General features: G+C 39.5%; 104 protein-coding genes and 1 pseudogene (2 of these 105 cut by a window edge). 53 read left to right on the forward strand and 52 right to left on the reverse strand.

All coding sequences use genetic code 11. The annotated features are described in order from the left end of the window. Positions 1 to 954, forward strand: partial view of a helix-turn-helix domain-containing protein gene (locus J8L73_RS07405; protein WP_211015791.1) — the 3' portion only. It extends 57 nt beyond the left edge of the window; only the last 954 of its 1011 coding nucleotides appear in the window; the start codon falls outside the window, past its left edge; its stop codon occupies positions 952 to 954. A 75-nt stretch (positions 955 to 1029) separates the two neighbouring features. Then, complete coding sequence (locus J8L73_RS07410) at positions 1030 to 2256, forward strand: EAL domain-containing protein (protein ID WP_211015793.1); 1227 nt, start codon at positions 1030 to 1032, stop codon at positions 2254 to 2256. A gap of 344 nt (positions 2257 to 2600) precedes the next feature. On the opposite strand, the gene J8L73_RS07415 is transcribed toward J8L73_RS07410, so the two are convergent. Genes J8L73_RS07415 through J8L73_RS07425 form a run of 3 tightly spaced genes read right to left on the reverse strand, consistent with a single transcriptional unit; the run spans position 2601 to position 5639 of the window. Beyond that, positions 2601 to 3113 (reverse strand): MgtC/SapB family protein, encoded by a 513-nt coding sequence (locus tag J8L73_RS07415; protein WP_211015795.1) that lies wholly within the window; start codon positions 3111 to 3113, stop codon positions 2601 to 2603. A 17-nt stretch (positions 3114 to 3130) separates the two neighbouring features. Then, positions 3131 to 4240 carry a GNAT family N-acetyltransferase/peptidase C39 family protein gene (locus J8L73_RS07420; RefSeq protein WP_211015797.1) on the reverse strand — a complete coding sequence of 370 codons (1110 nt, stop codon included), beginning with the start codon at positions 4238 to 4240 and terminating at the stop codon, positions 3131 to 3133. Between the two features lie 4 nt (positions 4241 to 4244). After that, positions 4245 to 5639, reverse strand: a complete 1395-nt coding sequence (locus J8L73_RS07425; RefSeq protein ID WP_211015799.1) for a RimK family protein — start codon at positions 5637 to 5639, stop codon at positions 4245 to 4247. A gap of 304 nt (positions 5640 to 5943) precedes the next feature. Between J8L73_RS07425 and J8L73_RS07430 the strand changes: the two genes are divergently transcribed. Then, a complete protein-coding gene (locus J8L73_RS07430) occupies positions 5944 to 6282 on the forward strand; it encodes a zinc ribbon domain-containing protein YjdM (protein ID WP_211015801.1) in 339 nt (112 codons plus the stop codon). A 67-nt stretch (positions 6283 to 6349) separates the two neighbouring features. Here the strand turns inward: J8L73_RS07430 and J8L73_RS07435 are convergent, their stop codons facing one another. The 7 genes from J8L73_RS07435 to J8L73_RS07465 form a co-directional block, all read right to left on the reverse strand. Beyond that, positions 6350 to 6751: a hypothetical protein gene (locus J8L73_RS07435; RefSeq protein WP_247659597.1), complete on the reverse strand. Its 402-nt coding sequence runs from the start codon at positions 6749 to 6751 to the stop codon at positions 6350 to 6352. 600 nt (positions 6752 to 7351) lie between these two features. Beyond that, the gene (locus J8L73_RS07440; RefSeq protein ID WP_211015803.1) at positions 7352 to 7873 is read right to left on the reverse strand and encodes a hypothetical protein; all 522 of its coding nucleotides are present in this window, start codon (positions 7871 to 7873) and stop codon (positions 7352 to 7354) included. Between the two features lie 65 nt (positions 7874 to 7938). Then, positions 7939 to 8709 carry a hypothetical protein gene (locus J8L73_RS07445; RefSeq protein ID WP_211015805.1) on the reverse strand — a complete coding sequence of 257 codons (771 nt, stop codon included), beginning with the start codon at positions 8707 to 8709 and terminating at the stop codon, positions 7939 to 7941. A 244-nt stretch (positions 8710 to 8953) separates the two neighbouring features. Beyond that, the gene (locus J8L73_RS07450) at positions 8954 to 9430 is read right to left on the reverse strand and encodes a GreA/GreB family elongation factor (protein ID WP_211015807.1); all 477 of its coding nucleotides are present in this window, start codon (positions 9428 to 9430) and stop codon (positions 8954 to 8956) included. Between the two features lie 114 nt (positions 9431 to 9544). Further along, entirely contained in the window at positions 9545 to 10480 is a 936-nt protein-coding gene (gene secF, locus J8L73_RS07455; protein WP_211015809.1) for a protein translocase subunit SecF, read from the reverse strand. After that, the gene (gene secD / locus J8L73_RS07460; protein WP_211015811.1) at positions 10473 to 12311 is read right to left on the reverse strand and encodes a protein translocase subunit SecD; all 1839 of its coding nucleotides are present in this window, start codon (positions 12309 to 12311) and stop codon (positions 10473 to 10475) included. The genes secF and secD overlap by 8 nt, the downstream gene beginning before the upstream one ends. Positions 12312 to 12421: 110 nt before the next feature. Continuing rightward, positions 12422 to 12883 carry a hypothetical protein gene (locus J8L73_RS07465; protein ID WP_211015813.1) on the reverse strand — a complete coding sequence of 154 codons (462 nt, stop codon included), beginning with the start codon at positions 12881 to 12883 and terminating at the stop codon, positions 12422 to 12424. A gap of 105 nt (positions 12884 to 12988) precedes the next feature. Here J8L73_RS07465 and J8L73_RS07470 point away from each other — a divergent pair, with 105 nt between their 5' ends. From J8L73_RS07470 to J8L73_RS07480, 3 genes are all read left to right on the forward strand, one after another. Next, positions 12989 to 14770 (forward strand): ABC transporter ATP-binding protein/permease, encoded by a 1782-nt coding sequence (locus J8L73_RS07470; RefSeq protein WP_211015815.1) that lies wholly within the window; start codon positions 12989 to 12991, stop codon positions 14768 to 14770. Between the two features lie 94 nt (positions 14771 to 14864). Further along, a complete protein-coding gene (locus J8L73_RS07475) occupies positions 14865 to 15578 on the forward strand; it encodes a YebC/PmpR family DNA-binding transcriptional regulator (protein ID WP_211015817.1) in 714 nt (237 codons plus the stop codon). A gap of 74 nt (positions 15579 to 15652) precedes the next feature. Then, positions 15653 to 16948, forward strand: coding sequence for a leucine-rich repeat-containing protein kinase family protein (locus tag J8L73_RS07480; RefSeq protein WP_211015819.1), 1296 nt, complete (start codon positions 15653 to 15655; stop codon positions 16946 to 16948). Positions 16949 to 17014: 66 nt separating this feature from the next. Here the strand turns inward: J8L73_RS07480 and gap are convergent, their stop codons facing one another. From gap to glk, 5 genes are all read right to left on the reverse strand, one after another. Continuing rightward, positions 17015 to 18019 (reverse strand): type I glyceraldehyde-3-phosphate dehydrogenase, encoded by a 1005-nt coding sequence (gene gap, locus J8L73_RS07485; RefSeq protein WP_211000192.1) that lies wholly within the window; start codon positions 18017 to 18019, stop codon positions 17015 to 17017. Between the two features lie 9 nt (positions 18020 to 18028). After that, complete coding sequence (eda, locus tag J8L73_RS07490; RefSeq protein WP_211015821.1) at positions 18029 to 18649, reverse strand: bifunctional 4-hydroxy-2-oxoglutarate aldolase/2-dehydro-3-deoxy-phosphogluconate aldolase; 621 nt, start codon at positions 18647 to 18649, stop codon at positions 18029 to 18031. Positions 18650 to 18683: 34 nt separating this feature from the next. Further along, positions 18684 to 20534, reverse strand: a complete 1851-nt coding sequence (gene edd / locus J8L73_RS07495; protein WP_211015823.1) for a phosphogluconate dehydratase — start codon at positions 20532 to 20534, stop codon at positions 18684 to 18686. Positions 20535 to 20857: 323 nt separating this feature from the next. Continuing rightward, positions 20858 to 21871: a LacI family DNA-binding transcriptional regulator gene (locus J8L73_RS07500; RefSeq protein WP_211015825.1), complete on the reverse strand. Its 1014-nt coding sequence runs from the start codon at positions 21869 to 21871 to the stop codon at positions 20858 to 20860. Between the two features lie 36 nt (positions 21872 to 21907). Continuing rightward, the gene (gene glk, locus J8L73_RS07505) at positions 21908 to 22900 is read right to left on the reverse strand and encodes a glucokinase (RefSeq protein WP_211015827.1); all 993 of its coding nucleotides are present in this window, start codon (positions 22898 to 22900) and stop codon (positions 21908 to 21910) included. Positions 22901 to 23179: 279 nt separating this feature from the next. Between glk and J8L73_RS07510 the strand changes: the two genes are divergently transcribed. Next, positions 23180 to 24196, forward strand: coding sequence for a LacI family DNA-binding transcriptional regulator (locus J8L73_RS07510; protein ID WP_211015829.1), 1017 nt, complete (start codon positions 23180 to 23182; stop codon positions 24194 to 24196). Between the two features lie 105 nt (positions 24197 to 24301). Here the strand turns inward: J8L73_RS07510 and J8L73_RS07515 are convergent, their stop codons facing one another. From J8L73_RS07515 to J8L73_RS07540, 6 genes are all read right to left on the reverse strand, one after another. Next, on the reverse strand, positions 24302 to 26713 hold the full coding sequence (locus J8L73_RS07515; RefSeq protein WP_211015831.1) for a glycoside hydrolase family 15 protein: 2412 nt from the start codon (positions 26711 to 26713) through the stop codon (positions 24302 to 24304). Positions 26714 to 26722: 9 nt separating this feature from the next. Further along, the gene (locus J8L73_RS07520; protein WP_211015833.1) at positions 26723 to 28219 is read right to left on the reverse strand and encodes an MFS transporter; all 1497 of its coding nucleotides are present in this window, start codon (positions 28217 to 28219) and stop codon (positions 26723 to 26725) included. Beyond that, the gene (locus J8L73_RS07525) at positions 28212 to 30071 is read right to left on the reverse strand and encodes an alpha-amylase family glycosyl hydrolase (RefSeq protein ID WP_211015835.1); all 1860 of its coding nucleotides are present in this window, start codon (positions 30069 to 30071) and stop codon (positions 28212 to 28214) included. The genes J8L73_RS07520 and J8L73_RS07525 overlap by 8 nt, the downstream gene beginning before the upstream one ends. A 91-nt stretch (positions 30072 to 30162) precedes the next feature. Beyond that, positions 30163 to 32016: a glycoside hydrolase family 13 protein gene (locus tag J8L73_RS07530; RefSeq protein WP_211015837.1), complete on the reverse strand. Its 1854-nt coding sequence runs from the start codon at positions 32014 to 32016 to the stop codon at positions 30163 to 30165. Then, positions 32016 to 33509: a tryptophan halogenase family protein gene (locus tag J8L73_RS07535; protein WP_211015839.1), complete on the reverse strand. Its 1494-nt coding sequence runs from the start codon at positions 33507 to 33509 to the stop codon at positions 32016 to 32018. The genes J8L73_RS07530 and J8L73_RS07535 overlap by 1 nt, the downstream gene beginning before the upstream one ends. A 104-nt stretch (positions 33510 to 33613) precedes the next feature. Then, on the reverse strand, positions 33614 to 36406 hold the full coding sequence (locus J8L73_RS07540; protein ID WP_211015841.1) for a TonB-dependent receptor: 2793 nt from the start codon (positions 36404 to 36406) through the stop codon (positions 33614 to 33616). Between the two features lie 652 nt (positions 36407 to 37058). On the opposite strand from J8L73_RS07540, the gene J8L73_RS07545 reads away from it, so the two are divergent. After that, on the forward strand, positions 37059 to 38684 hold the full coding sequence (locus J8L73_RS07545; RefSeq protein WP_211015843.1) for an alpha-glucosidase: 1626 nt from the start codon (positions 37059 to 37061) through the stop codon (positions 38682 to 38684). A gap of 124 nt (positions 38685 to 38808) precedes the next feature. Here the strand turns inward: J8L73_RS07545 and J8L73_RS07550 are convergent, their stop codons facing one another. Next, positions 38809 to 39360: a TIGR00645 family protein gene (locus J8L73_RS07550; RefSeq protein WP_211015845.1), complete on the reverse strand. Its 552-nt coding sequence runs from the start codon at positions 39358 to 39360 to the stop codon at positions 38809 to 38811. Positions 39361 to 39601: 241 nt separating this feature from the next. Between J8L73_RS07550 and J8L73_RS07555 the strand changes: the two genes are divergently transcribed. Beyond that, positions 39602 to 39844, forward strand: a complete 243-nt coding sequence (locus tag J8L73_RS07555; protein WP_211015847.1) for a hypothetical protein — start codon at positions 39602 to 39604, stop codon at positions 39842 to 39844. A gap of 302 nt (positions 39845 to 40146) precedes the next feature. Here J8L73_RS07555 and topA read toward each other — a convergent pair whose 3' ends face one another. Together topA and J8L73_RS07565 are read right to left on the reverse strand one after the other, a co-directional pair. Next, entirely contained in the window at positions 40147 to 42864 is a 2718-nt protein-coding gene (gene topA / locus J8L73_RS07560; RefSeq protein ID WP_211015849.1) for a type I DNA topoisomerase, read from the reverse strand. Positions 42865 to 43116: 252 nt separating this feature from the next. After that, positions 43117 to 45828 (reverse strand): Ig-like domain-containing protein, encoded by a 2712-nt coding sequence (locus J8L73_RS07565; RefSeq protein ID WP_211015851.1) that lies wholly within the window; start codon positions 45826 to 45828, stop codon positions 43117 to 43119. A 193-nt stretch (positions 45829 to 46021) separates the two neighbouring features. Between J8L73_RS07565 and J8L73_RS07570 the strand changes: the two genes are divergently transcribed. After that, positions 46022 to 47356, forward strand: coding sequence for a dicarboxylate/amino acid:cation symporter (locus J8L73_RS07570; protein ID WP_211015853.1), 1335 nt, complete (start codon positions 46022 to 46024; stop codon positions 47354 to 47356). Positions 47357 to 47423: 67 nt separating this feature from the next. On the opposite strand, the gene sohB is transcribed toward J8L73_RS07570, so the two are convergent. Together sohB and J8L73_RS07580 are read right to left on the reverse strand one after the other, a co-directional pair. Next, on the reverse strand, positions 47424 to 48440 hold the full coding sequence (gene sohB, locus J8L73_RS07575; RefSeq protein WP_211015855.1) for a protease SohB: 1017 nt from the start codon (positions 48438 to 48440) through the stop codon (positions 47424 to 47426). A gap of 101 nt (positions 48441 to 48541) precedes the next feature. Beyond that, on the reverse strand, positions 48542 to 51025 hold the full coding sequence (locus J8L73_RS07580; RefSeq protein WP_211015857.1) for a VolA/Pla-1 family phospholipase: 2484 nt from the start codon (positions 51023 to 51025) through the stop codon (positions 48542 to 48544). A 207-nt stretch (positions 51026 to 51232) separates the two neighbouring features. Between J8L73_RS07580 and J8L73_RS07585 the strand changes: the two genes are divergently transcribed. After that, the gene (locus J8L73_RS07585) at positions 51233 to 51979 is read left to right on the forward strand and encodes a YciK family oxidoreductase (RefSeq protein ID WP_211015859.1); all 747 of its coding nucleotides are present in this window, start codon (positions 51233 to 51235) and stop codon (positions 51977 to 51979) included. Between the two features lie 66 nt (positions 51980 to 52045). Here J8L73_RS07585 and rluB read toward each other — a convergent pair whose 3' ends face one another. The 4 genes from rluB to J8L73_RS07605 form a co-directional block, all read right to left on the reverse strand. Continuing rightward, complete coding sequence (gene rluB, locus J8L73_RS07590) at positions 52046 to 52915, reverse strand: 23S rRNA pseudouridine(2605) synthase RluB (RefSeq protein ID WP_058549033.1); 870 nt, start codon at positions 52913 to 52915, stop codon at positions 52046 to 52048. Continuing rightward, positions 52912 to 53502, reverse strand: a complete 591-nt coding sequence (gene scpB, locus J8L73_RS07595) for an SMC-Scp complex subunit ScpB (RefSeq protein ID WP_211015861.1) — start codon at positions 53500 to 53502, stop codon at positions 52912 to 52914. Before scpB ends, rluB begins: the two co-directional genes overlap by 4 nt. A 149-nt stretch (positions 53503 to 53651) precedes the next feature. Next, positions 53652 to 54173 (reverse strand): EF-hand domain-containing protein, encoded by a 522-nt coding sequence (locus J8L73_RS07600; RefSeq protein ID WP_211000214.1) that lies wholly within the window; start codon positions 54171 to 54173, stop codon positions 53652 to 53654. A gap of 224 nt (positions 54174 to 54397) precedes the next feature. After that, on the reverse strand, positions 54398 to 54829 hold the full coding sequence (locus J8L73_RS07605) for an exonuclease III (RefSeq protein WP_211015863.1): 432 nt from the start codon (positions 54827 to 54829) through the stop codon (positions 54398 to 54400). 240 nt (positions 54830 to 55069) lie between these two features. On the opposite strand from J8L73_RS07605, the gene xthA reads away from it, so the two are divergent. From xthA to J8L73_RS07620, 3 genes are read left to right on the forward strand one after another with little or no spacing between them, the layout of a single operon-like run. Further along, positions 55070 to 55876 (forward strand): exodeoxyribonuclease III, encoded by an 807-nt coding sequence (gene xthA / locus J8L73_RS07610; RefSeq protein ID WP_211015865.1) that lies wholly within the window; start codon positions 55070 to 55072, stop codon positions 55874 to 55876. Between the two features lie 5 nt (positions 55877 to 55881). Beyond that, entirely contained in the window at positions 55882 to 56529 is a 648-nt protein-coding gene (locus tag J8L73_RS07615) for an energy-coupling factor ABC transporter permease (protein ID WP_211015867.1), read from the forward strand. After that, on the forward strand, positions 56526 to 57329 hold the full coding sequence (locus J8L73_RS07620) for a putative RNA methyltransferase (RefSeq protein WP_211015869.1): 804 nt from the start codon (positions 56526 to 56528) through the stop codon (positions 57327 to 57329). The genes J8L73_RS07615 and J8L73_RS07620 overlap by 4 nt, the downstream gene beginning before the upstream one ends. On the opposite strand, the gene yfbV is transcribed toward J8L73_RS07620, so the two are convergent. Beyond that, complete coding sequence (yfbV, locus tag J8L73_RS07625) at positions 57313 to 57759, reverse strand: terminus macrodomain insulation protein YfbV (RefSeq protein WP_211015871.1); 447 nt, start codon at positions 57757 to 57759, stop codon at positions 57313 to 57315. The two genes, J8L73_RS07620 and yfbV, sit on opposite strands and share 17 nt — an antisense overlap. Before the next feature lie 257 nt (positions 57760 to 58016). Here yfbV and J8L73_RS07630 point away from each other — a divergent pair, with 257 nt between their 5' ends. The 7 genes from J8L73_RS07630 to J8L73_RS07660 all read left to right on the forward strand — a co-directional run bounded on the left by J8L73_RS07630 (position 58017) and on the right by J8L73_RS07660 (position 64673). Beyond that, entirely contained in the window at positions 58017 to 59231 is a 1215-nt protein-coding gene (locus J8L73_RS07630; protein ID WP_211015873.1) for an acetate kinase, read from the forward strand. Between the two features lie 2 nt (positions 59232 to 59233). Further along, complete coding sequence (gene pta, locus J8L73_RS07635; protein ID WP_211015875.1) at positions 59234 to 61393, forward strand: phosphate acetyltransferase; 2160 nt, start codon at positions 59234 to 59236, stop codon at positions 61391 to 61393. Positions 61394 to 61620: 227 nt separating this feature from the next. After that, positions 61621 to 62007, forward strand: a complete 387-nt coding sequence (locus J8L73_RS07640) for an ACT domain-containing protein (RefSeq protein WP_211015877.1) — start codon at positions 61621 to 61623, stop codon at positions 62005 to 62007. 3 nt (positions 62008 to 62010) lie between these two features. Next, positions 62011 to 62508 (forward strand): PTS glucose transporter subunit IIA, encoded by a 498-nt coding sequence (locus tag J8L73_RS07645; protein ID WP_211000222.1) that lies wholly within the window; start codon positions 62011 to 62013, stop codon positions 62506 to 62508. Between the two features lie 4 nt (positions 62509 to 62512). After that, positions 62513 to 62857, forward strand: a complete 345-nt coding sequence (locus J8L73_RS07650) for an ArsC family reductase (RefSeq protein ID WP_211015879.1) — start codon at positions 62513 to 62515, stop codon at positions 62855 to 62857. Next, positions 62857 to 63987 carry a succinyl-diaminopimelate desuccinylase gene (gene dapE, locus J8L73_RS07655; RefSeq protein WP_211015881.1) on the forward strand — a complete coding sequence of 377 codons (1131 nt, stop codon included), beginning with the start codon at positions 62857 to 62859 and terminating at the stop codon, positions 63985 to 63987. The genes J8L73_RS07650 and dapE overlap by 1 nt, the downstream gene beginning before the upstream one ends. Further along, positions 63987 to 64673, forward strand: coding sequence for a M15 family metallopeptidase (locus tag J8L73_RS07660; RefSeq protein ID WP_211015883.1), 687 nt, complete (start codon positions 63987 to 63989; stop codon positions 64671 to 64673). Before dapE ends, J8L73_RS07660 begins: the two co-directional genes overlap by 1 nt. A 15-nt stretch (positions 64674 to 64688) precedes the next feature. On the opposite strand, the gene J8L73_RS07665 is transcribed toward J8L73_RS07660, so the two are convergent. Then, positions 64689 to 65561: a DMT family transporter gene (locus J8L73_RS07665; protein ID WP_211015885.1), complete on the reverse strand. Its 873-nt coding sequence runs from the start codon at positions 65559 to 65561 to the stop codon at positions 64689 to 64691. Between the two features lie 397 nt (positions 65562 to 65958). Between J8L73_RS07665 and J8L73_RS07670 the strand changes: the two genes are divergently transcribed. The 4 genes from J8L73_RS07670 to J8L73_RS07685 are packed head-to-tail and all read left to right on the forward strand — an operon-like array spanning position 65959 to position 68909. Then, positions 65959 to 67323, forward strand: a complete 1365-nt coding sequence (locus J8L73_RS07670) for an adenine DNA methylase (RefSeq protein ID WP_211015887.1) — start codon at positions 65959 to 65961, stop codon at positions 67321 to 67323. An 8-nt stretch (positions 67324 to 67331) separates the two neighbouring features. Further along, positions 67332 to 67757: a YcfL family protein gene (locus tag J8L73_RS07675; RefSeq protein ID WP_211015890.1), complete on the forward strand. Its 426-nt coding sequence runs from the start codon at positions 67332 to 67334 to the stop codon at positions 67755 to 67757. 8 nt (positions 67758 to 67765) lie between these two features. After that, complete coding sequence (lpoB, locus tag J8L73_RS07680; RefSeq protein WP_211016000.1) at positions 67766 to 68386, forward strand: penicillin-binding protein activator LpoB; 621 nt, start codon at positions 67766 to 67768, stop codon at positions 68384 to 68386. 55 nt (positions 68387 to 68441) lie between these two features. Continuing rightward, positions 68442 to 68909 (forward strand): glycine zipper 2TM domain-containing protein, encoded by a 468-nt coding sequence (locus tag J8L73_RS07685; RefSeq protein ID WP_211015892.1) that lies wholly within the window; start codon positions 68442 to 68444, stop codon positions 68907 to 68909. Between the two features lie 61 nt (positions 68910 to 68970). On the opposite strand, the gene J8L73_RS07690 is transcribed toward J8L73_RS07685, so the two are convergent. Beyond that, complete coding sequence (locus tag J8L73_RS07690; protein ID WP_211000230.1) at positions 68971 to 70188, reverse strand: pyridoxal phosphate-dependent aminotransferase; 1218 nt, start codon at positions 70186 to 70188, stop codon at positions 68971 to 68973. A gap of 410 nt (positions 70189 to 70598) precedes the next feature. Further along, the gene (locus tag J8L73_RS07695; protein WP_211015894.1) at positions 70599 to 70943 is read right to left on the reverse strand and encodes an Hpt domain-containing protein; all 345 of its coding nucleotides are present in this window, start codon (positions 70941 to 70943) and stop codon (positions 70599 to 70601) included. A gap of 134 nt (positions 70944 to 71077) precedes the next feature. Between J8L73_RS07695 and J8L73_RS07700 the strand changes: the two genes are divergently transcribed. Further along, positions 71078 to 71674, forward strand: a complete 597-nt coding sequence (locus tag J8L73_RS07700) for a tRNA-uridine aminocarboxypropyltransferase (RefSeq protein ID WP_211015897.1) — start codon at positions 71078 to 71080, stop codon at positions 71672 to 71674. Between the two features lie 15 nt (positions 71675 to 71689). Next, entirely contained in the window at positions 71690 to 72475 is a 786-nt protein-coding gene (locus J8L73_RS07705; RefSeq protein WP_211015899.1) for a CLCA_X family protein, read from the forward strand. A 16-nt stretch (positions 72476 to 72491) separates the two neighbouring features. On the opposite strand, the gene dcd is transcribed toward J8L73_RS07705, so the two are convergent. After that, positions 72492 to 73076, reverse strand: a complete 585-nt coding sequence (gene dcd, locus J8L73_RS07710; RefSeq protein WP_104642497.1) for a dCTP deaminase — start codon at positions 73074 to 73076, stop codon at positions 72492 to 72494. Between the two features lie 2 nt (positions 73077 to 73078). Then, the gene (gene apbC, locus J8L73_RS07715) at positions 73079 to 74155 is read right to left on the reverse strand and encodes an iron-sulfur cluster carrier protein ApbC (RefSeq protein WP_211015901.1); all 1077 of its coding nucleotides are present in this window, start codon (positions 74153 to 74155) and stop codon (positions 73079 to 73081) included. A 187-nt stretch (positions 74156 to 74342) separates the two neighbouring features. Between apbC and metG the strand changes: the two genes are divergently transcribed. Next, positions 74343 to 76364: a methionine--tRNA ligase gene (gene metG / locus J8L73_RS07720; RefSeq protein ID WP_211015904.1), complete on the forward strand. Its 2022-nt coding sequence runs from the start codon at positions 74343 to 74345 to the stop codon at positions 76362 to 76364. A gap of 302 nt (positions 76365 to 76666) precedes the next feature. Then, positions 76667 to 77080, forward strand: a complete 414-nt coding sequence (locus tag J8L73_RS19280) for a bifunctional 4-hydroxy-2-oxoglutarate aldolase/2-dehydro-3-deoxy-phosphogluconate aldolase (protein WP_348771970.1) — start codon at positions 76667 to 76669, stop codon at positions 77078 to 77080. 36 nt (positions 77081 to 77116) lie between these two features. Here the strand turns inward: J8L73_RS19280 and lepB are convergent, their stop codons facing one another. After that, complete coding sequence (lepB, locus tag J8L73_RS07730) at positions 77117 to 77767, reverse strand: signal peptidase I (protein WP_211015906.1); 651 nt, start codon at positions 77765 to 77767, stop codon at positions 77117 to 77119. Between the two features lie 241 nt (positions 77768 to 78008). On the opposite strand from lepB, the gene J8L73_RS07735 reads away from it, so the two are divergent. Next, positions 78009 to 78449 (forward strand): fasciclin domain-containing protein, encoded by a 441-nt coding sequence (locus tag J8L73_RS07735; RefSeq protein ID WP_211015909.1) that lies wholly within the window; start codon positions 78009 to 78011, stop codon positions 78447 to 78449. A gap of 69 nt (positions 78450 to 78518) precedes the next feature. Here the strand turns inward: J8L73_RS07735 and J8L73_RS07740 are convergent, their stop codons facing one another. The 3 genes from J8L73_RS07740 to aceK all read right to left on the reverse strand — a co-directional run bounded on the left by J8L73_RS07740 (position 78519) and on the right by aceK (position 81666). Continuing rightward, positions 78519 to 78770, reverse strand: a complete 252-nt coding sequence (locus J8L73_RS07740; protein ID WP_007582532.1) for a DUF2999 family protein — start codon at positions 78768 to 78770, stop codon at positions 78519 to 78521. Positions 78771 to 78873: 103 nt separating this feature from the next. Further along, a complete protein-coding gene (locus tag J8L73_RS07745) occupies positions 78874 to 79836 on the reverse strand; it encodes a zinc-binding dehydrogenase (protein WP_211015911.1) in 963 nt (320 codons plus the stop codon). Positions 79837 to 79890: 54 nt separating this feature from the next. Continuing rightward, entirely contained in the window at positions 79891 to 81666 is a 1776-nt protein-coding gene (gene aceK, locus J8L73_RS07750) for a bifunctional isocitrate dehydrogenase kinase/phosphatase (RefSeq protein WP_211015913.1), read from the reverse strand. Between the two features lie 116 nt (positions 81667 to 81782). On the opposite strand from aceK, the gene J8L73_RS07755 reads away from it, so the two are divergent. The 4 genes and pseudogenes from J8L73_RS07755 (at position 81783) to J8L73_RS07770 (ending at position 84334) form a co-directional block, all read left to right on the forward strand. Next, on the forward strand, positions 81783 to 82730 hold the full coding sequence (locus tag J8L73_RS07755) for a LysR family transcriptional regulator (protein WP_211015915.1): 948 nt from the start codon (positions 81783 to 81785) through the stop codon (positions 82728 to 82730). Positions 82731 to 82809: 79 nt separating this feature from the next. Then, positions 82810 to 83259, forward strand: a complete 450-nt coding sequence (locus J8L73_RS07760; RefSeq protein ID WP_211000241.1) for a GNAT family N-acetyltransferase — start codon at positions 82810 to 82812, stop codon at positions 83257 to 83259. A 27-nt stretch (positions 83260 to 83286) separates the two neighbouring features. Next, positions 83287 to 83492, forward strand: a pseudogene (locus J8L73_RS07765) (hypothetical protein). 410 nt (positions 83493 to 83902) lie between these two features. Then, positions 83903 to 84334: a hypothetical protein gene (locus tag J8L73_RS07770; RefSeq protein ID WP_211015917.1), complete on the forward strand. Its 432-nt coding sequence runs from the start codon at positions 83903 to 83905 to the stop codon at positions 84332 to 84334. A gap of 12 nt (positions 84335 to 84346) precedes the next feature. On the opposite strand, the gene icd is transcribed toward J8L73_RS07770, so the two are convergent. Further along, on the reverse strand, positions 84347 to 85618 hold the full coding sequence (gene icd / locus J8L73_RS07775) for an NADP-dependent isocitrate dehydrogenase (protein ID WP_211015919.1): 1272 nt from the start codon (positions 85616 to 85618) through the stop codon (positions 84347 to 84349). Between the two features lie 175 nt (positions 85619 to 85793). Between icd and J8L73_RS07780 the strand changes: the two genes are divergently transcribed. Further along, positions 85794 to 86597 (forward strand): hypothetical protein, encoded by an 804-nt coding sequence (locus J8L73_RS07780; protein WP_211015921.1) that lies wholly within the window; start codon positions 85794 to 85796, stop codon positions 86595 to 86597. Here the strand turns inward: J8L73_RS07780 and J8L73_RS07785 are convergent. After that, positions 86584 to 87138 carry a hypothetical protein gene (locus tag J8L73_RS07785; protein WP_211015923.1) on the reverse strand — a complete coding sequence of 185 codons (555 nt, stop codon included), beginning with the start codon at positions 87136 to 87138 and terminating at the stop codon, positions 86584 to 86586. The two genes, J8L73_RS07780 and J8L73_RS07785, sit on opposite strands and share 14 nt — an antisense overlap. Before the next feature lie 369 nt (positions 87139 to 87507). On the opposite strand from J8L73_RS07785, the gene J8L73_RS07790 reads away from it, so the two are divergent. Together J8L73_RS07790 and J8L73_RS07795 are read left to right on the forward strand one after the other, a co-directional pair. Then, the gene (locus J8L73_RS07790) at positions 87508 to 87675 is read left to right on the forward strand and encodes a hypothetical protein (protein WP_007375427.1); all 168 of its coding nucleotides are present in this window, start codon (positions 87508 to 87510) and stop codon (positions 87673 to 87675) included. 137 nt (positions 87676 to 87812) lie between these two features. After that, positions 87813 to 88658, forward strand: coding sequence for a transporter substrate-binding domain-containing protein (locus tag J8L73_RS07795; protein WP_211015925.1), 846 nt, complete (start codon positions 87813 to 87815; stop codon positions 88656 to 88658). A 56-nt stretch (positions 88659 to 88714) separates the two neighbouring features. On the opposite strand, the gene J8L73_RS07800 is transcribed toward J8L73_RS07795, so the two are convergent. From J8L73_RS07800 to J8L73_RS07810, 3 genes are read right to left on the reverse strand one after another with little or no spacing between them, the layout of a single operon-like run. Continuing rightward, positions 88715 to 89557: a ScpA family protein gene (locus J8L73_RS07800; RefSeq protein ID WP_211015927.1), complete on the reverse strand. Its 843-nt coding sequence runs from the start codon at positions 89555 to 89557 to the stop codon at positions 88715 to 88717. A gap of 6 nt (positions 89558 to 89563) precedes the next feature. Then, complete coding sequence (locus tag J8L73_RS07805; RefSeq protein WP_058548994.1) at positions 89564 to 90184, reverse strand: L-threonylcarbamoyladenylate synthase; 621 nt, start codon at positions 90182 to 90184, stop codon at positions 89564 to 89566. A 1-nt stretch (position 90185) separates the two neighbouring features. Next, positions 90186 to 91034 carry a PHP domain-containing protein gene (locus J8L73_RS07810; RefSeq protein ID WP_211015929.1) on the reverse strand — a complete coding sequence of 283 codons (849 nt, stop codon included), beginning with the start codon at positions 91032 to 91034 and terminating at the stop codon, positions 90186 to 90188. A 449-nt stretch (positions 91035 to 91483) separates the two neighbouring features. Here J8L73_RS07810 and J8L73_RS07815 point away from each other — a divergent pair, with 449 nt between their 5' ends. The 9 genes from J8L73_RS07815 to infA all read left to right on the forward strand — a co-directional run bounded on the left by J8L73_RS07815 (position 91484) and on the right by infA (position 100461). Further along, on the forward strand, positions 91484 to 93052 hold the full coding sequence (locus J8L73_RS07815; RefSeq protein WP_211015931.1) for an anthranilate synthase component 1: 1569 nt from the start codon (positions 91484 to 91486) through the stop codon (positions 93050 to 93052). Between the two features lies 1 nt (position 93053). Then, entirely contained in the window at positions 93054 to 93656 is a 603-nt protein-coding gene (locus tag J8L73_RS07820; RefSeq protein WP_211015933.1) for an aminodeoxychorismate/anthranilate synthase component II, read from the forward strand. An 11-nt stretch (positions 93657 to 93667) separates the two neighbouring features. Next, positions 93668 to 94705, forward strand: a complete 1038-nt coding sequence (gene trpD, locus J8L73_RS07825; RefSeq protein ID WP_211015935.1) for an anthranilate phosphoribosyltransferase — start codon at positions 93668 to 93670, stop codon at positions 94703 to 94705. After that, positions 94698 to 96062 carry a bifunctional indole-3-glycerol-phosphate synthase TrpC/phosphoribosylanthranilate isomerase TrpF gene (gene trpCF / locus J8L73_RS07830; protein ID WP_211015937.1) on the forward strand — a complete coding sequence of 455 codons (1365 nt, stop codon included), beginning with the start codon at positions 94698 to 94700 and terminating at the stop codon, positions 96060 to 96062. The genes trpD and trpCF overlap by 8 nt, the downstream gene beginning before the upstream one ends. A gap of 7 nt (positions 96063 to 96069) precedes the next feature. Beyond that, on the forward strand, positions 96070 to 97254 hold the full coding sequence (gene trpB, locus J8L73_RS07835) for a tryptophan synthase subunit beta (RefSeq protein WP_211000255.1): 1185 nt from the start codon (positions 96070 to 96072) through the stop codon (positions 97252 to 97254). After that, positions 97251 to 98072 carry a tryptophan synthase subunit alpha gene (gene trpA, locus J8L73_RS07840; protein ID WP_211015939.1) on the forward strand — a complete coding sequence of 274 codons (822 nt, stop codon included), beginning with the start codon at positions 97251 to 97253 and terminating at the stop codon, positions 98070 to 98072. The genes trpB and trpA overlap by 4 nt, the downstream gene beginning before the upstream one ends. 666 nt (positions 98073 to 98738) lie before the next feature. Next, on the forward strand, positions 98739 to 99455 hold the full coding sequence (aat, locus tag J8L73_RS07845; protein ID WP_211015941.1) for a leucyl/phenylalanyl-tRNA--protein transferase: 717 nt from the start codon (positions 98739 to 98741) through the stop codon (positions 99453 to 99455). Beyond that, positions 99448 to 100152 carry an arginyltransferase gene (locus J8L73_RS07850; RefSeq protein WP_211015943.1) on the forward strand — a complete coding sequence of 235 codons (705 nt, stop codon included), beginning with the start codon at positions 99448 to 99450 and terminating at the stop codon, positions 100150 to 100152. Before aat ends, J8L73_RS07850 begins: the two co-directional genes overlap by 8 nt. A gap of 90 nt (positions 100153 to 100242) precedes the next feature. Beyond that, a complete protein-coding gene (infA, locus tag J8L73_RS07855; RefSeq protein ID WP_002962494.1) occupies positions 100243 to 100461 on the forward strand; it encodes a translation initiation factor IF-1 in 219 nt (72 codons plus the stop codon). Between the two features lie 196 nt (positions 100462 to 100657). Here infA and clpA read toward each other — a convergent pair whose 3' ends face one another. Both clpA and clpS read right to left on the reverse strand, forming a co-directional pair. After that, the gene (gene clpA, locus J8L73_RS07860) at positions 100658 to 102919 is read right to left on the reverse strand and encodes an ATP-dependent Clp protease ATP-binding subunit ClpA (protein ID WP_211015945.1); all 2262 of its coding nucleotides are present in this window, start codon (positions 102917 to 102919) and stop codon (positions 100658 to 100660) included. 232 nt (positions 102920 to 103151) lie between these two features. Beyond that, positions 103152 to 103460, reverse strand: coding sequence for an ATP-dependent Clp protease adapter ClpS (clpS, locus tag J8L73_RS07865; protein WP_082660643.1), 309 nt, complete (start codon positions 103458 to 103460; stop codon positions 103152 to 103154). 208 nt (positions 103461 to 103668) lie between these two features. On the opposite strand from clpS, the gene cspD reads away from it, so the two are divergent. Together cspD and J8L73_RS07875 are read left to right on the forward strand one after the other, a co-directional pair. After that, positions 103669 to 103887 (forward strand): cold shock domain-containing protein CspD, encoded by a 219-nt coding sequence (gene cspD / locus J8L73_RS07870; RefSeq protein ID WP_004586755.1) that lies wholly within the window; start codon positions 103669 to 103671, stop codon positions 103885 to 103887. A gap of 522 nt (positions 103888 to 104409) precedes the next feature. Beyond that, the gene (locus J8L73_RS07875; protein WP_211015947.1) at positions 104410 to 106632 is read left to right on the forward strand and encodes an NADP-dependent isocitrate dehydrogenase; all 2223 of its coding nucleotides are present in this window, start codon (positions 104410 to 104412) and stop codon (positions 106630 to 106632) included. A 146-nt stretch (positions 106633 to 106778) separates the two neighbouring features. Here the strand turns inward: J8L73_RS07875 and J8L73_RS07880 are convergent, their stop codons facing one another. From J8L73_RS07880 to J8L73_RS07890, 3 genes are all read right to left on the reverse strand, one after another. Next, positions 106779 to 108023: an amidohydrolase family protein gene (locus J8L73_RS07880; RefSeq protein ID WP_211015949.1), complete on the reverse strand. Its 1245-nt coding sequence runs from the start codon at positions 108021 to 108023 to the stop codon at positions 106779 to 106781. 10 nt (positions 108024 to 108033) lie between these two features. Beyond that, the gene (locus J8L73_RS07885; RefSeq protein WP_211015951.1) at positions 108034 to 109413 is read right to left on the reverse strand and encodes an amidohydrolase; all 1380 of its coding nucleotides are present in this window, start codon (positions 109411 to 109413) and stop codon (positions 108034 to 108036) included. A 100-nt stretch (positions 109414 to 109513) separates the two neighbouring features. Continuing rightward, positions 109514 to 110299, reverse strand: a complete 786-nt coding sequence (locus J8L73_RS07890) for a hypothetical protein (protein ID WP_211015959.1) — start codon at positions 110297 to 110299, stop codon at positions 109514 to 109516. Positions 110300 to 110716: 417 nt separating this feature from the next. Here J8L73_RS07890 and J8L73_RS07895 point away from each other — a divergent pair, with 417 nt between their 5' ends. Beyond that, complete coding sequence (locus J8L73_RS07895) at positions 110717 to 111079, forward strand: DUF3718 domain-containing protein (RefSeq protein WP_211015961.1); 363 nt, start codon at positions 110717 to 110719, stop codon at positions 111077 to 111079. A 49-nt stretch (positions 111080 to 111128) separates the two neighbouring features. On the opposite strand, the gene J8L73_RS07900 is transcribed toward J8L73_RS07895, so the two are convergent. Continuing rightward, positions 111129 to 111821, reverse strand: coding sequence for a DUF445 domain-containing protein (locus J8L73_RS07900; RefSeq protein ID WP_211015963.1), 693 nt, complete (start codon positions 111819 to 111821; stop codon positions 111129 to 111131). A gap of 109 nt (positions 111822 to 111930) precedes the next feature. On the opposite strand from J8L73_RS07900, the gene J8L73_RS07905 reads away from it, so the two are divergent. Then, the gene (locus J8L73_RS07905; RefSeq protein ID WP_211015965.1) at positions 111931 to 112791 is read left to right on the forward strand and encodes a fructosamine kinase family protein; all 861 of its coding nucleotides are present in this window, start codon (positions 111931 to 111933) and stop codon (positions 112789 to 112791) included. A gap of 125 nt (positions 112792 to 112916) precedes the next feature. Beyond that, the gene (locus tag J8L73_RS07910; RefSeq protein WP_211000266.1) at positions 112917 to 113120 is read left to right on the forward strand and encodes a CPXCG motif-containing cysteine-rich protein; all 204 of its coding nucleotides are present in this window, start codon (positions 112917 to 112919) and stop codon (positions 113118 to 113120) included. Here J8L73_RS07910 and J8L73_RS07915 read toward each other — a convergent pair. Continuing rightward, the gene (locus J8L73_RS07915) at positions 113117 to 113743 is read right to left on the reverse strand and encodes a riboflavin synthase (RefSeq protein WP_058549773.1); all 627 of its coding nucleotides are present in this window, start codon (positions 113741 to 113743) and stop codon (positions 113117 to 113119) included. The genes J8L73_RS07910 and J8L73_RS07915 overlap by 4 nt on opposite strands. Positions 113744 to 113871: 128 nt before the next feature. Here J8L73_RS07915 and J8L73_RS07920 point away from each other — a divergent pair, with 128 nt between their 5' ends. Together J8L73_RS07920 and J8L73_RS07925 are read left to right on the forward strand one after the other, a co-directional pair. Further along, a complete protein-coding gene (locus J8L73_RS07920; RefSeq protein ID WP_211015991.1) occupies positions 113872 to 115242 on the forward strand; it encodes an MATE family efflux transporter in 1371 nt (456 codons plus the stop codon). Beyond that, positions 115220 to 115343: the 5' end (the start) of a DUF3080 family protein gene (locus J8L73_RS07925; protein ID WP_211015993.1), read on the forward strand. 926 nt of this gene lie beyond the right edge of the window; the window shows 124 of its 1050 coding nt (coding positions 1-124); it begins with the start codon at positions 115220 to 115222; its stop codon lies off the right edge, out of view. Before J8L73_RS07920 ends, J8L73_RS07925 begins: the two co-directional genes overlap by 23 nt.

Raw genomic sequence — 115343 nt, forward strand, 5'->3', positions numbered from 1 at the left:
TTACTTATTACCAGCTTAACGCTACCCATTGAAATGCTAAGAGCCGGCGAAGCCTATGCAAAAGGCCATTTAAACCAAGCTGATTTTAGACCGCTTAGTATAAATTTAATTGCTAAAAATAATGAACCAATACAAAACCGTACTGGCCTTGCTATAGTCCCCGATTGCACAACTGACAACGCACCGTATAACGATTTAATTATAGTTCCCGGCATATGGCGAAACCCTCGCCCTGTTGTTCGCACTAATAAAGAAATTGTTGAATGGCTACAAGAAAGCTTTGAAACTGGCAGTCATATAATTGGTGTGGGTACTGGTAACTGCTTAGTTGCAGAGGCAGGGTTACTTGATGGGCACCCTGCTACAACCCATTGGCATTATGCAAAACAATTTAGCCTCGACTACCCATTGGTAAGCCTAAAACCCGACTTTTTTATAACCCAATCTGAGCGCATGTATACGGTGGCAAGCTTAAATGCACTTGCCGATGTGATCGTACATATTATTAGCCAATATTACGGCAAAGCAGCTGCGCAGCACGTAGAACGTAACTTTTCGCACGAAGTACGTAAACCTTACGAAGATCAGCGCTACCTTGAAGGCGCGGTTGACCGCCACCCAGATGAACTAATAGCGCAAATTCAGTTTTGGCTTAAAACTAATTTAGCCAGCGAGTTAAACTTACAAGAAGTAGCGGCACAATTTAGTTTAAGCTACCGTACCTTTACACGACGTTTTAAGCTTGCAACTAATCAAAGCCCTATAGAATATTGGCAGCAATTACGGGTTGAAGGTGCTAAAGAGTTATTAGCTTCATCTAATTTAACTATTCAAGAAGTGGCGCTTGAGGTGGGCTATAACGACCAAGGCCATTTAACTCGCGTGTTTAAAAAAGTGCTAAGCCAAACGCCAAGCGAGTACAGAAAAGTAGTGAGAAAAAAATTATTTGGCTAACACATACCAGCTATTAAGTGGCTTTTATTGTTATATAAATTACACTATTACCTAAAACCCGATTCAGGTTATTGTATGAGCGATGAAATAAAAAAACAGCTTTTTGAGCAACAAAGTGATGGCTCTATCGACGAAAAATTATTACGCCTGCTTTCGCTTGTGCGCAAACACCTAAAAATGGATGTTGCGTTTATATCGGAGTTTACAAAAACAGATCGCGTTTTTAAAGTGGTCGATAACCAAACCAACAACGCCTGTGTATCAGTTGGTAATTCAGATCCTATTTGCCAAACATATTGCAAAAAAATCTCAGATAACGAACTTGAACCTATCATACCCAACACGCATAAACACCCAATTACTAAGGCTATGCCAGTTACCAAAAAGTTAAATATAGGCTCATATATAGGTGTCCCTATAGTTTTAGCATCAGGTAAAATTTATGGCACCTTTTGCTGCTATAAAACGATATTTGATAACAATTTAGATAATAAAGATTTGGCGTTTTTAAAGCTTATATCAGAGCTTGCTAGCGAGCTAATAGAGCAAAAAGCACAATCTGATACATTAAGTATTGAAACAAAAATACTCATTGAAAATATTATAAAAACAAAAGCCATCACTATTTATTTTCAGCCCATTTTTAACCTAGCGACTAACCGGCTATCGGGTTATGAATCGCTTTCTCGATTTTTTACCGAGCCTTACAAAACACCCGATGTATGGTTTAAACATGCCGATAATTTAGGGCTAGGTGAAGCACTAGAAATACTTGCTATACACAATACCCTGCACTGCATGGATGAACTAGCCCCCCATGCCTACATAACCATTAATACATCGCCAGCGCATATATTATCGGGTGCAATTAATAACGTATTAAATGATGTAGATTGCACCAGAATAATATTAGAAGTGACTGAACACTCTCCTATTACAAATTACCAGGCTATGCGCGCTGCACTTGAGCCATTAAGAGCAAAAGGTGTAAAACTAGCAATAGACGATGTAGGCGCTGGGTTTTCGTCTTTTCAGCATATATTAGAATTAGAAGCCGATATTATAAAGCTTGATATTAGCCTTACCCAAAATATAAATAACGACCGTAGAAAGTTTTTATTAGCAAAGGCGCTATGTGGTTTTGCAAAAGCAATTAATTGCTCAATAGTTGCAGAGGGGATTGAAAATCAAGAAGAATTAAGCACACTTAGAAAGCTAGGCGTTGATAACGTACAAGGTTATTTTATTGGTCGCCCCGCGCCAATTAACGAGGCAATAGAGTATCAAGCAGTCACGCTTTAACTAGGGCGTGTTGATCTTTGCGGATTGAAATTTGTTCAATCTAGGGGCGATTAAATCGCGGCGCGAGGTTTGTAACCTAGTGGGCTAAGTAAAAATCGAGCAAAGCTTCCGCATCCTGCTCACGCCCCTTACCTACATCCATGTAGGCAACAAAGAGTTTATCGCCCCTAGGAAGAACCCGAAGGGCAGCACATGTTTAGCATTTATGCTGCGTTATCGCCTATTTATGTGGAATAACCACACTTCATAGGCTCTGCCTTGCCTAAAAACCAAACATACTGCTGCAAATTCAACCATCAAAGATCAACACGCCCTAATACATTTTAACGTAGTACGCCACTAAATTAGTGGCGTTCTGTGTCGTTAAACTCTTTTCGGTAGTAACGCTTTTGATAGCTTTTTACTTTAGTATGGACGCCTTTACTTAAGCTTTTAAATTTTGCTTCAAGTACATCTACACCATATAAAATACCGACCACCAGCACTGAAAGTTTAATAGCAGCGCCTAAATTGTCTGTAGCTATCATTACGCCAATTGAGGCAAGCACCCAAATGGTTGCAGCTGAGGTAACCCCTACAACGGCTCCGTTTTTTGCAAGCATAACACCAGCACCTAAAAAGCCAATGCCTGTAATTATTTGCCCCACTACACGAGAATGATCAATTACATCCCCTTGTAAGTTAAACGCGGTCGATAAAAACAAATACGTGCCCAGCGTTATTAAAGCTGAGGTACGAATACCCACAGGTTTACCGCGTAACTGGCGCTCTAACCCAATTATGGCACCGCAAAAAGCGGCGGTGCCAATGGCTGCCCACGAATAAGGGGCTACATCAATTAAATCTAAAAAAGTCACTCTTTACATTAAACCTATTAATTATTAGCAATGGCCACTGCGGTTCTTAGCCGTTGGCCACCAAATGCTGACATTTTACTAAAATCACTGCGCGCTATAGGTACGTACTGGCAATCTATTGCGAGTTGTTTGTCGCTTCCTGGCTCACAAAATGGGTCGTGAACATACACGCAGTGCTCATCAAGGTGGGTAACGCACACCCAATGAGGTGATTTTTTACCATCAAAACTGTATGTGCTAATTAATAACAGCACACTAAAGCCTTGACTTAACCACTGTTCAATATGCTCAAGCTCAACATCTTTATAGCTAAGTGCTATATTTGCCTGTGCAATACCCTCTACAAATTGTTGATGCACTGTTGAAAGCACCACTTTTTTGTTCTCATTGCGTACGCCATCTAAAAACAACGGCTCTGTGGTATTAACCATGACCTCGCTTTTAAAGCCGCGTTTGTTAGCGGCAAGTGCTAGACCAAACGGATGGCAACCACCATGCCCCGAGGTCATAAAAATGGTGGTACCTTCACGCCACAGTGCCAGCTCGTGTGATTGGCTAAGCTCCGTTGTTGGCTTTAGTGCTCCCATTGCCATTAATAACGCCGTAGGCCCACAGGTAAACTCGGTCGTTTGCTGATACCACGGTGTTAATCGCACTAATTTAAGCTCACTCGTTTGGCGAATATTTTTTTGCATTCGCAGCGCATCACTGTGATCGTCATAATAATCACTATATTGCCCAAACACTCTGTAACCCAAACTTTTATAAAGCCCAATGGCACTTCCGTTATTTACGGCCACTTCTAATCGTAGGTAAATTCGCCCACGTTCGCTGGTTTGTTTTTCAAGCGCTGCTAATAGCATTTTGGCAATGCCTTTACCTTGCATTTGGGGTAATACCGCAAGCGAATATAAACGCGCCAAACGCGTGCCTTTATGGCACCACACAAGCCCATATCCACATAGTTGCTCGCCATTTTCTGCAACGAGCAAAATACCGTGCTTAGCATTTAACCAGCGCTTTAAACTGCGCGGGCTCAATTTATCGTTATAAAAGCAAGCGTTTTCAACGTCAATCAGTGCAATTAAATCACTACTAATTGCCTTTCGAATAACAAGGTTACTCATGTTATTACCCACGGCCTCGTGCTTCTAAACGTTGTTTAAATTCATCCATAATGATCATGTATAGCTCATCGCCTAAATAGCCGTCTTCAACTTTGTGATCAATACTTGGATTGTCATTTACTTCAAGCACATAAGCACGGCCCTGATGTTCTTTAACATCTACGCCATATAACCCTTTACCCACTGTTTTACACGCTTTTAAAGCGGCCTCTAATACGGCTTTTGGTAACTCAAAGGTAGGTAGCGTTTCAAAACCACCAGAGAAAAACCGTTTAGCATCGTGATTATAAATTTGCCAATGGTTTCGTGCCATTAAGTAGCGACACGCATAAATAGCGCGGCCATTTAATACACCTACTCGCCAATCGTATTCTGTGTACATGTATTCTTGTGCAAGTACCAATGCGCTATATTCAAACAGCTCGGTTAATTTAGCTTCAAGCTCACTGCGGTTTGCAACTTTAAACACCCCTTTTGAGAACGACCCTTCAGGCATTTTTAAAACCAGCGGATAGGTAAACGCCTCTTCTAATTGCTCAAGCGTTTGCGCTGATTTATCAGCCACTACCACGGTTTTTAAACTAGGCACTTTTTGATAATTAAACGCATCGTGTAAATACACTTTATTACAACAACGTAAAATAGACTCAGCATCATCAATTACCACTAAACCTAGGCTTTGCGCTTTGCTTGCAAGGCGATACGTTGAGTGGTCAATCGCTGTTGTTTGGCGAATAAATAACGCATCAAACTGGGCAATATTGTCTATTTCTTCAAAGCTTAATGCTTGTGCATTAATACCATGTTTAGCCGCTGCTTTTATAAAACGGGCAATGGCGTCTTTATCACTCGGTGGTACTTTTTCGTTATGATCAACAAGTATTGCCATATCCCATCTAAAACGGCGTTGCACATTTCCAATGCGCCATTGTGTTTGGGTAAACGTATTTAGTTTTGCTACAAAATTGCTGTATTGCTCCTCGTTTAAAGAGCAAAGCGAACCTTGCTGTAACAAACCTTGCTCATCTACAAATAAAATAGGCGCTGGGTATTGTTTAAATACCGATTTAGCCGCTTTACTCTGTAATTCATTTAGCGCATTACCAAAATATACTGCGCCATCAATTTGACCAACATTTAACATAGGTGCTTGGCCGCCTCGAAGCGCGTTTATTGTTTTAACACTGGGTAATACTTGGTGTTTGCGGGCCTCTGCAAGCAACGAGCAATAATAACCCTTACTCAAGTATTGGCTTGAGTCGCATAAATTAATAATGCGGGTTTTAGGTTCATTATGTTTTGGGTAATCACGTAAGTAACTATTAAACGTAATTACATTTTCGAACAATTGAGCAAGTGTTTGCTCGTTGTTATCAACCACTATTAAGGTTTTAAACACGACTTTTCCTAGTTAAGTCAAAATATAAAAAGCATGCCTAATAAAATACTCAGCACTATAAATAGAAACACCCATCGTACTAAGTGAGCATTGCGCGTATCACTCAACACGATGGGTGCTTTAACAAATACCTACTGTAAGTGTTAGCGCTTAAATTGCTTAAGCGACATCTGCTTTATATGCCCTTTTTAAAAACCATACAAACGAGATATTTTTAGCGTGAAGATAAAAAATATTGATTAACTATATTTTCCTATTAATGCAGATTAAAATACGCAAAATTACTATTTTATGAGCGTTATAAATGTCACATCCTGCCTGCCCACAGTGCCAATCTGAATATGTTTACGAAGACCAACAACTGCTTATGTGCCCTGAATGCGCCTATGAATGGAACCCAAATACGACAAGCGATGAAGACGCAATTTTAGTTAAAGATGCCAACGGCACCCTACTTACTGATGGCGATAAAGTAACCGTAGCCAAAGATTTAAAAATTAAAGGCAGCTCGCAAGTTATTAAAATTGGCACCAAAGCGGTCGTAAGGCGTGTGCTTGATAAAAAAGATCACGAGCTAGATTGTAAAGTAGATGGCATTGGCGAAATGATGGTCACAGCGAAGTTTGTGAAAAAGGCTAACTAGCTGGGTAAGCCGGATAAATGGCGGAGCCATCCTGCATGTCTCGCCAAAAAGATCGAAATGATTGATTTTATTTAGTTATTGGTGAGCATTCGTTAACAGCCGCTAAACCCAAGTCTATGTGAGCAACAATATAACCATATTCCTTCTTTGACAATTTGCCAGTTTTGTACTGCTCTTTTGCCGACTTATGGTTCCATGACTCACCACATTTTGGCTCTGGAATTTGAAGATCTAGGGTAAGTAGGTATTCCTTTTCTTTATCTATGGAATACCCTTTTTTCACAGAGCTTTTCGCGCAAAGGCTAAGTGCATATTCAACCGCAAACTTGTCAACGCTTGGTAAACCAACAAACTCCACATCACACCCTAAAACACGTTCGCCAGAAGCCTTCGTGTAATAAAGCTTTCCTGTAGTGCAAGCTGATAATAAAAAGATCATCGCAGATATTAATAAAAACCTATGAATCAAAATACTACCTTGTTTACCTAAAACCCCAATGATGGGAAAATGTTGATGAAAGAAAAAGTGAATTTTTTGTCCTTAAAGATTAGCTTGTTATTTAGCACTATTACAGGACCACTGTAACTGGATATACAGCAATATGTGAACAATTAAACTTAATATTGAAATGCGAAATATAGAATTAATATCTAGCTCTTGGGTATCTAAATAATTACCAATTGCATAAGAAACAATTAAGGTCAAAGTACTCAACACAGAGAAAAACACTGCTTTTAAGCATTTATTAAGCTGTATATTTTCCAACCTGGAAAATACATAAACTGAAAAGACAATAGTCGGTAACAGAAAGAACATGTAGAGCGGAATTAAAGCATTTTCATATTTATTTTCCAGTAAAGAATCAATAATTATGTATATTGCTGTAGTAAAATACATCAAAGATGCAAACTTTAATGTTGATTTTAGATTCGATTTAAATTGATTCAAATGCACCTCATACCAGAAAGATGTTAAACGTGCGAACTAAACTGCTTTAAACAGCTGTCTACACTATAGTGTTTAAGCAAAACTACACTAGCAAACTACTTTTCCACTTGGCTATCATTTTTAGGGGGCGTTAGAGACATTACATTTGATCATAAACCAATTTGGTTCATTTTCACTAAGCAGTTTGAATCCCATATCCTCTTCACCTAAATAGCAAAGTTTTGTATTTGAAGGGTCACCATAGGAAAAGTAGCCTTCTTGATGGTTTCCACTTTCGGAATAGGAAAAAGCTTTTCTAACAAACCAGACTTCATCAAAGTATTGAAGCCAAAGCACTTTAATTCCTTTACTTTTTGCAAATGCAATGAATGTATTAAGTCTTTTATCAGTAACTTCTATTTTGCTTTTTACTCCTTTCATTGAAACGACACTTACTTGTATATTTCGCCCTTCACCTTCGTCAACCCATTGAATAACCGAAAAGTTTTGCTTCTCAGCAAGGTTAATTAACTGCTTTAGATCTCGATGATGCTCTGACAAAAAATCTTCAGCTCTTTTTACTGAGCTTTCTTTGAATGGATTAAGATCATCAGAACACCCAAATATTAAAAATCCAAAAGCAAAAATAGTGAGCAGTTTCATAGGCTTCTTACGCTTACAATATTCCATATAACAACCTAACGCTCGCCATCACTGGACTACTGGCGTTACAGCCACAAGCTGCTCTCTTGGTAACTTAGAAAAGGGTTTGTACCGCTAATACGGTAATCTGTAAAGATGCTTTCGAGGCTACTCTTCGCAATCTGAACAAAAAAACCGGTTGGGTAGACTAGCTCCCATCTGTTGCTGAAAATTAAACCACTCACAGGGTCTATATCGGATAGCATTGAAACCTCTTGATAGTAAGGAGCAAACTCCATTCTGAAAGGGGACTCTGCCCCTGTGCCAGGCAAGCTGAACTCGTGAGCCAGTTTGTTCCTATACATCCAAAGCATATTTTTATGCGTGAATTTGGATGGTAGAAATTTCCCATCGAGTTTTTCTGGTTGATCAATACTCTGGTGCGGCCACTCAGCAAGAACCTCCTGAAGTGTCGGGTCAGCTTCTAGCCCTTTATGGCTTGACAACAGTCCGTTCGAAACAGCGAACCTCTTGTGCTTCTCAGTTTGCGCCCAACAGTTAAGAGCTGAGAAGGAACTAGGTACCTGAGAGAGACCGTCGAGAACGCCACAAAGCTGTAACAAACTAACCCTGTCATGATATGCCCAGCCAGAGTGCTTAGATACGGTTTGTCGATAGCGCTTTCCCACAGCAGTCTCATTAGGAAAAGCGGCAATCGAAAGGGAATCAAAAATTGAACAAAGCAGAAGTTTTGCCGGAAGTCCTTGGTGACAACGGTTAGATTTAGACAAAGCAGCGGCAATCATAGCCCTGTTATAAGTTCGAAACCTATAAATTTTTTCTTCAACCTTTTCCACCAACGCCCTCCAATAGCTAACACCTCATTAAACACCATTTCGGTGGTTTATAACACACCAAAACGGAGCATATTTCATCACTCAATAATTCCACCAAACAACTCTAATGTAAACAATTAATTACGTATGTTACAAAGTCTCTGTTGGTAAAAGACACCTAAACTGCTTTTAATAATGTTATGAGACAAAATTGGCTTTGTCGGATGGCGCTTCGCTTATCCGACCTACATATAAAACCAATGTTTTATAAAATTTCTACCACATCATATTCATGGCTTTTGCCTGCAATACTTAGGCTTACTTCATCGTCAAACTGCTTGCCTAAAAGTTGTTTACCCAGCGGTGCTTCGGGTGTAACAACTTGAATAGTTTGCTCTTTTACTTCAACCGTTAAGCCGCCTGCGGCTGGCCCTAAATAAAACCATTTTTGTGAGGCACTTTCATCTTCCAAACAAACGAGTGAGCTTATAATCACTTTATTATGATTGGGCTCTTTATAAATGGCTTCAAACTGTTTAATGCTTTTGTAGCATTCGTTTACACGCTCGGCTTGGCCTTGTGCTAAATAAGCGGCTTCGAGTCCTAGTGTGTCGTATTGTGTTTCTGCAACGCTTTCTTCGTGAGTTGCGGCGTCGTGCGCGGCTTTGGCAGCTTGTTTTGCGCTGTTTAATTGTGCTTCAAGTGCAAATTTAAGGTGTTCAATTACGTGGGTTTTATTCATGAGGGAGCGCTAATAACCAATACTGTAAACTATGTGGTTAATTTTAACGTTATAAGGCGCTTAAAACCATTATTTTAAGCGCCGTTATGTTTACTTAGTTATGTAAACCCAAATTTATGGCATATCCATTAATGCTTGGGTTTTTACATCTAGTTTTTCTTCGTAGTTTTTAGCACTTAACCCTAAAAGCTCTGGTAAGGTAGCCGCAATACAAATAGAAGAAAACGTACCCACTACAATGCCAGTAAATAATGCAATGGCAAAGCCCTGTAATGGTGCGCCTGCGAGTAACCAAACGCTGGCAACCGTTGCAAGTGTGGTACCCGATGTAATAAGTGTGCGTGTTAAAGTACTTTTTATCGCGCTATTTATAATACTTGCAGGGCTAAGTGCATTATTAGATTTAACACGTAAAAGCTCGCGTACTCTATCACCTACTATTATTGAGTCGTTAAGTGAGTAACCTATAATGGCGAGTAAACTGGCAAGTACGGTTAAATTAAACTCAAGTTGTAATAGCGAAAATAGCCCCAGCACAAGTAATAAATCATGTACTAACGCAACTACTGAGCCTACGGCTAAACGCCATTCAAACCGTACAGCTAAATAAAGCATTACTGCAATCATAGCTGAAAACAGGGCTAAACAACCTTGCTCAAACAGTTCATCACCCACTTGTGATCCAATATACGCTGACGATAAAACCTCTGCGTTTATATCTGCGTTTTGAGTAACTGCATTTTGCCAATCACTTCGGTCACTGTTTACAGAATCGCTAGGCGCTTCGCGTAGTTGATAATGGCTATTGCCTTGCGCGGTTAGCTCAAACTCACCATTGTGATTTTTAGTAATAAACGATTTAAGCTCTTTTAGCTCAACACTTTGGCTGGTGGTAAACTCCGTTAGGTAGCCACCGGTAAAGTCTAGGCCAAAATTAAGCCCTTTTTGACTAAGCGTAAATACCGATAGCAATACAAGTATGGCGCTCAAAAGCATGCCTGAAAAACGCAGACGCGTGCCCGCCTCGCCCTTTAAAAAAGTGTTAAGCATGTGCATTTACTCCTGCTTTTTTAGCCATTTTTAAATATAACGTTTGGCTTAATATTTTTGATACGTACACACCTGTAAATACAGAGGTTATTAAACCAAGTGCCAATGTTATGGCAAAGCCTTTAACTGGCCCGTAACCTATGCCGTATAAAATAAGCGCGGTGATCATAGTGGTTATATTGGCATCAAATATCGTATTGGCCGCCTGTTTATACCCCTCTTGAATTGCTTGGTATGGCGTACGCCCTTTACGGCGCTCTTCTTTAATTCGTTCAAATATAATAACGTTGGTATCTACCGCCATACCAATAGTGAGCACAAGCCCAGCAATACCCGGAAGGGTTAATACAACCCCCGGTAATAACGACATTAGGCCAACGAGCGACGTTAAATTTAACAGCAGCGCTACGTTTGCAATAAGCCCTAAGCGGCGATACCACAGCGCCATAAAGGCAAGTGTAATACCCATACCAAGCATTAATGCAGCTAAACCATTACTAATATTTTCGCTGCCAAGGCTTGGCCCTATTGTTTGTTCATGCACTATTGTTACTGGCGCGGTTAGTGAGCCTGCTCGTAATAACAGGGCTAAATCGGCCGCTGCTTGCTGGCTTTTCATATTGGTAATGCTAAAACGTGAACTTAAATGCTGAGCAATATTAGCCACGTTTATAACTTCACTTTTTTTAACGGTTTCACCGCTTGCGTTTTGAGAGTACTCAGAGTAAACCGTGGCCATAGGCTTACCAATATTAGCTTTTGAAAACGTCGACATGGCATCGCCGCCTTGCCCATCTAGGCTAAGTTGCACAAGGGGTTTACCCCAGTCATCGCGCCCTATGTTGGCATTATTAATATGATCGCCGGTAAAAATAGGCACAGGATCAAGGTTTATGGTGCCACCAGACTGCATATTAAATGTTTTGCCACCCACTTCTTTTAACTGATAAAACCCAAGTGATGCAGTCGCGCCAATAATGCGCTTTGCCTCGGTTGGGTCTTGCACGCCTGGTAGCTCAATACGTATACGCTGTTTACCTTGACGCTGTGTTACGGCTTCGGTAATACCTAATTCTTCAATGCGTGAGCGAAGCGTAGTAAGCGTTTGGCTCATTACTTCTTTATCAAAGTTGCTGCGCCCTTGCTCTGAGTAGCTAAATTTTGCATTTTTAACATTGCCATTGCTGGTTGTTGTGACAGCTAAATTAGCAAAACGACTTTGTAGCTCATCAATCACTGGGTTAAGTTTTTGCACCGCATTAGGCAGAGCGTTGATTTCAAAGCCATGCTCAGTTTGCTGCGCTTTAAGACCGTGCGCTTTTTGCTTAACTATAATTGACTTAGCTTGCTGATACGCACTCACTAATTGCTCACCAACAGCTTTATCTAAATCTACGTCGAGTACAAATAACACGCCACCGTTTAAATCAAGGCCTAGCTTTATAGGCGATAAACCAAATTCTTGTAGCCATAATGGGCTTGTAGCATGCTCTACAATTTTAACTTGTGTGTTTGGGTACTGCGCCTTTATGGCCGCTTGCGCTTGGGCGCTTTTAGTTGGCTCGTTTAACAGAATATTTATAGTTGATTGCTTATCAAGCCCTTGCTCTACTTCTAATCCTTGGTTATTTAAAAAAGTAACTAATGTTTTAGTGCTTGGCACGACTTGTGTTTCACTATGTGGCGCGTTGCTTACATGCAACCACGATTTATTAGGATATAAGTTAGGTAGTGCGCTAATGGCTAATAAAACCAACACAATAAGCATGGCTATATAGCTCAATTTAAATTTAGCCATAAATGGCTTTTGATCTTTTTTTACACTTAACATGATTTTTCCTTATTGCCATAAAATTACTGGCAACGTGCTTTTTAAAGCACAATTAATCTCAAGGCTTAAACGTAAAACGTTAAAACCTAATAAAAATTAAATAAGAAAAATTAAGTGTGGTAAGTAGTTACAGCTCTATAGAGTAAGTTGGCATCTTTCCAGCCACTTAAACGGGATTTTTTACTATTGTGCACAAACGTATACCAAGGCTGAATAACGTTTACCGCTTGAGGGCGTAAAAATATTTGCCTAACAAGATGCTGCGCAAAAAACTCATAAACAACGTCGTATTCTGGTTCATTTTGTACACTATGCAAAAAAAACGATGAATTGTTAGCTGTTAGACGTGGCTGGTGAGCTGAAAAGTCAGTTTGATGCGTTTTTTTATGCGTAGGTACGCCTGCAGACTCTGTGACAGGCTCTGTTTTAGTTATATCAACGGCATCTGTAAATAAAATATGTGAACTTACAGCAGGGTTTAAATTTTGTGTTGTTTGCGCAGCGTTACTCTGCACACTAAAAAGTGCAGCAAGTAGCAAAAAGGCAGTTATAAACACACGAAATTTAAACATGATTATTTTAAAACTAAAATAAGGGATGCGTAGTATATAAGGGCAAGTATTTAAAATACAATGCATATCTATTTAGTATTCAATTTAATTTTACCGAGGCTTTTAATGCGCTCCAAGCACAGTACAGAAAAACGCGCCGACGCCATGACCTTAAAACAAAGCATTAAAACGCTATGGCCTTACATTACTAAATTTAAAGGGCGAGTATTTATTGCTCTATTAGCGCTTATTGGTGCTAAAGGCGCAACCCTTTTAATGCCTTGGGCGCTAAAAGAGATTATCGACTCGGTAGATAAATCAATTAATCCAATTTTAGTTATTCCCGCGTTACTACTGCTTATGTATGGTGGACTTAGGTTTGCAAGTGTTTTTTTAGGCGAAGTACGCGATGCGGTGTTCTCTCGTGTAACAGAGCACGCTATGCGCGATATTGGTTTAAAAGTTTTTAAACATTTACACTCGCTTGAGCTTGCCTTTCATTTAGATAGACAAACCGGCGGAATAAGCCGCGATATAGAACGCGGTACAAGCGGGTTAAGCTTTTTAATGCGTTTTTTAATGTTTAACATTGTACCAACCCTGTTTGAAATACTCACCGTTGCTATTATTTTTGGGACGCTATTTTCTGTTTGGTTTGCGTTAATAACCTTATTAGCGGTTGCTATTTATATTACCTTTACCGTAAAAGTAACGCAGTGGCGAAACCGCTTTATACGCGAGGCAAACGCTGCTGATAATTTAAGTAATACCCGCGCTATAGACAGCCTTCTTAACTACGAGACAGTAAAATACTTTAATAACGAAGAATTTGAGGCCAAAACATACGACTCATTTTTAGCAAACTGGGAAACCGCCCGTTTAAAAAATAGAATGTCGTTACTTGCGCTTAATTCTGGCCAGGCATTAATTATTGCCAGTGCTATAACGGCGCTTATGTGGTTAGGCGCCAAAGAAGTGGTAACAGGCGCTTTAACAATTGGTGAACTTGTAATGATAAATGCATACATGATCCAATTATTTTTACCGCTTAACTTTTTGGGATTTGTATATCGTGAAATAAGGCGCGCTCTTACCGATTTAGAAAACATGCTGGGCTTACTTAATAAAAAGCCGCAGGTAACTGAGCAGCCTAATGCCCAAAACCTAATACTTACCAACGGCGACATAGCGTTTAAGAATGTGAGCTTTAGTTACAATGCTAGTCGTCCAATACTCAATGATATTAGCTTTAAAATAAAAGCAGGCAGTAAAGTAGCGGTTGTAGGAGCAAGTGGCGCAGGTAAAAGCTCATTAGCACGGTTACTTTATCGCTTTTACGATGTGAGCTCGGGCACTATTACTATAGATAACCAAGCCATAGATTCAGTTACACTTAATAGCCTGCGTAGCGCCATTGCTATAGTGCCACAAGACACTGTGTTATTTAACACCACTATACGTGAAAACATAGCCTATGGCAGGCCATCAGCGAGCGATGCTGAAATAGATAAAGCCATTGAAATGGCACACTTAAAAGACTTTATTTCAACATTAGAAAACGGCGATAAAACACTGGTTGGCGAACGAGGTTTAAAAGTATCAGGCGGTGAAAAACAACGTATTGCAATCGCACGCGCTATTTTAAAACGCTCCCCTGTTTTAATATTTGATGAAGCAACCTCAGCACTCGACTCGCACGCTGAGCAAGCAATATTAAATGCAATGCGTGCAGTTACTCAAAACCATACTAGCGTGGTGATTGCTCATAGGCTCTCTACCATTATCGACGCCGATAACATACTGGTTTTTAACAAAGGAAAACTAGTTGAGCAAGGCACGCATTCAACACTTTTATTACAAAATGGCCAATATGCTCAAATGTGGCAATTACAACAGCAGGAAGATTAATTAACCCTATTTACTGGCGATAAGGCCGCTTTACCTTTAGAATACCGCCTTGCAATTTTATTCTATTATTTAAATACATTAAGGCGAAACGCAGATGGGAAGAGCTTACCAAAACAAAAAAGATTCAATGGCTAAAACTGCGGGTGCTAAAACTAAAGTTTACTCTAAGTACGGTAAAGAAATTTATATTTGTGCTAAAAATGGCGGTGTAGATACAGATGGTAATCTATCATTACGCCGTTTAATTGAACGTGCAAAAAAAGACCAAGTACCAGCACACGTAATTGAGCGCGCAATTGAAAAAGCAAAAGGTGGTGGCGGTGAAGATTACGCAGCAACTCGTTACGAAGGCTACGGCCCAGGTAACTGTATGATTATTGTTGATTGTTTAACCGATAACAACAAACGTACCTTTGCTGATGTACGTGTTTGTTTTACTAAAGCAAATGCTAAAATTGGCGCACAAAATTCGGTTTCTCATTTATTTGATCACCTTGCTATTTTTGTTTTTGACGGTGATGACGACGAAGCTGTCCTAGAAGCATTAATGATGGCTGATGTAGATGTAACAGATGTAGAAGTAGAAGGCGGCAAAGTAACTGTTTTTGCTCCGCATACTGAATACAACAACACACGTACAGCACTTGAAGAAATGGGTATTACAGAGTTTGACGAAGACTTAATTGCCTTTGTTCCACAAATTGAAGCGCCTATTGAAGGTGAAGATGTTGAAGTAATGGAACGCTTTTTAGCTATGCTTGAAGATTGTGACGACGTACAAAACGTGTACCACAATGCACAATTTTAAAGCTTAGTAGATAAGAACGACTTTAAGCCAACAGTGATGTTGGCTTTTTCATTTTAAAAGGCTTGTGAAAATTTATGAATACCCTTGCAGAGCTTAAAGCCGGTAAGTTAAATGGCGTAACACGCTTACAACTTGTTGAAGAGCTGACTGAATTTCCTCACGAAATTTTTACCCTTGCAGATACTTTAGAAGTACTCGATTTATCAAATAATAATTTATCGGATTTACCTACAGAATTTGCTTGTTTACACCGCTTAAAGCGCGTGTTTTTATCGTTTAACCAGTTTAAGTATATTCCTAAAGTACTCGCTAAATGCCCTGCTCTAATTATGGTCGCGTTTAAAGGTAATCAAATTTCAGAGTTTGCACTAAGCAGCCTACCAAAAAATATTGAATGGTTAATACTCACCGATAACACGTTAAGTGAATTACCCGAAGACTTTGGTAATTACACACAGCTTAAAAAGCTTGCGCTGGCTGGTAATAGCCTAAAACAATTACCTATAAGCCTGGCTAACTGTACTAATTTAGAACTTGTAAGGCTCTCTGCAAACAACTTAACAAAAATTGATGATTGGCTACTAGAATTACCAAAACTTGCTTGGCTTGCCTTTGCAGGTAATGAATTTAATAAAGCTCAGTGCTTAACTAAAAGTACTTTAAAAAATACCCCGCTTGAAAATTTTCAGCTTAAAAAAGTAATAGGCCAAGGTGCATCGGGCGTTATACACCTTGCAAATGCAGAAAATAACAATGTGGCGGTAAAGCTTTTTAAAGGAGCAATTACAAGCGATGGCTACCCACTTGATGAAGTAAACTGCTGCCTACAGGCTGGCAGTCATATTAATCTAATCAATGTATTGAGCTACATAGAGCACAGCACACAACTTGGCTTAGTAATGGAATTAATAGATACCAATTATGCAAATTTAGGTTTACCACCAAGTTTAGAAACGTGTACGCGCGATACATTTAATGACGGTTGTAATTACCCTATTGAAGCTGTTTATAAAATAGCAAAACAGATGGCAAATACGCTTGCTCACCTACATGATAATTACGTAAGCCATGGTGATATTTACGCACACAACACTATGATAAATGAACAATATGATGTTTTATTTGGCGATTTTGGTGCGGCTACAAACTTAACTATGCTTAGCGGGTATCAGCAACAGCAAATGCAGTTAATAGAAGTACGCGCTTTTGGGTGTTTTATTGAGGATTTACTAAGTACTGTTAGCACAAAAGATAAGCAAAGTGAATTGTTTGCTAAAATGTCCGATATAGCCGCACGTGCTATAAATACCGCTATTGCGTCTCGCCCAAACTTTAAAGCGCTAAGCGCTTTATTAAACGACTTAGTATAAATAAATCAAAAAAAAGCCTGCGTAATGCAGGCTTGGTTGGATAAAGCTAAACTTTTACGCGGTCGATTATAAGTACTGACCTAATGCTTTAACTTGGTCTAACATGCGGTTTGAGAAACCCCATTCGTTATCGTACCAAGCCATTACTTTAACTAGTTTGCCATCAGCTTTAGTTTGCGTTGCATCAAAAATTGATGACGCTGGGTTGTGGTTAAAATCAATAGAAACAAGCGGAAGCTCGTTGTACTCTAAGATTTCTTTCATTGAACCTGTTGCTGCGGCTTTCATTACTTCGTTGATTTCTTCAGCTGTAGTGTCACGTTTAGTGATAAACGTAAAATCAACTAAAGAAACATTGATAGTAGGTACACGTACCGACATACCGTCTAATTTACCTGCAAGCTCAGGAAGTACTAGGCCAACAGCTGCAGCAGCACCTGTTTTAGTTGGGATCATAGACTGTGTTGCACTACGTGCACGGTATAAATCTGGGTGGTAAACGTCAGATAGGTTTTGATCGTTTGTATAAGCATGAATTGTAGTCATGCTACCTTGCTCAATACCTACTGTATCGTTAATTGCTTTTGCAATTGGCGCTAAACAGTTAGTAGTACAAGAAGCGTTAGAGATAATGTTGCTATCAGTGTTAATCACGTCGCTGTTAACACCGTGTACTACAGTTGCGTCTAGATCTTTACCAGGTGCAGATACAATCACTTTTTTAGCGCCAGCTGTAATGTGCTTAGCCGCGTCTTCGCGCTTAGTGAAAAAGCCCGTACATTCTAAAACGATATCTACATTTAGCTCTTTCCACGGTAAGTTTGCAGGGTCACGCTCTTGAGTAAGCGTAATTACATCATCACCAATTAACATAGTGTTATCTGATAATGTTACTTTTTGAGAAAATTGACCATGCACTGAGTCAAACTGTGTTAAGTGTGCATTTACGTTAGCCGGTGCTAAATCGTTGATTGCTACAATTTTAATTTCACTGTTTTGTGCTGACTCGTAAAGTGCACGTAATACATTGCGACCGATACGGCCATAACCGTTAATTGCTACATTAATCATTTTAGACTCCTATTTAAGTTCACTTGCTTGGCGAGCAAGCGCTTCAATGGCTTGCCAGTCTTTATTTTCAATTAGTTGTTTATCTAGCATCCACGTACCACCAACACAGATAACATTATCTAGTGCTAAGTAGTTAGGCGCGGTTGCTAAGCTAATGCCACCTGTTGGACAAAAAGTAATATGTGGTAATGGGCCACCAATAGATTTAAGCATTGCCGTTCCGCCTGCAGCTTCAGCTGGGAAGAATTTTAAAAACTTAAAACCATTGCTAGCTAACTGCATAACTTCACTTGCAGTTGCAGCGCCTGGTAAAAATGGAATATTTGACGTTTTAGCCAATTCAATAAGCTCGTCACTTACGCCCGGGCTAACCATAAAATCTGCACCGGCCTCTACTGAAGCGTCAAAGCTTGCTTTATCTACTACCGTACCAGTACCAACGAAAGCCTCTGGAACTTCTGCTTTCATAAGCTTTACAGCTTGTGCTGCAATAGGTGTACGTAGCGTGATTTCAAGGGCTTTTAAGCCGCCGTTATATAACGCTCTAGCAAGTGGTGCTGCATCTTCTAATTTTTCGATTACAACCACTGGCACTACGGGTGCCGATGCTAAGATTTTTTCAATACTCATTACTTGTTCCTCATTACCCAGTGTGTGGCAATTATTATTCAAGTCCAAAAGCACTTGCACCTAAATCGGCGCTGCTTACAATATTTCTAAATCCAGTAAATAACTCTCGGCCTGTACCAAACGTTAAGCTTGGTTGGCTAAGTTGTAGTTCACGCTTAGCAAGTTCTTCATCGCTAACATGTACTTTTAATATTCCGTTAGGCGCATCTAGAGTTACTAAATCACCTTCGTGAATTTTTGCAATAATGCCACCTTCAACAGCTTCTGGCGCTAAGTGGATTGCAGCAGGCACTTTACCTGATGCACCCGACATACGACCATCAGTAACAATGGCTACTTTAAAGCCTTCGTCTTGAAGGGTTGCCATTACCGGCGTTAATTTATGAAGCTCTGGCATACCTTTAGCTTTAGGGCCTTGCTCTTTAAGCACAGCAATAAAGTCTTGGTTTAACTCACCACGGCTATATGCCTCTTGCAGTTCGCCTTGTGAGCTAAATACTTTAGCAGGCGCTGTTACTACTTGGTGCTCGGTTGCTACAGCGGATACTTTAATTACTGCTTTACCTAAGTTGCCAGTAAGTAGTTGTAAGCCACCTTGCTTGCTAAATGGGTTGTTTATTGGGCGAAGTACTTCTTCATCTAGAGAGTTTTCAGGACAATCTACCCATTTAACTTTAGTTGGGCCATTTGAATCGCTCATGATTAAGCTTTCATCTTTATCAAGACGCGGCTCTGTCATGTACGGTGCAAGGCCATCACCTAGCATTGTTTTAACATCGGTATGTAAATAGCCAGCGCTTGCAAGTTCACGCATTAAAAAGCCCATTCCGCCTGCAGCTTGGAAGTGATTTACATCTGCTGAGCCGTTCGGGTAGATACGCGTAAGTAGTGGAACAACTTCTGATAAATCAGACATGTCTTTCCAAGTAACTTGAATACCAGCCGCTTTTGCAATAGCAACAATATGAATAGCGTGGTTAGTAGAGCCACCTGTTGAAAGTAAGCCAACTAAACCATTAATAATGGTTTTTTCGCTGATCACATCTGCTAAACATGGGCTTTCTTTATCATCTGTAAGCTGCTTAAGCATGGTTTCTACAGCATTACCTGTTAGTCCATCGCGAAGCTCTGTGTATGGGTTGATAAATGAGCTACCAGGAAGGTGTAAGCCCATTATTTCCATAAGCATTTGGTTTGAGTTAGCGGTACCGTAAAACGTACAAGTACCCGCGCTGTGGTAAGACGCGCTTTCAGCCTCTAATAAATCTTCACGACTTACTAAGCCTTGTGCAAACTTTTGACGAATACGTGCTTTTTCTTTATTTGGGATACCAGATTGCATTGGGCCTGCTGGTAAAAAGAACACAGGTAAATGGCCAAATGATAATGCGCCAATTAATAAACCTGGGACAATTTTGTCACATACGCCTAAACAAAATACGCCGTCAAATACGTCATGCGATAATGAAACCGCTGTAGACATAGCAATAACATCGCGAGAAAAAAGCGATAGTTCCATGCCGTCACGCCCTTGCGTAACACCATCACACATTGCAGGTACGCCACCAGCAACTTGTGCTGTTGCGTCGTACTTAGTTGCAAGGTCTTTAATTAAATCTGGGTAGTCTTTGTATGGCACATGAGCCGAAAGCATATCGTTATATGAGTTGATAATAGCAAGATTTGGCTGCTCATCAGCCTTTAAGCGCGCTTTGTCGTCGCTGCTACATGCAGCCATAACGTGAGCGATGTTTCCGCAGCCTAGTCCTGCACGAACTCTTGTTTGTTTTTTTGCGTGCGAAATACGATCTAAATAATCTTGACGGGTTTGTTTACTGCGTTCGATAACGCGTTGGGTGACTTCTTCAATGCGAGGGTGCAACATAATTTAGCTCATCTCTATCAGTTAGAGGAAAAAGGCTCAGTAGCAATTACAGACTCCACGTAAATAACTGCCCTGAGCATCTTTGATTTACCCGTTCAAAGGTACGCTACCAGGGAGCCTCTCACAACAACCCTGACACCGGTGTCACTGTATTAACGCATAGCATTGACACCGGTGTCAACCCTGGGTAACAAAAATAGTGTGAAATTTTAACGTGACCAATTAATGAACATAGTAATTTTAGTTTATTTACTAAAATCCGCACAAAAAAAACCCGAATAAGCGTCACTCATATTCGGGTTACTGTGAAAAACAAATAAAGTTTACTTTATGACCGCTGTGGACTCTCGCGTTATTAGTCGTGATTCAAGAGTTACCTGATACGGCTGTTCTTGAGGTTGTGAAATATGCGAAATAAGCTGCGTTACAGCCTGTTTAGTCATTTCTTCAACTGGCTGTGCAATAGTTGTTAAGCCTGGCCAAATGTGGCGTGCAATTGGCGCGTTATCAAACCCCGCTATAGAAATGTCATCTGGCACTTTTAATTGACGCTGTGTAGCAAGCTTAAGTACCGCCGCCGCCATGTAATCGTTCGATGCAAATACAGCCGTAGGCCTTGGCGATAAATCTAAAATACTGCGTGCACTGTCTACACCAGAGTGATAACTAAAGTTACCCTCTTCAACTAAACGCTCGTCAAATTCAATCCCGTGGCTTGCTAAAGCTCGCCTGTAACCTTTAAAGCGCTGCTGAGTAGCACTGTGATCAGGGTGCCCTTTAATAAAGGCAATAGATTTGTGACCAAGCGAAATTAAATGCTCAGTAATTTCATACGCGCCCTGCTCGTCGTTGCTACGAACTGAAATTGAATCATCTTCAAGCAGTGCTGATGCAACCCGTGCATACGGTATTTTTTTAGCTTTTAAAAAATTAGCGAGCTTTTCAAAATCACCAAATGGTGGAGTAAGCACAACGCCATCTAAGCGTGATGTTTGTAATAACTGTTCTATATCGTTAATTAAATCGTCACCACGTAATTCGCAGGGGTGTATTAATAAGTTGTAATTATTCTCTTTGCACGCAGCAAGCGCACCTGTTTGTACACGTGTTATATAGCTTTTACTTGGATTGTCGTACAAACAGCCAATAATAAAGCTACGATTTTGAGCAAGTCCGCGTGCTATTGGGTTTGGCGTATAATCAAGCTCTTTAAATACTTTGAGCACTTTTTCGCGTGTGGCAGCACTTACGTTAGGCTCGTTATTTAAAACCCGCGATACTGTTTTTTTAGAAACGCCCGCATGGCTTGCTACACTATTTATGGTTACTTTTTTCATTTGTTCGTTATCCAAATACAACCATTAAACAAAAAACTATTTGCTGTTATATAAACATGCACCAGCGCCAATAAGTGGAATGTTATCTTGCGTTACCAGCGTAACTGGAATCTGACTCGCATATTGTGACATTACGCCTTTTTGCGAAAAACGCTCTACAAAACGACTTTCTAATAATCGGCTTTGCATTCGAGGTAAAATCCCACCGCCTATAAACAAGCCACCTAATGCACCGTATGCAACAGCTAAGTCGCCAGCCACACTGCCTATCCAATCACAAAACTGGTTTAGGGTTGCATCACACACTTCACACTCGCCACTGTTAGCCAGGCTACTGATTTGCGCTGCATCTAAATTTTTAGGTTTAACACCTTTCACCGCAGCCATTGCTGTGTATAAATGGGTAATACCTGGGCCTGAAAAAACAGTTTCAACAGAAACATGAGGGTGCTCTTTACGAAGCTCACTTATTAATAAAGAGTCAAGCTCGTTTACTGGAGCAAGCGTCATATGGCCGCCTTCAGAGCTCAACACTGCTGTAGATTGTGCTGTACGCACTAAACACGCTGCGCCAAAACCAGTACCGGGTCCCATTACACCTATATTAGCGTTAGCATCGGCTTGGCCTGATTTAATCGTAATATTTTGCGTTGAGTCTAAGTAAGGGGCTGCATAAGCAAAGGCTGCAAAATCATTAATTACTTCTAACTGAATTAAATTAAATTGTGCTTTAAATTCGTTAACACTAAAATGCCAACCTAAATTTGTTAAATGTACTTGCCCTGCTTTTATAGGGCCTGCAACAGCTAGACACGCATGTGTTGGTTTAATATGAGGAATAGTTGTTAAATATTGTTCAAGTGCACTTTCTAAAGAACCAAAGGTTGCGCTAGGGAATATGTTAATATGCTCAATAACAAATTGGTTTAATTGCTCGTTAAAATCGGTAATTAATGCAAAGCGCGCATTGGTGCCCCCTATATCAGCAACTAAGATAGGGTTAAACTGGGCAGAAGGATTTTGGTTCATGGTATTATCTCTTTTGTGTAAGCGGCTTATGCTTATTATTTTACAATGGCTTTGCATTGTTATTTATATACTTTGAGCTATCACCTCAAAGTAGCTATCACAGTAAAAAAGGCTGCTATTTAAAATTGCAACTAATACGTTCTGACAACAAAATGATAAAACACTTGCATTATGACACCGGTGTCAGGATTAGATCAATAATAAATCTTAAAAAGCTTGAAATAATTCATTAATAGTCGAAAATGACACAATTATTTAGCATTTAATTAAGTTGTAACAATGAAAGGTAAAGCCACCTCATTTGACATTGCCCATCATGCAGGGGTTTCACAATCAACGGTATCTCGTGCTTTACGTAATAGCCCTCTTGTTAATGAAGAAACACGCAAACGTGTGCACGACATAGCAAAACAACTCAATTATAAAGTTGATAAAAACGCAAGTAACCTACGCACACAGCAAAGTAGTACCCTAGCCTTATTATTATTTGAAGACCCTACTTCTGATGAATCGCAAATAAACCCGTTCTTTTTATCGATGCTTGGCAGCATTACCCGCGCGTGTGCAAAAGAAGGTTACGATTTACTGGTTTCGTTTCAATCAGCAAGTGCTGATTGGCAAGCCGATTACGAGGACAGCCACAGAGCCGATGGTATTATTTTACTCGGTTACGGTGATTACATAGACTTTCAGCCAAAGTTTAAAACCCTGCTGGATCAAAACACCAAGTTTGTATGCTGGGGGGCCACTGTAGATAACCGCCCTGATCTCACAGTATGTTGTGATAATTACGGCGGTGGTAAACTTGCAGCAGGCCATTTAATTGCCCATAGCCGCACAGATTGTGCATTTATTGGTGATGCATCTGATCATAGCCCAGAGTTTTTTGCCCGCTTTGAAGGCTTTAAAGACGAGCTATTAGCTAATAACGTAACTATAAATGAGCGAAAAATGGCTAATGCTATCTCTACTGAAGAGTCGGGCTATCATGCAACACGCTCACTTATAGCTAATAATATTAAATTTAACGCACTTTTTGCAGCGAGTGATTTAATAGCCATTGGTGCAATTCGCGCACTTAAAGAAGCTAACATAAAAGTACCTACTGATGTGGCCGTTGTAGGCTTTGATAACATAGCCATTGCAAGCTACATAAATCCACCACTTACTACCATAGCGCAAGACACCACCGTTGCAGGTCAAATGCTAGTAGAAAACCTACTTAAATTAATACGTGAAGAAGAAGTGCAAAGCACCCTTTTACCACCAGCATTAATTGCTAGGGGGAGCAGCTAAGTCGCTATAACTAAAACTAATATAACCAATTAATGTTCAAGCATCCTTTTAACCTAAAAGCCACGGCTATAAACCGTGGCTTTTAATTTTTCTTTCAAAGTAACTTTACTTTAAGGCGTCCTCTACAACTGGGTAATGATCCCATACTTGTTTATCGCTCAATGAACGTACCAGTTTAACGTACTCAGCGTGAGTCCATGCCAATGGTGTTGCTGAATTAGTGCCCTCGCCTAGCTCATACCCTGCTTTATTTACACCTACGCCATCCCATACTTGTTCTGGTAACATAAGACCATTATTGGCAAATTGCTCCAAGCCTTTAACATAGCTGTTTTTAATTTGCGCTTGTTTAGCATCATCAAGGGCGTTGTTTGCATTGGCAGCAGCTATTTCATAGTGGCCACGTTCACCAGTGAAAAATGGCCACACACGACCGCGTTGCCCTGGTGTATTGCTACCACCCTCTGCATAGTTAGTGCCTGTTACTTCATCTTCGCCGTAACCGTCATTACCGTAGCGGCGGTAGCCTGCAAAGGTGCCGCTGCCATCGTCAAAACTAAAGCTGTATTTAACTTGTAGGTTATCTTCAAGCGTTTCGTCATCGTACTCAGGCAGTGTTTTAACAATGCTTTCGTCATTAGCACCGCGTACGCCATAGCGTACTAGCTCTAAAAACCCGCCATCTAAAATTTGCTTTTTATTAAACCCTTCGCGGCCATTATTAGCATTAATTTTAGTGTTTGAGTTAGCATCGGTATCTTGGCCTATACGTATAAAGTATTCGCCATCACTATTTTCGCCTTTTAAGTTACCTTTAGTGGTAAACATGTGCGATTCAATATCGTTGTTGTACTTTTTAGCCGTTGTAAGGTAGCGCTTTGCGTTTTTATCATCGCCACTAAGCGTTGCTATATCACTGGCTGTAATAAGGCCAGCTATTATTGCCGCAGTAGTCGAAGGCGAATAACCTTCTTGCTCTTCCCAGCGTTCTTGTTGGGTTGCCGGTGGTGTAATTTGCGTGTCGTTCCATAAAATTTTAGCAAGGCCGCCATCAACTAAAAAATCAGCTGCTGGTTTTAACATTTTGCTGTACCAACTTTTTAGCTCTTCATCGCTGAGTACATTGGCTTTGTGTAACTTCCAAGCAAGCATTATAGGCATAGCTGTTTGATCTAGTTGTACACCTACCCATTCAAGCTCACCATCTACATGTGTTTTTTGTAAAAACCAGCCTGTATCGCCGTTATTGCCCGGTGTTTTGCTGTTTACTTGTACTTTTTCAAGGTATTCGAATGCTGTTTTTGCGGTGGCGGTATCGCCGAGCGCCATAAATGCCATGGCTACTTGGTAAAAGTCGCGCACCCATACCGCTTTATAACCGGTAGAACCTTCTTTAGCAGATACGGTTTCGCCCCAAGGGTTTGACAATGACGCAATAAGCGCACCGGCATTGGTTTTATCTTCTTGTGCCTTTAAAACCATGGCACTGGTGTATAAAAGCTTACCGTTATCGGCGGTTTGCTCAACCATGATATTAAGTGGTTTAAGGCTTTGTAGGTAATCTTGCCAGCCGAGCGCTTCACCCTTGCCATTGTAGTGATCAAGCACCGCTTGATAGCCTTTTGCTAAGCTTTGCTCGCCTTGCTGTATACTTTGCTGCTGCGTTTTACCAAAGCTAAGTGCTAAATCGAAGGTGGTGTTAGCGCTTATTTCACCAAGCTCTGCCAACATGCTTACGTTACCTGCTGTTTCGCCAGTATTTGTATAATGAGTGTTTAGCGCTTGAGTTGTTTTAAGTGCGTTAATACCATCACTTTCACCCGTAAAGCCTACCGTTTTAGCTTTAAAAGGGGTTGCTGCTTGAAGCGATAAATAGTTATCGTCTTCCCATGCAACAAGCCCTTGCTCAGTCGTTTTAGCAAAGTCACCTAACCCGTTGTTGTTTATGTAAGGGTTTACAACAATATAGGCTTTTAACCCTTCAAGTTCAGTGTTAAACACACTGCGAACAAATAATGTTTGCCCATCAGGGTCGGTAAATATGTGTTTTTCTAGGCTAAAACGCCCTTGTTTATCAGTGCTTGTTACTTTGTATGCAAGCGAAAGTGGGCGCCTTTGCGCATCTTTGTATAAGTAATCTATAGTGACATCTAATTCATCAGCTTCGGTTACAGTAAAGTCTTTACCTGTAACAACAAACTGCATGTCTTTAATTTGCGCTTGGTGGATAAGCCCAAACATAGTTTCGGTGATCATGCCTTTAGCAATTGAAAACCACACCTTAGATACATCGCCCGTTGCAGCTGAATCACTGTATTGGCCTTTTTGGTATTGCTCGTACGATGTACCAATACCGGTTTTACCTGCATAAGCCCAAAATGGCTCTACACCTGGTGCGCCAGGTGCCGATTTCACCTGTGCAGCGGTATTTTTATTATCTGTGCTTGTGTTTTGTGCTCCACAGGCAGTTAAACCTAATGTTAAGAGTGAGGCAGTTATAAGGTTATATTTTTTCATTGTGTGTCCTTAATGTGAATTTTTAACGCGCATTACAGCAATGCCGGCAACAACGAACGAGGCTGCGCCAATTAATAATGCGTAAATAGGCTGATTTGAAAATGCGTGACGCAAAATAAGCCCTAAAATACTGGCGGCAAGTAACTGCGGTATAACAATAAAGAAGTTAAAAATACCCATGTAAACGCCCATTTTGTTACTTGGTAAGGCGTTACTTAACATGGCGTAAGGCAGCGATAATATAGACGCCCACGCAAAGCCCACCCCAATCATAGGTATAAGTAACATCTTAGGGTCTTGAATAAACATAAAGCTTGCAAGGCCTAATGCGCCCAGTAATAAATTAAAACAATGGGCGCCTTTTAACCCCATTTTTTTAACTAAAAACGGAATACACATTGCGGCAATAGCGGCAAAACCATTGTAAGCGGCAAATAAAATACCCACCCAATCTGCACCATCGTTAAATGCTTTAGAAGTTCCATCGCTACTACCATAATGAAAGCTTGTTACCGCGGCGGTGGTGTAAATCCACATGGCAAATAACGTAAACCAACTAAAAAACTGCACCCATGCAAGCTGCTTCATGGCCTCTGGCATAGTAAATACATCTTGTACTACTTGGTAAAAACCACCTTGGGTTTTATTCGCACTTTTAAGCGCCGCTGCAATCCACTGCACAATACCAAACGCTAGTAAACCACCAGCAAGTAGGTAAAGCTCTTTTTCAAGCGATAACCCCATTACTAATGCAAGGGTTGCTAAACCTAACACCACAAAAATAATGGCGCCTTTATTAAAGTTAATATCAACCAGCTTGCTGGTAGTAAGTTGAGCACTTTGCTTTTCAAACTCAGCTAATTGCTCTGGGCTGTACTCTTTTGTACGTGCAACGGTCCAAAGCACAGCCACTAGTAACACAACCCCACCCCAATAAAATGAGTATTTAACAGACTCAGGAATTTGCCCTGGCGCTGCGGTATTGCTTACATCAAACCAATTAGTCATCATCCATGGTAATGCTGAGGCGAGTACCGCACCAATACCAATAAAAAAGCTTTGCAAACCGTAACCGTTAGCGCGCTGTTTTTCTGGCAAGTTATCGCCTACAAGTGCTCTAAACGGTTCCATGGTCACGTTGATTGACGCATCCATAATCCATAACATACCTGCGGCAATCCAAAGTGTAGGCGAGTGCGGCATAATAAATAATGAAAGCGTTGTTAACACCGCCCCTACAAAGAAAAACGGACGACGGCGGCCAAAACGACCCCATGTTTTGTCGCTCCAGTAACCAATAATTGGCTGTACAATTAAACCGGTAAGCGGTGCTGCAACCCATAAAATGGGTATATCATCTACTTGGGCGCCTAATGTTTGAAATATACGGCTCACATTACCGTTTTGCAGAGCAAAACCAAACTGTATACCTAAAAAGCCAAAACACATGTTCCATATTTGCCAAAAGCTTAGATTTGGCTTGTCGCTATTATTTTGATTATTCATTATTAGCCTTATTTGTTAATACTGCGCTGCTAAATGCATCAAGTGTGAGTGTAAATGTGGCGCCTTGCGACCCTGATGTGATCTCGGTGATGTGCTGATCAAGTAAGTCATGCAATTGGGTGTGTTCGCTAGGTGCCACAAGTTGCGCTTTTGATAAGTTAACCGTAATAGTTTGAGGTTGTTTGCTAAAGTTACTTAAAACGTACAGCGTTTGTTGGCCAAGTTTGCGCATAAAGCCAACAACTCGCTCGCTTCCTGTTACGCTAAGCTCGGTCATTTCACCCCCAACCACAGCAGGTAAACTATTAAGTGACATAATGGCTTTATAGTAATCACGAAGTGCCGACTGCTCTTTTGTTAAATTAGCGCCGTCAAACTTGCCGTTATTCATCCACGCTTGATGCGCCGGTACGCCAATGTAATCAAAAATACTGGTGCGTGTAGCTGTGCCAAATCCTGCGTTTTCTGAGCCATCTTCTCCCACATCTTGACCAAAATATAATAACGTGGGTGCGCGGCTCATTAAGTTAGAAACCACCATAGCCGGTTTACCCCACGCAGCGTTACCTGCAAAATCAGGGCTTGCGATACGTTGCTCGTCGTGGTTTTCTAAAAAGTGCAGCATGTGCGCTTCAATATCAGCAACTTGGCTTTGGGCTGCAAAAATAGTATTAGCATCTTGCTTACCCTGCATAATGGCTTTTAGTGTGTCGTAAAAGCCTACTTTGTCGTAAAGGTAGTCCATTTTACCTTGCTGAATATACGCACGGTACATTAGCGGGTTGTACACTTCAGCTAACAAAAAGGCATCGCTTTTTTGCATTTTTATCGACGAATTTAAAAAACTCCAAAACTCTACAGGCACCATTTCGGCCATATCATATCTAAAGCCATCAACGCCTTTATCGAGCCAAAAAAGTGCTATATCTCTAAATTTGTACCAGCTGTTAGGGAGCTCTTTATCTTGCCAAAATGCATAATGAGCACGGTAGTCTTTATTTTTGTATTCACTTGGCAATTGAACAAAGTCGTAGCTGCCATCAGGCTTTACGCCATAATTAACTTTTACTGTTTCGTACCAATCGTTTATATCGGGTTTTGGGGTACGGGCACCATTACCTGTCCATTTAGCGGGCGTTTCATCAAAAAAGCCATCCGCTAGTGGGTGCTCATTACCCCCTAAAACTTTATACTCTGGCGATGTTGGCACCTGAAAAGACTGCCCTGGTACGTAGTAAAAGTTATTATTTTTATCGTACGCTTTAGTGGTGTCGTCTTGCGCGCCAAAGTCTTTAACGCCTTTAGGTTTGCCAAGGGATTGGTAATTTCGTGCTACATGGTTAGGCACTATATCAATAATTACCTTCATACCGTGGTTATGTGTACGCTCAATAAGTGCGCTAAATTCATCCATGCGCTGAGTAATATTAACTGCTAAATCAGGATTTACATCGTAGTAGTCTTTAATAGCATACGGTGAGCCTGCTCTGCCTTTAACTACATCAGGGTCATCTTGAGAAACCCCATAATCAGTGTAATCACCAACTAACGCATGATGAAGCACGCCGGTGTACCAAACATGTGTAGTACCCAACTCTTTTATACCTTTTAAAGCTGCGTCGTTAAAGTCGGCAAATTTGCCTACACCATTTTGCTCTTTAGTGCCCCATGGCGTATTAGACGTGTTGGTATTACCAAATAGGCGGGTAAATACTTGGTATACAACAGGCTTGGTTAATTCGTTTTGTGTTTGTGCTGGCGCTTGTGGTTGCTCGGGTTTGTTACTTTCTGAGCAACCCATAGCAATAAGTGCGCTACACAGTATTGCGGGTACATAAACTGATTTTTTCATTGTGTGTCTTTTTGTCAGTATTGTTATTAACTTTATACTAAAGATTAGTGCAGCAACCATACAGTTGCTGCATACGTATTCAGGTAAACTATTAAGGGGTATTTATAATTAATACCGTTGCACTCATTGCCGGTAAAGCCACTGTGTTACCTAGCAACTGTATTTTGTTAGTAAATAAATTAAGTGCTTTAGTATTTTTTGGTATTACTTCCTGCATATATTCAATATTCTTGGTTAACTCTTTTGTGTTTTTATTCATAAATACCAATACAGTTTGCCCGTCGCTAATACGCGCATAACTATACACACCTTGCTGAGGCGTAAAGTGCACTAATTTGCCTTTATCTAGCGCAGTGCTGTTTTTTCTAAAGTTAAGCAAGGTGCTAATTGTTTTGTGCATGTTCTTTTGCTGCGAGGTAAGCCCTTTACCTGTAAATGCATTACTTGTTTGGCCTTTAAATCCACCCGGGAAATCTATTCTAATATCACCATGGTCTTTACTCGGGGTGTTATCTAATAAAACCTCCGTACCGTAATACATTTGCGCAATACCGCGCGTAGTTAAAAATAGCGTCATGGCCATTTTAGTTTTTGCAGCATCTTGTCCAAGCTCGGTGTATACACGGCTCATATCGTGGTTATCAGCAAATACCATAATGTTATTGGTATCAGGGTATAAAAAGTCATTAGCTAACGACTCATAGACTTTAACCCAGCCCGTATTCCAGCTTTCATCTTCATTTAGCGCTTGAATTACCGACTCCTGCAAAGAAAAGTCCATCACGCTTGGTAGGCTTGATGTATAGCCATCTTGGTTATTTTTACCACGTTGCCAGTAAGAGGCAATTGCAGGGTTTGAGGTCCACTCTTCTCCTACAATATTAAAGTCTGGGTATTCTTGCATTATGGCTTTTGTCCAATCACTCAAAAATGCTTTATCTGAGTAAGAGTAGGTATCAACGCGAATACCGCTTAAATCAGCGTACTCAATCCACCAAATAGCGTTTTGAATTAAATACTCGCTTAACAGTGGTTGGCGCTGATTTAAATCAGGCATGGTTTCTACAAACCAACCATCGTTAAACTGGCGTTTGTCGTACTCACTCGCGTGTGGGTCTTGTATAGTTTGGCGAGCATGGCTTGTAGCGTTTTTACCTTTTTTAAACTCACCATTAAAGTTAATCCAATCTTTGGTAGGTTTATCTTTAACCCATGTATGCTCTGAGCCAAAATGGTTTAATACCATATCCATTACAAGGCCTATGCCTTGCTCTTTTGCTTTTACCGAGAGCGTTTTATATAACTGATTTGAGCCCATACGTGGGTCAACTTTATAAAAATCAGTAATTGCATAACCATGATAAGAGTAATCTGGCATGTTGTTTTCAAGTACTGGCGTTAACCAAAGCTGTGTAACGCCTAAATCGTTTAAATACGGTAATGCGTTTATAACCCCTTGTATATCACCCCCGTGGCGCCCACCCTTGGTGCTAGGGTCTGCGGCTTCTAACATGCTAGGAACGGTATCGTTTTGCTCATCACCATTAGCAAAGCGATCTGGGTTAATTAAATAAAGGGTATCGTTAGATGTAAAGCCATGGCGCTTTGCACTGTTTTTATCACGTGCAAGTAGAGGAAATTCAAAACTTTGGCTCGCTTCACTGCTATTAAACTTAAGCGTTCCTGCTTTAGCAGCATCGGTAACAGTAATATTCAAAAACACATAATTTGGATTATCTGTGCGCGTCACTTTATTTAATTTAACACCATTATATTTTGCTAATTTAATTTGCTCGTTTGCAATATTTTGCTCATGCACCATGATGGTAATCGTGTTTTTATTCATGCCTACCCACCAATTGGCAGGTTCAACGTCAAGTGCATAGCTAATAGTTGGTAGGCTGCACGCACTTGCAAGTAAAAGTGTGTTTAAAAATCGCATCATTAGGCCTTTTTAATTTTTGCTAAAAAATCTTTATGAGAAGGTAATTGTTCTACCGTTGAAGTAATAAGCGTTTTTAATGTAGAAAATAAATCGTTAAGTTGTTCTCTGCTTAATGAGTCAACAATACTATTGTAATCATCGGGTATAAGGCCTTGGCCTATAAACACTTGCTGCCAAGCAACTTCTGCAAATAGTTCGTCGTTTTCACGTACTACTTTGCCTGTGTGTTTAAATAAATTGAGTTTATGAGCTAATGAATTGGGAATATTCATTTGCTTACACTGACGCCAAAACGCCGAGTCTTCTCGCGCTGTTAGTTTGTAATGCAAAATAATAAAATCGCGTATGTGCTCTATTTCTGTCACGCTTTGCTTATTAAACTCTGCAACTAACGCATCGCTAATACCATTATGCGGAAACAGCTTTATTAAACGGGTCACTGCACTTTGTATTAAGTGGATACTGGTTGACTCTAACGGCTCTAAAAAGCCACTGGCGAGTCCAACCGAAACCACATTTTTATGCCACTGCTTTAAGCGCCGTCCTGTTTTAAATTTTATAACGCGTGGCGCTGTAATGGGCTCAGCGGGTAAATTATTTAATAGTAACTGCGTGGCCGACTCATCAGATAAGTATCGGCTGCAATAAACAAGCCCATTACCCACACGGTTTTGCAGCGGAATTTGCCATTGCCAACCTGCGCTATGCGCAATTGAGCGAGTATAGGGTTTTAGCGAATCAGTACCTTGAGATTGCACTGCAACGGCGCTATCACATGGTAAATAATGAGACCAATCCACAAAGCCTGTATTAAGTGTTTGCTCTATTAACAAAGCGCGCTGACCGGTACAGTCTATAAATAAATCGCCGTTAATTTGCGTGCCATTATCAAGAGTTAGGCTTGTAATATTGCCTGAATGCGGACATTGGTTAACCTGCTCAATTTTAGCGTCTATGTGTTTAACGCCACGCGCAGTAGCAAGTGTTTTTAAGTACTCTGCATAGCGTGTTGCATCAAAGTGATACGCATAACTTAAGCCAGGTAATTGCGTGTTAGGTATAGTATTTAATGGTGCAAATTTATGCCGTTTAGCTGCTTGGTAATTTAATGAAAAATCCCATAGGCTATCTTCAGAGCCGGTAATTTTTCCCTTTACCCAAAAGTTGTAAAAATCACAAAAAGGAAAGTCTTTTCCAAATGAGCCAAAAGCATGCATGTAGCTATGAGTGGGTGTTTTCCAATTTTCGAACTCAATACCTAATTTAATAGATGCATTGGTGGCGTTTATAAAATCTTGCTCGTTTATACCCAGTGCGTTATTAAGTTGAATAATAGGCGGAATTGTTGCTTCACCAACGCCTATAGTGCCTATTGTGCTTGATTCAATCAGCGTTATGTCAATTACTTTACCTAACACTTTATTAAGCAAAGCTGCAGCTATCCACCCTGCCGTACCACCGCCTGCAATTACCACGTGTTTTATTGGTTTCATATTATTGTCCACATTTACACATTAAAGCTTTGTTAAGTTTGATAAAATAGCTATAAAAAAGCCCTTGTAAAACAAATTACAAGGGCTCCTATACACAACCTTAATTATAGCTTGTAGCTAAAGCCTAACAAGTAAGTGCGACCGTAATCTTGGTAGTCGCGAACTTGTAGCGCGTTATCGCCAGAAAGCGATGTAAACGGCTCTTCGGTTAAGTTTTGTACCTGGAACTGAATTGATAAACCTTCAAGGCTTTCAACACCGGCTTCACTAAAGTCATACCCAGCTTGTACATCCCAAATTGTTTCACCTAGGATATCTACTTGCTCGGTGTTAAAACCTAAACCGTATACATCACCTTTAAAGGCACTACGTTTGCGCATACTGGTACGTAATTGCATACCATTCATCTCGTAGTAAACCGTTAAACTTTGAATTTTATCTGAGAGACCTGGTAGTTCGTAATCGTTACCGTTTTGATCTTCAATGTCAGACTCAATACCGGTATGGCTTGCAATTAAACCAAAGCCTTCAAGTGACGGGTGGAAAATTTTAAATGGTAACGCTAGTGATAGCTCGTAACCGTACAGGTCGCCGCCGCCACCATTTACTTTACCGCTACCTGTGCCCTCTGATGTTGCAGGAATTTCTCCATTAGATGGATCTGCAACACCCGACATATCAATTGCGTAAGTTCCGTCAAAAATCCACTGCGTTAAATCTTTATAGAAAAATGCAGCAGAGAAGTAACCTTCATCACTAAAGTAGTTTTCATAAGATAAATCGTAGCCTGTTGCTTCTTTAGGCTCTAAATTAGGGTTACCACCTGATACAGACCAAAAGTTGCCGTTTTCATCCGGTGTATCATTATATGATGCGTTAACAGAGGCGTTCATTTCATCTATACGCGCACGTGAGATTGTTTTAGCTGCGCCAAAACGTATTGTTTGCTGCTCATCAATCGCAAGTGATAAATTTAAGCTTGGTAAAACGTGAGAATAATCGTGCCCAATATTTGTAGGTGAAGCAATGACTAAACCTGTATTATCATCTACACCAAAAGCGTTACCTTGAGACGATTGATCTGTATGAACATAGCGCACCCCCACATTACCCGTTAATGGAAGACCATTTACTTCAGCATTAATATTAGCTTGTGCAAATGCTGAGGTAATTTCTTCTTTTACGGTCCAGGATTTAGTTGTATGGCTAGAGTTAGTTAAACTCTCATCGAGTGTTTCATAGTAACCATCATTAACTAAACCATTTACATCGTAGGCTATCATATCGCCTAACCCAATAAAGTCTAGGCCAACACTGCCTAAACGGTATTGCTCTGGCACAGTTAGCATGCCTGGATTATCAAGAGAAAAATCACTTAAAGTTAAAAAGTAACCTTGCGAAGATTTAGACTTTTCACGCTCTTTAAAACCTAAGCCAAATTCAATTGAACTAATGTATTCGTTTTCTAATACTTTAGAAGCTGCTAGCTTAAGTGTTACAAGTTCATCTTCAATGGTAGGTGCATTAATAAAACCGTCTTGAGCCTGGTTTTCATACTCAGTGCCAGTTAATCCATATGCATCATTTAGTGCAGAGCTTGCGCCCCATGAGAGCGGTCCACCTAATTGGATTAAATCATAATCGCTGTAATCTAAGTCATGTGAAAAAGTAGCGCCAGTATTCCCGCCATTAAAGGCATAACCTAGGTTATCTGCAACACCGCGAGAATCACCACGCCCAGTACCTGAATAACTTTCTATACTCCAAATTTTACGGTCAACTTGCGAGTAACTTGCATCAAACTCTACTGACCATGAATCATCAATATCGTATTTAGTGTTAAAGCCAAATGCAGTTAGTTCAGCATCGCGCTCTTGGTAATCGTTACGAACAACAACACGTTGGCCTTGTGTTACAGCACTTGTTATAAATCCACTTTCTGCATCTACTGTAGCACTGCTTGCATCAATACTACCTTGGCCCCAAGCAAAAGGAATTTCAATACCGCGTAAAATTTGCTCATCTGTGAAATCTACATACAACGCATCAAACGTCATATTTAGTTTATCAGTAGGCGCAGCTTCTAATACGATCATTGCTGAATCACGCTCAAGTGTTGATGAACGAACGTAAGGTTTAGCGCCGCCTAAAATTGAATATGAGTTCCCATCTTCAGCAGTAAATTCAGGGTACCCCCATGAATTCCAGCGTTTTTCTTGATTTGGTGAACTCATTGTATTTAAAGCAAATGCAACACCAATAGTGTCATCAGCAAACTGGTCAATGTATGAGAACGTGCCACGGTAACCGTCGTCGTTACCGTCTGGGTTTAATTTATCAAAGCTGGTTTGTTCATACTGTCCATTAACTTGAACAACGCGCTCACCTTTACTTAAAGGTCGAACTGTTTGCATGTTAATAACACCCGCAATACCATCGGCATCTAAACTAGCACTGGGTGTTTTGTAAACGGTAACACCGCTCATAATTTCTGATGGGTAAAGGTCAAACTCTACGCCACGGTTATCGCTAATAGATACCTGTTCACGGCCATTAAACGTAGTACCGCTTTCGTTTTCACCAAAACCACGAATTGATACTCTGCTTGCGCGACCATCTAGGCGCTGCGCCGTTAAACCAGGTAAGCGCGCAATAGACTCAGCAATAGATGAGTCAGGTAGTTTACCTATATCTTCAGCGGAAATAGATTCTACAACCTGTGTAGAAAAGCGTTTTGTGTTGATCGATTCTACAACGCTGCCACGAAAGCCTTTTACTTCGATAACCTCAACGTCATCATTTTTAATTGTATCTTCTTGCGCCGCTACAGAGGTAAAGCTTGCTAAACCTGCAGTTGCTAATGCCAAAGTTAATATACTTGGTTTGAACATAAACATGATGTTTTTCCCGTTACCCATATTGTGATACCCGCTTCTTTATTTGAGTGATAGTCAAACAGGCGAGCTAATTTTGTTGTCAGCATCAATATTAACGCTCGAATTATTTTATTAACAACTTTATGCATACGTATTCAAGACTATGCAATGTATTATAAATTAACAGTTGGTTCACAAAAACAAAGCTAACTTACTGATTTTAAATTTATTATTATGGTGCAACATGATTATTAATGAGTTTTATAAAAATACATATGTTCGCACTATGAATTACCCATGGTACAGCGTGTAAATAGCGTTAAATAAGGCATTTTTAATATTTACATAAGTTATTTTAATAATTTATGTTTTATGAAATTGGTAAGACCATTCATCATTTTCACCAATACCGTGCAAGCCTTTTAAAATAAGCACCAAAACAGACCGCACTATTTTATTCATGAGTAAAAAACATGATTGGTAAAGCTAGCAATAAAAAAACAGCACCTTAAATACACCTCTTTAAAAACGCATTTAAGTAAGTAAATTAGCTGCATACGTATGCAGGCTTTTTACAGAGTAGTCCCCTTCACGTATGCTTTTTGAAAATTTAGCGATTGTTTCAATCGAACTAATAACAATATAAATACTGTGTGGAACGACGGAGAAAAGCATGGCCCAACAGCAGTGGTATAAAGGTGCGGTTATTTATCAGGTTTACCCGCGAAGCTTTCAAGACAGCAATAACGATGGTATTGGTGATCTTAAAGGGATAATTAATCGCATTGATTACATTAAAAGCTTAGGCGTTGACGCTATTTGGATTTCTCCCTTTTTTAAATCCCCAATGAAAGATTTTGGCTATGATATTAGCGATTATCGCGACATAGACCCTATTTTTGGTGACTTAAACGACTTTGACGAATTAATAGATCAAGCACACAAACGCGACATCAAAATTATTATTGACCAAGTGTTAAGCCATACTTCAGACCAACATCAGTGGTTTTTAGACAGCCGCGAAAACCAAAACAATGATAAAGCAGACTGGTATGTATGGGCTGACTCTAAAGACGATGGTACAGCACCTAATAACTGGCTTTCTATTTTTGGTGGCGGTGCATGGCAATGGGAGCCTCGTCGTGGTCAATACTATTTACATAACTTTTTAACCGAACAGCCAGATTTAAACTTTCATAACCCTGATGTAAGAAAAGCTGTGTTAGAAAACGTAGAGTTTTGGCTTAAAAAAGGTGTAGACGGTTTTAGGTTAGACGCTATTAACTTTTGCTACCACGATGCACAATTACGTGACAATCCAGCAAAGCCTAAAGATAAACGCCAAGGCCGTGGCTTTAGTGAAGATAACCCGTATGCGTTTCAGTACCACTATTATAATAACACGCAGCCTGAAAACATTGAGTTTATGCAAGACATACGCGCATTACTTAATAAGTACCCAGGCACTGTGTCGTTAGGTGAAATTTCATCAGAAGATTCATTGGCAACCATGGCAGAGTACACTCAAGGCGGCGATAAGCTGCACATGGGATACAGCTTTGAACTACTTACTGATGATTATTCGAGTGAATACATAAGAAAAACTGTACAAACACTTGAGCAACGTATGCTTGAGGGTTGGCCATGTTGGGCGTTTAGCAACCACGACGTAGAGCGCGTAGCGAGTCGTTGGAGCCAAAATGGTGAGATAAATTCAGCCCAATGTAAAATGCTTACAGCCCTACTTGCTTCATTACGCGGCAGCGTATGTATGTACCAAGGTGAAGAACTTGGCTTAGGTGAAGCCTCTGTTGCTTTTGAAGACTTACAAGACCCGTACGGCATTACTTTTTGGCCAAACTTTAAAGGCCGTGATGGCTGTAGAACGCCGATGCCATGGGATAACAATGGCTCAGAACATGCAGGTTTTAGTAATGCTAAACCTTGGTTACCTGTAGATAGCGCGCACACTCAAAGTGCTGTATCTGTTCAAGATAAAGATTCAGACTCTATACTTAATGCCTACCGTGAGTTTATGGCATGGCGTAAACAGCATGCTGTGTTATTAGAAGGCGACATTGAGTTTATTGATACAACTGAGCCTATTCTCGCTTTTTACAGAACATTAAACGAGCAAACTATGTTATGTGTGTTTAATTTAGCTCAAACCAATCAAACATTTGAGCTAACTAAAGCTGTGACTGATGCGCATGACTCGCTATCTCATTGCAATGCCACTTTAGAGGGTAATACGTTAAGCATAAGCAGCTTTGGGTGCTATTTTGCTTTTGTAAATTAATAGAGCCCTAACATATAGTTTAAAAGCCCGATTTTATCGGGCTTTTTTGTGCGCTTAAAGCTTGGGGGCACTATGGTCGGTATGAAGGCGAAATAGCTGCCACCAAAGCACTAACTTAACCTTTTTAATGTGATAGTGTTTTACTATTTAAATAATCAGTGAGTGCAAATAATACGCCTGAGCTTACAAAAGTAATATGAATAATTACCTTCCAAAATAACTCATCACTTGAGTGAATATTTGAATTAATAAATACCTTTAAAAGCTCAACCGCAGATATAGCTACAATAGCGCTAATAAGTTTCATTTTTAAACCAGAAAAGCCAACCTTCCCCATCCATGATGGCCTATCTTCATGACCCTCAATATTAAGCTTTGAAACAAAGTTTTCATAGCCGCTAAAAATAATAATCAAAAGCAAACCTGCTAATAAGGCCGTATCAACCAGCGTAAGTATACCAACGAGTAATTCTTGATTTGTTGTGCTAAAGGTTGCTATGCCCATTAAATAAAGTTGTTTAAAAAACTTTATAAGTAACAGTATTACTGCAAACAATAAGCCCACAAAAAAAGGCGCGAGTAACCAACGCCCTGCAAATATAAACGATTCTAACCCTTGCTCCACTCTGTGAACTTTACGAGGTACGAGAGGGAAATTTGATTGCTGTTCAGCCATTCATTTTACTTTTTATAAAAAAGCGACCTTATCTTATAAGTTATTACAACACAAATACTTATAATGTAATTTAAGTGTAACTTTCTCATCTTCACGATAAAAATTTTTCGTTATCTTTTATTTCGTTTTCGATTAAAAATCAACTTACCAACAGAATTGTTCTGGATTGGGCACTACTGATTTGTACTTTAATCTCGATTGGTTAAATCAGTCATCACACCATTTATTTAGGAATAAACGAATGAAAAAAGCATTGTTAGCATTATTAGTAGCGCCATTATTTGCAGTATCTGCGACTTACGCGGTAGCAGACGATACGCCAACAGCTTCAGCCGAAATGATAAAAGAGTACACAGAAATGTGTGTTAACTGGGCTAAAGATGACGATGTAAATGATGAGGCTTTAAATGCCTACGTATTAAGATGCGTAAATGATGAGCTTGAATCTGAAGGTTATAAAAAAATATCTTCTGTTAAGGTTTAATACCAATACACTTAGTTGAATGTACTGCTAATAAAGCCGTTGCGAAAACATTTGATACTAATTCGCTGAATTAATTGATCTATTTTAAGGCTAGAAAAACATGTTGTTAGCTATGAAAAAATTCGCTATTTAGTTGTCCTAAGTGTGAGTCTTTAAAACAGGTAGCGACACGTTTAGCCCCGCGAATGATTAAGTATTTTTGCGGATTGGTATAACTAGGTACAAAAAACCGGAATGACACAAGCTGTGCATTCCGGTTTTTTTATGTGCTATAAAAAGGTAAATAAATAACTAAATACTTATTAATCTTCTTTTTTAGCTTTAGGTTTTGCTTTAGGTTTTGCTTTTGCTTTAGCCGGGGCTTTTTTAGCAGCCGCTTTCTTTTTAGGCGCCGCTTTTTTCTTCGCTTCTTCTACCCATTTACCCGCTTCATAATGAGCAGTCCAGCCTGTTGCTTTACCGTCTACTTCAGTCATTACATACTGAGATTTATTTTTACGGCTATAACGCACAACGGCAAGATTGCCATCAGGGTCTTTAGCTGGCGCATCTGCTAAGTAATAAAACTTAGGTGAAATACGATCTCTAAAGCGTTTTAACTCTTCTACCTTAGGTGCGCGTGTTTCACGTGATTTAGGAAACGTATTAGCAGCTAAAAATATACCTGCCGCGCCATCACGCAGTACAAAGTACGCATCAGACTTTTCACATTCGAGCTCAGTGATATGAACAGGATCTTCTTTCGGTGGCGCTGCTTCACCATTTTTGAGTAACTTACGAGTATTTTTACACTCTTCGTTATTACAGCCAAAGTACTTACCAAAACGACCTGATTTAAGCTCCATGTCAGAACCACATTTATCACACTCGATAATGGGCCCATCGTAACCTTTAATCTTGAAAGTACCCTCTTCAACTATATGCCCTTGACATGCAGGGTTGTTACCACATACATGCAGTTTTCGAGTTTCATCGATAAGGTATGAATCCATTGCCGTTTCACAAATTGGGCAACGCTTCATTTGCATTAGCTTTTCAGTTTCTTCATCTTCTACATCAGCAGCAACAGCTTCATCACCCGACACTAAATTCATCGTTGTAGTACAACGCTCTTTAGGCGGTAAGCTATAACCTGTACACCCTAAAAACACACCCGTAGATGCTGTTCGAATACCCATTTTTCTGCCACATGTAGGACAGTCAATATCGGTTTCAACCATTTGATTAAGGCGCATGCCACCTTGCTCTGGCTCATCTTTAGCTATGTTTAACTGAGTAGAAAAATCAGCATAAAATTTATCAAGCACTTGTGTCCAAACGCGCTCGCCTTCAGCGATGTCATCTAAACGACCTTCCATTTTTGCTGTAAAATCAAAGTTCATTAAATCAGTGAAGTTTTCAACTAAACGGTCGGTAACTATTTCACCCATTTTTTCAGCAAAGAAACGACGGTTTTCTACGCGTACATAACCACGATCTTGTATTGTTGAAATGATTGATGCATACGTAGATGGTCGACCAATACCACGCTTTTCGAGCTCTTTAACTAGGCTTGCTTCACTAAAACGCGCTGGCGGCTTAGTAAAGTGTTGCTTAGGGTCAAGTTCAATTAAACTAAGTACTTCGCCTTCTTTAACAGCTGGTAGTGATTGATCTTCTTCATTCTTTTTGCGTACTGCCGGCTGTACTTTTGTCCAACCATCAAAGCGAAGCACTCGCCCTTTTGCTTTAAGTTGAAAATCGTTAGCTGCAACAGTCAATGTTGTTAAGTCGTATTCTGCAGGTACCATTTGGCACGCTACAAATTGGCGCCAAATTAGCTCATAAAGCTTTTTAGCATCCGCATCTACGCCTTCTACATGCCCAGAAAGCACACTTACACTTGAAGGGCGAATCGCTTCATGCGCTTCTTGTGCATTGCCTTTTGAACTGTAATTAATTGGATCTTTTGGTAAATATTTATCACCAAACTCTTGTGTTACATATTCGCGGCACATTTCAACAGCATCTTTAGATAGATTAGTTGAGTCGGTACGCATGTAAGTAATGTAACCACCTTCATACAAGCGCTGAGCAAGCATCATGGTCTTTTTAACACCATAACCTAAACGGGTACTTGCAGCCTGTTGCATAGTTGAAGTAATAAAAGGAGCACTTGGGCGACTCTTACTTGGCTTTTCCTCAACACTTATTACTTTGTATTCGGCACTCTCAAGGCTTTTAACTGCTTCTGTAGCCTGAGCTTCGTTTACAGGCTTAAATGGCTTGCCTGCTTGTTTGGCTACTTCTAAACGTAACTGTGACTCAGCGTTTTTAACATCAGCATGAATATCCCAAAACTCTTCTGGGATAAATGCTTTAATTTCACGCTCGCGCTCTACAAGTAAACGAACTGCAACTGACTGTACTCGACCGGCAGATAGACCACGTGCAACTTTAGCCCACAACAAAGGCGAAACCATAAAACCTACAACACGGTCTAAAAAGCGACGTGTTTGCTGAGCGTAAACCATATCGGTATTTAACTCACCAGGGGTTTCAAAAGCTTGTTGAATCGCATTTTTAGTAATTTCGTTAAAAACTACACGCTTATACTTTTCAGGTTTTCCGCCAATAATTTCTTGAAGGTGCCAGGCTATTGCTTCCCCTTCTCTATCCAAATCCGTTGCGAGGTATATTTGGTCTGCATTTTCAGCCAATTTTTGTAATTCTTGAACAACTTTTTCTTTACCTGGCAATATTTCGTAATGAGGTTTCCATCCTTTTTCTGGATCGATACCCATACGCGCAACTAAATTTGTGTAATCTCGTTGCTGTTTATACGCTGCTTTTTCTTCTGGTTCCATTTTGCGAACTTCTGCTGGCGTTTTAGTTGCCGGCACTTTAGCTTTGCCCGAACCTGAAGTAGGTAAGTCTCGTACATGCCCGATACTGGACTTTACGATAAAATCATTACCTAAATATTTATTAATTGTTTTAGCCTTAGCAGGTGACTCTACAATTACTAGCGATTTGCCCATAGTTGCCTATTTCTAACCAAATATTTAAAATGTGTTTTGCCGGTATAAACGGCGCGAATATTTATAGGTATATCTACAAACACTAATTGTTACAAGCTTTTAATACAAACTTTTCTGTATTTACTGAATAAACGAACAATTTTTGCTGTTAAATTAAACAAACAGGTGTTTTTAGATTATTTGATGTGGAATATATAGAACACAATGAAAAATGCCAACCTAAAGGTTGGCATTTTAAATACTTTATTTATTCTAAGATTTTGGTTCATCCAAAATCGACATCACAGAATATTGAGTTTTAACTCCCCCTGGTGTTTCAAACTCTATGTATAAAAAGCCAGAATCCACATCATCAGGCTCTGCCTCTTTAGTAATATTGACAGTCACTGAATTTGGTACTTTTTGCGCCGTGTTAATAACAGTATAGTTAGTCAATCCCTTCAATACCGCGTTATCAGATGTTACTGCTACAGTGGTACCCGCCGGTAATGGATTGTTGTGAATATCACTGAAAAATATAGTAATCGAAATTGCACTGTATGGCGTTGAGTTGCTGATATCAATAAGGTTTATGTCACACATACCTGCCATATCAGAAGTTTCTAAGCGAATACCATCATTTAAACTACAGTCATTCAATGCCGTTACAGCTCTAACGTAAGGTGTGCTACCTGACATAATTAGCTCAGAACTCGCGCGCACATTTACTGTTTCACGGGTACATGCATTTGCAGCTAGAGCTTCATCACTACATAACAAGCCATTGTATTTACCATCAGCACTGTCATACAGACCATTATCTTGTGCACCTGTGCGCTCCACATACCATTCATCTTCACCACCATTGGAATCAACAGGGTTAGTTGGTGCTGGTAAATTTCCATCAAACACACCATTTTCATTAAAATCTATAAAAGCTTCAGGTAAATCTTGTAAAGTTGAATCAAACTCGTTTTGATTAAATTCACCGTTAGCAGATACATCATTAAATGACTCTTCACCAACAGAATAAGCAAGCAAACTAACACGTCCACCAAGGGGATAATCAATTGGCGCGTCATTAGGCGCATCGGCTAATGCAATAGGAACGCCCTTACTATCTAAATAACTAATTAAGTTACCATCTACGTCTAGTTGTGACTCTCTAATACCTAAAGTACAAGGTGCTGGTTGTCCAAAGTAACGATCGCATTTGTCTGCAACAGAGTTATTATAAATGCTGTAATGGTATGGAATTGGGTTTTGGCTACGCCACTGCGCTTTGCACACTCCGTCTATGGTGCGACAAAGTAATAAAGGTGTAAATTGTTGCTCATCAATAGTGCCTACCGCCCCCCCTTCACTGGCAATATAAATTGCCGTATTATCTGGTACAAAATTATTAAAATGATCGGCTGCAAATACGGTTAAGTCTGTAGTCACTCCAGCTTCGTTTAATGACTCAGTATTAAACGTTTGCACTGCAAGTGTAAAACTGTCTTGATCTGGTACGCCTGTAGTAATAGTAATATCATTAGATACAATAGAGATCACACTGTTTTGTGAGGTATCACTACTGTCAATTTGATGAGATGCAATAACAGATAAAATACCAGCAGCTTTTCCTGAGCGGACGTTTACAGTCACTAACCCTTCATTATTGGTGAATTGAAATACGCTATCTAATAGCGCGCCACCGGGATTTTGTGAAAGTGAAAAATCAATTTGCTCTTGACCTACTGGATTTCCATTTACATCAAGAAGTTTAAAGGTGAGCTCTGAATTTTCAGTCAAGTTTTGACCGCCAGTTCCTTTAATAGCTAATACTTGATTAGTCACTCCCATAAACGCGATTGAGCCTGTCTCAGCCGCAGCTACGTTTATGTTTATGGTCTTTGTTGCAACATTACCACCAGTAACCACAGTGGCGGTAATCGTATCAATACCATTGCAGCCATTAGCTTTATAAGTTGCACTTGCTGTACCACCAATACTAGTTACTATGTTATCGATAGTGGCCCTGGGAGTCGATTCTTCTGCGCAGGCAGAAGTAAATTGCACCTCCAACGGTGTCGTAAATGCATTATTACTACCGTCTACAATCTGAGCTGTTACAATAGTGGTAGAGCCAGCAGATAGCACATCACTCGTGGCAATACTTGCACTTAAATTTACATTTACTTGAACAGCGTTAATTTCAAATAAAGCACTCGCAACTCCGCCCTGTGCTGTTAATTCAACTTGACCCACACCTGAGCTACTGCCAGGCAATAAATTCAAAATAGCAACACCAAACTCATCAGTTTTAGCCGTTAAACTTTCAGGTAATAAAATGCCTAGTGTGGTTGTCGCCTGAACTAGTACATTACTTGCTGGAGTATTACTGCCAGGTTGTGTGATTTTGGCGTAAACGATGGCTTGCTGCCCAAGTAAATTACTATTTTGTGAACAACTCGATGGATCAAGCTCAAAAGAGTCTCTATCTATATTTAACCAGCTATCAGGACAGTTCTGTAAGATTTTAATGTCAATATTTGCCGCAGAGTCATCAGATTGCGGCTCATCTCCTGCGGTATAAAAACCTAGTTTACTGCTAATATCTTCATACGATGCTACAATGGTGCCAGCACCCTCAATACTACCAGCCTCCAGCTCAATAGTCGCTATCCCATTAGTATCGGTTAGAGCACTGCCCGTTGCGGGAATAAATGAACCTAGCGTGGTTGTAAAACTAATCTCCTGACGTTGCACAGGCAGCCCATCAGAATCTAAAACAATTGCTGTTATTTCCAATGGTGAATCAGCTGTAACAATACGGTCTTCAAAAGTAATTTCAATATTCGCTGACTGTACGATAGCCTCATCAGCAGCTTCCCCTGTATCACCATCTAGTGTACCGCTGCCTTTTTCTAGTGACCCACCGCCACCACAAGCTGTGAGTAAAAAACTAAGCAATAAAATGCCGAGCAGTCGCATTAAAGGCATGAACCTCTCCCTAGGGTTGTTATTATATGTAAGATTAATTTTCACTTAATATTAACCTATAACTTAGTCTAAAATCTCAGTTTTCTATTACTTTTTTGTGTAAAAAAAATTTAAATAAATACTAATTTTTTCTGTAGTAAATATTTCCTTGCTGGTAGTCTATGGCAAATTTATAAAATGTAGATCAGGGAATATGTCAAAAGTCCGTTCAATGAGTTTAACCACTCGCATCATGATTGGTATGGCGCTTGGGGTTGCAGTAGGTTTTATATTTCAGGCTATATTAGCTGGTGAAGACGATTATCTAATACCACTTGGGTTATTCTCTTTGCCAATTAAAGCCTTTTTTGTAGATGGTATTTTTCATGTTGGTGGTCAAATATTCATAGCTAGCTTAAAAATGCTAGTGGTTCCGCTTGTATTTGTATCGCTTGTTTGTGGTACATGTAGTTTAAGTGATCCTAAAAAATTAGGCCGCTTAGGCGGTAAATCTATTGGTTTGTATTTATTAACCACTGCGGTTGCAATTACAGTTGCTATCACTCTTGCTTTATTATTCAGCCCAGGTGAAGGGATTAGCCTTCCATCGAATGCAACTTACGATGCTAAAGAAGCACCGACCCTTGCCCGTGTAATTATAGATATGTTCCCTACTAACCCGTTTGAAGCAATGGCTAAAGGTAATATGCTTCAGGTCATAGTGTTTGCACTATTATTTGGTGTAGCAATGGCACTAAGTGGTAAAACAGGTAAACGCGTAGCAAGTGTATTTGAAGACTTAAATACAGTTATTTTAAAACTTGTAACATTATTAATGAATATAGCACCTTACGGTGTATTCTTCTTAATGGCGAAACTATTTACAACAATTGAACTTAACTTAATTGTTAGCTTAGCTAAATATTTTGGTGTGGTTGTACTCGCCTTGTTATTACATGCGCTGGTAAATTACACATTACTGTTAAAAATCCTGACAGGTTTAAATCCACTGACCTTCTTAGCAAAAATGAAGCACACGTGTTTATTTGCATTTAGTACCTCAAGCTCTAGTGCAACTATGCCTATCACGCTTGAAACAGCAACAAAAAAACTAGGTGCAAACAACTCGGTGGCATCGTTTACCATACCGCTAGGCGCTACTATCAACATGGATGGCACCGCTATTATGCAGGGTGTAGCCACTGTGTTTATTGCTCAAGTGTTTAGTGTTGATTTAACTATTTCTGATTATTTAATGGTTATATTAACGGCAACACTTGCCTCTGTAGGTACTGCGGGCGTGCCCGGTGTTGGTTTAATTATGCTAGCAATGGTGCTCAACCAAGTAGGACTTCCAGTAGAGGGGATTGCAATAATTATCGGCGTAGATCGCTTACTTGATATGACACGCACTGCGGTTAATGTTACCGGTGATTGTATGGTCACTTGTGTGGTTGCTAAATCTGAAGGCGAGCTTGATGAGAGCATCTTCAACGACCCAAATGCCGCTAAAGACTTAGAAGATTATCACAAATCTATCGACTCGTAATATCGAGTAATATAGTGATAAAAAAACCTTGATGTTTTGCATCAAGGTTTTTTTTGATTATTAATAATTAAGGATTCATCGACTTAAATTTAGAAAGTAAGCTTACCCCAACCTTGTTTACACCACTGCTTAATCCAAGTGCCAGTTTATCGCTTAGTCCCTTTTTAACTTTATATTTTACTTTATATATTTGACGCTCAGATTGCTGTTCTAATAAAGCATCATCACTGGTTTTAATAACATCTACCAAACCTTTATCAATTGCTTGCGTTGCAAACCAATGCTCACCTGTAGCCACTAAATCAATATTTAGGCTTGGGCGCTGCGTGCTTACAAAGGTTTTAAATAAACCATGGGTTTCTTCAATTTCGTCGCGAAACTTTTCACGTGCTTTATCTGTGTTTTCACCAAATAATGTGAGAGTACGTTTAAATTCACCTGCTGTAATTTGTTCAAACTCTACGTCATTTTTCTTTAATATTTTATTAAAGTTAGGAATTTGTGCAATCACCCCAATCGAACCTACAATTGCAAATGGCGCTGCAAGTATTTCATCAGCTACACATGCCATCATATAACCGCCGCTTGCTGCTACTTTATCAATTGCTACACTTAAAGGAATACCCGCGCTTTTAATTCTCTGTAACTGAGATGCAGCAAGTCCATAGCCATGAACAACCCCACCACCACTTTCTAAACGCACTAATACTTTATCTGTTTTAGGATCCGCAATCGAAATAATAGCAGTCACTTCCTCTCGTAAACTTTCTACTTCGTGCGCGTCCATACTACCGGTAAAATCGACTACATATAAACGAGGCTTTGGATCATCACTGACTGTTTTTTTACTCTGCGCTTTTAATTGCTTTTGATGCGCTTTTAACTCTTTTTTAGACAATGTATTGTGCAAAAAACTTTCCTTGAGCTCGTTAAGTTTTTCAGATACATCTTCAATTTCAATCTCACCATTTTTCGCTTTTGGCTTAACGGCGGAAGCAACTATAAGCATTAACACAACGGCAATTGCGATAACAAATGTCACTGTTTTGGCAAAAAACAAACCGTATTCGTATAAAAATTCCAACTGGTTTCTCCATTAATAAATTTAAGTTAATTTATCATGCTTTTAACCAAAAAAAAGCCACTATACAGTGGCTTTTATAAGTTAACGTTTAAAGTAGTAGATTAATCAGTAACAACGTCACTATTTGTTACTAATAACATACGACCGCGTGTTGCTAAGTAAACAGCAACCTGCATCTGCATTTCTGCATTTGCAGCCGCGCTTCCCTCTACAGTAGCGGCCTCTGCAGCATCTTGAGCTGGCGTTAATATAGAAGCGTGGTGCCCTTTAGTAAATTTAACTAAATAGCTTGCTGGTGTTTCGCTTGATGGCTGAGTTGTACTTACAGTCTCTAGACCCATAAAAGTGGCCAGTGGAATTGTGCCCGAAATAGGGTTATTTGCAGCCATTGGTGGTATAACTTGGTCAGGCTTATTATCCTCGCCATCACCTACAACAACATTTGTATAAACAGGTGTGCCTAAAGCTTTAACCGCTGCCGCATAATTTGTTGGGTCACCGCTATCAAGGGCTGTTTGTGCTGCAAATGCAAACTGAGTAAAGACATCTTGAATATTAGTAAGCTTGCTTGTTTCGCCAGCTGTAGTTAAATAAGCTACATACTCGTCATAACCACACGTTAAATACGCTTCCATATCTGGTAAAAATGTACCACAGTTTGATACAGCATCAGCTTGTAAATACGCGTTAAACTCATCAGCCTCTGTTGTACCAGCTTGAGATAACACTGAACCTTGAATAAATGGGCCAAATGCCGCCGACTCAAGTAAAAAACTAGCTATACCGCCACCGCCACTGGCAAGTGCAATAGTGTTGACGTTAAATAATGGATCAAGCGTTTCTTCCATAGGCGCGTTTGCTTGAGCAATAAATGCAGGCGCAACTATAGATCCTAGTGAATGCCCTACGTAAGTTACATCTTTACTGTTAATCGTCCCATCATTAATAAAGTTCAAGCCTAAACGTAAACCTAACAAATCAGCGACAGATTGACGCAGGCTATCGCGAGCAACTAGTAACGAACTTAAGTTCATGTAACTAAGAACAGAGCCTGTGGTTGCATTGAAGTCGTCTCCAACCTGTTTAGCAGAGTTAAGCCCATCATCACCAACATCTATTCCACGCTCACCGTGGCGAGGATGATCAATTGCAACGGTAGCAAAACCCTGGATTGAAAGCTGCGCAGTTAAAGCAAGCATACTTTCTTTATTTGTCGTAATGCCATGTTGCATAATAACAACAGGCCAGCCACCTTCTGGGATACTTTCAAGCTCAGGTAGACCATAAGTTGAACGATAAACATTTATATCAGCTAAAATTGGCTTTGTGATTTGTACAGGTATGGTCTCATAGCTTTGAGCTAATGGAACGGGGTTATATTTAGTTAAATGCCGAGTAATATCAATTTTTGGATAATCATGTAGTTGAGCATTTATTTGCTGACAAACGTCTTCATAGGGCCCTTCGACAAACATAGTTGCATCAATTTCTTCTTGCTTACCTTCATCTCGTAATTTTTGATCTGCGGCTAATTGATTTAATACTGCAACGGGACTTGAACACATAGCTTTCCAGTATGTGTCATTCAAAGCGCTTATTTCTGTACCTGTAGGTGTTCCTAAATACATAGGTAATGTAATGTTACCTTTTAAATACTGAACACCAGAAAAAGCAGCTGATACTGGCACACCACCTGCTGCAAAAACTTGCTGAACATTTACTACATCTTGTTCAGGTACATTAACCATTGGTGTTGGCAATGCATCGTTTTGCAAACTAGCTGCAAGTAAGTTTTTAATGGTACCAAGTACAGGCCCTGCTGATTGAATCGTCATCGCAGAAGAAAAGATAATATCGTCTTTGGTAATATCACCAGAACTAACCACTACATTTTCATAACTATTTACAGCCGCTTGAAGACCCAGCTGAGCATCTGTTATTAAAGGAGCTTCTTCACTTACTAAAGCATAGGTAGAAGAAGGTTGAATAGAGCGCCCTAATGAATCTTTAAGCCCCGTAGTTAAAACATTTATATAAGAGCTGCCTGGTGAAAATGGTTTAAGCGGTATAACAGCAACGCCATTACCAGAGGCCTGAGTTATAAAATCTACACCAAAGGTAAGTTCACCTACTAATTTACAGGCTGTACCAGCGGTAACTACAGAGCATTCTGCATCCGTTAAACTTGCGCCCATTACCACTTCAAAAATTCTTAACGTACCAGGGCTTGCAGCTGATGCTTCATCAAGTGATACATCACTTGGAAATGTTAAATCAATTTTATAAGGAACCTGAGAGGACCAACCATCTAAAGCCCCCAGAGCTAGTTGAGGGTCTGAGTACGCAGCGCGAGATATAGATACATTATCATCATCTAGCTCCCCAGGAATATTAAGTGTACCGTCTTGAGTACCGCTCATTAATAAGTCATTAGGGACAGATAAAACGCCATTTGCAGGGTCGAAAGTAACTGTTGCATTGGGGACTATAGTTGCACTGTCATTCTTAACATCTTCTAACGTTTCTCCGCCGCCACAACCTGCTAATGCAGCTGTAACAGAGAGTGAGAGTAGCATTTTTTTCATATTGTTGGCTCCGCACAAATCTTATTTTTATAGTGTGTGTTTTAAGTGTGTTAAAGTTAAAATAATGTAACCGATTTATTAATGAGACATTAGACCAGTTAAACTTAACGTAAAGTATCTATTTTCGCCACCTAAATTTACAATAAATTCGATTACTTCAGGTTTTGCTATGTTAAAATCATAAAAATTTTATGAATTGGTAATTTTATGCACACTTATCAAGCAGCTGAAAACGCATTACAAGACAAAGTTATTTTGATCACAGGCGCTGGCGATGGTATTGGCCGAGTAGCCGCAATAACCTATGCAAAACATGGCGCAACTGTAATTTTATTAGGGAAAACAACTAATAAACTCGAGTGTGTTTACGATGAAATAGTAAATGCTGGTTACCCACAGCCCGCTATAGTCCCACTGGATCTTAAAGGGGCGACTAAGCAAAACTATCGTGACTTAGCTGCCACTATAGAAAGTCAATTTGGACGCCTTGATGGATTACTTAATAATGCCGGAATTTTAGGGTCTCTTGGGCCACTTGAGCATTTTTGTTCGTCTACTTTTGAAAACATAATGAAAGTAAATGTAACCGCACAAGCAATGATCACTAAAGCGCTTTTCCCTGTACTTCGTAAATCAAAAAGTGCCTCTGTCGTTTTTACATCTTCAGGGGTGGGACGAAAAGGCCGTGAATTTTGGGGGCCATATGCTATTTCAAAATTTGCTGTAGAGGGCATGATGCAAACATGGGCGTGCGAAGTCGGTAAAACATCTATTCGTGTAAACTGTATCAACCCAGGTGCCACCAGAACGTCTATGCGTGCTGCAGCTTACCCAGGCGAAGACAGAGACAAACTTGCCACGCCGGAAGATTTAATGCCAACCTATTTATATTTAATGAGTGATGACTCATCATCAGTAAATGGCGAATCACTTGATGCGCAACCTAAAAAATAAAATATATTTTTAATTATCAAAAAAGCCGCATTATTTGCGGCTTTTTTGGTAGTAAATACTCGGTAATTACTTACGTTTAGTTTGCTTAACACGTTGATTGTGTTTTTTTACAGCTTTGCGTATTTGATTGATTTTAGCACGCTTGTCTTTACGCTTTTCAGGCATAACTGACAATTTAGTCTGGGTTTCTCTACCAAGTTTAACTGTTTTACGTAAATAGTTAACTGTTTCAAGGTCTAACTCATTCCAGCCACCTTGAGGTACGCGCTTATCAAGCTCTAATTTACCGTAACGAATACGAATAAGGCGAGATACTTCAACATCTTGAGACTGCCATAAACGACGAACTTCGCGGTTACGTCCTTCATTAAGTGTAACGTTAAACCAGCGGTTGATACCTTCGCCGCCCATTGGTTTTACACTTAAAAACTTAGCGGGACCATCTTCTAGCTCAACACCACGAGTAAGGTTTTTAACTGTTTCATTTGTGACTTCACCAAATACTCGAGCAGAGTATTCACGCTCTACTTCGTAGCTTGGGTGCATCAAACGATTTGCCAGCTCGCCATCATTAGTAAATAACATTAAGCCTGCGGTATTAATATCTAATCGTCCAACCGCAATCCAGCGCTCACCGTCAATACGAGGTAAGCGATCGAATACAGTACGACGGCCTTCAGGATCTTTACGTGTACTTAACTCACCTTCTGGTTTGTTGTACATAATGACACGACAGATACGATCTGCTTTCTCTTCAATTTTTACAGTATGACCGTCAACTCGAATTAAATCGGTTTCTTCAACACGGTCGCCTAGCTTAGCTACTTTGCCGTTAACACTAACGCGATTAGCATCAATGTATTTTTCCATTTCACGGCGTGAGCCCACGCCTGCACGGGCTAAGACTTTTTGTAACTTTTCACCTTGTATACTCATTCGGATGGTTCTCTCACAGAAGGATCGCTCATTAACTGATTAATTTTGCTTTGCTGATCTGACGGCAAAGCAGGTAAATTATCTAAACCTGTTAACGAAAAATAATCTAAAAATTGCTTAGTAGTTGCATATAATGCTGGTTTACCTGGTACTTCTTTATGCCCTACCACTTTAACCCACTCTCTTTCAAGTAAAGTTTTTATAATATTCGAACCCGTTGCTACCCCTCTTACTTGCTCAATTTCGCCACGCGTAATGGGCTGCCTGTAAGCGATAAGAGATAGCGTTTCAAGTAATGCACGTGAATACTTAGGCGCTCGTTCCTGCCATAAGTTATTTAGCCAAGGGCTTAAACTACTACAAGCCTGAAACCGATAACCACTTCCTACTTCAACTAAGCGTATACCACGGGTTTGAAAATGTATTTGTATTGTATCAATAGCGTCATTTATACGCGCCATAGAAATGGCTAAATCAGCCAGCACAACATCTTTAAGCTGGCGTTTGCTTAGAGGTTTACTAGCTACAAATATCGCCGCTTCAATGATTTCAACTAATTGTTCATCACTTATACGCCGACTAGCCATACACCTATTACCAAATAAAAATACACAGCCAACTATTATGACAGAAGTAGAGCAAACTAGGAAAATATATCTGCCTTTTAACTAAATTAAATGCACAAAAAAGCCAGCAATTAGTGCTGGCTTGTTCTACTTAACTTACATAGATAATATTAGCTATGTCTAAGTACTTTAAGGGCATCATCTTCGGCTACGGCTTTACCGTATTTTTTAATGTAACCTTTAAACTCACCTCTGCTGATGCGTTTATCGTTATTGCCGTCCATATAACCGAAATGATTTGAAATATCGTCATCGTCAGCTTCTTCTACTGAAATGTACCCATTTTTATCATTATCTAAACTCTTAAAATCGTTTTCAATTTTATCAAATTTAGCTATTTTAGCTTTAAATGCTGACTCACTAACTTCACTGTCAGTGGCTACCTTACCGGTATTTAATTGCATGTAGGTGTTAAATTCTTTACGACTGATCTCATTATCCATATTGGTATCAATATTTGAAAAGTGGCCCCAAATGTTGTCATCATCTGCCTCTACTTTTGAAATATAACCATCACTGTCGTTATCTAAACTTGCGAAATCGCTGTCGATTTTTTCTAACCCTTGGTTAGATGCACAAGCCGCTAAGCTCAAAGATGCTAAAATAGTTGTTGCTAGTGTTAACTTTTTCATAAGACGTATCCTTGTAGTTAGTAAATGTCACTTTAACTAATACAAGTCCAATGCCAAAATAAATAACACAATAAATATCAAGCACTTAATATTTTTTAGCTCACTTTATATACTCTAATCAATCACTTAGCTTTGCAATGATTGCAGCTTACCTTGTAATTTTTGCAAAAAAATACCCGGTATTAACCAGGCACTTTTTATAAAGCTAATATATTGCTTAAAAATTAAATAGCAGCGTTTTGGTAACGCTTAACAAACTCAGTTACGTTTTGACCGTTACATTTTAAAGAGTTTAAGTTACCAATCTTTTGACGTACTGGCGCTAACCCTTTTTTAAGTGCAGTCATACATAACTGTGTTTCTTGCTGTGCATCTTTAGCAAACATTTCAACTTTGTCTTGTGATGATGCACTAACAGTTGTTTTTTTAGCGATATTGCGAATGTCTTCACCGTTACACAAAATACTCTTAGAAAAACGAGATAAATAAACGCCATGTTGCGCAGCTTCTTTACGGGCAACACTAAAGCCTTCATTAGCACTTAATACACATAATTTAGACTCAAGTTTGTTGTCTTGACTAAAGTAAGTATTGCTTTGTGCACAAACAGTTGCAGATGCAAATAAAGCGCTGGCTAAAAGTAGTTGTGTTTTCATGAGAGATCCTATTTGAACGAGTTAAATAAGTAATTTTTGCGCATTATATATTCAAAAAAACTTATATCAATTGAAATTATTATTTATTTAAATAATTAATATTGCATTTACAATGTTTAAACTTTAGCCACCACTTGATCAACATTTGTGCAGCTATTAACTCAATTTAGTCATGTGATGTACGCGTATTTACTGATACAATTTAGACCATTAAATAGAACCAATTTTAAGGTAAATTTTATGAAAGTGATTTCTTTCAATATCAATGGTCTGCGTGCTCGTCTTCATCAATTACAAGCAATAATAGATAAACACCAACCAGACGTTATTGGCTTGCAAGAGATTAAAGTTCATGATGAAGCATTCCCATTAGAAGATGTTCAAAAAATGGGATACCACGTTTATTTTCATGGTCAAAAAGCACATTACGGTGTAGCTATGTTATGCAAAAAAGAGCCTAAATCGGTCTTAAAAGGCTTTGCTACAGATACTGATGAATCACAAAAACGCATGATAAGCGTAACTATTGAACAAGACAATGGCCGTGACCTAACCGTGATGAATGGTTATTTTCCACAAGGTGATAACATTAATCACGAAACTAAATTTCCTTATAAACGTCAATTTTATAAAGATTTAATGACTCACCTAGAAACTAACCACACACCAGAGCAAGACGTAATTGTAATGGGCGACATAAACATCTCCCCTACCGATCTAGATATTGGCATTGGGGATGTAAACGCTAAGCGCTGGTTAAAAACTGGTAAATGTTCTTTTCAACCAGAGGAGCGCGAGTGGTTAGCAACATTATTAAATTGGGGCTTTACAGATACCTTTAGAGAGCAAAACCCAGACACAAACGATCAATACTCATGGTTTGACTATCGTTCAAAAGGCTTTGTAGATAACCGTGGCCTTCGTATCGACGTAGTACTTGCTACTAAAGACCTTGCTGCACGATGCATAGATACAGGTATTGATTATGAGCTACGCGGTATTGAAAAGCCCTCTGATCACGCACCTATTTGGTCTACATTTAAATAGTTTTGATGCTTAGCTTTACTTTACAAGGGCTATTTTGGGCCCTTGTTATTATTATTGCTTTACTAAGCTTTGATAAAAAAACATACAAAGCACTTTACACTACATCCGCGCGGCAAACGGGTGTGCTTGCATGCGCTTTAGTATTTGCCGTGCTTTGGCGTATAAAAGCCGGTATTTTAACAGGCCTCGATTTACACATTTTAGGCGTTACTGCAGCGACCTTAATTTTAGGGTGGCGATTAGCTATTTTAAGCTCTCTGCTAGCCAGCGTATTATTAACTGCCGTTGGTCAAATCGAGCTTAATCTGTTACCCATGCAAATACTTATTGGCGCATTTATACCTATATTATTGAGCTACCTTGGCTTTTTAATCAGTTACCAATATTTACCCCGCCATTTTTTTGTTTATATATTTGTTTGTGCATTTATAACAGCTGGGTTTATTGCCTGTATAAAAATAAGCTTAGGTGCATTATTTTATCTGACAATAGGCCAATACAATTGGCAAGAACTGGCTGATAACTACGTTTATTTGAGTGCTATAATTTGGTTCCCTGAAGCAATGCTCAATGGTATGGCTATTACTATTATGATCACTTACCGCCCACACTGGGTTAAGACTTTTTACGATAAGGACTACCTAGACTCATGAGTCTACAATATCAATGCCCACTGTGTAACCAAGCACTTATAAAAACAGACTCTACGCTTCGCTGTACTAATAATCACAGTTTTGATTTTGCAAAAGAAGGTTATGTTAATTTGCTACCGGTTCAGCAAAAAAATTCAAAACAACCAGGCGATTCTCTAGAAATGGTGCAAGCTAGACGTGCATTTTTGGAAACAGGTCATTACCGCTTTTTACAGCAAAGCCTTAGTAATACAATTAGTAAGATATGCGCTACTACTGTTGTAGATTTAGGTTGTGGTGAAGGGTTTTATACTCAAGCCATAGCAAATAAAACAAATGCGCAGGTATACGGCGTTGATATTTCAAAGTCTGCGGTTAAATATGCCGCTAAACGCTACCCTAACTGCCATTTTAGCGTGGCTTCTATAAGCCAAGCCCCCTTTAAAAATGAATTTGCTGATGTGCTTGTTAGTGTTTTTGCTCCTTTATTTGAGCAAGAGCTGGCACGCCTAGCAAATAAAAACACAACTTTAGTGGTTGCAAGCCCAGGTCCTTGGCATTTAAAAGAACTAAAATCGTACATTTATTCAAATATAAATGAACACACAGAAATAACAACGCCAGAAGGCTTTGAAAAATCAGCACAATCGCTTTTAACCGAAACCGTTACACTCGGTGTAGCCGACATTAAAAACTTAATTATGATGACTCCGTTTGCATGGAAGTTTAGACCCGAGCACTGGACAGCGCTCGAGGAAAAAGGTGAGCACAAGGTCACCTTATCGTTTTACATAACTCAGTTTATTAAAACTGCTCTTTAGTGAACGCCCTATCCATTTTTTCAAACATATCTTTAAGTAAGCTAGCAAGCTCCATGTAACGGGGCTTGTTTTCACTAAGTTGAACTTGATAACCGTTTTCTACCATTTTTGTATAAAGCTCGGTGTACCACTTATGCATTGCGGGTTCTAAAGGTGTTTGAGCTCGTTTACCTAGCCAAAATATACCTTGTAAAGGCAGTGATATAAAAAATAATGCGCTAGCAATTGCCTGTGGTAAAAAGTCAGGGCCTAAGTAGTTAAGTTGAAAAAACAAAGTAAGCATAGCTAAGATTGGCATCACAGTTATGGCAAGTTCAGTGGCTTTTATTACCCTAAATTCTAAAAATAAAGGTGCAAGCTCTTTGCGCATAGGCCAGTTTTTAGCATACAAACGACCCGTTTGTAGTTGTGACATCACACTTTTTTGCATCATGACTCCTCACAGATACCGCTTTTAAAAATAAGTTTAGTACTCAGCATTTCCAAAGTGTAACACAAAATAAGGACGTTACACTTTATCAGTAAAAACACTTAATTTTGCTGTTAAATCACCCAAAATACTAAACTAAATTGCTGAACTAAGTTAAAATAGGCAACGCTAAAATAAAATGTTTAGCCTTTATCAGCTCAAGTGTAGCGCCTAATACTTAACGCTCACTTACTAATTTGTTTATGGAAATTAAATCTATGCCAACAACTTCCCCTAAGTCACAACATGTTTTAGTACTAAATTGTGGTAGCTCTAGCTTAAAGTTTGCCATTATTGATGCAAACGACGGGCACGAAATAATTTCGGGCCTCGCAGAGCGCTTAGGTGCTGACGCGCCGTCTATTAAATATAAATATAATGGCGCCAAAACAGTAATTGAGCTGGGAGCAAATCAAGCACATGCTGAGGCAATAAATACGCTTGTAACCTTAATAAAAGATCACAAACTAGATGAGCACCTAATCGCTGTAGGCCATCGGGTAGTTCATGGTGGTGAGCACTTTACAAAATCAGTTCTAATTGATGATGCTGTAATTGAAGGTATTACTAAAGCATCATCTTTGGCTCCTTTGCATGGTCATGCTAACTTGTTAGGAATTTCTTCAGCACAAAATTCCTTTACAGGCCTACCTCAAGTAGCCGTATTTGATACCGCTTTTCATCAAACCATGGATGAAGTTGCTTACTTATATGCATTACCTTATAAGCTTTATACCGACTACGGTGTAAGACGTTACGGCATGCATGGTACAAGCCATTATTACGTAGCAGGCCAAACAGCTAAATTATTAAACCAGCCTATTGAGCAAAGTAATTTTATTAGCGCTCATCTAGGTAATGGTTGCTCTGTTTGCGCAATTAAAAACGGAGAAAGTGTTGATACAAGCATGGGCTTAACACCACTGGCAGGCATAGTTATGGGTACTCGTAGTGGTGATATTGACCCTGGTTTATTTAATTTTTTAACAACCCAACTAGATTATAACGCAAAACAAATTGATAACTTATTAAACCAAGAAAGTGGCCTTTTAGGTATTAGTGAGCTTTCTAATGACTGCCGTACAATTGAAGAAGCCGCAGTTGCAGGACATAAAAAAGCACAATTAGCGCTTGATATTTTTTGTTACCGTTTAGCTAAACAAATTGCGGCTTACATGGTGCCATTGCAACGCCTAGATGCACTTATCTTTACTGGTGGTATAGGTGAAAACTCCGATATTATTCGAGCAAATGTTATCAAACAACTTGGCTACTTAGGCCTTAACTGTGACGAGCAATCAAACTTAAATGCACGCTTTGGCAACCAAGGTATTATAAGTGCATCTGATAAGATGCCAAAAGCAATAGTAATGCCGACAAACGAAGAGTGGGTTATTGCTTTAGATGCCGCAAATATTGTTAAGGAGCTATAATTATGGCACGTAGAATAATGCTTATACCCGTGTCTACCGGTGTCGGCTTAACATCAGTATCTGTTGGGTTAGTGCGCGCTCTGGAGCAAAAAACGGTTAAAGTTAATTTCTTTAAACCAATCGCACAACCACGAACTGGTGAAACCGGCCCAGAAAAATCAACACAAGTTGTTATACAAGGCTCATCAATATCGCCTCCAACACCCTTTGCATTAAGTTACGCTGAGCAAATGATTGGCGACGGTAAGGGCGATGATTTACTTGAAGAAATTGTAGAACGATTTGAAAGTAAAATTAATGACGACGAAGTCGCTATCATTGAAGGTATGGTCCCTACGCGTAGGCAACCTTATGCAGGTCGCGTAAACCGCGAAATAGCGCAAACTCTCGGTGCCGACATTGTTTTTGTACTTACCCCTGGCAACTACAATATAACGCAAATAGAAGATCGTCTTGAAATAGCTGCTGGTTATTATGGTGGTATAGATCACCCACGTGTTCTTGGTTGTATTTTTAATAAAGTAAATGCCCCACTTGACGAGGAAGGCCGCGCACGTGCAGATTTAGTTGATGCCTACAAACCTGACGAATTAGATAACGAGCTAAACCGCTTAGCTTCTTTACCAATTTTTAGAAAAAACCCGTTTATGTTACTTGGCGCCATTCCGTGGGACTTTGACCTAGTAGCACCTCGCGTTAAAGATTTAAGCGCATATTTAAAAGCAACCATTATTAACGAAGGTGACATGCTGCATCGTCGTCTGCGTCGAATTACATTTTGTGCACGAACAGTGTCAAACATTTTGAATCACTTTACGCCTGGCGCATTATTAGTAACACCAGGCGATCGCTCAGATATACTTGTAGCTGCCTGTTTATCGGCCATGAATGGCACCAAAATTGGCGCAATATTACTAACCGGTGGCTTTGAACCTGAAGCGCGCATAATGGCACTGTGCGAACAAGCTATGCAAACAGGCTTACCAATACTTGCAACCGAAGCCGATACATGGCGTACATCATTGCTACTTCATAACTTTAATATGGAAGTACCGAGTGATGATGACCAACGAATTGAAAAAGTAAAAGATCACAATGCGCAGTTTATCGATTCAGACTGGTTAGATACACTCGCTAAAAACGTTGGTAAAACACGTAAGCTGTCACCACCAGCATTTCGTTACTTATTAACAGATAAAGCCCGCCAAGCAGGTAAAACAGTCGTACTACCTGAAGGTAACGAACCACGCACAATAAAAGCGGCTGCTATTTGTGGCCAGCGCGGTATTGCTAAAACTATATTGCTAGGTGATCGCGATGAAATTATGCGTATAGCAGAGCAACAAGGTATAGAATTAAACGAACATGTAAGCATTGTTGAACCTAAAAGTATTATTAGCGAGTATATTGAACCTATGGTCGAGATACGCAAAGGTAAAGGTTTAACAGCCGTTGTGGCTCAGGAGCAACTGCAAGATAACGTAGTGCTAGGTACTATGATGCTAGAGCAAGGTAAAGTAGATGGCTTAGTATCGGGTGCAGTAAACACCACTGCTAATACTATTCGCCCGCCACTTCAGCTTATTAAAACAGCCCCGGGATCATCGCTCGTATCCTCTGTATTTTTTATGCTACTGCCTGACCAAGTTCTTGTTTATGGAGACTGTGCAATAAATCCAGATCCAAATGCTGAGCAACTTGCTGATATAGCAATTCAATCAGCCGACTCAGCCGCCGCGTTTGGAATTGAGCCGCGTGTAGCTATGATAAGTTACAGTACTGGCACATCTGGTACTGGTGCCGATGTAGAAAAAGTACGTGAGGCGACCAAAATAGCGCAGCAAAAACGCCCTGATTTGATTATTGATGGCCCCCTTCAGTACGACGCCGCAATTATGGAAAACGTTGCGCTTAAAAAAGCACCAAATAGCCCAGTTGCAGGTAAAGCAACCGTATTTATATTCCCAGATCTAAATACTGGTAATACAACCTATAAAGCCGTACAACGTAGTGCCGATTTAATAAGTATCGGCCCTATGCTTCAAGGTATGCGTAAGCCAGTTAACGATTTAAGCCGCGGCGCATTAGTTGACGATATTGTTTACACTATTGCACTAACGGCTATTCAAGCAGCCCAAGCTGAAGCTTTAATTACGCAATAATCTAAACGAGTGCTTTTTATAGCCTAGCTATTATTTATTTAATAATTAATGAGTTAGGCTATTTATACCTACCAATTCCCATACTTATCCACAGAAATTGTGGGTAAGTTTTTAATCTTTATTAAAGCCTGTCTACAAACCGCTATTTTAGTCACTGATACACCTTTAATTTAAATCCAATAATCTATACTATAAAGCTATCAATATGGCTGTATCGCAGGCGTTTAATGTCAAAACAAACATTACAATTACACAGCACGCTTTTATCTATTCACAGTTTAGACGTTGATGCCAACATACCTTCGGCACTGTTAAAACAGCCTTTATTTTTTATTTCTAAAACTCACGATGAGCTATCGATTGTTTGCCCTAGTGAATTTGAAATCCAAAGCTTAGATACAGAGCCTGACTGGCAAGCACTCGAAGTAGTTGGCCCATTAGGCTTTTCGCTCACAGGTATAATGGCTAATATATCAGGCGTACTCGCCAGCGCTAAAGTTTCTATTTTTTCAATATCTACTTACGATACAGATTATATTTTGGTAAAAAAACAAACAGCCTCAAAAGCACTTAAAGCGTTAAAAAGTGATGGCTACAATGTGGTAGCAGATTAGCCAATGAAAGCACAGCAAATCGACTATTTAGCCGTTAATAAAACACCTAATAATGCAATTTCTATTATCAGCCCATTTACTGGTAAAGTAGCCATGCTTGATAGCCATCCCGAACCGTTTTTTAAATATGGCACGCTTGGCCCTGGCATTATGGTGAGCCTTACCAGCCATAAAATTTTAGCCCCTTTTGATGGCACATTACTTCAAGTAAAAAACGCAGGTACTGAGTTTATTTTGCAGGCTAAAAATGGCCTAAAAGTGTTAATAAACTTAACTATTGCTGGCTCACCGCCTATTACTCATACCCATATAGCCCAGCTTAACGGTAGTGAAATACATAAAGGTCAGCGCCTTGCGTATTTTGACCTGCGAAAGCTTGATACCCCCATGCTGGCAAGTTTAATATTACTCAACGGCCATACTTTAGGTACATTTCATTACTCGCATACGCATGTGAATGCGGGTGCAGATCCCCTATTAACTATTATCAAAAAGAAGTAGATTTATGATCACTCTATACGGCATAAGCAATTGCGACACGATAAAAAAAGCTAAAAAATACTTAGCAGATAATAATATTGAGTTTACTTTTCATGACTATCGAAAAGATGGCGTAAACACTCAACTGGTTAGCACGTTTGCAGACAAACTAGACTGGGAGCAGCTAGTTAATAAACGCGGCACCACGTACCGCGCATTATCTGATGAGCAAAAACAAAGTCTGACTAAAGAGTCTGCAATAGAGCTACTTGTTGAGCAGCCAGCAATGATCAAACGCCCTGTACTTGTAAACAATAGTAGCTACCATTTAGGCTTTAAAGCTGCTCAATATGATGAGATTTTTAAATAATGACACACGATGTAATTGCACTTGCACAAGCACTTATTCAGCGTGAATCAGTAACACCTGAAGATGCTGGCTGCCAACAAATGATGAACGATCGCCTAAAGGCGGTTGGCTTTAATATTGAATCATTATTTTTTACTGACACGCTAAATACATGGGCACGTAAAGGCACTCAGTCACCGCATTTTTGCTTTGCAGGACATACCGATGTTGTACCTACAGGCCCAGCACAAAATTGGCAACATCCACCGTTTTCGGGTTTGGTAAAAGATGGTTTGTTACATGGTCGCGGCGCCGCTGACATGAAAGGCTCTCTTGCAGCAATGCTCGTTGCAACAGAGCGTTTTATTGCTAAAAACCCAGATCACAAAGGCTCTATTTCATTTTTAATAACCTCAGACGAAGAAGGTCCATTTATAAATGGCACAACTCGCGTAATAGATACGTTAGAAGCGCGCGGTGAAAAAATCGACATGTGTCTAGTTGGTGAGCCATCATCACGCGATGTATTAGGAGATGTAGTTAAAAACGGTCGTCGTGGTTCTCTAACCGGCTTTTTAAAAGTAAAAGGTATACAAGGCCATGTTGCCTACCCACACTTAGCACAAAACCCTATTCACTTATCATCTGAAGCCATTACTGAGCTTAGCCAAACAGTGTGGGATGAGGGTAATGAGTTTTTCCCAGCGACTAGCTTTCAAGTATCAAACATAAATGGCGGCACTGGTGCAGGTAATGTAATACCAGGTGAACTTGAAATACAATTTAACTTTAGATTTAGTACCGAAGTAACGCATGAGCAATTACAAGCACGCGTAAACGCAATATTACAAAAGCACAAATTAAACTACGAGCTAAGCTGGATAGTGAATGGTCTGCCATTTATAACTGAGCACGGCCCGCTCGTGGATGCCACTGTTAGTGCTATTAAATCTGTCACAGGGCTTACTACCAACTTAGAAACCACCGGTGGGACATCTGATGGACGCTTTATAGCGCAAACAGGCGCAAAAGTTATTGAGCTTGGACCGCGTAACGCCACAATTCATAAAGTGGATGAATGTGTAAGTACAGATGACTTAATCGCACTTGCCGATATTTACGAACAAATCCTCGAAAACCTTTTAACATAATGGCTTTAAGCAACTTAATAGCCTGTGAGTGTATCACTGGGCAAAGTGATACACATTTAATCGAGATTCAAGGCCATCGCTTACATAGCGAAATTATTGATGATTTTTTAGCGCTACAAAATGCAGCTAAAAATGCAGGTTTTGATTTAACAATTGCCTCAAGCTTTAGAGATTTTGATCGCCAATCGATGATTTGGAACAATAAATTTTCAGGTAGTCGCCCTGTTTATAATAAGCAGCAACAGCCCGTAGATTTAACCAAATTAACGGATATAAATAAGTGTATTGCTATAATGCGCTACTCTGCCCTGCCCGGTGCAAGTAGACATCATTTAGGCACCGATCTCGATATATTTGATAAAGCGGCGGTAAATGACGATTACATATTACAGCTAACTCCAAATGAGTATGAGCAAGGCGGCCCATTCGCCCCTTTGAGCAATTGGCTTAACAATAACTTAGCTAAATTTGGTTTTTATCGCCCTTATAAACATGATTTAGACGGGGTTGCGCCTGAGCTTTGGCATATTAGCCATATTAAACAGTCACAATTAATGGTTGATGCGCTTAGCGAGAAAATACTTTACGAGTGTATTAATAACAGTGAGTTACTTGGTAAGTCAGCTATTTTAGCCAACCTACCTGCGCTTTATAAACGTTTTATAAGTAACGTAAGCCCGCCATAATGTGGGTTTACTTAATTACTGAGCCTTGTGTTTATTTAATATAAAGACCAGCACAGCCCCTAGTATTAGTGAGCTTGCTATTACAAATTCAACCGTTAATTGCTCAGACAAAAACAGCACCCCAGCTACAGCTGCAAGTACCGGTACACATAATTGCACCACAGCGGCTTGTGTACTTTTAAGCAGCGGCATAGCTACATACCAAATACTATAACCAACACCTGATGCTATCGCACCTGACGCACATGCTAGTAACACTCCTTCAATGCTCACCGTTTTTATATAGCTCATACCCACTAGCAATAAAATAGGCACAGCCACTAAGCTTCTAACAAAATTAAACCCAGTAGTACGAAGCGGCGATACACATACTTTACCGCGTATGCTGTAAATACCCCACGCTACGCCACTTAATGCCATAAGGGATGCGCCTAAAACTGAAGGCACAGCGGCTGATGGCAGCATTAAATACACAAAACCACCCAACGCCACAATAAATGCTGCCCATTGCAATGCACTTAATTGCTCTTTTTTATAAATTCCCCAGCCAATCATCGTTAACTGCACCGCTGAGAATAAAATAAGTGCACCAGTGCCAGTATCTAGCTCTACGTATGCTATTGAAAAACACAGCGCATAAACTAATAAACTAATACTGCTTCGCCAGCTCCCTCTATCATTTAAAATTTCATAGTTAAATGCACCTTTACGTTTTAAATTGTAACTATAAACCCCCATTATAATCCCTAGGCAGGCAGCACCGCTCAATAGGCGAATAATAGTAAAGTTCCACGGGTCTATGTAACCTTGCGCGAGCGCCATACGGCAAAACAAAGAATTTGCGGCAAACGCAATTAAAGCAATAAGTGTATATAAAGTGGCTTTCAAAAAAATTCCTTAAAACAAAGATATTAGCCTTTTTAAAGCAATCGAATTAATTTCATAAATCAAACTTAGAAGGCGATTCATTTAAACAGGATTAGCCTTGTGGTGCAAAGAATGTATGTTTTTATATAATTAGGTTAAGCATTTAGAAACTTAATACAAAATTAATAACCGCCGTTCGTAGCACTAAGTTTTACGCTTAAGGTTATATTTTAATAAAACCTAGTTCATGTTAATCCTGCCACTCAGCAATTGATTTAGTATTTGTATGAAGCAATGTGTTGAATATAAAAATTCACGTATTGTTCACCAACATTACTCTACGATTTCTTACAATGTTTCGTACATATAACTAAAAAAAACATGTTAATGTGTGAAAGTAAATTTAGAGGAGTGCTCAGTGCGCCGCAGTATAATTTTAAGCTTTTGTTGTATTTTAAGTGGTTGTAGCACAATGGGTTTTAACGACCTATTTAACGACTACGCCACCCAAATGACACCTGTAAGACATGCGATCGAAAATAATAATCTCGAAGAAGCACAATCGCTCATTGCTAAAAATAGCACTACGCACAGCAGCTACTTATTAAACCAATTAGAACAAGCGCGTTTAAACGACCTAGCTAATGCCCCATCAAACGCTCAAGCCAAGTTCGAAACTGTGTATACACAAATGCAAAATAAGCGAGAAGCTGCAAAAGTTCAGTTAAGTGCAGGGCTTGAGCAAAGTAATGCATTATTTACTAATGACTCAGCCATTACATATGTGCCGCCCGCTTACGAAATGAGCATGTTACATAGTTTTAAAGCATTAAATTATGTTTATAAAAATGATATTGAAGGCGCACTTGTAGAAGTACGCCGAGCTAACAAAGTGCAAGTAGACGCTTTAGAAGAAAACCAAACAAACGTAGACTCAACAGTAAAAGAAGCGCAGCAACATTACCCAAGCATGAGTAACGTTACACGAGACGTTAAAAATGGCTTTCAAAATGCGTACACATTTTATTTATCGGCCTTGCTTTATCAAAGCGCTAAACAATATGACGATGCTTATATAGATTACAAAAAAGCATTAGCTATACAGCCAAACAATATCTATTTACAGCGTGATGTAATGCGCCTTGCAAAAAAACAAGGGTTCGATCAAGACTTAACTGAATTTAAAAAGCGCTATAGCGATGTATCAAGCATACTTGCAAGTCAAGGCGAGGTAGTTGTGCTATTTGAACAAGGCTTAGTGCCTAAACAAGATGAATTTAAATTACGCCTACCAATATATACATCCGGTGGCGATGCGCGTTTTTATAGCCTGGCAATGCCAGTATATAAAGATAGTGCCTACGTGCGTGGTGTAAATAATATCAACATAGACTCACAAAGTTTAGAACTAAGCCCATTAGTACATATAGAAGCACTTGCAGCAAAAACGTTAGAAGAACAAATACCTGCAAAAGTAGCACGCCAAGTACTGCGCCTAGTCGCTAAAGAAAAAGTCAGAGCTGAGCTTGCCCGCAGCGCAGGTGACGTAGGAAATATACTGGCCAATATTTATAATCTAGCGTCTGAGCAAGCCGACACTCGCAGCTGGCTTACACTTCCTAATCAAATAAGTGTAGCTCGCAGTAGCGTTAATGCAGGCGAGCACTCAGTAAATATAGGTAATCATCCGCCTATAAACTTTACCGTTAGTAAGCAAGGGTTAACGTTAATTTACCTAACCTCTATTAATAACTACTTTAACTATCATGTAGTCCAACTCTAGGAGTCATCATGAAATACATAGTGCCACTATTTGCAGTCTTAATGCTAAGTGCATGTGCAATCCAACCTGTTACATCAGGAATATCAGTTGAACAAAGCAAAAACAATTTTAACGAGCAGTTGCGTGTTGATAACCCTGATTTAGGTAACAAACTGGCTATTACTGATGTAAAAACGCGTCAAACTAACCAGTTAACCGACGTGGTAGTCACACTTTCTAGCCAATACAAAAAGTCACAATATTTACAGTACCAATTTAATTGGTTTGATAAAGACGGCTTTATAATTAAAGGCAATCACTCGCCTTGGCAAGCACTTACCCTATTTGGTTTTGCAAAAACTCAATTACCGGGCTTAGCGCCAAGCACTGATGCGGTTACGTTCTCTTTAGCTGTTAGAGAAGTATCTACCGAATCACAAGAATTTAAAGATTAGAGGAAACAATAATGATTAATACAAAATTTAAAACAGTATCTACTTATGCTTTAGTGGGTTTAAGCGCGTTAGTATTAAGCGGCTGTGCAAATAAAGCAGTGGTAAGTTACGGCGATGCACAAGCTGTAGAAACAACCGATATTAACTTTGGCTCTACCGATTTACAAAAAGTTGCCAGCCAAATGACCGACTCATTATTAAGCTCGCCGGTTGTTGGCACAATGACCGCTAACAAGCGCCCTGTTGTATTTGTAGAGCGTATTAAAAACAAAACCAGCGAGCACATTGATACAGAATCAATCACCGATTCAATCTCTACGCAAATGCTTCGCAGCGGTAAGTTTCGTTTTGTAGATATGACGCGTGTTGAGTCAGTACGTGAGCAACTTAATTTTCAAAACGAAGATGCGCTTGTTAACCCATCAACAGCCGTTGCCTTTGGTAAGCAAATTGGTGCGCAATACATGTTATACGGAAACCTATCGAGCATTGTTAAGTCAAACGCTGATAAATCGGATGTTTATTACAAGTTTACAATGCGCTTAATGGATATGGAAAGCGGCCTTGTAGAATGGGCTGACGAAACTGAAATTCGTAAAACTAAAGAAAAATCGACATTTGGTTGGTAGTTACTAGGCCTTTACGGGCTAATAAGCCCATAAAGGCTACCAATAGGAGATTATTATGAAAGCTATAACATTAATAATGTGTGCCCTACTTAGTGTGAGCGCCCCAACTTTTGCTCAATATGAGCGAAATAAAGCAGTACCTGTTCAACAGGTTTTATTTGGTGATGTAAAATCGGTGCGTAATATTACCGAACAAGAACTCATACAAGATAAAAACAACGGTTGGAAAACCTTTGGCGGCGCGTTACTAGGTGGCGTAATAGGTAATCAGTTTGGTGGCGGAAGTGGGCGCACAGTGGCAACTATTTTAGGCTCAGTTATTGGCGGAAGTGTTGCACATAATAAGCAACAGCAAAGCCATTATCAGCAAAATAATTTTGTTGAACTGTTAATACAAGTCGAAAATGGCGACCAGTTTATGGTAGTTCAAGATCAAGACCAGTCAATGCGTTTTAGCAGAGGCGACAATGTGCGATTAGTCTATTTAAGTGATAACACCGTACGGGTAGATAAAGCGTACTAGTCTAAATATCTATAAATAAAAAACGAGCCCAATTTGGCTCGTTTTTTATGCATTATATTAATTACACTTGTCGATAATCTTTAAAAAAACGCTTCATTTTAATCATTGCATCCGACAAGTCATCTTTGCTTGGTAAAAACACTAATCTAAAGTGATCAGGTTCAGGCCAATTAAATGCCCTACCGTGAACAAGTAATATTTTTTCGGCTTTTAGCAGATCGTACATCATTTTTTCGTCGTCTTTAACGTTAAAATGCTCTGTATCTACTTTAGCAAATGCATACAATGCACCTTTGGGTTTTTTACAGCTAATACCTTCAATTGCATTTAAACCGCGCCAAGCAATATCTCTTTGCTCGTATAAACGCCCGCCTGGATCTATTAGGCTATCAATTGATTGCACGCCGCCCAACGCTTGTTGAATTGCGTATTGCGCCGGTACATTGGCACATAAACGCATAGATGATAGTATTTCTAAGCCTTTTCTCAAATCATCCATAACCGAAGTACGTCCGCTTAAAACCATCCAGCCCATTCTAAGACCCGCTGCACGATACGTTTTAGCTAAGCCATTAAAAGTAATAATTGGCACATCATCGCAAAGTGATCCAATAGACGTATGCGTTATACCATCGTATAAAATTTTCTCGTAAATCTCATCACTTAACAGTAATAGCTTGTGCTCACGTGCAATATCTATCAGCTGCATGAGTAAATCGTCGCTGTAAACTGCACCTGTCGGGTTATTAGGGTTAATTAGCACTAGAGCTTTTGTTTTAGATGTAATTTTACTTTTTATGTCTGCTATATCCGGAAACCAATCTTGCTCTTCATCACACAGGTAGTGCACTGGGTTACCACCAGATAACGTCACCGATGCAGTCCAAAGAGGATAGTCAGGTGCAGGAATAAGCACTTCGTCGCCATTATTTAATAGCGCTTGGGTGATCATTTGAATAAGCTCGCTTACGCCATTGCCAATGTAAATGTTATCTACATCTAAATTGTGTAAGCCACGTTGTTGATAATGCTGATAAACGGCCACGCGAGCTGAATAGAGGCCTTTAGAGTCACAGTATCCTTGGGCTGAATATAAATTGCGAATAATATCGCGGTGCATATCTTCTGGCATATCAAAGCCAAAAGCGGCCGGATTACCTATATTCAGTTTTAATACTTTTTGTCCTTCGTCTTCCATTTTTTTAGCTTGTGCTAAAACCGGCCCACGAATGTCATAACATACACCTTCTAATTTGTGACTCTTTTTAATTTCAGACATTATTACCTCTTTAGGGCGTTTTAGCTTTATGGATTAAATTCGTTCAATCTAGGGGTGTTTTAATCACGCGGGATTTGTAACCTAGTGGGCTCGCTAACGGCTCCTGCGTTACCCTACTGGCTTACATCTATGTAAGAATAAGTAAAAAATGAGTAACAAAAAGAAAATAGCCCTAGGAAGACCCCTCTGGGCAATGCGTGTTTGAATTTTATATGTCGTTATCGCCTATTTGTGTGGAAAATCCCACGACATAGGCTCTGCCTAACCTCAAAACCAAACACACGCTGCAAATTCAATCCCGAAAGATCAACGTACCCTAGTGAGTATTTAGACTAACCTAGCAAAGGCGTAAAATGCCAGTCAATTTAGACGCTTAATACTGAAATAAATTCACGTTTAAGCTGTATGTATTAACGAGATGCTAACCATTCTTGTAATTTAACTTGCGAGCCTTTAACTTGCTCCATTAATGAGCTTGAAGCATCAGTAGCTTGCGCTAAATCGTCAACAGTTAAGCTTTGTTCAATAATACGAGAAACTTCAGCTAAACTTGATGCGCCAAACTGTGCAGCGTTAGACTTTAAACTGTGAGAGTTACGAATAGCCGCTTCTTTATCTTGGCCAATAGTTGCCATAACATCTGTACCTAAACGTTCAAATTCTGCACAGCAAAAATCAAGCGTATCCGGAAATTGTTCACCTAATAACGATTCCATACTTTCTAATGCAGATTCATCAATACTAATTTGTGTCATATTTTAAGCCCTTAAAAACTATCCGTGTTAAATCTATGTCAATACTATTACTGTATATTGATGCGTAAAAAAAACCAACTTAATTACCTCATAAATGTATAATTATGAGGATCATACTGAAAAAAGTTTATTAAATGGCACGCACTCTTTGTAATAATTGTAGTTTTTCTATCTCAACCTGTATTTGTAATGCTATTGAGCAAGTTAATAACCGCGTGAGCGTTATTATTCTACAACACCCTAGTGAAGAAAAAATAGCGAAGAATACCGCTAAGTTACTTAATTTAAGTCTTAGCGATTGCCAAATAATCAAAGGTGAAAATAATAGCGACTTTGTTATATTAAAAAGCCTGCCTTTAGAAACAACAGTTTTACTTTACCCTAATGAGCTTGCTATAAATTTAGATGAGAAAGCTCAAAGCACAAAGTTAAACAATATCACTCATTTAGTCGTAATAGATGGTACATGGAAAAAAGCCTACAAAATATTTCAGCTCACCACTTTATTAAACCAATTTAAAACAGTCAGCTTTAAACAATTGCCTAAAAACCGATACGTAATTCGCAAAGCCCCACGCGCTGATAGCCTCTCAACACTGGAAGCCGTTGCTCATAGTTTATTTTTAATAGAGCAGTTAAACCCTGCCCCACTTTATAATTTATTGGATGAATTAATACAAAAACAAACCCAACACATGCCTGAGCATGTAAAAGCACGTTACCAATATTAAGCGACATAAACTTAAATGCGTAATTACCCCAATAGATTAAAACGAGGCTTTACTCGCCAAGGCCCTGACTATCGTTTTGATGACCAAGTCGACTTTAGCGACATAAGAAACACGTTTGGATTTAGATCGATGGTAGTAGGTAAATGGGTAACCAAAGAAGAGCGCTTTATTAGTGCTAATTTAATTTACGATGCCCTCGCGGATCTTGCGCAAATATTGCATTTACCGCCCAAAGCAATTGGCCTTCGCGGTAAACTTAATTTTGCATTTGGCCACGGCGGGCAAAAAGGTGTGCAAGCACATTATAATGCCGCCGACCAAACGCTTGCTCTTGCAAAAAATGCCGGTGGCGGCGCATTAGCCCATGAATGGTTTCATGCATTTGATCATCATATAAGCGAGCATTTATTTGCAGCAAAACCTCGCTTTGGTTTTGCATCAAAGCTTTGGCTTTCAAACACACCTAACTTAGCTCACCCACTTAATAGTGCGCTTAACGACTTTTACAAAAACGTATTTTTAGATTTAAATGGGGAAGATGCGAATGAATTTGTACAAATGTGCATAAAACACGACCAAGCGCATAACATGAACTACATGAGCATGCCTGAGGAATTAGCAGCGCGCTGCTTTGAAGCCTGCATAGATGCCCACAGCACTATTCAAAATAGCTTTTTGGTCAGTGGCTTAAAAAGCAGTAATTTAATATACCCAAATGCTCAGCATATTAATAAAACAAATAAAGCGCTTAACCATTATTTTGAACTACTGGGCTATGCGCTTCATAAAATTGACGAGTAATGTCTATATTAGGCGGTTATTTATCATCACTAATACGGCTTGCTACCGCACTGCTTTGATCTTTATATTTTGCATCTTTACGAATGTTGTATGGGTTTTCGCACGGGCCTGAGAGCATTTCAAAACTCATTGCACCAATTTTCATCATTGGGCGCAGCGCTAGTGGTAGCTTACCTGAGTTATAAAATTCTAAAACAATATTACCGCTCCAGCCCGGGTCGATTCTGTGCGCTGTTACGTGCACCATTAAACCTAAGCGGGCAAGCGATGAACGCCCGTCTAACCAGCCTACTATATCGGCAGGTAACGTTACTTTTTCATGGGTAATGGCCAGCGCAAGCTCGCCTGGGTGCAAAAAGAAAGCTTCGCCATCGGCAAGCTCTATCTCTTCACTCATTATTGATTCCATGGCTTTATTTAGTTGATCTTTAGGGCCGCTTAAGTCTACGTACGCTGCATTGTGTGCGTTAAAAGTTCTAAACTTATTCCCCAAACGTAAGTCTGCTGTAACACCCGAAATCATTTCGCTCGTTGGCGCAGGCTCAATAACAATACGGCCGTCATTTAAGTATTCTTTAATATGTGTGTCTGAAAGTCTCATTTTTAATCTTCTGTAATCACAATTTCAATCGCATTGTGGTGCTGTTGATAGTAAAGCGTGCTGGCCATTAGCCTCGCTGCTGCGCTGTATGTTTTACTTATTGCGGCGTTGTTATCGCTAGCAATAAGTTTACCTTGCTCAGAATATTCACGAATATCTGTCGCTAGTGGTATATGGCTTAGTATTGGAACGCCATGTTTGTGAGCAAGCTTTTCTGCGCCGTCTTTGCCAAATACATGGTTTGCTTCACCACAGTGAATACAAATGTAATGGCTCATGTTTTCAATTAAGCCTAGCACCGGTACGTTTACTTTATTAAACATAGCTATGCCCTTTTGCGCATCGGCTAGGGCTAAATCTTGTGGGGTCGTTACAATCACAGTACCACTTGAAGGCACCTTTTGGCTCATTGTCAATTGTATATCACCCGTGCCCGGTGGCATATCTACAATTAAATAATCAAGTTCACCCCAGTCAGTTTCGTTTAATAATTGGCTAAGTGCGCCCGATGCCATTGGCCCTCGCCACACTGTTGCGTCATCACTTGGCACTAAAAAACCGATTGATTGGGCTTTGATACCATTGGCGTCAAATGGCTGTAGTAGTTTGTTATCTTTGGTTTGTGGCCTTGCACCCACAAGCCCTAAAAGCATAGGAATAGACGGCCCATAAATATCAGCGTCTAAAATTCCTACTTTTGCGCCTTCATTTTTAAGCGCACCAGCTAAATTTACCGCAGTGGTTGATTTACCCACACCACCTTTACCCGAGGCAATAAGCACAATGTGTTTAATGGCTTTAAATTTGGCAGGCTCTTTAATGCTAACCACAGATTCAATGACCACGGGCACGCTTAAGCTTTCACTTACATGCTGCTCAACAAGGGGCATTTCTGATTGCGCTGCAAATGGCAGTGTAAGTTTTATAAGTATTGATTTATCGTCGTTTTGAGAAACAGAATCAATGAAGCTTTCATCAATACCCACGGCAAAAGCCGCGCTACGATACGCCGCTAAGGCAGTAATAATCGGTTGTTTTTGCACCGATTTAGAAGAGAATAGTTTCGACAGTCCAAACATAGCAATTAAATAGCGTTTCTTTGATGAAAAGTGCCACGGAATTATGTAACATTCAGGGCATTAACACCAGTCAATTAATAAAAATCCATAAGCTGTGCGCACTCTTGTCCTATAGCTTGTAGATAAATTACTGATAATCTCCATTTTCACTATTAAAATGATGAGTTATCCTCAATTCGGAATGATTATGACGCAGCGAAAGATCCTGATTACCAGCGCATTACCTTATGCTAATGGCCCTACTCACTTAGGCCATTTATTGGAATACATTCAAACTGATATTTGGTCACGTTTTCAAAAGCTACAAGGCCATGAAGCATATTATGTTTGTGCCGACGATGCTCACGGCACGCCAATTATGCTAAATGCGCAAAAGCAAGGGATCACGCCTGAAGAAATGGTTAAAAATGTAAGCATTGAACGCCAGCGCGACTTTGCCGACTTCAACATTAAGTTTGATAACTACCACAGCACGCACAGCCAAGAAAACAAAGAGTTTAGCGAACTTATTTATAACCGCCTAAACGATGCCGGTCATATTAAAAAGCACACTATTTCGCAATTGTTCGACCCTGAAAAAGGCATATTTTTACCCGATCGCTTTGTAACCGGAACTTGCCCAACGTGTAAGTCTGAAAACCAAAATGGCGACAGCTGTGATTCGTGTGGTGCAACTTACAGCCCAACAGAGCTAATCAACCCACGCTCTGTTATGTCGGGTGCTGAGCCTATTTTAAAAGATTCAGAGCATTACTTTTTTGACTTACCCGCATTTGAAGGCATGTTAAAAGAGTGGTTACACTCAGGTACTATTCAACAAGAAATGGCTAACAAGCTAGACGAATGGTTCACTGATGGCCTGCAGCAGTGGGATATTAGCCGTGATGCGCCTTACTTTGGTTTTGAAATTCCAAATGCACCAGGCAAGTACTTCTACGTTTGGCTAGATGCGCCAATTGGTTACATGGCAAGCTTTAAAAACCTGTGCGACACAAAAGGCATCGACTTTGATGCGTTTTGGGCTGAAGGTTCAGACGCAGAGCTATATCACTTTATTGGTAAAGACATTATTTACTTCCACAGTTTATTTTGGCCAGCAATGCTAGAAGGCGCTAATTTTAGAAAGCCAACTAACGTATTCGCTCATGGTTTTGTAACCGTAAATGGTGAAAAAATGTCTAAATCTAAGGGTACGTTTATTAAAGCGCGTACTTATTTAGATAACCTAAACCCAGAATATTTACGCTATTACTACGCAGCTAAATTAAACAGCGGTATTATTGACCTTGATTTAAACCTAGAAGATTTTGCACAACGTGTAAACTCAGACCTAGTAGGTAAAGTGGTAAACATAGCGAGCCGTTGTGCCGGCTTTATTACTAAAAAGTTTGATGGCAAGCTAAGTAGCACCATTATGCAGCCAGAACTACTTGAAGAGTTTCAAGCAGCGGCACCTAGTATCACAGCTCATTATGAGAAGCGTGAATACAGCCGTGCAATTCGTGAAATTATGGCCCTTGCCGACAAAGCAAACCAATTCATTGATGCAGCAGCGCCATGGGTACTTATTAAAGACGAAGCAAAACAACAAGAAGCACACGAAGTATGTTCGCTTGGACTTAACTTATTCCGCGTGTTAATTACTTATTTAAAACCTGTATTACCAGGTATGGCTGCAAATGTAGAAGCCTTTTTAAATGACGACCTAGCATGGGATGGTGTTCAAAATGCACTAGTAAACCACCCTATTAATAAGTTTAAGCCGTTAATGCAACGCGTAGAAATGGATAAAGTAAATAAAATGGTTGAAGAATCAAAAGAAAGCCTAGAGTCAAAAGTAACGATTGACCCAAATAGCCCACTTGCAAAAGAGCCAATTAGCGATGAAATTGAGTTTGATGACTTTGCAAAAGTAGATTTACGCGTAGCTAAAATTGCAAAAGCAGAGCACGTTGAAGGCGCCGACAAACTACTTAAGCTAACACTTGATTTAGGTGGCGAAACTCGCCAAGTGTTTGCAGGTATTAAATCAGCTTACGCACCAGAGGATATCGAAGGTAAGCTTACAGTAATGGTTGCAAACCTTAAGCCACGTAAAATGCGTTTTGGTATGTCTGAGGGCATGGTACTAGCCGCAGGCCCTGGCGGTAAAGAAATCTACATTCTTAACCCAGACGATGGCTCAGAGCCTGGTATGCGTGTAATGTAATTTAATACTTAAAATAAACCGCTGATATCAGCGGTTTTTTTATAATTAAAAAGCGTCTATACGTATAACTTTTCATTAAATAATGTGAATTAAAATTATGAGCCAAATTTTGGATAACAACAGAGCAAAAATAAGCAACTAAATAAAGCTGCATAATTTACTTGTCATACTTCGCCAATAGCAGCAAAACGATATATCCCCATTAATTGATTGTTTAGAATCACATCATACTTGGCTATAAGAAAGAAATAGCAAAGGCATATACCTCTTATAAAAACGCACTTATTGGTGCAGGTACAATAATAAATACCACCCTTGCCCAGCAAGCTATTGATGCTGGCACGCAGTTTATCGTAACGCTAAATACCAACAAATCGGTTGTCGAACTCGCCCTCCAGCATGGGTTACCCGTACTAATGGGCGCGCTCACACCTACCGATGTAGCAAATGCAATTGAATATAACGCTGATATTATTAAAGTATTTCCTGCTGGCAGTATGGGCGTTGGTTACTTTAAAGCATTAACAGGCCCATTTTCAGAGGCAAAACTAATGCCTGTTGGCGGTGTTAATTTAGATAATTTATCACAATGGTTTGAAGCAGACGCTTGCGGCGCTGCAGTCAGTGGCGATTTTTGTAAGGTATTAAATACTGAACAAGAACGTAGTGACCTTACCAAACTTGTAAAAAAATATATAAGTAAACTGCCTAAATAGGCAGTTATACTTTAACTATAAAATTAATCGTCTTTTTTAATTGAGCTTTTTCAATACGCGGTCTTTTCTTGGTAGGTAATAGTTATCGTAATCAAGAGACACTATAACGCGCTCTGCTTTTCCTAATAACTCATCACGCGGAATTAAACCAATTACACGCGAGTCAGCGCTATTATCGCGGTTATCACCCATTGCTAAGTAATAATCATCAGGAATTGTAATTGCATCAAACCCCGATAAACGTGAAGGAATATTTGCCACTCTTATCGAATGCTCTAGCCCGTTTAAATTTTCAATTTTATCAAGCGAGTCTATGTTACTTCGCTGATCTGCATAATTAAGCTTTTGACCATTAATAATGAGCTCATTGTTTTCAAGTGCGACCGTATCGCCAGGTATGCCTATTACGCGCTTAATTAACCGATTATCAGCTGCTTGTGAGTCAAATACAATAATATCGCCAGTTTGTGGGTCTGCTAATTTTAATAGTTTAATATGAGTGAACGGCACACGAATGTCGTAAGCCATTTTATCTGTTAAAATTCTGTCGCCTTCTTGAATAGTCGGCTTCATTGAGCCTGTAGGTACTTCGTACCAATCAGCTACGGCACTTCTAAATACACTCATCAGTGCAATGAAGACGATGAGAGAACGGTTATTTTTCCAAAACTTATAAACGAGTTTCATATCTATTCCCTTTACTTGAACAAGTCTCTAATTGAGTAAGTCATTATATGACTTAATTACTTCGCTACAGTTCAATTAAGGATGTAACAAAACATGTTTACACCTAATTTTAAATGATCGATTAAATTTAAGGCCCGTAACAGTTAATGAAACCAACGAGCATTAACTTAAAGGAAATTAACATGTTTAAGAAAATTACTATGCATTATTGTTCACCACTGCAAGCTTTGGATTTTCTACAATGGCTTATGCTGATCATCATGGTATGAAAAAAGATGTTGTCGAAGTAGCCGTAGAAAATGGCTCGTTCACTACTCTTGTTGCTGCTGTTAAAGCCGCAGGCTTAGTTGAAACACTGCAAGGTAAAGGACCGTTTACTATATTTGCACCAACGGATGCTGCATTTTCTAAGTTACCTGAAGGCACAGTCGAAATGCTACTCAAGCCTGAAAACAAAGATAAGCTAACGGCGGTACTAACTTACCACGTAGTGTCTGGAAAAGTGATGGCGGCCGATGTAATGAAGGTAGATAGTGCGAAAACACTACAAGGCCAATCCGTTATGGTTAAAGCCAACAGCATGGGCGTAATGATAAATGACGCCAAAGTTGTAAAAGCTGATGTAAAAGCAAGCAACGGCGTGATCCATGTAATCGACACCGTACTTCTGCCAAAAGAGTAAGTGTATAGAATCAACCAAATAAAAAGCATAAGCGAACACTTATGCTTTTGTCTATTATAGTACAACAAGTTATTGATTTAGTTTTTCTTTAGCTTCTTTTACTTTTTCAAAATCTAATCCAAGTTCGTCAGTTGCCTCTTTAATAAGATGCGGTTGAGTCATTACCACGGCCATTAATTGCTGTAACTTCTCAGGTGGAATACCAAGCTCTTGTACTAATGCCATTGCCATCATTGGATTTTGAGTAAAGGCTTCAAACAATGCTTTTACTTTTTCGTCGCTTACATTGTGCTCTTTAAGTATTGCTAGTATTGGGTTCATTTTTAACCTTGTGTGTTTTATACATATTTTATATTTACTAAATTATATTAGCTGAGCCATGCATTAACAACGTCAACACACGTCTCAGTGTTACATCTCACGGTTATTCTACAAGTAATACCACTTTACCCGCGTTTTCATTACGCTCTAATATAGCGTGCGCTTCATTTGCATCGTTCCAAGGGAGCGTTTTATACACGTTAAAGTCGTATTTTTTAGCGGCAATATCATTATAAAAACGTGCCACTAAGTCATCGCGCACTTTGCGCTTAAACTCAATACTGCGATTTCTAAGCGTTGAGGCATGAAAGGAAATACGCTTTTGTAAAAGTGCCGCAAAATCAACCTCTGCAAAGCGCCCATCTAAAAAGGCAAGCATAACAATTTGACAATCCATCGCTGCAATGGCGGCATTTTTATTTAAGTAACTACCTGAAACAGGATCTACAATTACATTAGCTGTTAACTCATTTGCTTTCATATATTCTACAAAGTCAGTGGTTTTGTAGTTAATTGCATGATCAGCACCGAGTTCTTTTGCGTGTTGGCATTTATCATCTGTGCCTGCGGTGATCACCACCGTAGCTCCAGCACTTTTAGCCATTTGAATAGCTGCACCGCCTACACCACTTGCCCCTGCATGTATTAGCGCTGTTTGGCCTTTTCGTAATTTACCAAGTTCAAACATGGCACCAAAAGCAGTTAAATACACTTCACTAATGGCTGCCCCTTCAACCATGGTTAGCTCATCGGGTAATTCCATTAATTGTTTGGCATCTACAGCAACATATTCACTATAAGCACCACCTGCGCATAAGCTAAAAATGCGTTTATTTAACCAGCTTTTGTCAACTTCGCTACCAAGCTCAACTACTGTGCCTGCGCACTCTAAACCTAAAATGGGGCTATCGCCCTCTGGCGCCGGATATTTACCTTGGCGCTGCATACAATCTGCACGGTTAACACCTATTGCGGCAACTTTAACTAATACTTCATGGCTTTTTAAAACCGGTTCGTCGGTTTCACTCAATGCAAGGGTGCCACCCTCATGAGAAATATATTTCATTGTTGCTCCGTATTAAGTTTTATCATAATAGTTAAGACATGGGGTTAGTTATTTTTATTTAAACCGCCAACTTTGTTTATACGGGTACACATCGGGCAAGTAACCTGCTTTTATTTGCTGTTGGCAACCTTGCCAAAATTCAGCTAAAAACAAATTACTGTGCAAATTATTAAAATGGTTAAACGCAGCGTCATTTGCGCTAAAAAACACCTTAAATTGACTCGGGAATATATCATTTTCTGCTATATCAAAGTAAGTATTACTGCTTAACTCCTCAAGCGCATTTTGAGCATTTGGCACGTCCCTAAAGTGACAATCGGTAAGTGGGCATATTTCATCATAATCGTAAAATACAACACGCCCCCAACGGGTTACACCAAAGTTTTTCATAAGCATATCGCCAGGAAATATATTGGCAGCGGCAAGGTCTTTAATCGCTTTACCGTAGTCGTCCATAACTTGCTGTAATGCTTTGTTATTACAACTATTGATATACAAGTTAAGTGGCGTCATTTTGCGCTCAACATACACGTGCTTTAAAATAAGTGCCTTGCCGGATATAACCATACTGCTGCCAATTTGCGTTTTCATTTGGTTAAGTAGCTCGTCGCTAAAGCGGCTTAGGTCAAACGCTAAATATCTAAACTCATGCGTGTCTACCAGACGACCTACCCGGTCGGCTTGTTTTACAAAATTGTACTTGTCTTTCACTTGCGCTTTAGTAGCTGTTTTTGGCGCGCTAAATTTGTCTTTTATTACTTTATAAACGTAGTCAAGCCCTTCAATAGTAAATACCAGCATAACCATACCAGGGGTGCCAGGCGCTGTTATGTATTTAAAAGTAACAGGGCTATTTTTAGTGGTATCAACCTTGTAACGGTAAAACTCTGTTTTAGCATGCTTAATAAAACCAATCGCATTAAATAATTCAAAGCGTTTTTTATGGGCCATAAGCACACTTAAGTAATCCACATAACGCGCGGGTTGGTCGGTATCCACCATAAAATAGGTGCGGGCAAAACCAAACAGCAAACTAAGCTGATCAGCACCCATCATTACGGCATCAAGCTTTAGCCCTTTACTGGTATTTAAAATAGCGATGGCAAACGGCATATTGTCGCCATTTTTAGCAATACAGCGCCCTATTAAATAACAGGCTTTATTTCTAAAAAATAATGAGTTGGCGTATTCAATATACCCGTCGTTTAAATTTATAAGTTCGTACACCTGTTTGCATTGCTGCTTTGCACCTGCCATTAACGTTGTTTGTAATGCCTGTAAATCAGCGTCTAAATTACTAAAAGGCACTCTAAATGCTTGGCGGGTAATAAGTATTTTAACCGCATGGTTAAACCCATCTTTAAATGATATTCGGCTAACTAAATTTTCGTACGAGCGTGGCTCGCTTCTGTACTTTGCCTTTAATACAAACAAATGTACGGTACGAATTTTTTTATCATCCCAAATAGCACCAAAAGTAGAATTAAAAAAGGTATGCGCGATGGGTTTGTTTTCATGATTTTGTACCATATCGCCGTATATATTTTTCGCCAATTGCCACGTTTGCGGGCAATTAAGCTCGCTGTAAGCAATAACCCGCACCGCATTACTCACATTTTTCACTTCACGTTCGTACACTTGTAAGCGCTCTCGCATGGCAGTTTGTACATCGTGATATTTTTGTTGTTCAAACCTGCTTTGCGCACCCAGTGTTATATTTAAAAATTGCGCAAACATCGCTTCAAAGCCTGCAAAAACAGCGCGAGCCAACTTAGTGGCTATAACTTGTTGTAGCGCATTATCTGGTTGAGTAGTTGACGTTTTTTGCATATTTACATTACTTTTATTTTTACCACTTATAGCGGTTATTTTTATTAATTGTTTACACCTTAGCAAGCAGGCTTTAATTTAGGTAATTAATAAAGCATATAAATAAAATTGATCATATGAATATACGTAACGTCGATCTCAACTTATTAGTGTACTTAAACGTACTCATTGATGAAAAAAGTGTTTCAAAAGCTGCAAATAAACTCGCGCTAACACAACCAGCCATGAGTAACGCACTTAAACGATTGCGTGATTTATTTGACGACCCGCTACTTGTGCGTGCCGCAGGATCAATGACGCCAACAGCTAAAGCACTTAGCTTAAAACCAGAGATAGAATCGCTTTTAAAAATGGCCGAAGCTATTACGCAGCCTAGTGAGCAATTTAACCCTGCTACCGCTGAGGTTACCTTTAGAATAATGGCAAACGACTACATTGAGTCGAGTTTAATTGCCCCTTTTATTACCGAGCAGCTTAGTAAAAACCCCGGCGTTAACTTTGATGTACTCGGCCCAAGCGATGTAAACCTGCAAGATATGGAAAAAGGCACTATCGATTTAGCTATAAATCGTTTTAACGGCCTACCACGCTCGTTTCATCAAGCCAGTGTATGGCGCGATAATTACTGCTGTTTAACACATCCTAAAAATACGTTTTTACAACACTCTAGCCTTGATGATTACCTACAAAAAGAACACATTTGGGTAAACCGAGCAGGCTGGGGGCCTGAGGCTGCCGTTACTAATAAATCAGGAAAGCAAAAGTTAGGCTGGGTAGATGAAGCACTGTGGCAGTTAGAGCAAACTCGCAAAATACGGGTATTTACACGCCATTACATGATTGCAAGTTTGCTATGCCAATCAGAGCAACTTATTGCCACCTTACCGCGCAGGCAAGCTAAGTTATTAACAACCCACACCAACTTAGTGATAAGCCCTGTGCCATTTCAAATAGTCCCTATAGAGGTAAAAATGATCTGGAGCCCACTACTTCATCATGCACCTGCACACCAATGGTTACGTCGTGAACTGCTCGAGTTTGCTAAAACGGTAGAAGATAGGTAATTTATTAACGCCTCATTAGGCACAGAAACTTTCAATATTGTGCATGATGTTAACGGCTTACTTTTAGTTGAAGAATGTAATGATAAACAAACTTAATAATAAGAATACCGAGACAGTTAATATAATATTTGCTGTATTTCAAAAATCCTATGCAATTGAGGCTAAATTGATAGGTGCGCTTAACTTTCCTCCTTTAGCACGTAATGCCGAAGATATTAAAAAGTCAGAAACAACCTTTTATGGCTTCACCGAAAATGAATGTTTAGCAGCCGTTATTGAAGTAAATATAAACAATGAGTGTTTAGATATTTGTAGTTTAACCGTTGATCCTAGTTATTTTAAAAAAGGTATCGCAAGTAAGCTAATAAATTATGTTTTAGCAATGGGTGATATTTCTCGTGCAAGAGTTGAGACTGCGGTTGCTAATACTCCCGCAATAAATTTATATAAAAAGCATGGTTTTGTGGAATTCAAAAGATGGACTCCTTCACATGGTATCGAAAAGCTGGCTATGTCGGTAATTACTTGAAGCAGTACTTTAAAATAGGTAATAAAAATGGATAGTACATCTATAATTGCATGGAGTGTTTTATTTGGCGGCATAGGCATTGGCTACCTTACTTACGGACGAAGAAAAAAAGCCGTAGTGCCACTTTGTATTGGTTTATCATTATTGGTATTTCCGTACTTTATGAGTAGTGTTAGCAGTTATTAATTGTGGGTAGTATTTTAGTAGCTATTCCCTATTTTATTAAAATTTAACATTGCTGTCGCTAAAGCTAAATAAAATGAATGCTCAAATAAAAAAGCGCCATGGTATTCAACTTTGGGAAAATACCATGGCGCTTTTGAAATCGTAGAAATAGGAGTGAACCCTACCCTTTATGTTTAGCAACCTTGATGCCAACCTAACTAAAAGAAAAAAGACATTTGAAATCATAAAGCTAACACAGCTATGTTTTTTCTTATTATTTAACATGTACCAGTTTTGTGCATTTTAATAGGTTTTTGCACCACTTTAATTACATATGCTAAGTGAAGTTAAACCTGCCTTTACTTAGTTACAATTTTAATATTGATAAAATCAATATCAGTTATTGAAAACAACAATTTCATTAATATTACTCTTGGCGCTAAAGTGAAGTTAAGCCAACAAACTAAGAGTAATCATTATGACAACATCAAGCTTCACACAACAAGACGGGTTATTTATAGATACTAATTTACATCAGTTTATTACCCAGCAGTTATGCACTAAAACCAATACCACAGACGCATACCAAGCGCTGGCTACATTAGTTGATGAGTTTGGTTGTAAATGCCGTAAAACAAAACATCAACCCGATGATATTTTAGAAGTAGATACTCTATTAAACGCGTACCAGCTTCATGATCACCCTCGCTGTCATGTAGATGCGCAAACAACTGAAGCAGTTTTAGATGAATATTGCTGCCAAGTTCCAGCAATTATTGTTGTAGCCTTAATAGATACGCTTAGCGGTACACAGTGCGATGAGCCAAATGCACACGATATTTACCACCGTGCAGCGCAGTTAACTAATCGTCCTTGCGTACATAGAGTAAAAACTGCATCAGCAGCTTAATAATGGAAGTGCTTAAAAGTGCTCGATAACCTTTTGTGCGAAGTCTGAGCAGCTTAAGGTTGTCGAGTTATGAGCATCGCTTGCAACCTCTTGGCGCGCTTGCGCTAAATCAAATGTTAGCTCTGCATTTTTAAACGCACTCTCTAATGCGTTTTCAATAAGTAATGCACTTTTATCCCACCCCATAAACTTAAGCATTAAAACCGCACTTAAAATACTGCTACTAGGGTTTGCTTTATTTTGCCCTGCTATTCTCTCAAACGTGCCATGAGTTGGTTCAAAAAATGCCACATCGTTATTAAGGTTTGCTGCGGGCATAATTCCTACTCCCCCAACTTGTGCACTGAGCATATCGGCTAAAAAGTCACCATTTTGATTTGTTGTTGCTACCACATCAAATTGCTCGGGGTTCATTAAACATTGTTGCAGCATATTATCGGCTATCACTTCTTTAATTATTAAAGGCGATTTATTTGCTCTGGCTATTTCAAGCCAACGGCCGTTTTCATGTGCAGTGGCATTAAACTCACTTTGTGCCAACGCAAAACCCCAACGTTTAAATGCGCCATCGGTAAATTTAAGTACATTTCCTTTATGCACAAGTGTTAGCGATTCGCTGTTATTTTTAAGCGCGTAATTAATTGCATACCGAACAAGGCGCTCAGCGCCCTCTTTAGATATATTTTTTATACCTATGCCACACTCTTGTGAAAACCTTAGGCGTGTTACGCCCATTTCTTCGCATAAAAAATCCAGCATTTTTTCGCTTTCTACGCTGCCTGCTTGCCACTCTATTCCTGAATATACATCTTCACTGCTATCACGCAACACGGTAATGTTAGTTAAAAAAGGATTTTTTAAAGGTGATGGCAACGCACTAAAGCCTTTAATAGTGCGCATATTTACAAATAGATCCATCTCGTGTCTAAGCGCTACATTTAATGAGCGAAAACCTCCGCCAAGTGGTGTAGTTAACGGTCCTTTAATTGCTATTTTGCAGGCTCGCACGGCGTTAATGGTTTCTTGAGGGAACCAATCCCCATCATATAATTTTGCAGCTTGCTCGCCGTTGTATACTTGCATCCAGTGAATTTTTCGAGCATTGCCATAACAGTGCTCTATGGCATTATTAACAACGTGCTGCATTGCAGGTGTTACCTCTTGCCCTACACCATCGCCATTAATGTAAGCAATTATAGGATTTACAGGAACATGCCACTGGCCTTTAGCATCTATAGTTATATTTTTTCCGTGCTCTGGAATTCTAATATGCTGATAAGCCATGGTTAATACCTATACCAAAAATAGTGTTAGCTGATTAAAGCATGCCTGATAGAACATGTATGTAACTTGCTTTTTATAATTGATATTAGTTAAAAAAATAGCAAATTAAATGTGCTTATTTCAGTAAATAACGGGTCTTAATATCGAGCATAAATTTAATTTAAAGGAGGTATAAATGAAGTTACTTTGGCTATGTTTGTTCTTAATGTGTTCTTTTAAAACCTTTGCTATTGATGTGGTTATTCATAATTTAGACTCCCTTACAACTAATGGGCAAGAAACAGTAGCTACATGGATAGACCAGAGCCTTGCAAAAACGCAAAATACGCTAGGTCCATTAAAGCAAACCACTCTACCTATATATTTAAAGCCGCAATACTTTGCTTTTGAACCGGTGCCGTGGGCCAGTGTAAAACGTAATAACCCCGATGGGCTTGAGCTGCATATTGACCGCTATGCAAACTTAAATGCATTTACAAAAGATTGGACGCTATACCATGAGCTTTCGCACTTATATTTGCCATTACTACCTTACACTGGTTTTTGGTTAAGTGAAGGATTTGCCAGTTACATGCAAAACGTAATAATGCGTGATAGCGGTGTAATTAGCCAAGGACAGTTTGTTCAGCGCCTAAACGCAGGGTTTGAGCGAGCGCGCTTACAAACTAAAACAAAGCAACAACCCCTTAATGAGCTTTCAAGTGATATGTGGAGGCAACGTGCACAACAACGCGTTTATTGGACCGGGGCAGCTTTTTTTGTAGAAGCTGATTTAGCCTTGCAAAAGCAAGGACTAAGCCTAGCGAGTGTTATAAAGCGGTATCAAGCATGTTGTAGAACCGCTCGTTCAAGCGCAAAAACATTTATAAAAGAGCTTGATAAGCTCTCGCGAAGCAGTGTTTTTACCACGCTTTATGCCAAATACAATACACGTACCGATTTTCCTGCGGTGACAAAAGCGCAGCTTAATAAGCTTTAGCGCTATTTATATAATGGGTGTACTCATCAAATGCTGTTGCGTTGAAGTTTACTGAGTATTGGTTCATAAAGCCGTGTAAAAATGGCGTCTTAGTACACTTAACACCTGCTTTTAACGCTAAAAAATTAATAACGTCATCAACATTAAAGTGGAGCTCATGCTGCGGGAATATAAATTCACATGGTATCGTTGCTTGGATATCTAAATTATTTCTAATTTGCGATGGGTAAAAGCCAATGAGCTTTTTAAGATGTGGATTGCCTGTTAATAACTGTGCTCGCCATGCTGCACTTGCGCCGGCACTAAATGCAATACACACAGTGGGAGAATCGAGCTCGTCAAATACATTTTTAACTTTAGCTGCGTAATTATCATGGCCACTATTTTTTATAAATTTATCATAATAATATTGTTCAGTATCATATGGTTGCACTTCGTCATCGTAGGGCTCTATAATCACTGTTTTAGCCATTATCGCATCTGATAACTTGGTTAAAGCGGGTGTTAATCCAAAAATATCGCTGACTATTATGTAATTCATACTTACCTTTTTATAGTTAAAAGCATCGCTTATAAGCAGTTGATAAAGTTAAGTATAAATAATTATTAAATAAATAGCTTGCACACATTTTTTATTTGGGGTACCTTTCCTCTCTGGTTTTAAAAAACCACCGCGGTTAACCTTTTTACCCTGATCCAGTAAGCCCCGCAAAACGTATATTTGAAAGCTAAGTTATTGTACGGCGAGAACCCCTTAAAAATACCGAGATGATTTATGAATCATCGCAAAAGTGTCATAAAGATCGTCAACACTGTAATGAAGCTAAACACAACATCGTTAATTTATTGACTGCAATTTGCTATAAAAATATAGCGCAGAATAAATAACAAGAATAAAGTGAGTTTTATTATGTCTTATAAATATAATGGGTCTATGATCCAAATCGCACATCCAGTGCAATCAATTTCTGTAAATAAACATCGTGTTATCTTTAGTGATACACAAGGTTTAAAAAATGCATTATTTCAAAAAGCGAGTGATGCACGTCAATTTGTTAAGTGGCTAAAAGCTAGCTAAACAATATATAACTTGAATTGCCTCTTATTATTGCAATTATTGATAAAAATTATGCCAGCCTTGTTGCTGGCATTTTACTTTTTAACACTTTGATGCCTACAATAGAGCTATAATAATAATTACTGGTAGCTGCTGTAATGCGCCGTGTATTTTTAAGCTTATTACTATTTTTTTGTTTAACCTCAATCAGTAATGCTAGAACTATTAATTGGTTAGCACACGACTTTGCACCCTATTATATTTTAAATGGCCAATCCCAACATCAAGGCCGTGATGAAAGTATTATTACTCTGCTCGAAAAACAGCTCCCCAATATTACTTTTAACCGTATGATCATCCCCTCTGGTAAAGTAGTTCAAGAGCTATCTAATACTTCACATAACGCTTGCGCGTTGTCTCTTTATAAAAATAAGTTTAGAAAACAGCATATTTACTTTACTGATGAGAGTTCGACGACAGGTTTATCTCCTTCTATTGCTATGCACACACGTTTAGCAAATGCGTTAGAGCTTAAAGATGCGAACGAGGTGTCTTTACTTGAACTAATACAAGATAAAAAGCTCACGCTTGGTGTGTCTATGAGCCGCTCTTACGGTAAAGAAATAGATACTGTTATAAACAGTACACCAGACATAGACCTAGTTATACGCCCTACTCGCGATAGCTTAGCAAGCTTAACGTACATGCTTAATTTAAAAAGAATTGATATTTTATTAGGTTACCCAAGCGAGCATTACTACTTAGCTAAATCGATGCATTTTGATAAAAACCTCACACAGCGCCCACTTAAAGAAGCGCCCGCTTTAAGTTATGGATATATTGGCTGTACTAAGAATGCACAAGGTGCTGAGGATATAAAAATACTTAACGAACAACTTAAAAAAATTAAACACACCAAGCAATATAACGAATTACTTATGCGCTGGCTGCCAGAGCACTTAAAACCTTTATTTCAACAAAGAATGTCACTAGCAAAAAAGTAACGCCCTTAATAACTGAGCTTTCACTTGAAGGTTATTTAAAGCACTACTTATGGAGGCTATATAGTAGCGTTTTCGCTTAAACTTACATAAATTAAGCTTTGTGGATTAACCTGCAAACACGTTATAAGCCCTTCTTTTATCAGCTCAAGCATAGCTATAAAACTAACTACTACACCGCTTCTGCCTTCACTTAGGGTAAATAGTTCATTAAATACAACAGCAGAATCAGCTTTAGATAGTTGCTGTAGTATTTGACTCATTCGTTCACGGGTTGATAGTACTTCAGCTGTTATTTGGTGATGCTCAAATGTTTTAGCTCGTGCCATTACATCGCTAAGTGCAAGCATTAAATCTTTAAGTTCAAGCTCTGGTAAGGATGGGCTATTATCACTTGCGGTTGGCATTGCGGCATGCGCAATAAAAATATCACGGCCAACACGGGGGATCTCATCTAGGTTTTCGGCGGCTGTTTTAAACTGCTCATATTCTTGCAGGCGTTTAATAAGCTCAGCACGGGGATCTTCTTCCTCTTCAAGTTCTTCGTGAACAGGTAATAGTAACCGCGATTTTATTTGTGCAAGCAGCGCCGCCATAACTAAATACTCGCCAGCGAGTTCTAGTTGAAATTCGCTCATCATTTCAACATAGCTTACATACTGTTCAGTGATGCTAAAAATAGAGAGCTCAAGCACATCTAGCTTATGCTTTTTAATTAAATACAGTAGTAAATCGAGTGGACCTTCAAACGTTTCTAAAATGATTTCAAGCGCATCAGGGGGAATGTACAAGTCTTCGGGTTTATCAACCACCGCTTTACCATGCAAAAAAGCCAGTGGCAGCTTTTGCTGCACTGGCTCAAGTTCATTCGATACACCGTTATTTTCGGGCTTGTCACTCAACAGTGTTTACTCAAACGGGCTAGTATCGCCACAGCCAACACGTAGTATTTTTATATCGTCTTCTGATAAATCAATTACTGTTGTTGCTTGTTCAGCTAAATAGCCACCGTGAATAATTAAATCGACGTGTTTATCTAAGCGCTCTAAAATTTCATCAGGATCTGATTCTGTAAACTCTTGCCCTGGTAAAATAAGTGAACACGACATAAGTGGCTCACCTAGTTCAGCAAGTAACGCACAGGCAATTGGGTGCTCAATAACACGCATACCTATGGTTTTCTTCTTTTCGTTTAATAAACGCTTTGGGACTTCTTTTGTACCTTTAAAAATAAAGGTATATGGCCCTGGCGTATTATTTTTAATTAATCTAAACAGTTGGTTATCTACTCTTGCATACGTAGCAAGCTCTGATAAGTCTCTGCAAACAAGTGTAAAGTTATCGTTTTTTTCAATGCCACGAATGCGCTCTATACGCTCTTTAGCTTGTTTGTTTCCTAGGTTACAGCCTATGGCATAACCAGAATCTGTTGGGTATACAACTACGCCGCCTTTTTTAATAATATCAACGGCTTGGTTAATAAGTCGTGGCTGCGGGTTATCAGGATGAATATGAAATAATTGACTCATGTTAATGCCCTTCTTGTCCTTCCCATGCTTGCCAAACACCTTGGCAGTCTTTAGGTAAGTATAAGTTTTTGCCAAGCTCTAAATAGCTTGTCGGAAAATGAAAATCAGACCCTTGCGAGCAGAGTAAATCGTACTCTCTGCTCAGTTCACCTAAAAATTGTCGTTCGCTAGGAGCTTGTTGAGGCTGTGCAACTTCCATTGCATCACCACCAACACTTTTATACTCGGTTAATAATTTACGCAACCATTTATTAGACATTTGATAACGCCCAGGATGTGCCACTACTGCAATACCTCCCGCTGAATGAATTGCTTCAATGGCGGTTTGCATATTGCACCAGTTGCTTGGCACATAGCCGGTTTTACCGCGACCTAAATATTTTTTAAATACACCCGGAAAGTTTTTAGCTACACCACGCTCTATAAGCGCGCGTGCAAAGTGCGCACGAGTAATTTGCGCGTCTTGTGCAAGCTCTTTGGCTTGCTCATAAATGCCATCAAAACCGTTTTTTGTAAGCCTTGCGCCTATTTCTAGCGCTCTGACTTCACGCTTTTGCTGCTGCTGCGTTAACAATGAAGTAAGGTCAAAATTATCAATATCAACATTTAACCCCACTATATGTATTTCGAAGCTTTCCCATTTGGTCGAAATTTCTACCCCGGTAATTAATGATAAAGGCAAATTTTCGGTTTTAATAAATTCTTGAGCGGGCTTAATAGCAGCCACAGTATCGTGATCGGTAATAGCAAACACATCTATATTTTTATCAACGGCGCGGGTAAGTAATTCTTCAACCGTTAACTGCCCGTCTGAATGCGTGGTGTGGCTATGTAAATCGTATTTTATCAAAAGAAAACTGCTTAAAATTAAGGGTTAATGGCGTTTATGTAAGTATAACAAGTTTTTTGACTAAATTGTTTTAAATAAACACTTGACACAAAAGCACTAGATACGTTTTACTGTAGCCACTTTCAGACACATTAAGAATTAATAAAAATGATCAATTCAATTCAAAACACTATTTGGTGGTGGCACTCATAATTATTGGGTGATGAATTGTCGTGTCTAGCAAAAATTCAAAACCCGCATTATGCGGGTTTTTTTATAACTAAATTTTACGTAATTATATTTTTTATTTTGAGGCAAAAAAACATGAATAACGGTCTTACTCTTTCACATCGTTGGTGGTGGCGCCTGATATAGCGGGACGGTAATGATCTGTTTGTAATTTAGATATCGTTATTCAAACCCCGCACTGCTAACGCATTGCGGGGTTTAATTTTTTGAGGGAATGAGGTTTGATTTTTAGTCATATAACTACCACACCAGGCGAAGTAACTAGCATTACACAAGTTCGCGACTACATAAGTAGTCCACTTGCACTGTATGCTGCACTTGATAAGCCTAATTCGCTGCTGCTTGAGTCAGCTGAGATTGATTCTAAAGACAGTGTTAAAAGTTTAATATTAGTTGACAGCGCCCTGCGTATTGTATGTAAGGGTAAAACGGTAACTGTTAGCGCACAATCTAATAACGGCAAACAATTATTAAGCTACTTACAAGCAAATGTTAAACGCTGTGATTCACAATTGAACGACACAACGCTTACACTTAACTACCAAGACACTAGCAGCGATATAGACGAGGCAAGTAAGCTTGTTGCCGATAATGCATTCAGCGCTCTTCGTACCTGTATTAACAGTATTCAAAGCACCACAGAAAATCCATTTTCGGTATTTTTAGGCGGTGTATTTGCCTACGATATGGTGGCAAATTTTGAGCAGTTAAGCGATGTACCTGATGGCGAAAACACCTGCCCTGATTACGTATTTTACCTAGCCGAAACCTTAGTTGTTATTGATCATCAAAAACAAACCACTGAGCTTATTGGTAATGTATTTAATGGCCCAGATGTTCATGCAAATTGCTTTGAAGTAGGTAAAGAACTTGAACGGTTAAATACCCTTTGCGACAACGCGGCAGAATTTAGCGCAGACTTGCAAACTGGCGAATGCGAAGTAAACGTAGATATAAGCGATGAAACTTACTGCGAGCAAGTGGTTAAACTTAAAAAGAATATTGTCGATGGTGACATTTTTCAAGTAGTGCCTTCACGTACTTTTTCATTGCCCTGCCCTGATTCACTGCATGCTTACAGCCAGCTTAAAAAGCAAAATCCAAGCCCATACATGTTTTACATGCGCGATGAAGAGTTTGCTTTATTTGGCGCCTCTCCGGAGTCGGCGCTTAAGTACGATGTAAGTAATCAACAAGTTGAAGTGTATCCAATAGCAGGTACCCGAGCGCGTGGTAAATTTGCAAACGGACAAATAAACCCAGACTTAGATAGCCGTATTGAACTTGAACTAAGAAACGATCAAAAAGAGCGTGCTGAGCATTTAATGCTTGTTGATTTAGCCCGTAACGATGTTGCACGTATTAGTGTTGCAGGTACTCGTTTTGCAAAAGAGCTATTAAAAGTAGACCGATATTCACAAGTAATGCATTTAGTGTCACGTGTGGTAGGTACATTAAAACCTGAACTTGACGCACTACATGCTTATCAAGCGTGTATGAACATGGGCACGCTGGTAGGCGCTCCTAAAGTACGTGCCGCAGAGCTTGTACGCCAAACCGAAGGCAAACGCCGTGGAAGCTACGGTGGCGCAGTAGGTTATTTAACCGGCGATGGCGCAATGGATAGCTGTATTGTTATTCGCTCTGCGTTTGTAAAAAACAATACAGCGTATGTACAAGCTGGCGCAGGTGTCGTGTTTGACTCAGACCCGCAATCAGAAGCAAATGAAACCCGCGCAAAAGCTCAAGCGGTTATTACCGCCATAAAATCTACTTATAAGGCGGTATAAAATGAGTAATGCAAATCCACTTAAAATATACTTTTTAGATAATTTTGATTCGTTTAGCTACAACCTTGTTGATGAACTAACCATGCTAGGGTGTAAGCTTGTTGTATACAGAAACAACATAAGCGCTGACGTTATTTTTAACAAAATGCGCCAAGAGTCTGGCCAAGTATTATTAGTTCTATCACCAGGGCCTGGTACACCAAGCGATGCAGGCTGTTTAATGGGGCTAATTGAACTTGCTAAAGGTCAATTCCCTATGCTTGGTATTTGTTTAGGGCAGCAAGCTTTAACACAAAGTTATGGCGGAGTAATCGGTCACGCTGGCAAAACCGTACATGGTAAGTCATCAATCATTGATTTAAACGCACACCCTGTATTTGATGGCATGGGAAGTACAATGCCTGTAGCGCGTTATCATTCGCTAATGGCAACTGAAGTACCTAAAAATATTGAAGTAATAGCACAATTTGAAGACATACCTATGGCTATTTACCATCATGAAGACAGTGCATTGGGCTATCAGTTTCATCCTGAATCAATACTTACGCCAAATGGTGCGATGCTACTTCAGCAAAGTGTCGCGTATTTAACACGCGCAAATTAATAGAGGACATTATGAGTACACAACGACAAGAGCCCATAAATGTTCAATATGCTATTGAGCAGCTTATTAAAAATCAATCACTAAGCTATGAGCAGTCAAAAGCATTATTTGATGAAATAATGCAAGGCAACATGAGCGAAATAGAGCTAACAGCTTTACTTATTAGCCTTAAAATAAAAGGCGAAGTGAGCGATGAAATTGCCGGCGCTGCCGCATCGATGCGTGAAAACGCGGTTACTTTTAATACAACCAGCTCACAACTTGCTGATAGCTGTGGTACCGGTGGCGATGGCTCAAATACAATTAATATAAGCACTACCGCTGCAATTGTTGCAGCGGCCGCAGGTATTAATATGGTAAAGCATGGTAATCGCAGTGTATCGAGTAATTCAGGCTCAGCCGATTTACTCAAAGCACTGGGTATTAATATTGATATGAGCCCAGAACAAGCTGCAAGATGCCTTGAGCAAACACACTTTACCTTTTTATTTTCACCGCATTATCACAGCGGCGTACGTCATGCGATGGGCGTACGTACAGCACTTAAAACACGTACAATTTTTAATATTTTAGGCCCACTTGCTAACCCTGCGGCGCCTGATGTGCAATTACTAGGTGTGTACGATGAGTCGTTATGTATGCCTATGGCGCAAACACTTAAAACATTAGGCACTAAGCGCGCAATGATCGTGCATGGCTCAGGTACCGACGAAATCGCCCTGCACGGCCCAACCAATGTAGTTGAGATCAATGATGGCGAAATAACGCAGTACACATTGAACCCAAGCGACTTTGACCTTGCAAACTATTCACTTGAACAACTAGCCGGTGAAGGCCCACAATACAACGCAAATGCAAGCCTCGCCATATTGCAGGGTAAAGGCACAGACGCACATAATGCGGCTATTGTGGTTAACGTAGCTGCCCTTTTATACCTAACAGGTAAAGCAGAAACGTTAAAAGAAGGGGCACAACAAGTACAAACACTACTTAGTTCAGGCAAGGCCATGGACACATTAAATGCAATTATTGAGGTAAGTCATGGCTAATGTATTAGACAAAATTGTTGCTGATAAAAAATTAGAGCTTATTGAACGCAAAGCAGCCCGCCCGCTTGAAAGCTTTAAGCATCTAGTAGAGCCTACTAGTCGCAGCTTTTATGAAGCGCTGGCGGCGCCAGGTACACAGTTTATTTTAGAGTGCAAAAAAGCATCTCCATCAAAAGGGTTAATACGCGAGCCGTTTGATTTAACAGAGATCACCTCTGTTTATAAAAAATACGCTACCTGTATGAGCGTGCTTACAGACGCAAAATACTTTCAAGGTAGCTTTGATTATTTAGAATTTGTACGTAGCCAAGTAGAGCAACCACTTATTTGTAAAGACTTTTTTATTGATGAGTACCAAGTGTATATGGCGCGAATTTATGGCGGTGATGCTATTTTGTTAATGCTCTCAGTACTTGATGATGAGCAATATAAAGCCCTACACGCAGTAGCGGACTCGCTTAATATGTCGGTATTAACCGAAGTAAGTAACGAAGAAGAAGTACACCGCGCCCTTGCGCTCGATGCACAAATTATAGGTATTAATAACCGTGACCTACGTGATTTAAGCACTGACTTAGCCACAACCGAAAAACTGCGTAAACTCATTCCTGCAGATAAAGTGGTTATTTCAGAGTCTGGTATTTATACCCATCAAGATGTTAAACGCCTAGCACCGCTATGCGATGGTTTTTTAATTGGCAGCTCCCTAATGGCCGAGCGCGATTTAGAGCAAGCCTGTAAAAAAGTGATACTTGGTGATAACAAAGTTTGTGGTTTAACACGCAGCCAAGACGCACAAGCAGCTTATAACAGTGGTGCTGTATATGGTGGGCTTATTTTTCACCCTAAATCACCACGGTATGTAGATTTAGACTGTGCTATTGAGCTTACCCAAAGCGCTCCGCTAAACTTTGTAGGTGTATTTGTAAATGCACCCATTGAGCAAGTAGCTCAATACGCAAGTGTGTTAAAATTAGCGGCAGTTCAACTACATGGACAAGAAAGTGACGATTATATTGCCACTTTGCGTACACAACTTCCTAACGGGTGTGAAATTTGGAAAGCACAAGCAATTAAAGATGCATTACCAACACCTTTAAATGGCGTAGAACGCCACCTTTACGATACCCACAGCGATACACAAGCTGGTGGTACAGGTAAAGCATTCGATTGGTCGGTGCTTCGCGATGCAACCACACCGTTTATGCTAGCGGGTGGCTTAAATCCAGAAAATATTAAAGACGCGCTTTTTCAAGGTGCCCTTGGCCTTGACCTAAACTCAGGCGTTGAAGAATCTGCGGGTAAAAAGTGCCCTAACAAATTACAAAATGCTTTTACAAGCATCAGAAATTATTGAGGTTAAAATGCAAAATCCAGCTTATTTTGGCGAGTTTGGCGGTATGTTTGTACCCGAGCTACTTGTCCCTGCGCTTAAGCAGTTAGAAAACGAATTTAACAAAGCACAAAAAGATCCTGAGTTTCAGGAAGAATTTACTAAGTTACTAAACGAGTATGCAGGGCGCCCTACGCCGCTTACTTTAACGCGTAATTTAATTAAAAATCCTAAAGTTAAACTTTACCTAAAACGCGAAGATTTATTACACGGTGGCGCACACAAAACTAACCAAGTACTTGGTCAAGCGTTGCTAACTAAACGTATGGGTAAAAAAGAAGTGATTGCAGAAACCGGCGCTGGTCAACATGGTGTTGCAACAGCTCTTGCGTGTGCATTACTTGGCTTAAAATGCCGAATTTATATGGGCGCTAAAGATGTAGAGCGCCAACAGCCAAACGTATTTAGAATGAAATTAATGGGCGCAGAGGTTATTCCTGTAACAGCGGGCTCAGGTACATTAAAAGATGCGGTAAACGAAGCACTACGTGACTGGTCTGCAAATTATCAAGAGGCACATTACTTACTTGGTACTGCTGCGGGCCCTCACCCATTCCCAACAATTGTACGAGAGTATCAAAAAATTATTGGTGAAGAAGCTAAACAGCAAATACTAAAAGCTGAAGGTCGCTTACCCGATGCGGTACTTGCATGTGTTGGCGGTGGCTCTAATGCTATTGGTATGTTTACAGACTTTATCGACGAGCCAAGTGTAAAACTCATTGGTGTAGAGCCTGCTGGTAAAGGGTTAGATACCCACGAGCACGGCGCTACCATATGTAAAGGCACCAAAGGTATATTACACGGTACGTATACTTACATTATGCAAAACGACGATGGGCAAATAGAAGAGTCATACTCGGTATCTGCCGGTCTTGATTACCCAGCAGTTGGCCCACAGCACGCGTTTTTACACGAAACAGGTCGTGCTCAATATGTTGGTATTACCGATACAGAAGCACTTGATGCGTTTCAAGCGCTTGCTAAAAACGAAGGTATTATTCCGGCACTTGAATCAAGCCATGCCCTTGCTTATGCACTTAAATACGCAGAAGAGCAAACAGAAGAAAGCATTTTAGTGGTTAACTTAAGTGGCCGTGGCGACAAAGACTTAACGCACGTACACACTGTTTTATCACAAGGAGGTCAACTATGAGCCAGTTAAATACAGATCGTTACGGTAAAACATTTGCCGCCCTGAATGAGCAAAAACAAGGTGCATTTGTACCCTTTGTTACTATTGGTGACCCAGGCAAAGAGCAAAGTATTGCGATTATTAAAAGCCTAATTGACGGTGGCGCTGATGCACTTGAGCTTGGCATTCCGTTTTCAGATCCAATCGCTGATGGCCCTGTTATTCAAAAAGCGAATATTCGCGCGCTTGATGTAAATATTAACACCCAAGATTGCTTTGATATTATTAAAGAAATACGCGATTACAATGCAGATATTCCTATCGGTTTATTACTGTACTCTAACCTTGTGTTTAAGCGCGGCCTTGAAGCATTTTATAAAGATGCAAAAGCAGCAGGCGTAGACTCTATTTTAGTTGCTGACGTGCCACTACATGAGTCTAAAATGTTTAGAAAAGCCGCTATGGCAAACGGTGTAGACCCAATATTTATTGCTACACCCAATGCCGATGACGATACACTGCGCCAGTGCGCGTCTTACGGGCGTGGGTACACGTATTTACTGTCGCGTGCAGGTGTTACCGGTACTGATACTAAAGCGCAAATGCCAGCGGGCAACATTGTAACTAAATTAAAAGAATACCATGCAGCCCCTGCTTTATTGGGCTTTGGTATTTCAACACCCGATGATGTAAAAGCAGCGCTAAATGCAGGCGCAGCCGGTGCAATTTCAGGCTCTGCCGTTGTTAAAATTATTGAGGCTAATCTTAATGATTTAGATGCAATGACTACGCAGTTAAAAGCGTTTGTAAGTGAAATGAAAGCCGCAACTACCTCATAACGGACATTTAATATCGTGACCCCTAGTAATTGAGTAATTCAATTACTAGGGGATTTTTGTGTTTAATTACTATCGATTTTTTAAAATTGAACTTAATAAATTGTTCAAAGAATATTGCTCACTCATACTAGGAAAGCATTAATATGTCTATGCAGACACTATTAAGCATTAGTCACAAATTTAATATGAGGACAATTTCACGCATTGCCAACAATCTTACTCTAGTGGTTTCAACTTGATCGCAATAATAGTAATGATGGTAAACCACTGGTTACTGAGTCACGCTTGTGCTTTTTTACAATTATGAAAGTTTATAATAAGAAAAGTATATCTCACCTAACCCCTCATTAAAGCCAGACTTCTCGTGTATTAGTATTAGTCTACTTATAAATAACTATCAAAAATGACGAAAAACCTCGGAAGGGTTAAGCTTATTTACCTGCCGACAAAGCTATTTATAAAGTTGATCGTCTTTGCTCAGATAAAAAGCACGCTTTTTGTTAAAGCACACAGAAACTACGATCTGGGTCCGTCAAAGTATCGAACTTAGACTTTTGCGGCCTATTAGAAATTAGTCTTATTTTGTAGCGACGCTTCCAATTTCAGCCTTTTTTTATGCCTAAAATATAGTTACACTTTTAAGATAATTAATAAATTAAGCAATGTATGAGAAACCAGCTATACCAATTAAGTGAAAACGATATAGCATTTCCACACCCTGAATATGCTCTCACCTCTCCTGATGGGTTACTGGCAATAGGCGGCGATTTATCCGTTGCGCGTTTAAGTAATGCCTATAAAAATGGTATTTTTCCGTGGTTTAGCGAAGACGAGCCCATAATGTGGTGGTCGCCGAGCGAGCGCGGCATCATAGAGCTTAATGAATTTCATATAAGTAAGAGCCTGCGAAAGCATTTAAAAAAGCACCCCGTTAAAGTTACTGTTAATAATGCATTTGCTGAGGTCATTGAAGCGTGCTGTGAGCAACGCATTGATACCGATGGCACTTGGATCACTCAAGTTATGATTGACGCTTACAACGATGCACATGAGGCCGGTATTGCACACAGTATTGAAATTTGGCGTGATGGAGAACTAGCAGGCGGCCTTTATGGCATTATGCAAAATGGTATATTTTGTGGCGAGTCGATGTTTCATCATCAAACCAACTGCTCAAAGCTTGCAGTGTGGGCGTTGGTTAATTGGTTAAAACGCCATAATGCACATTTTATAGATTGCCAACTAGAAAACCCTTATTTAACTTCTTTAGGTGCAAAAGTGATCCCCCGCTCAGAATTTTTGACTAGACTCAAAAAAGCACACACTTATTGTGTTGATCACACTATGTGGGAACCACAGGAGCTTAACGCAATTTATGAATGAACATCTTCCGGCGCGCGTTGGCTTAAGCCAAGAGTTTGCTTGTAGCTATCTACCCGATCGCCAAGAACAGCTTTTGGTGATTTTAGACCCGAGCTGTTATACAACCGATAAATTTGAACAACTATTAGCGTTAGGCTTTCGACGCAGCGGTAACCAAATTTATCGTCCGCACTGCCCTATTTGTAGCGAGTGCAATTCAGTACGAGTATTGGCGCAACAATTTATTCCATCAAAATCGCAAAAACGTAAACAAAACAAAGCAAAATCAGCATTTGAAGTTAAATATTCAAGTGTTGAGCGCGAGCAATACTATCCGCTTTACAGTAAATATATAAGCTTACGCCATAGCGATGGCTCTATGTATCCTCCTGATAAAATGCAGTTCCAAAGTTTTTTATCATGCAGCTGGCTAGAGATCACATTTATAGAGTTATGGCATCAAGATACGTTAGTAGCTGTTGCGGTAACTGATTGTATGACCAACGCTATATCGGCTATTTATACGTTTTTTGACCCCGACTTTGAGCACTATAGTTTAGGCTCGGTAATGATTTTACAGCAGCTTAAATTTGCTAAAGAACAAAATAAGGAATTCGTCTATTTGGGCTACCAAATAGACGAATGCGATAAAATGAAGTACAAAACTCAGTTTTTGCCCGCACAAAAACAGGTTAATGATGAGTGGTTGGCTATTTAATTTGCAAAAATTCCCCCTGCGCCTTTACTTATTGGCGTATTTTGGGCAAAATCTGCAGCGTTTAACTATTAAAGAGGTGTTACGCTAAACATGGCGAAAGAAGACGTAATCGAAATGCAAGGGACAGTCCTTGATACTTTACCAAATACAATGTTCCGAGTTGAGCTAGAAAATGGTCACGTAGTTGTGGCTCATATTTCAGGTAAAATGCGCAAAAACTATATCCGTATTTTAACCGGCGATAAAGTAACGGTAGAAATGACTCCTTACGATTTATCGAAAGGTCGTATCGTATTCCGTGCTCGCTAAGTAAGTGCGTAAACGAGATTTAGTTTTTGGCTAGTGTATAACTAGCTTTAAGCGTTTATTAAATGTAATTGATGGTACTTACTAGCAATTACATTTAATAAACAAAAAACCCAGCTTTTGCTGGGTTTTTTGTTGCCTGTAAAAAGTCAAAAAAATAGCTCGCTGCAAGCGAGCTATTTTATTTTTACAAAGCTAATTACGCTGGTGTTAAATTACTTTCGTAATCAAAGCGTATTTTTTTATCTTTAACAGACACTTTAACTGTGCCGCCATCAATAAGTTGACCAAATAAGATTTCGTTGGCCAGTGGTTTTTTAAGCTCTTCTTGAAGAACGCGTGCCATAGGTCGCGCTCCCATTGCTTTATCGTAGCCTTTGTCTGCAAGCCATTCGCGCGCTTTAGATGTAAGTTCTAGGTTAACTGACTTCTTGTCTAATTGCGTTTGCAGTTCGACAACAAATTTATCAACAACTTGTAAAATAACGTCTTTTTCAAGGTGGTTAAACCAAATAATGTTATCTAAGCGGTTTCTAAATTCTGGCGAGAATACTTTATTAATTTCGCCCATTGCATCGTGCGTATGGTCTTGCTCACTAAAGCCAATAGATTTGCGCGTAGTTTCTTGCACGCCAGCATTGGTAGTCATTACTACAACAACATTTCTAAAGTCTGCTTTACGACCGTTGTTGTCGGTTAACGTACCGTGATCCATTACTTGTAGCAAGATATTGTAAATATCAGGATGTGCTTTTTCAATTTCATCCAAAAGTACAACAGCATATGGGTTTTTAATTACAGCTTCGGTTAATAACCCGCCTTGCTCAAAGCCTACGTAGCCTGGTGGCGCACCAATTAAACGACTCACCGCATGGCGCTCAACGTACTCTGACATATCAAAACGAATAAACTCAACACCCATACATTTAGCTAGCTGTTTAGTGACTTCAGTTTTACCTACACCCGTTGGGCCTGCAAATAAGAATGAACCTACTGGCTTATCTTCGTTCGCAAGTCCTGAGCGAGATAATCGAATAGCTGATGTAAGTGCATCAATAGATTGATCTTGCCCGTATACAAGCATTTTAAGATTGCGATCAAGGTTTTTAAGCGTTTCTTTATCTGTTGATGAAACATTTTGCGGTGGAATACGTGCCATTTTAGATATAATCAGCTCAATATCTGATACACCAATGGTTTTTTTACGCTTCGAACTTGGCTGCAAACGCTGATTAGCACCCGCCTCGTCAATTACATCAATAGCTTTGTCGGGTAAGTGACGTTCATTAATGTATTTAGCACTTAATTCAGCGGCTGCTTTAAGGGCTTTTTGGGTATAACGAATACCATGATGCTCTTCGTAACGCTCTTTTAATCCGTTAAGAATTTTGGTGGTATCGGCAACACTTGGCTCAAGTACATCAATTTTTTGAAAGCGACGAACCAAGGCACGGTCTTTCTCAAAAATATTTTTATATTCATTGTATGTAGTAGAGCCCATACAACGTAATTGCCCACTAGAAAGTAATGGTTTTAATAAGTTTGATGCATCCATTACACCGCCAGAGGCTGCACCTGCACCAATAATCGTGTGTATTTCATCAATAAACAAAATCGAGCCAGGTTTTGCTTGCAGCTCTTTTAATAAACTTTTAAAGCGTTTTTCAAAATCCCCTCGGTATTTGGTGCCCGCCAATAATGCGCCCATATCAAGCGAGTACACAACTGCATCAGCAATTACTTCAGGTACTTGCTCGTTAACAATACGATACGCCAAGCCTTCAGCAATGGCTGTTTTACCAACCCCTGCTTCACCCACAAGTAGTGGGTTATTCTTTTTACGACGACACAATACTTGTACCGTGCGCTCTACTTCACTATCGCGACCGATTAATGGATCAATGTTTCCATCACGGGCTTGTGCGTTTAAATTAGTAGTAAAGCTATCTAATTTGCTTGCTTCTTCATTTTGTACTTCTTGCACTTCTTCATGAATGTCATCGGTGTCGTCACCTAACTCATCATCTGCTTTTGAAATACCATGAGAAATAAAGTTAACAATATCCAAGCGAGAAATATCACTCTTTTTAAGTAAATATACAGCTTGGCTTTCTTGCTCCGAAAAAATAGCGACCAAGACATTTACGCCTGTTACTTCATTTTTTCCTGATGATTGAACATGAAAAACTGCGCGTTGTAGAACTCGTTGAAAGCCCAGTGTAGGCTGAGTTTCTCGCTCTTCTTCTAAATCTGGAATTACCGGCGTTGTTTCGTCGATAAACTCTAATAATTCAGTTTTTAAGCCTGAAATATCTACACCGCACGCGTTTAAAGCTTCCCCCGCTGACGGGTTATCTAAAAGCGCAAGTAAAAGGTGCTCTACGGTCATAAACTCATGACGGCGAGTGCGCGCTTCACGAAACGCGGCATTTAAGGTTAGTTCTAAGTCTTTGTTTAGCATTGGCAACCCCTTACTGAGATAATAATTTTATACCACAACAATCGGATGTTTGATCACCCTAATTGGTATTTATACCAATTGCATTAAATTAGTGGCCTATTATAGCGATGAGGAAATAACTTAGTAACAGGGCAAAAATTACAAATATAGTTGCTCTATATGAATAATTTTTAACGAAGTTAATAAGTAATTTAATCCGCTAAAATGGTCATTTTTTTAATAAAACTGGTATCTACTCCTGCTCACAACTACAAAGCAGTGGATGCTCGTTATCCCGCGAGTAGCGGTTAACTTGTTCAGCTTTGGTATGGGCTACGTCGAGGCTGTAAACCCCGCATATACCTTTACCTTTTTCATGAATTTGAAGCATCACGTCGGTTGCTCTATCGCTATCCATATTAAAAAACGTCATCAGAACTTCTATTACAAAGTCCATTGGCGTGTAGTCGTCGTTATTTAAAACAACTTTGTATTTTCGCGGTGGCTGAAGCTTTTGCTTTTCACTATCACGAACTGTGTCTATTACACCTGAATCTTTCATACCACTCATAATTAAATATAGTCTTGTCTTTGGAACTCAAGCAAACTTGAATAAAAAATAAATAAAATGTTAAAAAATAACTTCAAACACTTGACTGGTTGGCTAAATAAACTACAGTCAAATGTAGATTGATTAAACCTTAGTCAGTCTAGCAAATTATATAGTTTAGAATAACTAAATTAGTCAACTTATAGAAGGATGTAGAAGTATGGCTTGTGGTAAAGTCAAATGGTTCAACAACGCCAAAGGTTTTGGTTTCATCGTAGAAGACGGCTGCGAGAATGATATTTTCGCTCATTACTCAACGATTGTAATGGACGGTTATAAGACACTTAAAGCTGGTCAAGATGTAACATTCGAATTAGAACAAGGTCCTAAAGGCCTTCATGCTAAAAATATTGCCCCTAACGGTGACATTTTAGAGTGATTGCAACTTTGTTCCACTAAAAGCGAGTGACCTAATTTAGATCCTCGCTTAATCCTTCAAAACACTTCTTTGCTTCTACCGCTATTTATTGCCTCATTTCGCGTAATTTCAACCCTTTTCCTTGAATTTATTTTATATACCCCAATGTTCTAACACAGAGCTATTTATATACTTGTTGGCAAGTTCAAAACCTAGCCCTTTTTAGCCAAGCTTGTTACACTCTTGGTGCTAAAAACAACGTATTAACATCGCAATTGCTTAAGTGTTTTTGTATTAGGAACTTCCTATGCTAAAGGCTAATACCACTCAAACCAATTTAGTGGTTAAGTGTAGTGTTATTCGTTGAATTATAAACAGGAACCCAGTTCGTCAGGTGTGATTATTCTGCTTTATTAAAAGGCAATACTGAGTATTAACACCTAACAAACTATTCATTATTTGAAAGTTGATACGGCTTCTCAAGTTTAATGAGTTCCTTTGCATTGTTGAATAAGGCCTTTGGCCTACTATCTAGGAATGATGATGACATCAAAAATTATCTATACAAAAACGGACGAAGCTCCGGCACTAGCAACTTACTCGTTGTTACCAATTATCCAAGCCTATACCAATGCGGCAGGTGTTGAAGTTGAAACTCGCGATATTTCACTAGCAGGTCGTGTAATTGCAAACTTCCCTGACTACCTAACTGAAGAGCAACGCATTAATGATGCACTTGCAGAGCTTGGCGAATTAGCAAAAACACCTGAAGCTAACATCATCAAATTACCAAACATCAGTGCATCCGTTCCACAGCTTCGCGCAGTAATTAAAGAACTACAAGCTAAAGGTTATGCGTTACCTGATTACCCTTCTGAGCCTAAAAACGATGAAGAAAAAGCAATTCAAGCAACTTACGATAAAATCAAAGGTAGTGCAGTAAACCCTGTATTACGTGAAGGTAACTCTGATCGTCGCGCGCCTGGTTCTGTTAAAGAATATGCACGTAACAACCCTCATTCAATGGGTGCGTGGAGCAAAGATTCGCAGTCGTACGTTGCAAGCATGAACGAAGGCGATTTCTTTGGTTCAGAGCAATCTGTAACTGTAGACACTGCAACTGATGTTCGTATTGAACATGTAGCTACTAACGGCGACATCACTGTACTTAAGCAAAGCACTCCACTTTTAGCTGGTGAAGTTATTGATGCATCACGCATCAGCGCTTCTAAGCTTCAAGCGTTCTTAGCAGCAGAAATTGATGCAGCTAAAGAAAAAGGCGTTTTATTCTCGCTTCATATGAAAGCGACAATGATGAAAGTGTCTGATCCAATTATTTTTGGTCACGCTGTTAAGGTATTCTACAAAGATGTATTTGCTAAACACGGTGAGCTTTTTGAAGAGCTAGGCGTTGATGTAAATAATGGTTTAGGCGACGTATACGCTAAAATTCAAACATTAGATGACGCTAAGCGCGAAGAAATTGAAGCAGACATTCAAGCTGTTTACGCAGATCGCCCTGCCATTGCTATGGTTGATTCTGACCGTGGCATAACAAACTTACACGTACCAAGTGATGTGATCATTGACGCGTCTATGCCTGCAGCTATCCGTTCAAGCGGTCAAATGTGGAATAACGACGGTAAATTACAAGACACAAGCTTTGTAATTCCAGATCGTTGTTACTCAGGTGTTTACCAAGCAACTATTGATTTTTGTAAAGAAAACGGCGCATTTGATCCAACAACTATGGGTAGCGTTCCAAACGTTGGCCTTATGGCTCAAAAAGCTGAAGAGTACGGTTCGCACGATAAAACGTTTGAAGCAAAAGCTGACGGTTCTATCCGTGTTGTTGATGCAAATGGCGCTACTTTACTTGAGCACACTGTTGAGCAAGGCGATATTTGGAGAATGTGTCAGGTTAAAGATGCACCAATCCAAGACTGGGTTAAACTTGCTGTAAACCGTGCACGTGCAACTGGCGTTCCGGCAATTTTTTGGTTAGACGAAAACCGTGCTCACGATGCACAACTAATCAAAAAAGTGAACAAATACCTACCAGATCACGACACTGCTGGCCTAGATATTCAAATTTTAGCACCGCTTGAAGCAACACTTTTCTCTTTAGCGCGTATTAAAGAAGGTAAAGACACTATTTCTGTAACAGGTAACGTACTACGTGATTACCTAACAGATTTATTCCCAATTTTAGAGTTGGGTACAAGTGCTAAAATGCTTTCAATTGTTCCACTTATGAACGGTGGTGGCTTATTTGAAACTGGCGCGGGTGGTTCTGCACCTAAGCACGTTCAGCAATTCGAAAAAGAAAATCACTTACGTTGGGATTCTTTAGGTGAGTTTTTAGCACTTGCTGCATCACTTGAACACTTAAGTGTGACTGCTGGTAACAAAAAAGCACAAGTGCTTGCAGATACACTAGATAAAGCAACAGGTACTTTCCTTGCAGAAAACAAGTCGCCTTCACGTAAAGTAAAAGAAATTGATAACCGTGGTTCTCATTTCTTCTTATCTTTATTCTGGGCCCAAGAGCTTGCTAAGCAAGACGAAGACAGTGAGCTTAAAGCGCAGTTCACTCAAATTGCTAGCGATTTAGAGACACAAAAAGATCAAATCGTAAACGAGCTTAATGAAGCGCAAGGCCCTGCTGTAGACTTATCTGGTTACTTCCAACCAAATGATGATGCTGCATTTAAAGCAATGCGCCCAAGTGCTACATTCAATGAAATTTTATCTAAATTAGTATAACTTTAGATTGAATTAAAAAACCGCTTACTTTTAAAGTAAGCGGTTTTTTTTATGTCTTCATTTTATATAAAAAGGCCGCTACTTTAACGTTAAAGTAGCGGCCTTTAATAATTAACCTGAATTTTGGATAATTAAAGCTATGTTAATTATTTTGTATAAGCGCGTGGCATTGTTGAATCTGTAGTATAGCGGTCACGTAGCTTATCTTGACGAGACCGTGTAGAAACTTCTTCACCGTTAATAATCATTTTGCTTACATGGCTGCTTAGCTCAAATGGGTCGTTACTCCATACAACCACATCGGCAGCTTTACCTACTTCCAGGCTACCTGCATTTATGCCAAATACGTCGGCTACATTGGATGTAACAGCGTTTAATGCACCTTGTTGGCTCATGCCATACGAAACTGCATTACCGGCATCAAAACGAAGCTGGTAAATATTATGGCTGGCATCGCCGCCTACAGTCAAAATAACCTTTACTCCGGCTTTTTCAAGCACGGCTGCGTTATCTAAACTTGCATGAAGTGAGTCAAAGCTTGAAGGTAAGCTATCCATTGCACTAATAATTACTGGCACTTGTGCTTGAGCTAGCTTCTCTTTTACTACAACTGCATCTTGTGCACCATTGAGTACTAAATTAATGCCAAACTGTTTTTTAACTTTAAGAAGCTCGATAATATCTGCCGCACGCGATACACCGACGACAAGTGGCATATCGCCGCTAAGTACTTTAGCCATTACTTTATCTTCGGTACTTGGCTTACTGTCGTCATCTTTTTTAGACTTTTTAGAAGCTTTAGTTTGGTGCTCTTCAAGCTTATTAATCAGTGTTTGTAATGTAAAAGCACGAGAGCCTTTTCTGCGTTCACCTAAATAAACAATTAAAGCGGCTTGTTTTTGGATGTCACTATCAAAACTACCACTTAAATCAACAACGCTTGCAAGGCCTGAAAAAATACTGTCGCCACCGTGAGGAGTTATTACATCGCGTGTAACCCCGCCCTTACGCGCGTAAGGTATTAAGCTTGAATGCGCGTTATAAGCAAGACTTACATCAAAACCAATACCCGCTTTTTCTTCCCCTGCATCGCGAGAGCCTGCAACTGCACTCACTTCAACAAGGCCAAGCTGATTAATACTTGAAATAAAACCAGGTGTTACAATTTGACCTTTTACATCAATAACTTTATCTGCTTGCACTTGTGTTGGATTAATGGCAGTAATTTTTCCGTTATCCATTACTATGCTCGCGTTTTGTAAAACGCCTTGCTCGGTCGATGTATGCAGTGTTGCATTTACAATAGCAAGCGATTGGGCACTTGCCGCACCTGAAGCTAATAATCCAGCAGCAACCAGGGATAGCGAAAACGAACGTGATAAATTTTTCATTCTGGGCTCCTTATTGTTGGCCTAACATAAAATCACTTTGTGCTTGGAATGCGCTATCGTTTCTATCATAAACTTTTGCACCATCAACAAACACTTGCTCTGCTTTTGCGTAAACACTAAATGGGCTATGATTCCAAATAACTACATCACCTTGTTTACCGGCTTCAAGCGACCCAGTTTTATCTGCAATGCCTAAAGATTTAGCAGCATTAGACGTGATCCATTTAATGGCATGCTGCTCAGAAATATCAAAACCATTTTCGTTTGCACGGTACATTACTTTACCGGCTTCTTGGTTTAAGCGTTGAATGGTTGTATCAGAATCAGAGTGCACAACCGCACATGAGTTTTTAACCGCATCTACAATCGCTACGTTTTCTTGAACCATGTCGTACGCTTCCATTTTAAAGCCCCACCAATCAGGCCAAAGTGCAGCACACGAACCGTTATCAGCTAGAAGGTCGGCAATTTTGTACGCCTCTACGCCGTGGTGGAATGTACCCGCGTGGTAGTTAAATTCTTTAGAAAGGTCAATCATCATGGCCATTTCTTCAGCTTTGTAACAATGGTTGTGAATTAATACTTCACCTTCAAGCACCGCTCGAAGAGTATCGTGCTTAATGTCGCGAACGGGTGCTTCTGGGTTTAAGCCAGCTTCGTAATCAGCGTCGTATTTGTCCCATGCGCGCTTATACTCTTGCGCTTCTGCCCATGCAATACGGTAACCGGCCATGTTACCCATACGGGTTGAAGGTAATGTACCTTGACGACCATAAACACGTTTAGGGTTTTCACCACACGCCATTTTCAAACCATTTGGCGCTTCAGGGAATTTCATTGCCTGCATGGTATGTGCGGGTACGTTTTTAAGCGTAACGCCTCGGCCACCAAATAAGTTAGCTGAGCCTGGTAAAATTTGTAATGAGGTAATACCGCCTTCACGAGCGCGGTTAAAGCCAGGGTCTTGTGGCCACACAGAATGCTCAACCCATACCTCAGCAGTATTTGGGCTCGTCATTTCGTTACCATCTTGATGCGACTCAACTGATGGGCTTGGGTAGGCGCCTAGATGAGAGTGAACATCTATAATACCTGGAGTTACCCATTTGCCCATTGCATCAATTGTCGTGTCTGCATTAGCAGATAAGTCTTTACCTACTTGCTGAACTTTACCATCAACAAGTAAAACATCAGTTTCATCTAAACGCTCACCCGTACCGGTAAGTACAGTAGCATTTGTGATTAATGTACTACTAGCTACTGGTTTGTAAGTACTTGGGTAAGGGTTTTTATTAATTGTTATTTTTGGATCTTGTGGGCCATTTTCTTGGCAACCAACAAGTGCAGCAGCTAAACCAACTGCTAACAATGAGGGAGCAAATTTTTGCATGTTGTTAGGTTCTCCTGTTTTTTTGCTACTTTAGCTAAAGCTAAGGTATAAAGCTAAAAAAACAGGTAAAAAAGCGATTAATTGAGTTAAATGACTGTAATTATTTTTTTATATAATTGTTATACAGCTTTTCAAGCGCACCTTCGGTTGTAAGTGACGGATCTTTGCTTATAAAGTGTTTAACGGTACGAGTTACAAAATCTGAATTTTGCTTATGTTGCTTTGAAAAATCTTTAATTAATGTATTACCGTCTTTCGCTGCGGTTACTTTATCGTGACGATGACGATATTGGCTTAACGCTTTATTAAAGTCGCCGTTGTAATCTTCTACTAAAATTTTATAAAAATCACTTTTTTGTACTTGAAGACTATTTATGCAGTAGTTTAACGCTTCTTTAAAGTCAGTAAAAATCATGCCTTCTACATCAAACTCTTTAGTTTTTTCACGTACAGTTACGCGCGCTTCTTCTGTGGCATAACTAAAGCCCGTAAACGCTAGGCGCTCTGATGCTTCTTTACCTAATTTCATACCCGCTTGAATGCTATGGGCAAATTCGTCGCTCATTTCGCCAAGTTCGTTTTCTTCCCACATATTGTATACGCGCAGCGCTTTTGCATATTTGCTTGAGAGCTTTTTTTTAAGCTTAGTAAAGCGCTCATCTATGCTCATAAGCCTTTCGTTATGTAATAGTGCATGGCACTCATAACATGCTGCAATTGATACAAAATCGGATTCTTCGCCCAAATCTATAATGCTTTGTAGCATATGCAGCGGCGGGCAATGGTCTCGCTCTGTTGCTTCGCATCCACAATAAAAACATTGATTAAAATGCTTGTGCTCACATGCATACGCTTGCTGATAATAGCTTGCTAACGTTTTGCTCACTGGTGCTCCTAATAAATACGCGCTAATAAAACATCACAAATAATGGGGGCGATAATAGCAGGCTGAAAAAATAAGTTATACCAATTGCATTAAATTAGTGGCCTATTATTTCGTTATGAAAATAGCGCAATAATAAGGCAAAATTATGACGTGTAGATATTCTACACGAATCATTTTTAACGCAGTGAGTGCGCTATTTAATACGATAGAATGATTATGTTATTAATAAAATTGGTCGCTATAAAATAATTTTACTTAAGTATGTCAAAAAACACATTTTAAAAAGTATATATTCAAGCGCCTACGTAAAGTGTGTATTTTTCACATACATGCTTACACCTTGTTGCGTTTGGTTAACAGCTTTTTAGATTAAATAGCTCAATAATAAAGCTGAACCACAAACAATGAGGAATAATTATGAATACGTTAAAAGCTAGTTTATGTACAACGTTGGTAGTTGGCGCAACACTATTAGTAACCCCTGCTTCAGCAGTTCAATTTGAAGCTGCTGATTCATCAGCTGGTACACAAGCATGTATGGCTGTAGCGGCTAATAAAGCGCATGTACTACGTAAAACATCACGTAATTTAAATATTAACAAAGCGGCTATAAGCAAAAAGCTTAAGTGCAATAACTTATCAATGGGTGACTTTGTCACATTATATAATTTAGATAAAAGCGCTAACTATTTAAATATTGATACCAGTACCCGTACGTCAATTAAAGATATAGCAAAAACATTTAACCCTGAAAAAGTAATTATTACAGGGCCAAAATAGTATGGCGTTAATGCAAAACTAAGCCTGTTTATAATCAGGCTTAGTTTTATTATATAACAGCTGCAATTAAACCAAATAAGCCACCAAATACACCGCCCCACACCACTAACCAACCTAAGTGCTCACGGATCATGGTTTGAATTATTTCTTTCACCATTTTAGGTGTTAACTCATCTAAACGCTCATCCACTAATTTAAGTACCGTAGCGTGTAAGCTTTGTGCGCTATTACCTTGTGAGAGTGTTTGGTTTACTAATGCTTTAAAGTTGTCAGTTTGAGAAATCTCACTAAGCGACAATTGCATTTTTTCTATAAACTTTTCTCGCATTGGCTCAATGGCGGCTTTGCCACCAAACATACCTAACATGCTGCCAAACTGAGACTGCTCTATGACCTCCAATAAATTGTCAAATGCAGGGTTTAAATCAACGTTACTAATAATGGGTGCAAAGTCGATATTTGGCTGTGCTTTATTGAGCAGATTATTGATTTTTTGCTCTGAAAAAAACTCAGTTAATATTAAATCGCGAATTGCTACTTTAAAGCTCTCAAATTTAAGCGCTATAACACCAGAGCCGTATAAAAAAGGGACTTTTTCAAATAGCATATGAATAGCTAATAAATTTGTAACCGCACCAGAGAGGGCAAATAAGCCAACCGACAACACAATTGCTTGGTCAAAAAAGTAACCCGCTACTACGCACACGCCAGCAAGTAAATTGGTGATAAAACTCTTATTCATTAGTGCTCCATTAGCATTTTTTATATCGTTAATTTTACAACGATTAGTTTGTTAAATTAATACTTTTTTGCCATAGTTTAAATACCTGTTTAAAAGGCGAGCAATAACTATGTGGAAAACTGTAAACGAGCATATTAGCCAAGCCATTCATTATGACTTTAAACACACTTATAAACGCCAATTGCAAAGTACAAATACCGATAAACTCTTTCATTTAACCAATGGTACTCATAATTATTTAGTTAAAATAGCGCTTAAAAGCGAGCTTGAACGCCTCGAAAGCGAAGCAGTAGGCCTTAAACTTCTTACACAAAACAGTATTTTTATGGTGCCTGATTGTATTGTAACAGGTGCTAACATTGAGTTTTCGTTTATTGTGCTCGAATGGCTCGTACTCGATAAGCAGCCACATACGCGCTGGGATGATATGGGAAAGCACCTTGCAATGCTGCATCAAAAGCATCCTCAAGCTATGTATGGCTTTGATGTAGATAACTATTTAGCCACTACTGTGCAACCAAATAGATGGCATAAAAAGTGGGATGTATTTTACGCAGAAGAGCGCATTGGCTGGCAATTACAACTCCTCGCTGAAAAAAACATAAACCTAGTTGAACCTGAGCGCATAATAAATTTAGTTAAAGAGCAGCTGCATAATCATCATATAGAGCCCTCTCTTTTACATGGTGATTTTTGGCGTGGGAATATGGGGTTTATTAAAAATATACCCACTTTATTTAATCCTGCTTGCTATTACGGTGACCGCGAGGTTGATATGGCAATGAGCGAATTATTTGCGCCACTACCTAACGACTTCTATAACGCCTATAACAAGCACTACCCGCTTTCTCCAAACTACGAAAAACGCAAACTCATATACCAGTTATACTCTATTTTAAATCACGCTAATATATTTGCAGGCCACTATCTTACTGAAGCAAAACAACATATCGATAGACTGCTTAGTTAAACTATTTAAAGCAGTAAAATAAGTGTCATAAGCTGCATTTCAGCGCTATATTTAATGAGTAAGTAGAGGTTCATCTGTCAGCGATTAAGTTGGACCTAACTTAATAATTTATAGCGGGAGTGATTATGAAAGACTTTTTATCACAACGTATCACCTGCCCACATTGCGGCAATCACATACATTTAGATATAGACGCAAGTATGGGCGATCAAGACTACATTGAAGAGTGCAGCGCTTGCTGTAACCCTATCCATTTAAACATGCATATTGACCATGTGAATAAAAAGCTAGAGTTACATATAGACAGTGATGACGAACAAATATTCTAGCCTTGGTGGCGTAAGTAGTTTTCGACCGTATTAATAATGGTATAGGTTTGCTGATCGACCTCAATGTTTAGCTTATCGCCTACTTGCGCTGACCCTAGATTAGTAATGGCCAGTGTTTCAGGGATCAGGTGTAACCAAAAACCGTGTTCATCTACCTCACCAACAGTTAGGCTTGCGCCATTAATGGCTACAAATCCTTTGTAGATCACATATTTTTGCCATTTTTTAGGTAAGCTAAGCTGAATTTTACAGTTACTTTGCACTTTAATTATTTGGCTTATTTGTGCCGCACAGTGGATATGCCCCGACACTATATGCCCACCAAGCTCAGTACCAAACGTTACAGAACGCTCATAATTAACTAAGCTCCCTAACTCCAACTCGCCTAAGTTTGTAAGCGCCAGCGTTTCGTCAATCACATCAAAGTGAACTTGCGCCACTACATCGTGGTTACTTAGTTCAACTTTAACAACGGTTAAACAGCAGCCATTAATTGCAATACTCGCCCCTAAATCAAGGTGCTTAACATACTCATCACCTACCGACACCACTAAGCGAATAACGCCTTCATTTAGCACTTTAGATACAACGGTCGCTTGTGTTTGCACAATTCCTGTAAACATAAAATCACTTTAAATTATTACAAAGTGATAGTTTAACGTATCAACTCGCAAAATCATTCACTACTGTGATTTTTATTTGAAACACAATAGATTACAATTGCCGCCTGTTTAATCTAATAGCTGTTTTTATGACCTTTTGTAATTGGGAAGCTAAGCGTTTACTTTCTCTTGCTTTACCTGTTTTTTTAGCACAAGTCACACTTATTTTAATGTCAGTGGTCGACACTATTATGGCCGGACAAGTAAGCCCAACCGATTTGGCCGCGCTTTCTATTGCTACGGGTATTTGGAACCCTTTATTAATGGCTTTACAAGGGATTTTATTAGCCCTTACCGGTATTATTGCCCAGTTTTCAGGTAGCGATGACAGAAAAGGCATTAGTCACTATTTTCAACAAGCGCTTTATTTAACCGCTATTTTAAGTTTTACCGGCTTTGCGATAAGCTATTTAGCCGATACCATTATTTTTAAACTCGATACCAGCCCAGCGATTGCTAATTTAGCTTACGATTACATTCACTTTGTAAAATGGGGAGTATTTGGCTTTTTAATATTTACAGTTTATAGAAACGTGACCGAAGGAATGGGTATGACCAAGCCCGCGTTTTATATCAGCCTACTGGGGCTCGCTGTAAATATTCCGGTTAATTACATATTTATAAATGGCTTATTTGGTTTACCTGCTTACGGCGGTGCGGGGTGCGGTATTGCTACCGCCATAGTATTAACTATTATGGCCATAGCCCAAGTAACCTATTGCCAAATGAGTAAAAAAATAGATGCGAAAGGGCTAGTTTCATCATTCGAAAAGCCTAATTTTAGTACTATTAGTATTATAACAAAGCTGGGTATACCTATATCGTTAGCCACTTTTTTTGAAGTGACTTTATTTGCATGTATTCCTTTGTTTATTGCTCATTTAGGTGCCGTTGCGGTATCAGGGCACCAAATAGCTGCAAGTGTTACCACATTACTCTTCATGATGCCGCTGAGCCTATCAATCGCTATTAGTATTCGTATTGGTAATTTGTTTGGTCAAAATAATATGACGCAATTAAAAGTAGCGGTTTCTACCAGCTATATTTTAGCTATTGCCATTGCATTGTTTTTGGCGCTCATTACATTTACAGGCAGAAACTATATAAGCCAACTGTATAGCGACAGCCCTGCGGTGTTAACATTGGCCTCATCAATCATGATTTTGGCATGTATATATCAATTGCCTGATGCGCTACAAGTTGCGGCTAATGGCATTTTAAGAGGCTTAAAATACACCACACCAATATCGTACATTACGTTTATATCGTATTGGTTAATCGGCTTTTGCTTAGGTTTCGTATTGGCAAGAACAGATATAATTGTACCAGCCATGGGGCCTCATGGCTTTTGGGTAGGAATTATAGTAGGCCTTAGTGTTGCTGCTATACTCTTAATGCTCACAGTACACAAACGCCTTAAGTATGAGTTTAGTAATTATGAAGCACTCAATAAAAGCTAGCATATTTTCAAACGACACAGCATTAGTTACTTTACTTATACTGTTCAGCTTTTTACTGGTTGGCTGTAATAAAGCCCCTAGTGATACAAATAAAACCTATG

The sequence above is a fragment of the Pseudoalteromonas sp. MMG006 genome (genome assembly GCF_018101025.1).
GTDB lineage: Bacteria > Pseudomonadota > Gammaproteobacteria > Enterobacterales > Alteromonadaceae > Pseudoalteromonas.

Coding starts and splice junctions, on each gene's coding strand:
- gap (WP_211000192.1), bottom strand. CDS start 18,019: ATGATTAATGTAGCAATTAACGGTTATGGCCGTATCGGTCGCAATGTA.
- J8L73_RS07530 (WP_211015837.1), bottom strand. CDS start 32,016: ATGATGCGATTTTTAAACACACTTTTACTTGCAAGTGCGTGCAGCCTA.
- aceK (WP_211015913.1), bottom strand. CDS start 81,666: ATGCAAAAAACGTCAACTACTCAACCAGATAATGCGCTACAACAAGTT.
- J8L73_RS07785 (WP_211015923.1), bottom strand. CDS start 87,138: ATGAATTACATAATAGTCAGCGATATTTTTGGATTAACACCCGCTTTA.
- trpB (WP_211000255.1), top strand. CDS start 96,070: ATGCAAAATCCAGCTTATTTTGGCGAGTTTGGCGGTATGTTTGTACCC.
- J8L73_RS07525 (WP_211015835.1), bottom strand. CDS start 30,071: ATGAAAAAATCAGTTTATGTACCCGCAATACTGTGTAGCGCACTTATT.
- J8L73_RS07675 (WP_211015890.1), top strand. CDS start 67,332: ATGAAATACATAGTGCCACTATTTGCAGTCTTAATGCTAAGTGCATGT.
- J8L73_RS07790 (WP_007375427.1), top strand. CDS start 87,508: ATGTCTTATAAATATAATGGGTCTATGATCCAAATCGCACATCCAGTG.
- J8L73_RS07480 (WP_211015819.1), top strand. CDS start 15,653: ATGAATACCCTTGCAGAGCTTAAAGCCGGTAAGTTAAATGGCGTAACA.
- J8L73_RS07755 (WP_211015915.1), top strand. CDS start 81,783: ATGAATATACGTAACGTCGATCTCAACTTATTAGTGTACTTAAACGTA.
- glk (WP_211015827.1), bottom strand. CDS start 22,900: ATGAACCAAAATCCTTCTGCCCAGTTTAACCCTATCTTAGTTGCTGAT.
- J8L73_RS07705 (WP_211015899.1), top strand. CDS start 71,690: ATGCGTAATTACCCCAATAGATTAAAACGAGGCTTTACTCGCCAAGGC.
- J8L73_RS07535 (WP_211015839.1), bottom strand. CDS start 33,509: ATGAAACCAATAAAACACGTGGTAATTGCAGGCGGTGGTACGGCAGGG.
- xthA (WP_211015865.1), top strand. CDS start 55,070: ATGAAAGTGATTTCTTTCAATATCAATGGTCTGCGTGCTCGTCTTCAT.
- J8L73_RS07805 (WP_058548994.1), bottom strand. CDS start 90,184: ATGAGTCAATTATTTCATATTCATCCTGATAACCCGCAGCCACGACTT.
- J8L73_RS07900 (WP_211015963.1), bottom strand. CDS start 111,821: ATGAATAAGAGTTTTATCACCAATTTACTTGCTGGCGTGTGCGTAGTA.
- J8L73_RS07905 (WP_211015965.1), top strand. CDS start 111,931: ATGTGGAAAACTGTAAACGAGCATATTAGCCAAGCCATTCATTATGAC.
- J8L73_RS07695 (WP_211015894.1), bottom strand. CDS start 70,943: ATGACACAAATTAGTATTGATGAATCTGCATTAGAAAGTATGGAATCG.
- J8L73_RS07645 (WP_211000222.1), top strand. CDS start 62,011: ATGAAAGCACAGCAAATCGACTATTTAGCCGTTAATAAAACACCTAAT.
- J8L73_RS07520 (WP_211015833.1), bottom strand. CDS start 28,219: ATGAATAATCAAAATAATAGCGACAAGCCAAATCTAAGCTTTTGGCAA.
- J8L73_RS07430 (WP_211015801.1), top strand. CDS start 5,944: ATGTCACATCCTGCCTGCCCACAGTGCCAATCTGAATATGTTTACGAA.
- J8L73_RS07760 (WP_211000241.1), top strand. CDS start 82,810: ATGATAAACAAACTTAATAATAAGAATACCGAGACAGTTAATATAATA.
- J8L73_RS07515 (WP_211015831.1), bottom strand. CDS start 26,713: ATGAAAAAATATAACCTTATAACTGCCTCACTCTTAACATTAGGTTTA.
- J8L73_RS07735 (WP_211015909.1), top strand. CDS start 78,009: ATGGCTTATGCTGATCATCATGGTATGAAAAAAGATGTTGTCGAAGTA.
- J8L73_RS07740 (WP_007582532.1), bottom strand. CDS start 78,770: ATGAACCCAATACTAGCAATACTTAAAGAGCACAATGTAAGCGACGAA.
- rluB (WP_058549033.1), bottom strand. CDS start 52,915: ATGAGTATACAAGGTGAAAAGTTACAAAAAGTCTTAGCCCGTGCAGGC.
- J8L73_RS07650 (WP_211015879.1), top strand. CDS start 62,513: ATGATCACTCTATACGGCATAAGCAATTGCGACACGATAAAAAAAGCT.
- J8L73_RS07410 (WP_211015793.1), top strand. CDS start 1,030: ATGAGCGATGAAATAAAAAAACAGCTTTTTGAGCAACAAAGTGATGGC.
- J8L73_RS07780 (WP_211015921.1), top strand. CDS start 85,794: ATGAAGTTACTTTGGCTATGTTTGTTCTTAATGTGTTCTTTTAAAACC.
- secF (WP_211015809.1), bottom strand. CDS start 10,480: ATGCTTAACACTTTTTTAAAGGGCGAGGCGGGCACGCGTCTGCGTTTT.
- J8L73_RS07690 (WP_211000230.1), bottom strand. CDS start 70,188: ATGTCTGAAATTAAAAAGAGTCACAAATTAGAAGGTGTATGTTATGAC.
- J8L73_RS07745 (WP_211015911.1), bottom strand. CDS start 79,836: ATGAAATATATTTCTCATGAGGGTGGCACCCTTGCATTGAGTGAAACC.
- aat (WP_211015941.1), top strand. CDS start 98,739: ATGAGAAACCAGCTATACCAATTAAGTGAAAACGATATAGCATTTCCA.
- secD (WP_211015811.1), bottom strand. CDS start 12,311: ATGTTAAGTGTAAAAAAAGATCAAAAGCCATTTATGGCTAAATTTAAA.
- J8L73_RS07470 (WP_211015815.1), top strand. CDS start 12,989: ATGCGCTCCAAGCACAGTACAGAAAAACGCGCCGACGCCATGACCTTA.
- trpA (WP_211015939.1), top strand. CDS start 97,251: ATGAGCCAGTTAAATACAGATCGTTACGGTAAAACATTTGCCGCCCTG.
- J8L73_RS07555 (WP_211015847.1), top strand. CDS start 39,602: ATGAAAAAAGCATTGTTAGCATTATTAGTAGCGCCATTATTTGCAGTA.
- J8L73_RS07570 (WP_211015853.1), top strand. CDS start 46,022: ATGTCAAAAGTCCGTTCAATGAGTTTAACCACTCGCATCATGATTGGT.
- J8L73_RS07915 (WP_058549773.1), bottom strand. CDS start 113,743: ATGTTTACAGGAATTGTGCAAACACAAGCGACCGTTGTATCTAAAGTG.
- J8L73_RS07850 (WP_211015943.1), top strand. CDS start 99,448: ATGAATGAACATCTTCCGGCGCGCGTTGGCTTAAGCCAAGAGTTTGCT.
- eda (WP_211015821.1), bottom strand. CDS start 18,649: ATGAGTATTGAAAAAATCTTAGCATCGGCACCCGTAGTGCCAGTGGTT.
- J8L73_RS07685 (WP_211015892.1), top strand. CDS start 68,442: ATGAAAGCTATAACATTAATAATGTGTGCCCTACTTAGTGTGAGCGCC.
- trpCF (WP_211015937.1), top strand. CDS start 94,698: ATGGCTAATGTATTAGACAAAATTGTTGCTGATAAAAAATTAGAGCTT.
- J8L73_RS07885 (WP_211015951.1), bottom strand. CDS start 109,413: ATGCAAAAATTTGCTCCCTCATTGTTAGCAGTTGGTTTAGCTGCTGCA.
- J8L73_RS07880 (WP_211015949.1), bottom strand. CDS start 108,023: ATGAAAAATTTATCACGTTCGTTTTCGCTATCCCTGGTTGCTGCTGGA.
- dcd (WP_104642497.1), bottom strand. CDS start 73,076: ATGAGACTTTCAGACACACATATTAAAGAATACTTAAATGACGGCCGT.
- pta (WP_211015875.1), top strand. CDS start 59,234: ATGGCACGTAGAATAATGCTTATACCCGTGTCTACCGGTGTCGGCTTA.
- J8L73_RS07640 (WP_211015877.1), top strand. CDS start 61,621: ATGTCAAAACAAACATTACAATTACACAGCACGCTTTTATCTATTCAC.
- J8L73_RS07600 (WP_211000214.1), bottom strand. CDS start 54,173: ATGAAAAAGTTAACACTAGCAACAACTATTTTAGCATCTTTGAGCTTA.
- topA (WP_211015849.1), bottom strand. CDS start 42,864: ATGGGCAAATCGCTAGTAATTGTAGAGTCACCTGCTAAGGCTAAAACA.
- J8L73_RS07700 (WP_211015897.1), top strand. CDS start 71,078: ATGGCACGCACTCTTTGTAATAATTGTAGTTTTTCTATCTCAACCTGT.
- J8L73_RS07820 (WP_211015933.1), top strand. CDS start 93,054: ATGAGTAATGCAAATCCACTTAAAATATACTTTTTAGATAATTTTGAT.
- J8L73_RS07465 (WP_211015813.1), bottom strand. CDS start 12,883: ATGTTTAAATTTCGTGTGTTTATAACTGCCTTTTTGCTACTTGCTGCA.
- J8L73_RS07545 (WP_211015843.1), top strand. CDS start 37,059: ATGGCCCAACAGCAGTGGTATAAAGGTGCGGTTATTTATCAGGTTTAC.
- J8L73_RS07770 (WP_211015917.1), top strand. CDS start 83,903: ATGACAACATCAAGCTTCACACAACAAGACGGGTTATTTATAGATACT.
- scpB (WP_211015861.1), bottom strand. CDS start 53,502: ATGGCTAGTCGGCGTATAAGTGATGAACAATTAGTTGAAATCATTGAA.
- J8L73_RS07605 (WP_211015863.1), bottom strand. CDS start 54,829: ATGAAAACACAACTACTTTTAGCCAGCGCTTTATTTGCATCTGCAACT.
- metG (WP_211015904.1), top strand. CDS start 74,343: ATGACGCAGCGAAAGATCCTGATTACCAGCGCATTACCTTATGCTAAT.
- J8L73_RS07910 (WP_211000266.1), top strand. CDS start 112,917: ATGAAAGACTTTTTATCACAACGTATCACCTGCCCACATTGCGGCAAT.
- J8L73_RS07550 (WP_211015845.1), bottom strand. CDS start 39,360: ATGGCTGAACAGCAATCAAATTTCCCTCTCGTACCTCGTAAAGTTCAC.
- J8L73_RS07895 (WP_211015961.1), top strand. CDS start 110,717: ATGAATACGTTAAAAGCTAGTTTATGTACAACGTTGGTAGTTGGCGCA.
- apbC (WP_211015901.1), bottom strand. CDS start 74,155: ATGTTTGGACTGTCGAAACTATTCTCTTCTAAATCGGTGCAAAAACAA.
- J8L73_RS07630 (WP_211015873.1), top strand. CDS start 58,017: ATGCCAACAACTTCCCCTAAGTCACAACATGTTTTAGTACTAAATTGT.
- J8L73_RS07440 (WP_211015803.1), bottom strand. CDS start 7,873: ATGAAACTGCTCACTATTTTTGCTTTTGGATTTTTAATATTTGGGTGT.
- infA (WP_002962494.1), top strand. CDS start 100,243: ATGGCGAAAGAAGACGTAATCGAAATGCAAGGGACAGTCCTTGATACT.
- J8L73_RS07795 (WP_211015925.1), top strand. CDS start 87,813: ATGCGCCGTGTATTTTTAAGCTTATTACTATTTTTTTGTTTAACCTCA.
- J8L73_RS07500 (WP_211015825.1), bottom strand. CDS start 21,871: ATGAAAAAAGTAACCATAAATAGTGTAGCAAGCCATGCGGGCGTTTCT.
- J8L73_RS07620 (WP_211015869.1), top strand. CDS start 56,526: ATGAGTCTACAATATCAATGCCCACTGTGTAACCAAGCACTTATAAAA.
- J8L73_RS07540 (WP_211015841.1), bottom strand. CDS start 36,406: ATGTTTATGTTCAAACCAAGTATATTAACTTTGGCATTAGCAACTGCA.
- clpA (WP_211015945.1), bottom strand. CDS start 102,919: ATGCTAAACAAAGACTTAGAACTAACCTTAAATGCCGCGTTTCGTGAA.
- J8L73_RS07450 (WP_211015807.1), bottom strand. CDS start 9,430: ATGAATAAAACCCACGTAATTGAACACCTTAAATTTGCACTTGAAGCA.
- J8L73_RS07920 (WP_211015991.1), top strand. CDS start 113,872: ATGACCTTTTGTAATTGGGAAGCTAAGCGTTTACTTTCTCTTGCTTTA.
- J8L73_RS07585 (WP_211015859.1), top strand. CDS start 51,233: ATGCACACTTATCAAGCAGCTGAAAACGCATTACAAGACAAAGTTATT.
- edd (WP_211015823.1), bottom strand. CDS start 20,534: ATGTTGCACCCTCGCATTGAAGAAGTCACCCAACGCGTTATCGAACGC.
- J8L73_RS07580 (WP_211015857.1), bottom strand. CDS start 51,025: ATGAAAAAAATGCTACTCTCACTCTCTGTTACAGCTGCATTAGCAGGT.
- J8L73_RS07420 (WP_211015797.1), bottom strand. CDS start 4,240: ATGAGTAACCTTGTTATTCGAAAGGCAATTAGTAGTGATTTAATTGCA.
- lepB (WP_211015906.1), bottom strand. CDS start 77,767: ATGAAACTCGTTTATAAGTTTTGGAAAAATAACCGTTCTCTCATCGTC.
- J8L73_RS07660 (WP_211015883.1), top strand. CDS start 63,987: ATGGCTTTAAGCAACTTAATAGCCTGTGAGTGTATCACTGGGCAAAGT.
- yfbV (WP_211015871.1), bottom strand. CDS start 57,759: ATGCAAAAAAGTGTGATGTCACAACTACAAACGGGTCGTTTGTATGCT.
- clpS (WP_082660643.1), bottom strand. CDS start 103,460: ATGAAAGATTCAGGTGTAATAGACACAGTTCGTGATAGTGAAAAGCAA.
- trpD (WP_211015935.1), top strand. CDS start 93,668: ATGAGTACACAACGACAAGAGCCCATAAATGTTCAATATGCTATTGAG.
- icd (WP_211015919.1), bottom strand. CDS start 85,618: ATGGCTTATCAGCATATTAGAATTCCAGAGCACGGAAAAAATATAACT.
- J8L73_RS07510 (WP_211015829.1), top strand. CDS start 23,180: ATGAAAGGTAAAGCCACCTCATTTGACATTGCCCATCATGCAGGGGTT.
- J8L73_RS07615 (WP_211015867.1), top strand. CDS start 55,882: ATGCTTAGCTTTACTTTACAAGGGCTATTTTGGGCCCTTGTTATTATT.
- dapE (WP_211015881.1), top strand. CDS start 62,857: ATGACACACGATGTAATTGCACTTGCACAAGCACTTATTCAGCGTGAA.
- J8L73_RS07875 (WP_211015947.1), top strand. CDS start 104,410: ATGACATCAAAAATTATCTATACAAAAACGGACGAAGCTCCGGCACTA.
- cspD (WP_004586755.1), top strand. CDS start 103,669: ATGGCTTGTGGTAAAGTCAAATGGTTCAACAACGCCAAAGGTTTTGGT.
- J8L73_RS07475 (WP_211015817.1), top strand. CDS start 14,865: ATGGGAAGAGCTTACCAAAACAAAAAAGATTCAATGGCTAAAACTGCG.
- J8L73_RS07565 (WP_211015851.1), bottom strand. CDS start 45,828: ATGCCTTTAATGCGACTGCTCGGCATTTTATTGCTTAGTTTTTTACTC.